At 72.4% G+C, this 113,501-nt stretch carries 98 protein-coding genes (2 of these 98 cut by a window edge); 47 read left to right on the top strand and 51 right to left on the bottom strand.

What is annotated here, in order from left to right; all coding sequences use genetic code 11:
* From LUZ64_RS11700 to LUZ64_RS11690, 3 genes are all read right to left on the bottom strand, one after another.
* Positions 1-1,132: the 5' portion of a protein kinase family protein gene (locus tag LUZ64_RS11700; RefSeq protein WP_095580836.1), read on the bottom strand. It extends 602 nt beyond the left edge of the window; only the first 1,132 of its 1,734 coding nucleotides appear in the window; the start codon lies at positions 1,130-1,132; the stop codon falls past the left edge of the window.
* 109 nt (positions 1,133-1,241) lie between these two features.
* Positions 1,242-3,473 carry a murein biosynthesis integral membrane protein MurJ gene (gene murJ, locus LUZ64_RS11695; RefSeq protein ID WP_232389901.1) on the bottom strand — a complete coding sequence of 744 codons (2,232 nt, stop codon included), beginning with the start codon at positions 3,471-3,473 and terminating at the stop codon, positions 1,242-1,244.
* A 45-nt stretch (positions 3,474-3,518) separates the two neighbouring features.
* Complete coding sequence (locus tag LUZ64_RS11690) at positions 3,519-5,831, bottom strand: DUF6049 family protein (RefSeq protein ID WP_095581001.1); 2,313 nt, start codon at positions 5,829-5,831, stop codon at positions 3,519-3,521.
* A 206-nt stretch (positions 5,832-6,037) separates the two neighbouring features.
* Here LUZ64_RS11690 and LUZ64_RS11685 point away from each other — a divergent pair, with 206 nt between their 5' ends.
* Positions 6,038-7,495, top strand: coding sequence for a CCA tRNA nucleotidyltransferase (locus tag LUZ64_RS11685; protein ID WP_095581000.1), 1,458 nt, complete (start codon positions 6,038-6,040; stop codon positions 7,493-7,495).
* Positions 7,496-7,597: 102 nt separating this feature from the next.
* On the opposite strand, the gene LUZ64_RS11680 is transcribed toward LUZ64_RS11685, so the two are convergent.
* From LUZ64_RS11680 to LUZ64_RS11670, 3 genes are all read right to left on the bottom strand, one after another.
* Positions 7,598-8,866 carry an MFS transporter gene (locus LUZ64_RS11680; RefSeq protein WP_095580999.1) on the bottom strand — a complete coding sequence of 423 codons (1,269 nt, stop codon included), beginning with the start codon at positions 8,864-8,866 and terminating at the stop codon, positions 7,598-7,600.
* A 91-nt stretch (positions 8,867-8,957) separates the two neighbouring features.
* Positions 8,958-10,040, bottom strand: coding sequence for an inositol-3-phosphate synthase (locus tag LUZ64_RS11675; RefSeq protein ID WP_095580998.1), 1,083 nt, complete (start codon positions 10,038-10,040; stop codon positions 8,958-8,960).
* A 48-nt stretch (positions 10,041-10,088) separates the two neighbouring features.
* Positions 10,089-10,757, bottom strand: a complete 669-nt coding sequence (locus LUZ64_RS11670) for a PadR family transcriptional regulator (RefSeq protein ID WP_095580997.1) — start codon at positions 10,755-10,757, stop codon at positions 10,089-10,091.
* Between the two features lie 371 nt (positions 10,758-11,128).
* On the opposite strand from LUZ64_RS11670, the gene LUZ64_RS11665 reads away from it, so the two are divergent.
* Positions 11,129-13,759, top strand: coding sequence for a transglycosylase domain-containing protein (locus tag LUZ64_RS11665; RefSeq protein ID WP_095580996.1), 2,631 nt, complete (start codon positions 11,129-11,131; stop codon positions 13,757-13,759).
* Between the two features lie 134 nt (positions 13,760-13,893).
* Positions 13,894-15,390, top strand: coding sequence for a glycosyltransferase family 87 protein (locus tag LUZ64_RS11660; protein WP_095580995.1), 1,497 nt, complete (start codon positions 13,894-13,896; stop codon positions 15,388-15,390).
* A 33-nt stretch (positions 15,391-15,423) separates the two neighbouring features.
* Here LUZ64_RS11660 and LUZ64_RS11655 read toward each other — a convergent pair whose 3' ends face one another.
* The 3 genes from LUZ64_RS11655 to LUZ64_RS11645 form a co-directional block, all read right to left on the bottom strand.
* Positions 15,424-16,455, bottom strand: coding sequence for an alanine racemase (locus tag LUZ64_RS11655; RefSeq protein ID WP_095580994.1), 1,032 nt, complete (start codon positions 16,453-16,455; stop codon positions 15,424-15,426).
* Positions 16,456-16,563: 108 nt separating this feature from the next.
* Positions 16,564-17,682: a lipid II:glycine glycyltransferase FemX gene (locus tag LUZ64_RS11650; protein ID WP_087927234.1), complete on the bottom strand. Its 1,119-nt coding sequence runs from the start codon at positions 17,680-17,682 to the stop codon at positions 16,564-16,566.
* A gap of 101 nt (positions 17,683-17,783) precedes the next feature.
* Positions 17,784-18,113, bottom strand: a complete 330-nt coding sequence (locus LUZ64_RS11645; protein ID WP_095580993.1) for a hypothetical protein — start codon at positions 18,111-18,113, stop codon at positions 17,784-17,786.
* 273 nt (positions 18,114-18,386) lie between these two features.
* Here LUZ64_RS11645 and rpsF point away from each other — a divergent pair, with 273 nt between their 5' ends.
* The 4 genes from rpsF (at position 18,387) to rplI (ending at position 20,128) form a co-directional block, all read left to right on the top strand.
* Positions 18,387-18,677: a 30S ribosomal protein S6 gene (gene rpsF, locus LUZ64_RS11640; RefSeq protein ID WP_058045341.1), complete on the top strand. Its 291-nt coding sequence runs from the start codon at positions 18,387-18,389 to the stop codon at positions 18,675-18,677.
* A gap of 82 nt (positions 18,678-18,759) precedes the next feature.
* Positions 18,760-19,350, top strand: a complete 591-nt coding sequence (locus tag LUZ64_RS11635) for a single-stranded DNA-binding protein (RefSeq protein WP_095580992.1) — start codon at positions 18,760-18,762, stop codon at positions 19,348-19,350.
* A gap of 76 nt (positions 19,351-19,426) precedes the next feature.
* Positions 19,427-19,663, top strand: a complete 237-nt coding sequence (rpsR, locus tag LUZ64_RS11630) for a 30S ribosomal protein S18 (RefSeq protein ID WP_004950692.1) — start codon at positions 19,427-19,429, stop codon at positions 19,661-19,663.
* Between the two features lie 18 nt (positions 19,664-19,681).
* Positions 19,682-20,128, top strand: a complete 447-nt coding sequence (gene rplI / locus LUZ64_RS11625; protein ID WP_095580991.1) for a 50S ribosomal protein L9 — start codon at positions 19,682-19,684, stop codon at positions 20,126-20,128.
* A 90-nt stretch (positions 20,129-20,218) separates the two neighbouring features.
* Here the strand turns inward: rplI and LUZ64_RS11620 are convergent, their stop codons facing one another.
* The gene (locus tag LUZ64_RS11620) at positions 20,219-21,559 is read right to left on the bottom strand and encodes an MATE family efflux transporter (protein ID WP_095580990.1); all 1,341 of its coding nucleotides are present in this window, start codon (positions 21,557-21,559) and stop codon (positions 20,219-20,221) included.
* 469 nt (positions 21,560-22,028) lie between these two features.
* Here LUZ64_RS11620 and dnaB point away from each other — a divergent pair, with 469 nt between their 5' ends.
* Positions 22,029-23,537 carry a replicative DNA helicase gene (dnaB, locus tag LUZ64_RS11615; protein ID WP_095580989.1) on the top strand — a complete coding sequence of 503 codons (1,509 nt, stop codon included), beginning with the start codon at positions 22,029-22,031 and terminating at the stop codon, positions 23,535-23,537.
* Between the two features lie 81 nt (positions 23,538-23,618).
* Here the strand turns inward: dnaB and def are convergent, their stop codons facing one another.
* The gene (gene def / locus LUZ64_RS11610) at positions 23,619-24,281 is read right to left on the bottom strand and encodes a peptide deformylase (RefSeq protein ID WP_095580988.1); all 663 of its coding nucleotides are present in this window, start codon (positions 24,279-24,281) and stop codon (positions 23,619-23,621) included.
* A gap of 151 nt (positions 24,282-24,432) precedes the next feature.
* Between def and LUZ64_RS11605 the strand changes: the two genes are divergently transcribed.
* On the top strand, positions 24,433-25,089 hold the full coding sequence (locus tag LUZ64_RS11605; protein ID WP_372471959.1) for an ArsR/SmtB family transcription factor: 657 nt from the start codon (positions 24,433-24,435) through the stop codon (positions 25,087-25,089).
* A 76-nt stretch (positions 25,090-25,165) separates the two neighbouring features.
* Here LUZ64_RS11605 and LUZ64_RS11600 read toward each other — a convergent pair whose 3' ends face one another.
* Both LUZ64_RS11600 and LUZ64_RS11595 read right to left on the bottom strand, forming a co-directional pair.
* Positions 25,166-26,488: an outer membrane protein assembly factor BamB family protein gene (locus LUZ64_RS11600; protein ID WP_170116725.1), complete on the bottom strand. Its 1,323-nt coding sequence runs from the start codon at positions 26,486-26,488 to the stop codon at positions 25,166-25,168.
* Positions 26,489-26,707: 219 nt separating this feature from the next.
* Positions 26,708-27,502, bottom strand: a complete 795-nt coding sequence (locus tag LUZ64_RS11595; protein WP_095580986.1) for an NAD(P)H-dependent oxidoreductase — start codon at positions 27,500-27,502, stop codon at positions 26,708-26,710.
* Positions 27,503-27,600: 98 nt separating this feature from the next.
* On the opposite strand from LUZ64_RS11595, the gene LUZ64_RS11590 reads away from it, so the two are divergent.
* Complete coding sequence (locus LUZ64_RS11590; RefSeq protein WP_095580985.1) at positions 27,601-28,650, top strand: helix-turn-helix domain-containing protein; 1,050 nt, start codon at positions 27,601-27,603, stop codon at positions 28,648-28,650.
* Positions 28,651-28,684: 34 nt separating this feature from the next.
* On the opposite strand, the gene trxA is transcribed toward LUZ64_RS11590, so the two are convergent.
* Complete coding sequence (gene trxA / locus LUZ64_RS11585) at positions 28,685-29,089, bottom strand: thioredoxin (protein ID WP_095580984.1); 405 nt, start codon at positions 29,087-29,089, stop codon at positions 28,685-28,687.
* Positions 29,086-29,547: a MerR family transcriptional regulator gene (locus LUZ64_RS11580; protein WP_095580983.1), complete on the bottom strand. Its 462-nt coding sequence runs from the start codon at positions 29,545-29,547 to the stop codon at positions 29,086-29,088. The genes trxA and LUZ64_RS11580 overlap by 4 nt, the downstream gene beginning before the upstream one ends.
* Positions 29,548-29,622: 75 nt before the next feature.
* Between LUZ64_RS11580 and LUZ64_RS11575 the strand changes: the two genes are divergently transcribed.
* From LUZ64_RS11575 to LUZ64_RS11565, 3 genes are all read left to right on the top strand, one after another.
* On the top strand, positions 29,623-31,032 hold the full coding sequence (locus LUZ64_RS11575; protein WP_095580982.1) for a serine hydrolase domain-containing protein: 1,410 nt from the start codon (positions 29,623-29,625) through the stop codon (positions 31,030-31,032).
* Positions 31,033-31,311: 279 nt separating this feature from the next.
* Positions 31,312-32,439, top strand: coding sequence for a pyridoxal-phosphate-dependent aminotransferase family protein (locus tag LUZ64_RS11570; protein ID WP_095580981.1), 1,128 nt, complete (start codon positions 31,312-31,314; stop codon positions 32,437-32,439).
* A gap of 339 nt (positions 32,440-32,778) precedes the next feature.
* Positions 32,779-33,480: a TetR/AcrR family transcriptional regulator gene (locus LUZ64_RS11565; RefSeq protein ID WP_232389903.1), complete on the top strand. Its 702-nt coding sequence runs from the start codon at positions 32,779-32,781 to the stop codon at positions 33,478-33,480.
* A gap of 422 nt (positions 33,481-33,902) precedes the next feature.
* On the opposite strand, the gene LUZ64_RS11560 is transcribed toward LUZ64_RS11565, so the two are convergent.
* Complete coding sequence (locus tag LUZ64_RS11560; RefSeq protein ID WP_095584955.1) at positions 33,903-34,364, bottom strand: MarR family winged helix-turn-helix transcriptional regulator; 462 nt, start codon at positions 34,362-34,364, stop codon at positions 33,903-33,905.
* Between the two features lie 199 nt (positions 34,365-34,563).
* Here LUZ64_RS11560 and LUZ64_RS11555 point away from each other — a divergent pair, with 199 nt between their 5' ends.
* From LUZ64_RS11555 to LUZ64_RS38075, 4 genes are all read left to right on the top strand, one after another.
* Positions 34,564-35,874: an MFS transporter gene (locus LUZ64_RS11555; protein WP_095584956.1), complete on the top strand. Its 1,311-nt coding sequence runs from the start codon at positions 34,564-34,566 to the stop codon at positions 35,872-35,874.
* An 83-nt stretch (positions 35,875-35,957) separates the two neighbouring features.
* Positions 35,958-36,389, top strand: coding sequence for a GlcG/HbpS family heme-binding protein (locus LUZ64_RS11550; RefSeq protein ID WP_095582920.1), 432 nt, complete (start codon positions 35,958-35,960; stop codon positions 36,387-36,389).
* 334 nt (positions 36,390-36,723) lie between these two features.
* On the top strand, positions 36,724-37,356 hold the full coding sequence (locus tag LUZ64_RS11545; protein ID WP_095582918.1) for an HAD family hydrolase: 633 nt from the start codon (positions 36,724-36,726) through the stop codon (positions 37,354-37,356).
* A gap of 353 nt (positions 37,357-37,709) precedes the next feature.
* On the top strand, positions 37,710-39,458 hold the full coding sequence (locus tag LUZ64_RS38075) for a globin domain-containing protein (protein ID WP_232389904.1): 1,749 nt from the start codon (positions 37,710-37,712) through the stop codon (positions 39,456-39,458).
* A gap of 85 nt (positions 39,459-39,543) precedes the next feature.
* On the opposite strand, the gene LUZ64_RS11535 is transcribed toward LUZ64_RS38075, so the two are convergent.
* From LUZ64_RS11535 to LUZ64_RS11525, 3 genes are all read right to left on the bottom strand, one after another.
* Positions 39,544-40,059, bottom strand: coding sequence for an NUDIX domain-containing protein (locus tag LUZ64_RS11535; RefSeq protein ID WP_095578955.1), 516 nt, complete (start codon positions 40,057-40,059; stop codon positions 39,544-39,546).
* A 117-nt stretch (positions 40,060-40,176) separates the two neighbouring features.
* Positions 40,177-41,073 carry a LysR family transcriptional regulator gene (locus LUZ64_RS11530; protein WP_095579686.1) on the bottom strand — a complete coding sequence of 299 codons (897 nt, stop codon included), beginning with the start codon at positions 41,071-41,073 and terminating at the stop codon, positions 40,177-40,179.
* Positions 41,074-41,480: 407 nt separating this feature from the next.
* Positions 41,481-41,861 (bottom strand): phage holin family protein, encoded by a 381-nt coding sequence (locus LUZ64_RS11525; RefSeq protein WP_095579685.1) that lies wholly within the window; start codon positions 41,859-41,861, stop codon positions 41,481-41,483.
* A gap of 72 nt (positions 41,862-41,933) precedes the next feature.
* Here LUZ64_RS11525 and LUZ64_RS11520 point away from each other — a divergent pair, with 72 nt between their 5' ends.
* The 3 genes from LUZ64_RS11520 (at position 41,934) to LUZ64_RS11510 (ending at position 43,483) form a co-directional block, all read left to right on the top strand.
* Positions 41,934-42,251 (top strand): cupin domain-containing protein, encoded by a 318-nt coding sequence (locus LUZ64_RS11520; RefSeq protein WP_095579684.1) that lies wholly within the window; start codon positions 41,934-41,936, stop codon positions 42,249-42,251.
* Positions 42,252-42,400: 149 nt separating this feature from the next.
* Positions 42,401-42,619 carry a DUF5326 family protein gene (locus LUZ64_RS11515; RefSeq protein ID WP_095579683.1) on the top strand — a complete coding sequence of 73 codons (219 nt, stop codon included), beginning with the start codon at positions 42,401-42,403 and terminating at the stop codon, positions 42,617-42,619.
* Positions 42,620-43,036: 417 nt separating this feature from the next.
* The gene (locus LUZ64_RS11510) at positions 43,037-43,483 is read left to right on the top strand and encodes an SsgA family sporulation/cell division regulator (protein WP_087927208.1); all 447 of its coding nucleotides are present in this window, start codon (positions 43,037-43,039) and stop codon (positions 43,481-43,483) included.
* 510 nt (positions 43,484-43,993) lie between these two features.
* Here LUZ64_RS11510 and LUZ64_RS11505 read toward each other — a convergent pair.
* The gene (locus tag LUZ64_RS11505; protein WP_095582367.1) at positions 43,994-45,388 is read right to left on the bottom strand and encodes a YibE/F family protein; all 1,395 of its coding nucleotides are present in this window, start codon (positions 45,386-45,388) and stop codon (positions 43,994-43,996) included.
* Between the two features lie 189 nt (positions 45,389-45,577).
* On the opposite strand from LUZ64_RS11505, the gene thiC reads away from it, so the two are divergent.
* Together thiC and LUZ64_RS11495 are read left to right on the top strand one after the other, a co-directional pair.
* Positions 45,578-47,338: a phosphomethylpyrimidine synthase ThiC gene (gene thiC, locus LUZ64_RS11500; RefSeq protein WP_095582366.1), complete on the top strand. Its 1,761-nt coding sequence runs from the start codon at positions 45,578-45,580 to the stop codon at positions 47,336-47,338.
* Positions 47,339-47,495: 157 nt separating this feature from the next.
* Positions 47,496-48,905, top strand: a complete 1,410-nt coding sequence (locus LUZ64_RS11495; RefSeq protein ID WP_095582365.1) for a VWA domain-containing protein — start codon at positions 47,496-47,498, stop codon at positions 48,903-48,905.
* A 225-nt stretch (positions 48,906-49,130) separates the two neighbouring features.
* Here LUZ64_RS11495 and LUZ64_RS11490 read toward each other — a convergent pair whose 3' ends face one another.
* From LUZ64_RS11490 to LUZ64_RS11480, 3 genes are all read right to left on the bottom strand, one after another.
* Entirely contained in the window at positions 49,131-50,045 is a 915-nt protein-coding gene (locus LUZ64_RS11490; RefSeq protein ID WP_232389905.1) for a hypothetical protein, read from the bottom strand.
* 182 nt (positions 50,046-50,227) lie between these two features.
* The gene (locus tag LUZ64_RS11485; RefSeq protein ID WP_095582364.1) at positions 50,228-51,334 is read right to left on the bottom strand and encodes a metallophosphoesterase; all 1,107 of its coding nucleotides are present in this window, start codon (positions 51,332-51,334) and stop codon (positions 50,228-50,230) included.
* Positions 51,335-51,628: 294 nt separating this feature from the next.
* Positions 51,629-52,726, bottom strand: coding sequence for a LacI family DNA-binding transcriptional regulator (locus LUZ64_RS11480; protein WP_095582363.1), 1,098 nt, complete (start codon positions 52,724-52,726; stop codon positions 51,629-51,631).
* Between the two features lie 376 nt (positions 52,727-53,102).
* Between LUZ64_RS11480 and hisC the strand changes: the two genes are divergently transcribed.
* The 6 genes from hisC to LUZ64_RS11450 all read left to right on the top strand — a co-directional run bounded on the left by hisC (position 53,103) and on the right by LUZ64_RS11450 (position 63,894).
* Positions 53,103-54,182, top strand: a complete 1,080-nt coding sequence (gene hisC, locus LUZ64_RS11475; protein ID WP_095582362.1) for a histidinol-phosphate transaminase — start codon at positions 53,103-53,105, stop codon at positions 54,180-54,182.
* A 284-nt stretch (positions 54,183-54,466) separates the two neighbouring features.
* A complete protein-coding gene (locus tag LUZ64_RS11470) occupies positions 54,467-56,044 on the top strand; it encodes a cytochrome ubiquinol oxidase subunit I (protein ID WP_095582361.1) in 1,578 nt (525 codons plus the stop codon).
* Between the two features lie 24 nt (positions 56,045-56,068).
* Entirely contained in the window at positions 56,069-57,085 is a 1,017-nt protein-coding gene (cydB, locus tag LUZ64_RS11465; RefSeq protein ID WP_095582360.1) for a cytochrome d ubiquinol oxidase subunit II, read from the top strand.
* A gap of 14 nt (positions 57,086-57,099) precedes the next feature.
* Positions 57,100-60,867 carry a thiol reductant ABC exporter subunit CydD gene (cydD, locus tag LUZ64_RS11460; RefSeq protein WP_095582359.1) on the top strand — a complete coding sequence of 1,256 codons (3,768 nt, stop codon included), beginning with the start codon at positions 57,100-57,102 and terminating at the stop codon, positions 60,865-60,867.
* A 76-nt stretch (positions 60,868-60,943) separates the two neighbouring features.
* The gene (locus LUZ64_RS11455) at positions 60,944-62,632 is read left to right on the top strand and encodes a GAF domain-containing sensor histidine kinase (RefSeq protein ID WP_095582358.1); all 1,689 of its coding nucleotides are present in this window, start codon (positions 60,944-60,946) and stop codon (positions 62,630-62,632) included.
* A gap of 116 nt (positions 62,633-62,748) precedes the next feature.
* Positions 62,749-63,894, top strand: a complete 1,146-nt coding sequence (locus LUZ64_RS11450; RefSeq protein WP_095582357.1) for a M23 family metallopeptidase — start codon at positions 62,749-62,751, stop codon at positions 63,892-63,894.
* Between the two features lie 29 nt (positions 63,895-63,923).
* Here the strand turns inward: LUZ64_RS11450 and LUZ64_RS11445 are convergent, their stop codons facing one another.
* Positions 63,924-64,805, bottom strand: a complete 882-nt coding sequence (locus tag LUZ64_RS11445; RefSeq protein ID WP_095582356.1) for an HAD family hydrolase — start codon at positions 64,803-64,805, stop codon at positions 63,924-63,926.
* Between the two features lie 142 nt (positions 64,806-64,947).
* On the opposite strand from LUZ64_RS11445, the gene LUZ64_RS11440 reads away from it, so the two are divergent.
* The 3 genes from LUZ64_RS11440 (at position 64,948) to pspAB (ending at position 67,687) form a co-directional block, all read left to right on the top strand.
* Positions 64,948-65,853 (top strand): LLM class flavin-dependent oxidoreductase, encoded by a 906-nt coding sequence (locus tag LUZ64_RS11440; RefSeq protein WP_095582355.1) that lies wholly within the window; start codon positions 64,948-64,950, stop codon positions 65,851-65,853.
* 315 nt (positions 65,854-66,168) lie between these two features.
* Positions 66,169-67,071: a zinc metalloprotease HtpX gene (gene htpX / locus LUZ64_RS11435; RefSeq protein WP_095582354.1), complete on the top strand. Its 903-nt coding sequence runs from the start codon at positions 66,169-66,171 to the stop codon at positions 67,069-67,071.
* 19 nt (positions 67,072-67,090) lie between these two features.
* Positions 67,091-67,687 carry a PspA-associated protein PspAB gene (pspAB, locus tag LUZ64_RS11430; RefSeq protein ID WP_095582353.1) on the top strand — a complete coding sequence of 199 codons (597 nt, stop codon included), beginning with the start codon at positions 67,091-67,093 and terminating at the stop codon, positions 67,685-67,687.
* 135 nt (positions 67,688-67,822) lie between these two features.
* On the opposite strand, the gene LUZ64_RS11425 is transcribed toward pspAB, so the two are convergent.
* From LUZ64_RS11425 to LUZ64_RS11410, 4 genes are read right to left on the bottom strand one after another with little or no spacing between them, the layout of a single operon-like run.
* Positions 67,823-68,950: a MerR family transcriptional regulator gene (locus LUZ64_RS11425; RefSeq protein ID WP_095582352.1), complete on the bottom strand. Its 1,128-nt coding sequence runs from the start codon at positions 68,948-68,950 to the stop codon at positions 67,823-67,825.
* Positions 68,951-68,968: 18 nt separating this feature from the next.
* On the bottom strand, positions 68,969-69,895 hold the full coding sequence (locus tag LUZ64_RS11420; protein ID WP_095582351.1) for a metal-dependent hydrolase: 927 nt from the start codon (positions 69,893-69,895) through the stop codon (positions 68,969-68,971).
* Between the two features lie 32 nt (positions 69,896-69,927).
* A complete protein-coding gene (locus LUZ64_RS11415; protein ID WP_095582350.1) occupies positions 69,928-71,703 on the bottom strand; it encodes an SDR family oxidoreductase in 1,776 nt (591 codons plus the stop codon).
* Positions 71,700-72,548, bottom strand: a complete 849-nt coding sequence (locus LUZ64_RS11410; protein WP_095582349.1) for a M24 family metallopeptidase — start codon at positions 72,546-72,548, stop codon at positions 71,700-71,702. The genes LUZ64_RS11415 and LUZ64_RS11410 overlap by 4 nt, the downstream gene beginning before the upstream one ends.
* 268 nt (positions 72,549-72,816) lie before the next feature.
* On the opposite strand from LUZ64_RS11410, the gene LUZ64_RS11405 reads away from it, so the two are divergent.
* The 4 genes from LUZ64_RS11405 (at position 72,817) to LUZ64_RS11390 (ending at position 76,549) form a co-directional block, all read left to right on the top strand.
* Positions 72,817-73,911: an ABC transporter ATP-binding protein gene (locus tag LUZ64_RS11405; protein WP_095584276.1), complete on the top strand. Its 1,095-nt coding sequence runs from the start codon at positions 72,817-72,819 to the stop codon at positions 73,909-73,911.
* The gene (locus tag LUZ64_RS11400; RefSeq protein WP_095584277.1) at positions 73,901-74,797 is read left to right on the top strand and encodes an ABC transporter permease subunit; all 897 of its coding nucleotides are present in this window, start codon (positions 73,901-73,903) and stop codon (positions 74,795-74,797) included. Before LUZ64_RS11405 ends, LUZ64_RS11400 begins: the two co-directional genes overlap by 11 nt.
* Before the next feature lie 103 nt (positions 74,798-74,900).
* The gene (locus tag LUZ64_RS11395) at positions 74,901-75,812 is read left to right on the top strand and encodes an ABC transporter ATP-binding protein (protein ID WP_095584278.1); all 912 of its coding nucleotides are present in this window, start codon (positions 74,901-74,903) and stop codon (positions 75,810-75,812) included.
* Between the two features lie 17 nt (positions 75,813-75,829).
* A complete protein-coding gene (locus LUZ64_RS11390) occupies positions 75,830-76,549 on the top strand; it encodes an ABC transporter permease subunit (RefSeq protein WP_095584279.1) in 720 nt (239 codons plus the stop codon).
* A 76-nt stretch (positions 76,550-76,625) separates the two neighbouring features.
* On the opposite strand, the gene LUZ64_RS11385 is transcribed toward LUZ64_RS11390, so the two are convergent.
* The 3 genes from LUZ64_RS11385 to LUZ64_RS11375 all read right to left on the bottom strand — a co-directional run bounded on the left by LUZ64_RS11385 (position 76,626) and on the right by LUZ64_RS11375 (position 79,792).
* On the bottom strand, positions 76,626-77,576 hold the full coding sequence (locus LUZ64_RS11385; RefSeq protein ID WP_095584280.1) for an aminoglycoside phosphotransferase family protein: 951 nt from the start codon (positions 77,574-77,576) through the stop codon (positions 76,626-76,628).
* A 189-nt stretch (positions 77,577-77,765) separates the two neighbouring features.
* The gene (locus tag LUZ64_RS11380) at positions 77,766-79,034 is read right to left on the bottom strand and encodes a CynX/NimT family MFS transporter (RefSeq protein ID WP_095584281.1); all 1,269 of its coding nucleotides are present in this window, start codon (positions 79,032-79,034) and stop codon (positions 77,766-77,768) included.
* Between the two features lie 47 nt (positions 79,035-79,081).
* On the bottom strand, positions 79,082-79,792 hold the full coding sequence (locus LUZ64_RS11375) for a FadR/GntR family transcriptional regulator (RefSeq protein ID WP_095584282.1): 711 nt from the start codon (positions 79,790-79,792) through the stop codon (positions 79,082-79,084).
* An 86-nt stretch (positions 79,793-79,878) separates the two neighbouring features.
* Between LUZ64_RS11375 and LUZ64_RS11370 the strand changes: the two genes are divergently transcribed.
* Entirely contained in the window at positions 79,879-80,697 is an 819-nt protein-coding gene (locus LUZ64_RS11370; RefSeq protein ID WP_232389906.1) for a rhomboid-like protein, read from the top strand.
* On the opposite strand, the gene LUZ64_RS11365 is transcribed toward LUZ64_RS11370, so the two are convergent.
* From LUZ64_RS11365 to LUZ64_RS11325, 9 genes are all read right to left on the bottom strand, one after another.
* Positions 80,639-81,463, bottom strand: a complete 825-nt coding sequence (locus tag LUZ64_RS11365) for an HAD family hydrolase (protein ID WP_095584283.1) — start codon at positions 81,461-81,463, stop codon at positions 80,639-80,641. The genes LUZ64_RS11370 and LUZ64_RS11365 overlap by 59 nt on opposite strands.
* On the bottom strand, positions 81,460-82,737 hold the full coding sequence (gene serS / locus LUZ64_RS11360) for a serine--tRNA ligase (RefSeq protein ID WP_095584284.1): 1,278 nt from the start codon (positions 82,735-82,737) through the stop codon (positions 81,460-81,462). Before serS ends, LUZ64_RS11365 begins: the two co-directional genes overlap by 4 nt.
* Positions 82,738-83,376: 639 nt before the next feature.
* Positions 83,377-84,312, bottom strand: coding sequence for a prephenate dehydratase (pheA, locus tag LUZ64_RS11355; RefSeq protein ID WP_095584285.1), 936 nt, complete (start codon positions 84,310-84,312; stop codon positions 83,377-83,379).
* A 164-nt stretch (positions 84,313-84,476) separates the two neighbouring features.
* On the bottom strand, positions 84,477-85,760 hold the full coding sequence (efeB, locus tag LUZ64_RS11350; protein ID WP_095584286.1) for an iron uptake transporter deferrochelatase/peroxidase subunit: 1,284 nt from the start codon (positions 85,758-85,760) through the stop codon (positions 84,477-84,479).
* On the bottom strand, positions 85,760-87,730 hold the full coding sequence (locus LUZ64_RS11345) for a copper resistance CopC/CopD family protein (RefSeq protein WP_095584287.1): 1,971 nt from the start codon (positions 87,728-87,730) through the stop codon (positions 85,760-85,762). Before LUZ64_RS11345 ends, efeB begins: the two co-directional genes overlap by 1 nt.
* Positions 87,731-87,749: 19 nt before the next feature.
* Positions 87,750-88,226, bottom strand: a complete 477-nt coding sequence (locus LUZ64_RS11340; RefSeq protein WP_095584288.1) for a copper chaperone PCu(A)C — start codon at positions 88,224-88,226, stop codon at positions 87,750-87,752.
* The gene (locus LUZ64_RS11335) at positions 88,226-88,876 is read right to left on the bottom strand and encodes an SCO family protein (protein WP_095584289.1); all 651 of its coding nucleotides are present in this window, start codon (positions 88,874-88,876) and stop codon (positions 88,226-88,228) included. Before LUZ64_RS11335 ends, LUZ64_RS11340 begins: the two co-directional genes overlap by 1 nt.
* Before the next feature lie 84 nt (positions 88,877-88,960).
* Positions 88,961-89,698: a YcnI family copper-binding membrane protein gene (locus tag LUZ64_RS11330; RefSeq protein WP_095584290.1), complete on the bottom strand. Its 738-nt coding sequence runs from the start codon at positions 89,696-89,698 to the stop codon at positions 88,961-88,963.
* Positions 89,699-89,814: 116 nt separating this feature from the next.
* Complete coding sequence (locus LUZ64_RS11325; protein ID WP_095584291.1) at positions 89,815-90,642, bottom strand: hypothetical protein; 828 nt, start codon at positions 90,640-90,642, stop codon at positions 89,815-89,817.
* Between the two features lie 236 nt (positions 90,643-90,878).
* Between LUZ64_RS11325 and LUZ64_RS11320 the strand changes: the two genes are divergently transcribed.
* Positions 90,879-91,358: an ATP-binding protein gene (locus LUZ64_RS11320; protein ID WP_232389907.1), complete on the top strand. Its 480-nt coding sequence runs from the start codon at positions 90,879-90,881 to the stop codon at positions 91,356-91,358.
* Here the strand turns inward: LUZ64_RS11320 and LUZ64_RS11315 are convergent.
* From LUZ64_RS11315 to LUZ64_RS11295, 5 genes are all read right to left on the bottom strand, one after another.
* Positions 91,345-92,034, bottom strand: coding sequence for an HAD family hydrolase (locus tag LUZ64_RS11315; RefSeq protein WP_095578796.1), 690 nt, complete (start codon positions 92,032-92,034; stop codon positions 91,345-91,347). The genes LUZ64_RS11320 and LUZ64_RS11315 overlap by 14 nt on opposite strands.
* Positions 92,035-92,103: 69 nt before the next feature.
* Positions 92,104-93,102 (bottom strand): ScbA/BarX family gamma-butyrolactone biosynthesis protein, encoded by a 999-nt coding sequence (locus LUZ64_RS11310; protein WP_095578795.1) that lies wholly within the window; start codon positions 93,100-93,102, stop codon positions 92,104-92,106.
* Positions 93,103-93,120: 18 nt separating this feature from the next.
* The gene (locus tag LUZ64_RS11305; RefSeq protein WP_095578794.1) at positions 93,121-94,404 is read right to left on the bottom strand and encodes a beta-ketoacyl synthase N-terminal-like domain-containing protein; all 1,284 of its coding nucleotides are present in this window, start codon (positions 94,402-94,404) and stop codon (positions 93,121-93,123) included.
* Entirely contained in the window at positions 94,401-95,642 is a 1,242-nt protein-coding gene (locus LUZ64_RS11300; RefSeq protein ID WP_232389908.1) for a beta-ketoacyl-[acyl-carrier-protein] synthase family protein, read from the bottom strand. The genes LUZ64_RS11305 and LUZ64_RS11300 overlap by 4 nt, the downstream gene beginning before the upstream one ends.
* Positions 95,635-95,910, bottom strand: coding sequence for an acyl carrier protein (locus LUZ64_RS11295; protein WP_095578793.1), 276 nt, complete (start codon positions 95,908-95,910; stop codon positions 95,635-95,637). The genes LUZ64_RS11300 and LUZ64_RS11295 overlap by 8 nt, the downstream gene beginning before the upstream one ends.
* Before the next feature lie 356 nt (positions 95,911-96,266).
* Here LUZ64_RS11295 and LUZ64_RS11290 point away from each other — a divergent pair, with 356 nt between their 5' ends.
* From LUZ64_RS11290 to LUZ64_RS11280, 3 genes are all read left to right on the top strand, one after another.
* Positions 96,267-97,331 (top strand): ketoacyl-ACP synthase III family protein, encoded by a 1,065-nt coding sequence (locus LUZ64_RS11290; RefSeq protein ID WP_095578792.1) that lies wholly within the window; start codon positions 96,267-96,269, stop codon positions 97,329-97,331.
* Between the two features lie 82 nt (positions 97,332-97,413).
* Positions 97,414-98,118, top strand: coding sequence for an SDR family oxidoreductase (locus LUZ64_RS11285; protein ID WP_095578791.1), 705 nt, complete (start codon positions 97,414-97,416; stop codon positions 98,116-98,118).
* A gap of 92 nt (positions 98,119-98,210) precedes the next feature.
* Complete coding sequence (locus LUZ64_RS11280; protein ID WP_170116642.1) at positions 98,211-98,684, top strand: hypothetical protein; 474 nt, start codon at positions 98,211-98,213, stop codon at positions 98,682-98,684.
* An 83-nt stretch (positions 98,685-98,767) separates the two neighbouring features.
* On the opposite strand, the gene LUZ64_RS11275 is transcribed toward LUZ64_RS11280, so the two are convergent.
* The 5 genes from LUZ64_RS11275 to LUZ64_RS11255 all read right to left on the bottom strand — a co-directional run bounded on the left by LUZ64_RS11275 (position 98,768) and on the right by LUZ64_RS11255 (position 106,008).
* Positions 98,768-99,976, bottom strand: a complete 1,209-nt coding sequence (locus LUZ64_RS11275) for an acyltransferase family protein (protein WP_095578789.1) — start codon at positions 99,974-99,976, stop codon at positions 98,768-98,770.
* Positions 99,977-100,155: 179 nt separating this feature from the next.
* A complete protein-coding gene (locus LUZ64_RS11270) occupies positions 100,156-100,845 on the bottom strand; it encodes a response regulator (RefSeq protein ID WP_095578788.1) in 690 nt (229 codons plus the stop codon).
* An 80-nt stretch (positions 100,846-100,925) separates the two neighbouring features.
* On the bottom strand, positions 100,926-102,050 hold the full coding sequence (locus LUZ64_RS11265) for a sensor histidine kinase (protein ID WP_170116641.1): 1,125 nt from the start codon (positions 102,048-102,050) through the stop codon (positions 100,926-100,928).
* A gap of 353 nt (positions 102,051-102,403) precedes the next feature.
* Entirely contained in the window at positions 102,404-104,059 is a 1,656-nt protein-coding gene (locus LUZ64_RS11260) for an FAD-dependent monooxygenase (RefSeq protein ID WP_095578786.1), read from the bottom strand.
* A 332-nt stretch (positions 104,060-104,391) separates the two neighbouring features.
* Positions 104,392-106,008: an MFS transporter gene (locus tag LUZ64_RS11255; RefSeq protein WP_095578785.1), complete on the bottom strand. Its 1,617-nt coding sequence runs from the start codon at positions 106,006-106,008 to the stop codon at positions 104,392-104,394.
* Between the two features lie 335 nt (positions 106,009-106,343).
* Between LUZ64_RS11255 and LUZ64_RS11250 the strand changes: the two genes are divergently transcribed.
* The 7 genes from LUZ64_RS11250 (at position 106,344) to LUZ64_RS11220 (ending at position 112,961) form a co-directional block, all read left to right on the top strand.
* Positions 106,344-107,267, top strand: a complete 924-nt coding sequence (locus LUZ64_RS11250) for an LLM class F420-dependent oxidoreductase (RefSeq protein ID WP_095578784.1) — start codon at positions 106,344-106,346, stop codon at positions 107,265-107,267.
* On the top strand, positions 107,264-107,980 hold the full coding sequence (locus LUZ64_RS11245; protein WP_095578783.1) for a 4'-phosphopantetheinyl transferase family protein: 717 nt from the start codon (positions 107,264-107,266) through the stop codon (positions 107,978-107,980). Before LUZ64_RS11250 ends, LUZ64_RS11245 begins: the two co-directional genes overlap by 4 nt.
* A 119-nt stretch (positions 107,981-108,099) precedes the next feature.
* Positions 108,100-108,984, top strand: a complete 885-nt coding sequence (locus tag LUZ64_RS11240) for a LysR family transcriptional regulator (RefSeq protein WP_095578782.1) — start codon at positions 108,100-108,102, stop codon at positions 108,982-108,984.
* A 115-nt stretch (positions 108,985-109,099) separates the two neighbouring features.
* A complete protein-coding gene (gene dmpI, locus LUZ64_RS11235) occupies positions 109,100-109,282 on the top strand; it encodes a 4-oxalocrotonate tautomerase DmpI (RefSeq protein ID WP_087927152.1) in 183 nt (60 codons plus the stop codon).
* A 225-nt stretch (positions 109,283-109,507) separates the two neighbouring features.
* Positions 109,508-111,208: a sensor histidine kinase gene (locus LUZ64_RS11230; protein WP_095578781.1), complete on the top strand. Its 1,701-nt coding sequence runs from the start codon at positions 109,508-109,510 to the stop codon at positions 111,206-111,208.
* A gap of 16 nt (positions 111,209-111,224) precedes the next feature.
* The gene (locus tag LUZ64_RS11225) at positions 111,225-111,878 is read left to right on the top strand and encodes a response regulator transcription factor (protein ID WP_095578780.1); all 654 of its coding nucleotides are present in this window, start codon (positions 111,225-111,227) and stop codon (positions 111,876-111,878) included.
* 321 nt (positions 111,879-112,199) lie between these two features.
* Positions 112,200-112,961: an SDR family oxidoreductase gene (locus LUZ64_RS11220; RefSeq protein WP_095581163.1), complete on the top strand. Its 762-nt coding sequence runs from the start codon at positions 112,200-112,202 to the stop codon at positions 112,959-112,961.
* A 66-nt stretch (positions 112,962-113,027) separates the two neighbouring features.
* Here the strand turns inward: LUZ64_RS11220 and LUZ64_RS11215 are convergent, their stop codons facing one another.
* Positions 113,028-113,501, bottom strand: partial view of an aminopeptidase P family protein gene (locus LUZ64_RS11215; protein WP_095581162.1) — the 3' portion only. 984 nt of this gene lie beyond the right edge of the window; only the last 474 of its 1,458 coding nucleotides appear in the window; the start codon falls outside the window, past its right edge; the stop codon is at positions 113,028-113,030.

The following is a 113,501-nucleotide window of genomic DNA, read 5'->3' as shown; positions in this document are numbered from 1 at the left end:
CCGCGATGAGCAGTGCCGCGACGCTCCACTTCAGTGCCCGGCCGGTGCGGCTCTGGAGCGGTGGGGGCGGCGGGACGGGTGCCGGCTGCACCGGGACGCCGTTGCGCGTCGGCGGCTGACCGTACGCACCCTGGTGGTAGTTCGTGCGCTGGTAGCCGCCGGGAGGAGTCGCGAAGGGCGTCTCCGGTGGCCGGATGCGCGGCATCGCCGCGACCGCCTTGGCCAGCTCCTCGGGCGTGGCGCAGGGCTGCTCCTGCCGGGAGGCGGTGGCCCCGTCGTTGACGAGCGCGCGCATGGCGAGCTCGGAGAGGCCGCGGTGGATGCCGGCCCGGACCTGGTCCGGGGCGATGAGGCCGACGCCCTTGGGCAGGCCGGGCAGGCCGTAGGCGTTGTTCTCGTACGGCCAGCGCTGGGTGAGGGCGGCGTAGAGGAGCGCGCCGATGGCCTCGGTGTCGGTGCGCTGCGGGTGCTCCGAGGCGATGCCCCGCAGGGCGGCCATGACGGCGAGGCCGCGGATGCGGTACTGCCCGGTCGAGGTGCGCAGCACCGAGCCGGGGTTGAGGCGGAGGTGGGCCAGGCCCTCGCGGTGGGCGGCGGCCATGGCCTGGGACACCTGGCTGACGAGCTGGTAGGCGTCGTGCGGCTCCATGGGGCCGGCGGAGAGGACGGTGCTCAGCTCGGTGGCGTCGGGCAGCCACTCGTGGACGACGTAGACGAGGTCGTTCTCCTCGACGGCGTCGAGGACCTGGACGAAACGGGGGTCGCCGAGCAGGGCGGCGGAGCGGGCGGCGGCGAGCACCGGGCGGGAGCGCGGGTGGCTCGCCGGGAGGAGGTGGACGCCCACGGCGCGGCGGAGCTTCTCGTCGACCGCGCGCCAGCTGCTGAATCCCTCCAGACGGGTGACGCACTCCTCCAGGCGGTACCGCCCGGCGAGCTTGTGGCCGCTGTGGAGCTCGGGGGATCGGGCGTCGCGCGCGGTGCCCCGGCGCTCCGCGGGCTCGCTGTCCTTCTGAGTGTCGGGCTTGATCGCGGTCTCCGCCCCGTCGGCCGTGGCCTTGCCCGCCTCGGCGGTCAGCGGCTTGTCGCCGCTGGTGCCTGCCACGTCGACGGCAGCTGTGCTCCGTTCCGCCACCGTCGTTCCTGCCTCCCCATCCGTTGCGCGCTGTCCACAGCCAAGACAATTGTGCCCACAGTCCGGCGCTATGCACGACACGCGGCGGCGGGCGATGGTTGTGCTCGGATCAGCGTCCGAGCCGTCCGCGGACCATACCGACCATGGCGGTCAGTTCCTCGACCCGCATCCGCTTCGCGGCGATGTAGAAGACAGCGATCAGGATCAGACCACCGCCGGTCAAAGAGGCGATGGATCCGGCGAGACCCCGGCCGATCAGCTGACCGATGCCGTAAGCGACGGCACCACCGATGAGCGCGGCGGGGATGCAGGCGCCGATGAGACGGGTGTACGTACGGATGACGTGGGACCCGTCGAGCTCGCCGCCCAGCCGGGTGCGCAGGCGGCGCCACGCGACGCCTACACCGACGGCGTAGGCGAGACCGTACGAGGCGGCCATGCCGGCGACGGCGTAGCGGGCGGGCAGCACCAGGAAGCTCGCGACGGCGCCGGCGGCGTTGACCCCGGCGACGATCACCGTGTTGTAGAAGGGGGTGCGGGTGTCCTCGTAGGCGTAGAAGCCGCGGAGGATGACGTACTGCGCGGAGTACGGGATCAGGCCGAGGCCGAAGGCCATCAGGATGACACCGATGTTCACGGCGCTGCTGATGTTGGAGGTGCCGAACATCAGCGTGGACATGGGGATGCCGAGCGCGAGGAAGGCGAAGGCGCAGGGCACGATCGCGACGGCCGAGGTGCGCAGTCCGTGGGAGAGGTCGTCGCGCACGGCGGAGACGTCGCCGTCGTGGGCGGCGCGGGAGATCCGGGGGAGGACCGCGGTCATCACGGAGACCGTGATGATGGCCTGCGGCATCTGCCAGAGCTGGAGCGCGTAGTTGAAGGCCGTGATGCCGGTGCCGGAGTGGCCCTGGCCCTCCGCGGTCGCGCCCGCCCGGGTGGCGAGCTGGGTGACGACGACCATGCCGAGCTGGTTGGCGAGGACGAAGAACAGCGTCCACTTGGCCAGGCCCGCGGCCTTGCCGAGGCCCTGGCCGCGCCAGTCGAACCGCAGGCGGAGCCGGAAGCCGGTCTCCCGGAGGTACGGGAGCATGGCGAGCGCCTGGACCGCGAGGCCCAGCAGGGTGCCGATGCCCAGCAGCCGGATGCCCTCGGGGGTGATGGTGGAGGGGCCCATCTCCCCGGTCTTGTAGATGCCGAACACCCAGATGAAGGCGCCGAAGGTGGCGATGATGACGATGTTGTTGAGGACCGGGGTCCACATCATCGCGCCGAACTTGCCGCGGGCGTTCAGGATCTGCCCGAGCACGACGTGCACGCCCATGAAGAACATGGTCGGCAGGCAGTAGCGGGCGAACGCGACGGCCACGTCCATCTGGGCCGGGTCGTTGGCGTTCTCCGGCATCATCATCCGGACGAGGAGCGGGGCTCCCAGGACACAGGCGGTGGTGACGCCCGCGAGCAGGACGACGACCAGGGTGAGGAGCCGGTTGGCGTACGCCTCGCCGCCGTCTTCGTCGTTCTTCATCGCGCGGACCAGCTGCGGGATGAACACGGCGTTGAGCGCGCCGCCGCCGACCAGGATGTAGATCATCGTGGGCAGGACGTTGGCGACCTGGTAGCTGTCGTTGAGGGTGCCGACGCCGATGGCGGCGGCCATCACCAGGTTGCGGGCGAAGCCGAGGATGCGGGAGACGAAGCTGCCCGCCGCCATCACGGCGCTCGACTTCAGCAGGCTCGCGGCCTTGCCGCCCTTGGCCGCGGCCGGGGCCGGGGGGGCCTCGGGGACGAGGGTGGGCTCGGGCTCCGCGCCGGGCTGGGCGGGGCCCTGCGGCGGCTGGGGCGTGTAGTGCCCCGGTGCTGGGATCGGCTGGCCGGACGGGCGCTGCGGCTCGTACGGCTGCTGGTCCCGGTACAGGTGCGCGAAGGCGTCACGCTCGGGCTGGTCCGCCGACGCCTGGGCGCCGATGCCGGCGAACTGCGTCGTCGGCTCGTCGCCGTACGGGCGGGCGCCGGGCTGCTGCGCCGGCGCCGGGGCCCACAGCTGCGGGTCGGGGCCGTGCTGCGGGCCGGCCGGCTGCTGGTGCAGCGGGAAGGTGTTCTGGTACGTGCCGGGCGTGGCCGGCGGGTGCGCCGCGCGGTCGTACAGCGCGTCGCTCACCGGGTCCTGGGCGGACGGGTCCTGCCCGGGGTAGGGCTCGGAGGCGTAGGCGTCCCGGAGGTAGGGGTCCTGGGCGTACGGGCCCGGACGGGGCGAGTCCGGGGCAGGCGGTGGCGGCGGGTAGTGGCCCCGCTGCTCACCACCCGAGCCCTGCCCGCGGTCACCGTCGTACGGCGCGTTCATCGCTACCCCACCTCATCGTCCGCGGCCGGCCGGCCCCACTACACGTCAACGGTCCACTTTCTCACCTGTGCCGGATGGGTCAGTGCTTTCCGATCCGGTGTCCGGTGCCGGGTCGCCCGGCACCTCGGGCCGGTCGTCACCCGGGCCGCTGTCACCCGGGCCGTTCCCCTCCCCGCCGGGCGCCCCGCCGTCCGCCGTCCCACGGGCGGCGGACCGCTTGCGCTGGAGGTAGATACGGAGCCCCGCGAGGATCAGGAGGAGGACACCACCCGCGATGACGAGCAGAACCATAGGGGTGATCGACGTGACATGCACATAGAAGTACATCGGCTCGCCGTAGGGCTGCCCGTCGTCCGTGTACAGCCGGGCCGTCAGCTTCACCGGGCCGTTGGCGTTGGCCCGCGTCTCGAACTTCAGCGTCTGCCGGTGTCCGCCCTCGATCTTCACCGGCTGGGAGGCGTCGACCTTGAGGCGGTTCGGCTGGCTGGACTCCAGCACGAGCCGGAGGCCGTCGATGCCCTGGAGCAGGCCGTTCTGCACGGTGATCGGAAGCGTCGCGTCGCGGCCGGAGAGGGTGGCGTCGGACTTCTTGATGAGCTGCACCTGGCGGGTCAGCTCGTACAGATACGACTGCACCGCGTCGCGGAAGTCCGCGGCGCCGTTGCGGTCGCCGCGCCACGACGTGGACATCTCCCGCATGATCGCGCTGCCGAACGGGGTGACCACCCGGTCCTCGGAGGTGAGGATGACCTTGAAGCTGTCCAGGGTGCTCTGGGTCTTCTGGATCTCCTGGAACGCCTCGGTGGGCAGTTCCTGCGCGCGCAGCGACTCGGGGTAGGAGCCGGAGCCGGGCACCTGCTGGTTGGCGGAGGGGTCCGGCTTGGCCTTGGCCGCGTCCCCCAGGTCGAGCGGTGTGGTCCAGCGGCCGTCCGACAGGCCGCTGATCGCGGCGGCCATGGCCTGCGCCTGGCTCGTCGTGGGCATGCGCTGGGGTGCCACGACGATGCTGCGCTCGTCGTCGGGGGCCTGGCGGTTCACCAGGAGGCTCTGCGCCAGGAAGCGCTGCACGGCGAGGGAGGCGTTGTCCGCCCGGATCAGATCGCCCTGGAAGACCGTGGACATCCGCGCGTCGGCGACGACGGCGGTGTTGCCACCGCCGATCTGGCGGGCCGCGCTGGGCGTGTACGAGGCCTTGGGCTCGCGGATGCTGTCGCTGCGGGCGATCACGTTGTGGGCGCCCGCGGAGGTGGCCACGTCGATGATCGAGGAGTCGACCGCGCCGTCGACCGGCCACGCGAAGTCCGTGCGCGGCTTCACACCGAGGATGGTGTCGACGGTGGTGGCGGCGAGCTCCGTCGCGGACTGGAGGTGGCTGAGGGTCCCGGAGACGTCCTTGCCCCGGTGGGCGAGCGAGGCGAGATCCGGGTCACCGAAGGGCAGCGCCACCACCTGGTGGCCCGCGACGGCGGTCTGGAGCCGGCTGAGCCACTGCTTCGCGACCGCCTGCCCCTTGCCCGGGACGACCTTCCCGTCCGGCCCGTCGACCCGGTAGCTCTTGGTCATGGCCTCGACCGTGGCGAGCAGGTCGGGGTCGATCACCCAGGTGATCTTCAGGTCCTTGCCCAGCGCCACGAGCTGGTTCAGGCGGCCGCCCGGGGCCAGCTCGGCGGCGAGGTCGTCATTGGGGAAGATCGGCGTCTGCTGCTGGTCCTTCTCGGTGCGCGCCGTGAGGTGGGTGGCGGAGACCAGCGGCCACAGGAACGTGAGCTGCGTCTTCTTGCCCTCGACACCGGACGGCTGCCAGGGCAGCAGGGTGCGCTGGATGCCCAGCACCCCCTCGTAGGGGTGGTCGGCCGACCGCCCGGAGAGGGAGACGCCCAGCTGGTAGACGCCGTCGTGGCCGAGGTCGAGGTCCTTCGCCGGCAGGGAGATGCTGAATTCCCTGCTGACCCCCGGAGCCAGCTTGTCGATCTTCTGGGTGTGCTTGCCGAGCTCCGCGCCGTCGGTCCCCGGCGAGAAGCCCGCCCGGTAGCCGATGTCGTCGATGTCGCTCCGGCCGCTGACCTGCGGACCCACCCGCAGCCCCACATGGGCGTCGGTGACCGTCGACCCGCTGTTGTTGGTGACGGTCCCGGAGAGGGTGATCGTGTCGTTCTGCGTCGGTGCGACGGGGGTCACGGTGTCGATGGCGACCCCGACAGGTCTGGAGGTGGGCGACTCGGCGCGGGCCGCCGGCGCCGCGGGCAGCTGTACCAGGCCGACGAGGAGCAGGACCCCGAGCAGCACCGTCATGAGGTGCCTGGCCCACCGGCAGGCAGGAGCGGCCGTCGTCCCCTGGAACTCTGCCGCCTCGGCCACGCGCTCGCCCGTCCCTCGTCGTCGTCAGTGGTCGTCGGTTGTGCGTCCACGAATGGTAACGAGGCCCGCTGCGGCTAAGTGCCGCGGACCGTTCCGCAAGATCACTGCGGGGTGGTTGTCCGGACTGCGCCCGCTTTGCCTGGGCTGTCGCCTTGGGCCCGTAACGAAGAGGCCCCGGGGCGTGCGGCCACGTACCCTCTTCTGTTGTGCCGAACGCCAACAATGACAGCCACACCACGCCGTCCACGAACGAGCTCAGCCACGTGCAGCGCCGCGCCGTGAGCGAGCTCCTGCGGGTCTCCCCCGTGGCCGACGACCTCGCCCGCCGGTTCAAGGAGGCCGGGTTCTCGCTTGCCCTGGTCGGCGGATCGGTGCGGGACGCGCTGCTCGGCCGGCTCGGCAACGACCTGGACTTCACCACGGACGCCCGCCCGGAGGACGTGCTGAAGATCGTGCGGCCCTGGGCCGATGCCGTCTGGGAGGTCGGTATCGCCTTCGGGACCGTGGGATGCCGCAAGTCGGACTTCGATATTGAGGTCACCACATACCGATCGGAAGCGTACGACCGGACCTCGCGCAAGCCCGAGGTCTCCTACGGCGACTCCATCGAGGAAGATCTCGTCCGCCGGGACTTCACCGTCAACGCGATGGCCGTCGCGCTGCCGGAGAAGGAGTTCATCGACCCGCACAACGGCCTGGAGGACCTGGCCGCGCGGATCCTGCGCACCCCCGGCACCCCCGAGGAGTCCTTCTCCGACGACCCGCTGCGCATGATGCGGGCCGCGCGCTTCGCCGCGCAGCTGGACTTCGAGGTCGCGCCCGAGGTCGTCGAGGCCATGACGGAGATGAGCGGCCGGCTGGAGATCGTTTCCGCCGAGCGGGTCCGGGACGAGCTCAACAAGCTCATCCTCTCCGACCACCCCCGCAAGGGCCTGCGGCTCCTCGTCGACACCGGGCTCGCCGACCTCGTCCTGCCCGAGCTCCCGGCCCTGCGCCTGGAGCGTGACGAGCACCACCGCCACAAGGACGTGTACGAGCACACGCTCACCGTCCTGGAGCAGGCCGTCGACCTGGAGGAGAACGGCCCCGACCTCGTGCTGCGCCTGGCCGCGCTGCTGCACGACATCGGCAAGCCGAAGACCCGGCGCTTCGAGAAGGACGGCCGGGTCTCCTTCCACCACCACGAGGTGGTCGGCGCGAAGATGACCAAGTCGCGGATGACCAAGCTCAAGTACTCCAACGAGCTGGTGAAGGACGTCTCCAAGCTGGTGGAGCTCCACCTCCGCTTCCACGGCTACGGGACGGGCGAGTGGACCGATTCCGCCGTGCGCCGGTACGTACGGGACTCCGGGCCGCTGCTGGACCGGCTGCACAAGCTGACCCGTTCGGACTGCACGACGCGGAACAAGCGCAAGGCGAACGCCCTGTCTCGCGCGTACGACGGCCTGGAGGAGCGCATCGCCCGGCTCCAGGAGCAGGAGGAGCTGGACTCGATCCGGCCGGATCTGGACGGTAACCAGATCATGGAGATCCTCGGGGTGGGCCCCGGCCCGCAGATCGGCAAGGCGTACAAGCACATGCTGGAGCTCCGTCTGGAGAACGGCCCGATGGAGCCCGAGGCGGCCGTCGCCGCGCTCAAGGAGTGGTGGGCGGCACAGGGCTGATGTGCCGCGCCGGTGCTTCCGTGGTTTCACGTGAAACATCAGCGCGTGGATGTGCCGAGGGGCGGTGTTTCACGTGAAACACCGCCCCTCGGCACATCCGGATCACCGACGCCGGGGCCGGGCCATGGCGACCGCGGTCGCCGCGTAGATCAGGGCGACGGTCACCACCAGCGCGGCCGACCGGCCGTCGGGCGGCAGCATCAGCGCGGCCACCGCCGCCGCGCCAACGAAGGCGACGTTGAAGAGGACGTCGTAGAGGGAGAAGACCCTTCCCCGGAAGGCGTCGTCGATCGACGCCTGGACCACCGTGTCCGTGGCGATCTTCGCGCCCTGGGTGCACAGCCCCAGGACGAACGCGGCGATCAGCATGGGTACGCGGGCGAAGGGGAGACCGAGGGCGGGCTCCAGGACCGCCGCCACCACGGCGCAGACGATCATCCACCCGCGCCGGCCCAGCCGGGCCACGGCCCACGGGGTGAGCACGGCGGCCGCGAAGAACCCCGCTCCCGACACGGCCACCGCGACACCGAGCAGGGCCAGCCCCGCGGACTCGGTGTCCGTCCACGCGTACCGGCACAGCATCAGCACGGTGACCAGCAGCGCGCCGTAGCAGAAGCGCATCAGCGTCATCGCGGCCAGCGCGCGGGCGGCCGTACGGCGCTGCCCGAGGTGGCGCAGCCCCGCCACCAGGCCACCGGCCGTGTCGGCCAGGGTTGTCCGCAGCCGGGACCGTGGCACGGAGGCGTCGGGGCCGAGGAGCCCGGCGGCCATGGTCAGCGAGCCGAGGCCGGCGCACAGATAGAGGGCGGCTCCCAGCAGGACGACGACGGCGTCGGAACCGGCGCCCTCGGGGGTGACGAGGCGGACGGCGAAGGCCAGGCCGCCGCCCGCGGTGGCCGCGAGGGTGCCGGCGGTCGGGGAGAGGGAGTTCGCCATCACCAGGCGCTCGGGGGAGTCGACCACCCGGGGCAGGGAGGCGGAGAGCGCGGCCAGGACGAAGCGGTTGACCGCGGTGACGGACAGCGCCGAGGCGTAGAAGAGCCAGTCGGGTACGCCGGCGACGATCAGCAGGGCGGTGACGGTGGCCAGCGCCGTGCGCAGCAGATTGCCGTGGAGGAGCACCTGACGGCGTCGCCAGCGGTCCAGCAGGACCCCCGCGAACGGGCCGAGGAGCGAATACGGCAGCAGCAGCACGGCCATGGCGGAGGCGATGGCCGTGGGGGACGCCTGCTTCTCGGGGGAGAAGACGACATAGGTGGCGAGCGCGACCTGGTAGACGCCGTCGGCGGCCTGGGACAGCAGCCGCACGGCGAGCAGACGGCGGAAGTCACGCAGTCGGAGCAGGACACGCAGGTCGCGCACTACGGGCATGCCGCCCAGCCTCACACAACGCGAGGGCCCCCGGGCGGACAACCCGGGGGCCCACGATCAAGCTCTGTACATCACCCTAGAAGGGTTCCGCTCAGCGCTCGACCTCGCCCTTGATGAACTTCTCGACGTTCTCACGGGCCTCGTCGTCGAAGTACTGCACCGGCGGCGACTTCATGAAGTACGAGGACGCGGAGAGGATCGGGCCACCGATGCCGCGGTCCTTGGCGATCTTCGCGGCGCGCACGGCGTCGATGATGACACCGGCGGAGTTCGGGGAGTCCCAGACCTCGAGCTTGTACTCCAGGTTCAGCGGGACGTCGCCGAACGCGCGGCCCTCGAGGCGCACGTACGCCCACTTGCGGTCGTCGAGCCACGCCACGTAGTCCGACGGGCCGATGTGGACGTTGTCCTCGCCCAGCTCGCGGTCGCGGATCTGGGAGGTGACGGCCTGCGTCTTGGAGATCTTCTTGGACTCCAGGCGCTCGCGCTCGAGCATGTTCTTGAAGTCCATGTTGCCGCCGACGTTCAGCTGCATCGTGCGGTCCAGGATGACGCCCCGGTCCTCGAACAGCTTGGCCATCACGCGGTGCGTGATGGTGGCGCCGACCTGCGACTTGATGTCGTCGCCGACGATCGGGACGCCCGCCTCGGTGAACTTGTCCGCCCACTCCTTGGTGCCGGCGATGAAGACCGGGAGGGCGTTGACGAACGCGACCTTGGCGTCGATGGCGCACTGCGCGTAGAACTTGGCGGCGTCCTCGGAACCCACCGGCAGGTAGCAGACCAGGACGTCGACCTGCTTGTCCTTGAGGACCTGGACGACGTCCACGGGGGCCTCGGTGGACTCCTCGATGGTCTGGCGGTAGTACTTGCCCAGGCCGTCGTGGGTGTGGCCGCGCTGCACGGTGACGCCGGTCGACGGCACGTCGCAGATCTTGATGGTGTTGTTCTCGCTGGCACCGATGGCGTCGGCGAGGTCGAGGCCGACCTTCTTCGCGTCGACGTCGAACGCTGCCACGAACTCCACATCACGCACGTGGTAGTCGCCGAACTGCACGTGCATCAGACCCGGCACGCGGCCGTTCGGGTCGGCGTCCTTGTAGTACTCGACGCCCTGCACCAGCGAGGCGGCGCAGTTGCCCACGCCGACGATGGCTACGCGAACCGAACCCATTCCGGTTGCTCCCTGTTTGTACTCGACGAAGCTCTGCGAGTGCAGAGCTCAGTTGGCGGTGTCGCCGGACGGATCCGTCCGGGAACCACCCCGGTTCCGGGGTGTGCCGCCCGTTTCTCCTGACGTGTCCTGCGGTGCGGCGGCCTTGCGCATGTCGCGCCCGGTCCGCTCGCTCTCGATCAGCTCGTTCAACCAGCGGACCTCGCGCTCCACCGACTCCATGCCATGGCGCTGGAGTTCGAGGGTGTAGTCGTCCAACCGCTCGCGGGTACGGGCCAGGGAGGCGCGCATCTTCTCCAGACGCTCCTCCAGCCGGCTGCGGCGGCCTTCCAGCACCCGCATCCGTACGTCCCGCGAGGTCTGCCCGAAGAACGCGAAGCGGGCGGCGAAGTGTTCGTCCTCCCACGCGTCCGGGCCGGTGTGGGCGAGCAACTCCTCGAAGTGCTCTTTGCCGTCCGCCGTCAGCCGGTAGACGATCTTGGCCCGGCGTCCGGCGAGGGACGCCGCGCGGGCGTCCTCCGGAGCGCTGCCGGGCTCCTCGATCAGGTAACCGCCGGCGACGAGCGTCTTGAGGCAGGGGTAGAGGCTGCCGTAGCTGAACGCTCGGAACACCCCGAGCGAGGTGTTGAGGCGTTTCCGCAGTTCATAGCCGTGCATCGGGGACTCACGGAGCAGCCCGAGAACGGCGAACTCGAGGATGCCGGAGCGTCTGCTCATATGTCGCCCTCCTTCGCCCCTAGTGTCCCCTATGCCGCGCTATGCCGAGCTGATGTATCGACTCGATACATCCAGACGATAGAACGACCACCCTGTTGCGACAAGAGGGGGCACGGTGAACGAGGTCACATCACCGATTCGTGGGACACAACCTGCCTGAATTGGAGTGAACATCCGCAGTGGGCGGGATTTGGCCGTGCGTAGTCTGTGCGCCATGCAGACCACCGGGAACCGAGTGACGCCTTTCGGCGTCCTCGTCCTGGATGCAGTGCGCCCGGTTGCTCAGGGGGGCAACCGGACAGCGCATCGGGGGGAACGCAAGCCACCTGCCGCTTCCAGGCGATAGCGCCTGCCCTAGGAGTAGTCGTTCGATGAGCGAGCACCGCCGCAAGCCGCCGCCGCAGCCTCAGGGCGGCGGCGGTCGAGCCGCGGCCAGGCGCGCGGCCCAGCAGCCGACGTCCGGCCGCCGTGCCGCACCGCCCAGCAGTTCCGCCACACCGCCGCCCGGCGGAGGCGACCAGTACGGAGGCCGGGCCGGAGCCCGCAGGGGCGCCCAGCGGAGCGCGCCCGGCGGGCGCAGACGCCCTGGTGACGCCGGGTCCGGAGGAGGAAGAGGGCGCCGGGACGGCGGGCGCCCCGGTAAGAAGCGCTTCATCGACTATCCGCGCGCGGGCAAGGACGGCGTGAAGCGCTGGCTGCCGTCGTGGAAGCTGGTGCTCGGCGCGTGCTTCACCTTCATAGGGCTGATCCTCGGCACGGTGGGCGTCGCCCTGGCCGTGGTCCAGGTGCCCAGCGAGCAGAAGGCCGCCGCGGTCCAGAAGAACGTCTATTACTGGTCCGACGGCAAGCAAATGGTCGTCGCCGGCGGTGGCGCCCTGAACCGTCAGATCGTGCCGATCGCCAAGATTCCCAAGTCGATGCAGTACGCGGTGATCTCGGCCGAGAACGCCAGCTTCTACGAGGACTGGGGCGTGGACCCGATGGGCATCGCGCGCGCCGTCGTGAAGATGGCGCAGGGCGGTGAGACGCAGAGCGGTTCGACCATCACCCAGCAGTTCGTGAAGAACACCTACCTGAGCCAGGAGCAGACGCTCAAGCGCAAGGCGACCGAGCTGCTCATCTCCATAAAGGTGGGGGCCACCAAGGACAAGGACGACATCCTCGCCGGCTACCTCAACACCGCCTACTACGGCCGCGGCGCCTACGGCATCCAGGCCGCGGCGCGGGCGTACTACGACAAGGACTGCACCCAGCTGACGGCCAGCGAGAGCGCCTACCTCGCGGCGACGCTGAACGGTCCCAACCTGTACGACCCCTACGGCGGTCAGGGCCCGGCGGCCACGCCGGAGAAGAACACCAAGCGCTCCATGGACCGCTGGAAGTGGACCCTGGACCGTGAGGTCGAGGTCGGCCACCTGAAGGCCGCGGAGCGCGACACCTGGGTCGCGAAGGGCTTCCCGCAGCCGCAGAAGCCCAAGCCCGCGACCAACCGCGCCGGCCAGATCGGCTATCTCACCGACCTCGCCGACAACTACATCGTCGCCCACTCCACCATCAGCAAGAACCAGCTGGACCGGGGCGGCTACCAGATCCACACCACCTTCGACCGCGACAAGGTCGAGGCCCTGTCGAAGGCCGTGGAGGACGTACGGAAGGCCAACATCAAGCCCGACGTGCGCGAGAAGGACAAGTTCGTGCAGTTCGGCGGCGCCTCCGTGGAGCCGAAGACGGGCAAGATCGTCGCCATCTACGGCGGTGAGAACGCCCTGGAGCACTACACCAACAACGCCGACTACACCGGTGTGCAGGTGGGCTCGACCTTCAAGCCGTTCGTGCTCGCCGCCGCCATGACGCACGGCAAGCGGGATCCGGGCCTCGGCGCGACGCAGAGCGACAGCCAGCGCACGCTGGTCTCCCCGGACAGCGTCTACAACGGCAACAACAAGCTGACGCTCCGCAATTACAACGGCTCGGTCTGGCACGACCCGAGCGGCAGCGAATGGCGCCAGGTCAACGATGGTGACGAGGACCGTGGCCTCGTCACGCTCCGGACCGCCATGCAGTTCTCGGTGAACACCCCCTTCATCCAGCTCGGCATGGACGTCGGCACCGACAAGGTCAAGGAGGCCGCGCTCGCGGCCGGCCTGGACAAGGACCAGCTCGCCGCGACGACCCCCACCTTCTCGCTCGGCACATCGGCGCCCAGCGCGATCCGGCTGGCCGGCGCGTACGCGACCTTCGCGGCCAGCGGCAAGCAGATGGACCCGTACTCCGTCGAGAAGGTCGAGAAGGACGGCAAGCCCGCCTACGTCCACGAGGCGTCGAGCAAGCTCGCCTTCTCGCCGCGGGTGGCCAACAACGTCACCGATGTGCTGAAGACCGTGGTGGAGGCCGGTACGGGCACCTCGGCGAAGCTCGGTGACCGCCCGGCCGCGGGCAAGACGGGTACGACCGACGGCAACCGCTCCGCCTGGTTCGCGGGCTACACCCCGCAGCTGTCGACCGCGGTCGGCATGTACCGGGTCGACCCCAACGCCAAGAAGCAGGAGTTCCTCTCCATGCGCGGCGTGGGCGGCCAGACGACCATCCACGGCGCGTCCTTCCCGGCCGAGATCTGGGCCGACTACATGGGCAAGGCGCTCAAGGGCCGGCCGATCGAGCAGTTCGAGCGGGCCGAACCCATCGGCGAGAAGGTCTTCGGCGACGGAGCCAGCCCCTCCCCCAGCGCGGTGCCGTCCACGGCCCCGTCGGCCTCGCCGTCGAAGTCCCCGTCCGCGTCGCCGTCCAAGCCGGCCTCGCCCAGCCCGAAGCCGAGCAAGGTCTGCCTGCCGTTCGACCGGCGATGCCACCAGGGCGACAACGGCGGTCCCGGTGAACCCGGTACGTCGGGCGATCCGGGCGGCGTCGGCGGTCCGGGCGGCGATCCGGGCACCTCGCCGTCGCCCGAGCAGAGCCGCGGCCGCCCCGGCGGCGGTGGACTGTTCGGCGGGATGCGCGACTGACCTGCTGAGACACCGGGCCCTGGCCACCGCCTGAGCCATCCGACCCGAGGGCCGTCCCGCGTTCGCGTGAGGCGGCCCTCGAAGTTATCCACAGGCTCCGACGGGCCCTGGGCGGGTACGGCAGGATGGTCGGCATGAGGAGCGCCCGGGACGACCAGCTTGTACGGCCCACCGTCGAGGACGAGGTGGCCGCCGCCGGCAGTGAGCTCATCGGCGGGCCCGTGGGCCGGCGCGCCCTGCCCGGCGCGGGCTGGTGGACACCGGTCCGGGTGATCGCGCTCGTCGCCCTGGGGATGTTCGCGCTCGGCATGGTGCAGAAGCTCCCCTGCTACGAGTACGGCTGGTTCTTCGGCGCCACCACGCAGTACACCCACGCCTGCTACTCCGACATCCCGCACCTCTACAGCGGGCGCGGCTTCGACGCGGGCCTGATCCCGTACTTCGACCGGATCCCGCAGGAGCTGTCCGGCGGGATGGAGTATCTGGAGTATCCGGTCCTCACCGGCCTGTTCATGGAGGTCGCGGCCCGGCTCACCCTCGGCGGCGGGACGCTCCAGCACCGCGAGCAGCTCAACTGGCTGGTCAACGCCGGGATGCTGATGGCCTGCGCGGCGGTCGTCGCCGTCTGCGCCGCCCGTACGCACCGGCGCCGCCCCTGGGACGGCCTGCTGGTCGCCCTGGCCCCGGCGCTCGCCCTGACGGCCACGGTCAACTGGGACCTTCTGGCGGTCGCCCTCACCGCCCTCGCGATGCTCATGTGGTCCCGCGAGCGGCCCGTCGTGGCGGGTGTCCTGATCGGGCTGGCGGCCGCGGCGAAGCTCTATCCGGTGCTCCTGCTGGGGCCGCTGTTCATCCTCTGCCTGCGGGCCGGACGCCTCAGGGCCTTCCGTGACGCCACCCTGGGCGCCGTCGCCGCCTGGCTGGTCGTGAACCTCCCCGTCATGATCACGCATAACGCGACGGGCTTCCACATCCGCGAGGGCTGGGCGAAGTTCTACACCTTCAGCCAGGAACGCCCGATCGACTTCGGCTCGGTCTGGCTCCTGATCTCGCAGCGCACCGGTAATCCGCTGGAGAACGCCAACACCTATGTGACGCTGCTGATGATCCTGGGCTGTCTGGCCATCGGCGCCCTGGGGCTCTACGCCCCGAGGCGCCCGCGCTTCGCCCAGCTGGCCTTCCTGGTGGTGGCGCTGTTCATCCTCACCAACAAGGTCTATTCACCGCAGTACGTGCTGTGGCTGATCCCGCTCGCCGTGCTGGCCCGGCCCAAGTGGCGCGACTTCCTCGTGTGGCAGGCGTGCGAGGTGATGTACTTCCTCGGCATCTGGTCCTACCTGGCCTACACCGGAAGCGGTGACAAACACCAGGGCCTGCCCGTGGAGGGCTATCAACTGGCCATCGCCCTGCATCTGCTGGGGACGCTGTATCTGTGCGCGGTCGTCGTCCGCGACATCCTCCTGCCGGAGCGCGACGTCATCCGGCGCGACGGCTCCGACGACCCCTCGGGCGGCGTCCTGGACGGGGCCCCGGACATAGTCGTCCTCGGTTCCGCGCGCCGGGCCCGGCACGCGGAACACTCCGCCGGCACAGGTGTCCGTCGGGGGACCGGGAGCAGCACGCTGTCGTAGCGGCTCTCCGGCCCCGTACCCGAAGGGGGTGGGTCAGTGGTCGAGCAGACGGTCGAACTGAGTGGTGGTGTTCCGCAGGTGGGCCACCAGCTCGTCGCCGACCTGGGGCGGGGCGACCTCGCCCGGCACGAAGAGGATCGAGACCTGCATGTGCGGCGGCTCCGCGAACCAGCGCTGCTTGCCCGCCCAGACGAAGGGCGAGAGGTTGCGGTTCATGGTCGCGAGGCCGGCGCGGGCGACGCCCTTGGCGCGCGGCATCATCCCGTGCAGCGCCTTCGGCGCCTCCAGGCCCACGCCGTGCGAGGTGCCGCCCGCCACGACCACGAGGTAGCCGTCGCCCGCGGCCTTCTGCTGCCGGTAGCCGAAGCGGTCGCCCTTGGCGACGCGGGTCACGTCCAGGACGGCCCCGCGGTACTGGGTGGCGTCGTGGTCGCCGAGCCACAGCCGGGTGCCGATCCGGGCCCGGAAGCGGGTCTGCGGGAACTGCTGCTGGAGCTGGGCCAGTTCGTCGGAGCGCAGGTGGCTGACGAACATCGTGTGCAGCGGCAGCCGGGCGTTGCGCAGCCGCTCCATCCAGTCGGTGACCTCCTGGACGGCGGTGGAGCCGTCCGTACGGTCCAGCGGCAGGTGGATCGCGAAGCCCTCCAGGCGCACGTCCTCGATGGCGGCGTGCAGCTTGGGGAGGTCCTCCTCGCTGATGCCGTGCCGCTTCATGCTGCTCATGACCTCGACCACGACCCGCGCGCCGACCAGGCCGCGCACGCCCTCGACCGAGGAGACCGAGCGGATGGCCCGGTCGGGCAGCGGCACCGGCTCCTCGCCCAGCCGGAACGGGGTGAGCACCAGCAGGTCGCCGCTGAAGAAGTCCTTGATCCGGGCCGCTTCGTAGGTGGTGCCGACGGCGAGGATGTCCGAGCCGAAGCGGGCGGCCTCGTCGGACAGCCGCTCATGGCCGAAGCCGTAGCCGTTGCCCTTGCAGACCGGGACGATCCCGGGGAACTGCTGGAGGATGCTCTGCTGGTGTGCCCGCCAACGCGCGGTGTCGACGTAGAGCGTGAGCGCCATGGCCGGTCCCGGAACCTTTCCCTGTGCCTGCTGGGTGACGTGTTCGTATGCCTCGCGGCATTGCTTCGTGGCCGTACGGGCCGGCGCGCGGCCGGCCGTGCGGAAGGGTCAGCGGCGCGACATGTACATGTCGAGGGCCTTGTGGAGGAGCTTGTTGAGCGGGAAGTCCCACTCGCCGAGGTACTCCGCCGCCTGCCCGCCCGTGCCGACCTTGAACTGGATCAGACCGAAGAGGTGGTCGCTCTCGTCGAGGGAGTCGCCGATGCCACGCAGGTCGTAGACGCTCGCGCCCAGCGCGTAGGCGTCGCGGAGCATCCGCCACTGCATCGCGTTCGACGGGCGGACCTCGCGCTTGTGGTTGGCCGAGGCGCCGTAGGAGTACCAGACGTGCCCGCCGACGATCAGCATCGTCGCGGCCGCCACGGCCTCGCCCTCGTGCACGGCGAAGTACAGCCGCATCCGGTTGGGGTCCTCGGTGTTGAGGGCCGTCCACATGCGCTGGAAGTAGCTCAGCGGGCGCGGGCGGAACTTGTCGCGCTCGGCGGTGATCTCGTAGAGGTGCTGCCAGGTGGGCAGGTCCTCGTAGCCGCCCTGGACGACCTCGACGCCGGCCTTCTCGGCCTTCTTGATGTTGCGGCGCCACAGCTGGTTGAAGCCCTTGTGGACGTCTTCCAGGGAGCGGTTCGACAGCGGCACCTGGAAGACGTAGCGCGGCTGGACGTCGCCGAAGCCGGCGCCCTCCTCCTCGCCCTGCTGCCAGCCCATCCGGCGCAGCTGGTCGGCGACCTCGAAGGCGCGCGGCTCGATGTGGGTGGCCTCGACGTCGCGCAGGCGCTTCACATCGGGGTCGGCGATGCCGGTCTTGATGGCGTTGGCGTCCCAGCGGCGGATCACGACGGGCGGGCCCATCTTCACCGAGAAGGCGCCCTGCTGCTTGAGGTGCGCCAGCATCGGACGCAGCCAGTCCTCGAGGTTCGGCGAGAACCAGTTGATGACCGGGCCCTCGGGCAGGTAGGCGAGGTAGCGCTTGATCTTGGGCAGCTGGCGGTAGAGCACCAGGCCCGCGCCGACGAGCTGACCGTTCTTGTCGAACCAGCCCAGGTTCTCCGAGCGCCACTCGCCCTTGACATCAGCCCATGCCGGAACCTGCATGTGACTCGCCGCGGGCAGGCTCTGGATGTATGCCAGATGCTGCTCTCGGCTGATGGTCCTCAGGGTCAGGCTCATGCGGGGCGCTCCTCGGCAGGTGTGTCCCCAGGGTCGGGGCTCCGGCTCTCGCGCCGAAGCCTACTGCGACCGGGGAGCCGCCCGTCCGGGCGTACGACCCGCTATCCGATCACACCGCCGAAGAGCCCCCCGTGCGCCATGCCCAGGAAGAAGCCCAGGGCGGCGGCCCCGAGGCCGATGATCAGCAGGAACCGCTCACCGGTCGTGGCGGAGATGAACTGTCCCCACGCCCCCGTGAGGATGCCCACGAGCCCGCTCCAGGAACTGAGCAGGTGCAGCCCCGTCCACAGGGACGAGACGGCGGCGAGCGCGCCCAGCACGACCGTCACGGCGACGAGGGTGTTCTCGACGGGATGGGGCTTGCCGTCGCTGTTGAGGACCGAGGCGAGGGTCGCGCGCAGTCCCCTGGGCTGCCGAACCGCCTGTGTCATGGAGCCACCTCCTGAAGGCAGGCGCAATGTAGCGCCGGTCACACCCGATGCGTACAGATTGCGGGGCCCGACGGTTCGATTTCAACCGGACGCCGGAGTGCGGGTACTCTGTACGGTCTGCACCGGTGTCTGCCCGGACCCAGCTTCGGTCCCGGGGGCAACCCAGGGACTTTCCGCTGATTGTCAGTGTCCGCCGATACCGTTGTTCACGCATCACGACCCTCCTGCCACGGAACGACCGTGGCCGCTGAGTCCAAAGGAGGTGGGTTCCACATGCGTCACTACGAGGTGATGGTCATCCTCGACCCCGATCTCGAGGAGCGCGCTGTCTCCCCGCTGATCGAGAACTTCCTCTCCGTCGTCCGTGAGGGCAACGGAAAGGTCGAGAAGGTCGACACCTGGGGCCGTCGTCGTCTGTCGTACGAGATCAAGAAGAAGCCCGAGGGCATCTACTCGGTCATCGACCTGCAGGCCACGCCTGCGGTCGTCAAGGAGCTCGACCGCCAGATGAACCTGAACGAGTCGGTCCTCCGGACCAAGGTCCTCCGTCCCGAGACCCACTGAACCCCAGCGGTTCAGAGGTAATCGGGCTGCATCGCAACTGAGTAGCAAGCAGCCAGCAGCACACCCGCCGAGAGGTTCATCCATGGCAGGCGAGACCGTCATCACGGTCGTCGGCAATCTCGTCGACGACCCCGAGCTGCGCTTCACCCCGTCCGGTGCGGCGGTCGCGAAGTTCCGCGTCGCGTCCACTCCCCGCACCTTCGACCGCCAGACCAACGAGTGGAAGGACGGCGAGAGCCTCTTCCTCACGTGCTCGGTGTGGCGTCAGGCGGCGGAGAACGTCGCCGAGTCGCTTCAGCGAGGCATGCGCGTCATCGTGCAGGGCCGTCTGAAGCAGCGGTCCTACGAGGACCGCGAGGGCGTCAAGCGCACGGTCTACGAGCTCGACGTCGAAGAGGTCGGCGCCAGCCTGAAGAACGCCACGGCGAAGGTCACCAAGACCGCGGGTCGCGGTGGCCAGGGTGGTGGCTTTGGTGGCGGCGGTGGCGGCCAGCAGGGCGGCGGCTGGGGCAACGGCCCCTCCGGCGGCCAGCAGGGCGGCGGCGGGGCTCCCGCCGACGACCCGTGGGCGACCAGCGCTCCGTCCGGCGGCCAGCAGGGCGGCGGCGGAGGTGGCTGGGGCGGCGGCTCCGGCAACTCCGGCGGCGGCTACTCGGACGAGCCGCCCTTCTAGGCCCGAAAGGGCCCGGGCCCCTCGGGGCCCGAGGGCGACAGCACCAAAAACTTCTTGATCACACAGGAGAGAGACAATGGCGAAGCCGCCTCCGCGCAAGCCTAAGAAGAAGGTCTGCGCGTTCTGCAAGGACAAGACCGCTTACGTGGACTACAAGGACACGAACATGCTGCGGAAGTTCATTTCCGACCGCGGCAAGATCCGTGCCCGTCGCGTGACCGGCAACTGCACCCAGCACCAGCGTGACGTCGCCACGGCCGTGAAGAACAGCCGTGAGATGGCGCTGCTGCCCTACACGTCCTCCGCGCGATAAGGGAAGGGTGACCGAAAAATGAAGATCATCCTCACCCACGAGGTCTCCGGCCTCGGCACCGCCGGTGACGTCGTCGACGTCAAGGACGGCTACGCCCGCAACTACCTGGTCCCGCGTGGTTTCGCGATCCGCTGGACCAAGGGTGGCGAGCAGGACGTGGCGCAGATCCGCCGCGGCCGCAAGATCCGCGAGATCGCCACGATCGAGCAGGCCAACGAGGTCAAGGGTCAGCTCGAGGGCGCCAAGGTGCGCCTGGCGACCCGTGCCGGCGACGCCGGCCGCCTGTTCGGCTCCGTGACCCCCGCCGACATCGCTGCCGCGATCGAGGCCTCGGGTGGTCCGAAGGTCGACAAGCGTCGTGTCGAGGTGGGCTCGCCCATCAAGACGCTGGGCTCGCACCAGATCTCCGTGCGTCTGCACGCCGATGTCGTTGCCAAGCTCGGCATCGAGGTCGTCGCTGCCTGATCGCCCTGCGATCGGTAGCGTGTGAAGGGCCGCACCCCTCGGGGTGCGGCCCTTCCGCCGTTCGGGGGCGGGCTCCGGGAGACCCGGCCCTCACGCCCGTACGGCCCCCGTGACTATCCAGCGGCCCGAGCGGCTCCGGAGCCACAGGGTGATCATGCGGACCGCCATCATCAGCGTCATCGCCCACCACAGAGCGGTCAGCCCGCCGCCGAGGACGGGCACGAGCAGCGCCGCGGGGGCGAAGGCGGCGAGCACCACCAGCATCGCCCAGGCCAGATAGGGGCCGTCCCCGGCGCCCATCAGGACGCCGTCCAGGACGAAGACCACGCCCGAGACGGGCTGGCTCAGCGCCACGACCAGGAGCGCGGGCAGCAGGGCGTCCCGTACCGCCGCGTCGGACGTGAACAGCGGGATGAACAGCGGGCGCGCGGCCACCACCAGCACCCCCAGGACCACGCCCGAGGCGATGCCCCACTGCACCATCCGGCGGCAGACGGCACGCGCCCCCTCCGGGTCGTCCGCGCCCAGGTAGCGGGCGATGATCGCCTGCCCGGCTATGGCGATGGCGTCCAGGGCGAAGGCGAGCAGGCTCCATAGGGTCAGCACGATCTGGTGCGCGGCGACGGAGGCGTCCCCGAGCCGGGCCGCGACCGCCGTGGCGATCATGAGGACGGCACGCAGGCAGAGCGTGCGGACCAGCAGTGGCACCCCCGCCTGGGCGCAGGCGCGGATGCCGGCGGCGTCGGGCCGGAGCGAGGCGCCGTGGCGCCGGGCGCCACGGACGACGACCGTGAGGTAGACGGCGGCCATGGCGCACTGCGCGGCGACCGTGCCCCAGGCGGAGCCGGCGATGCCCAGGCCGGCGCCGTAGACCAGGGCGACGTTGAGGACGGTGTTGAGGGTGAAGCCGCCCACGGCCACGTAGAGCGGCGTACGGGTGTCCTGGAGGCCGCGGAGGACGCCGGTGGCGGCGAGGACGACGAGCATGGCGGGTATGCCGAGGGCGCTGACGCGCAGATAGGTGACGGCGTGCGGCGTGGCCGTGGGGGAGGCGCCGAAGAGGCCGACGAGCGCGGGGGCGAGGGGCAGGACGACGGCGATGACGGCGGCGCCTATCAGGAGGGCCAGCCAGACACCGTCCATGCCCTGGCGTATCGCGGCCCGGAGATCGCCCGCGCCGACCCGGCGGGCGACGGCCGCGGTGGTGGCGTAGGCGAGGAAGACGAAGACGCCCACGGTGGTGGTGAGCAGTGCCGCGGCGACGCCGAGGCCTGCCAGCTGAGGGGTGCCGAGGTGGCCGACGACGGCGCTGTCGGCCATCACGAAGAGGGGCTCCGCGACGAGCGCCCCGAAGGCCGGCACGGCGAGCGAGACGATCTCGCGGTCGTGCCGGCGGGCGCTCTTCGGTCCGTGTGCGGTGGCCTGCGTCATGCTCCCAACCTAATCTTCCACAGGTAATCGGCGCAATGCATCTGCACCCCTTACATCGAGCGGGCGCGCGTCATCTTCCCCGCCCCGTTTGTCGCGATCTTCGGCCGATGGGGAAAGTTTTTCTCCTCAACAGCCGGTGGATGGCGAAACCGCAGGTCAGAGGTCCGGGTAGGGAGTGATTGTGTGTTTGTCCACAGCGGTTTCCCCCGCCCCGTGCACAGGATCCGTGGACTTCTCCACAGGATGGGGCCCGTCATCCACATGCCCTGTGGATAACCAGATTGGCTGAAGGTGCCCGCGGGCCTACCGTGGACCGGCGCCTGCCGCCTGTTCCGGCCTCAAGAACCTTACGAGATCGACACGAACTCGACCCGTCGGAACCGGAGTCGGGCGCCGTAATTGTCAGAGCCGTGCCGTAAGAAAGAACAGCACGGCGAGGTCCGCGTGGCGGACGGGAGGAGGTGGCGGGATGAGCATCCCCGAACCGCCCATGGACGACCCGTGGGCCGACGCGGGCCCGGGCGACCGGCTCCCCGTCTCCCGCCCCCGCCGAGGCGACGGGCAGTCCCGCGGCGAGCGGCACGACCGCGGTGGCGACGACGGCGGCTCCTGGTCCCAGGGCGGCGGCGGGGGCGACCGGTCCGCGCAGAGCGGCTTCGAGCGCGTACCCCCGCAGGACCTCGACGCCGAGCAGTCCGTCCTCGGCGGCATGCTGCTCTCCAAGGACGCCATCGCCGATGTCGTCGAGGTCCTCAAGGGCCACGACTTCTACCGCCCGGCCCACGAGACGATCTTCCAGGCCGTCCTCGACCTCTACGCCAAGGGCGAGCCGGCCGACCCCATCACGGTCGCGGCGGAGCTCACCAAGCGCGGTGAGATCACCAAGGTCGGCGGTGCGCCCTATCTGCACACCCTCGTCCAGACCGTCCCCACCGCGGCCAACGCCGAGTACTACGCCGAGATCGTCCACGAGCGCGCCGTGCTGCGCCGTCTGGTCGAGGCGGGCACCCGCATCACGCAGATGGGATACGCGGCCGACGGCGACGTCGACGACATCGTCAACAAGGCCCAGGCCGAGGTCTACGCCGTCACCGAGCAGCGCACCAGCGAGGACTACCTCCCGCTGGGCGACATCATGGAAGGCGCGCTCGACGAGATCGAGGCCATCGGCTCGCGCAGCGGCCAGATGTCCGGCGTCCCCACGGGCTTCACCGACCTCGACTCCCTGACGAACGGCCTTCACCCCGGCCAGATGATCGTCATCGCGGCACGCCCCGCCATGGGTAAGTCGACCCTCGCGCTGGACTTCGCCCGCGCCTGTTCGATCAAGCACAACATGCCGAGCGTGATCTTCTCGCTCGAAATGGGCCGCAACGAGATCGCGATGCGCCTGCTCTCCGCCGAGGCCCGGGTCGCCCTCCACCACATGCGCTCCGGCTCCATGACGGACGACGACTGGACCCGCCTCGCCCGCCGCATGCCGGACGTCTCGGCCGCCCCGCTCTACATCGACGACTCCCCCAACCTGTCGATGATGGAGATCCGCGCCAAGTGCCGTCGCCTCAAGCAGCGTGCCGACATCAAGCTCGTGATCATCGACTACCTCCAGCTGATGCAGGCCGGTGGCGCCAAGCGCGCCGAGAGCCGTCAGCAGGAGGTCTCGGACATGTCGCGAAACCTGAAGCTGCTGGCCAAGGAGCTGGAGCTGCCGGTCATCGCGCTCTCCCAGCTGAACCGTGGTCCCGAGCAGCGCACGGACAAGAAGCCGATGGTCTCCGACCTCCGAGAGTCCGGCTCCATCGAGCAGGACGCCGACATGGTCATCCTTCTCCACCGCGAGGACGCCTACGAGAAGGAGTCGCCCCGCGCGGGCGAGGCGGACATCATCGTCGGCAAGCACCGTAACGGCCCGACGGCCACGATCACGGTGGCCTTCCAGGGCCACTACTCGCGCTTCGTGGACATGGCGGGGGCCTGACCCGGCGGGCGTCGCGCCCCCGGCTCACGCCACACGCCACACGCCAAACACCCCGCGCCTCACGTCACACCGGCACCCGTCTCACCGGGACAGCCGGGCGGCCATGGCCTCTCGTCGGGCGAAGACGTCGTCACGGCGGTCCGCCATCTGCCGCAGCGCGTCCTTGCGGTCCCGCTTGGAGAGCCGGTCGAGGTACGTGTGGCCGAAGAGGTGGTCGGTCTCGTGCTGGAGGCACCGCGCGAAGTACCCCGTGCCTTCGATGACGACGGGATCGCCGTCCTTGTCGAGGCCACGGACGACGGCACGGTCGGTGCGGGGGACCGGCATACCGGCGCCGGGCACGGACAGGCAGCCCTCGAAGTCGTCGACGAGCCGGCGGCTCCCCGGACCGGGCAGTTCCAGGACAGGGTTGACGATATGGCCGACGTGCCGGATCCCCTGGTCGTCCGGGCAGTCGTAGACGAACAGCCGCAGGTCGACGCCCACCTGGTTGGCCGCCAGACCGGCGCCGTCGGCCACGTACATGGTCAGGAACATGTCGTCGATCAAGGCCGCCAGCTCCGGGGTGCCGAACTCGGTCACCTCCCGGCACGGGCGGCTCAGCACCTCCTCGCCCACCACGGTGATCCTGCGCACCGCACCCCGGTCCGCCTCCGGTGACCGGGCCGGATGGGCGTCGACGGGGCGGCCTTGCACAAGGACCCGCCGCTCGACGGGACGGGACCGCTCGTGACGGTCGGACATGGCTGTCTGCCCCTCTTCCATGGCTGTCTCCCCCTCCTCTCGCGCACGCCTCTTTTCGCGCACGCCGGAGCGCCGCGGATGCCGTCCGCGGCGGTTCTTCGGCAAAGCTGACCGCTTGCCAAGATCTTTGCAAAGTAGCAGACTTTGCAAAGTGACTGAAGAAGACCTCACCACGCCCGCCGACCGGATCCCCGCCGACCGGACCCTCGGAGTCGGCCGGACGGCCGGCTCCGGCGAAGCACTGCGCGAGCACGAGGTCCGCAGGGCCCTGCTGGACCTGCTCGCCGAAGTCGGCACCGTCACGGCGACGGAAGCGGCCGCCCGGCTGGGCCACAGCTCCGGGCTCTGCTCGTTCCACCTGCGGCAGCTCGCCCGCCACGGACACATCGAAGAGGCCCCCCACAGCGGGGGCCGCGCGCGTCCGTGGCGGCTGCGGCGGGAGGCCATCACCGACGGCGGGCCCGCGGAGGACGGGTTCGGCGACCTGGCACGGGGGCTGGAGGACGAGAGCTGGCAGCGCTGGCTGGCCCGGCGGGACGGGGCACCGGCCGAATGGCGCCACGACGAGGCCTTCAGCACCGTCGCCTATCTGACGCCCGAGGAGATGAGCCGGGTCGCGGACGCCGTCCGCCGGGCGCTCGCCCCCTACCAGGACCGCGAACAACGCCCCCTGGCCCGGCCCGAGGGCGCCCGGCCGGTGGCTCTCATCACCCGGCTGTTCCCCCTGCTTCCCCACGCGTCGGACGAGGCCGGTGAGGTGGGAGGGGCAGGTCAGGTGGGCGGGGCAGGTCAGGTGGGCGGGGCCTGAGAAGCCTCTTCATACGTGCGCGAATTCGTACGTGCGTGAAAAGGCCGCCCGCGACCGGAGAACGGCGGGGCGGGGCTCAGCCCGTGCTCCTTCCGGGGGCACCACCGCTCCGGTAGACGTCGAACGCCCGCGCCGTGGCGTCGTAGACGAGCCCGTAGCCGTCGTTGACCAGGGCGGGGGAGACCAGGCCGACGTCCGGGTCGAGATCCCGGCCCGTACGGGCGTCGAGCGTCATCGCCTGATCCGCCTGGGCGTAGACCACCCCGTGCCACGCCGCGGTGACCTCGGGCGCGATACGGCCCGCCGGCCTGTCCGGCAGACGCCACAGGACGCGCGCGTCGCGGACGTCCACGGCCCATACGGACGCGTCGCCGGAACCGTCTGATCCGGCGCAGACCGTGATGCTCCCGCCGTCGTAGCGGCACGCGTCCAGCGAGGTGTCCCCCGAGTCCAGACGGGTCGTGCCGCTCGTGGGGTCGAGCAGCAGGCTGCCGCCCGGCCCGACGCCGTCGGCCCAGGTGAGGCCGGGGCCGGGGTCGGCGGTCCGGGCCTCGCCGAGCCGGAGGTCCCGCTTCCACAACTGGGCGCCGTCGGTGGTGGACCTGCCCACGAAGTCGCCGTCGTCGCGGACGCCGACGGCCACCGACCGCTCCAGGTCCACGCCCTCGAAGTCGGTGTCCGTCCAGACGACCCGGCCGGTCGCCGTGTCGAGCAGGGCGGACAGGGGCGGGGTCTCCGAGTAACCCGGCGCGTCGGAGGCGACGAGTACGTGCCGGTCGTCGGCGCCGACGACACGGGCGACGGCGGTGGGGTCCGGGTCCTCGCCGTCACCGCCCGCCCCGCCCGCGGTCCCCAGGGCGATCTCGCGTGTCCACAGGGTGGCGCCGGTGCCCGCCTCCAGGGCGACGACGGTCAGGGCGCGCCGGTCGGCGTACGTCCCGCCGCCCTCTTCCGTGGTGGTGAAGGCGCCGATCACCTTGTCGCCCGTGAGGCGGGGCGCCTGTGCGACGTCGTCACCGCCCGGCACGGCCGAGTGCCAGGCGACCTCGCCGGAGTCCAGGTGGAAGGCGGTGACGCCGACGTCGTCGCGGTCGTAGGCGTAGGCGAGGCGCGTGCCCAGCGTCAGCACGCCGGAGGGGCCGTCCTCGGCGGTCAGGGCGGGCCAGGCGCCCTGGAAGGTGGTGGTGGGGGTCTCCGGGAAGGACCCGGGCGGCACCGCGGGTCCGGTCGCCGGGCCGCTGGCGTGGGGGCGCCCTCCCCTGTCGTACGGGTGCCCGCCGCCGCACGCGGTCACGGCGCACAGGGCGGCCGCGACGGCCGCGACGGCTGTGACGACGGCGGCGGTACGCGGCCGACGCCGTACGGAGGCGCGCCGGTCCGCGGGATCCATGGGGCTCATGGACACCAGAGGGTGGCAGAACAGGGGGCCGGGCGAGGGCGTCTCCGTGGATCCGGCGGGGGCGCCGGGACAAGATCCCATCTTGTTCGAAGTGGCGGCGGCCCGCGGGCCGCCGCCCCTTCTGCCGTCCGGTGCCCGTCCGGGTGTCCAGTCCGGGCGCCCGGCCGTCGAGCCGCCCCGCCGTCCGCCCTTGTCCCCCCGTCCGCCCTGTCAGTCCCGTCAGCCGCGTGGGCGGACGTGGAGGTCGAGACCCGCCGTCCCCTCGGCCTCGACCCCGGGCAGCAGCCGCATTCCGTGGTCGTAGTCGCCGCCGGTGAGCGTCCGGAAGGGAACCGGCTCGTCCGTGAAGAGCCCGTCCAGCCGCCGCGCGTACGCCCGCTTCGCCGCCTCGAACCGCTCCTCCGACAGGGAGTTGGAGTCGAACACCGCGAACGGTTCGAGCGGCGCCATGCCGGTGAACCAGAACAGGCCGTGCTGGAGCGGATGGAGGACGTCCGCCAGCCGCCCGTGGATGCCACGGTCGGAGAACGACGTCTCCCGGGCGCCGGCCGTCACCGACACCAGCGCCCGCCGTCCCGCCAGGGTGCTCTCGCTGTACGGCGGGGGCAGCGCCGGCCCGTAGCCGAATCCGGCGGTGAACACCCGGTCGATCCAGCCCTTGAGGATCGCGGGCGCGGAGAACCACCACATCGGGAACTGGAGGATCACCGCGTCGGACCAGCGCACCTTCTCCTGCTCCGCCGTGATGTCGGGCGCCAGCCGGTCGGCCAGTGTGGCCCGTTCGGATTCGTCCATCACGTGCAGCGGCCGGTCGGCGGTGTGGTCGGGGAAGTCGCCGGTGTCCACCGTCGCCTTCCACTTCATCGCGTAGAGGTCGGACACCCGCACCTCGTGACCCGCCGCGCGCAGGTGGTCCACCGCGAAGGCGGTCAGGGCGGCGTTGAACGAACGGGGTTCCGGATGGGCGCTGACGACGAGGATCTTCTTGGGCCGCCGCGGCGTGGTTTCGGTCATGACGCCACGTTCCCCCGGGCGCGACCGGGCAGCCAGCACCCTGTCCGACCAGCGGAACCGCGGTCCTGGTACTGGGAGGGCCACGCATACTTGAGCGCATGGACGTGGTCGAGAACCGTATTGGGACCGGCTCCGCGACCGGCGCCGCGCAGGGCTCCGGAAGCGGTGGCGCGACCGGGCCCGAGCCCGTCGAGCCCGTCGAGGGGGTAGGTGACCCCCGCAGGGCGCTCGGCGGCTTCCTGCGCGCCCGCCGCGCACGCGTCGCGCCGGAGCACGTCGGGCTCACCGGCGGCGGTCGCCGACGGGTGCGCGGGCTGCGCCGCGAGGAGCTGGCCCAGCTCGCCGGGATCAGCGTGGACTACTACGTACGCCTCGAACAGGGCCGGGCTACCCAGCCGTCCCCCGAGGTGCTCGACGCGCTCGCCAGGGCGCTCGGTCTCGACGCGGCGGAGCGCGGGCACCTCGCCACTCTGGCCACGCCCCGTCGCGGCCCCGCGCCCACGGCCCGGGTGAGCCGTCCGCTGCTCCGGGTCCTGGACGCCTTGGACCCGCTCCCCGCCTTCGCGACGGACCACAGGCTCGACGTGGTCGCCTGGAACGACCTGGGCGCCGAGCTGATCGGCGGCGTGGCGGACCCGGACCGCCGCGACCGCAACCAGGCCCGCTACCTCTTCCTCGACCCCGGCTCCCGGGTCGTCCACCCCGACTGGCGGGAGCGGGCCACGGAGGCCGTGGGCCAGCTTCGGGTCTCGGCGGGGCGCTACCCCGACGACGCGGAACTGGCGGGGCTCATCACGGACCTGTCCACGCGGAGCGACGAGTTCCGGCGGATCTGGGCCAGTGGCGAGGTGCTGATGTGCGGGGCGGGACGCAAGAGGCTGCGGCACCCGGTGGCGGGGCTGCTGACCCTGGACTTCGAGGCGCTGAACGTACCGGCCGCTCCGGGAGAACTCGGCTTGGTGGTGCATGTGTTCAGCGCCGAGGAGGGCGGCGAGGGAGCCGCGGGCCTGGCCCGGCTGGCCGAGGTCGTGCGGGACATGGACGTGCGGGACACGGCAATGCGGGACACGGCAATGCGGGACACGGCAATGCGGGACACGGCCGGGTGGGACATGGAGGAGAGGCCCGGTCTGCCCGTTCCCTCCTGACCGGACCGTGCGGTGGGTGAGCTCCCCGGGAGGCTCAGCGAGGCTCCAGCCAGGGCAGTTCGGTGGCCAGGTGCTGGAGGAGGCGGCGCTTGGGGTGGGCGCCGACGAGGCTCTTCACCGGTTCGCCGGCGCGGAAGAGCAGGAGCGTCGGCATGGACAGGACGCCGTAGGCCGCCTGGGTGCGGGGGTTGGTGTCCACGTCGAGCTGGACGATCCTGAGGCGCCCGGTCTGTTCCCGCGCGATCTCCGCGAGTACGGGCGCGATCATGCGGCACGGAGGGCACCAGGCCGCGGTGAAGTCGACGAGGACCGGCAGAGCGGAGTCGAGTACCTCCGCGGCGAAGGTGGCGTCCGTGACGGAAGGGACCAATGCTGCGTGCGAGTCCGATGTGGCAGATATGGCAGGTGTAGCAGATGAGGCAGCGGTGACGGTGGTCATGGTGTGCTCGTCTCCTGGTCGGTGTCCGGTGGGCTGAAGACGTGTCCGGCGTCCGGTGGGCTGAAAGCGCAGCGCGGGGGCGGGCCGCCCGGAAGGTCCGCCGCGAGCTCCAGTTCGGCGCGGGTCAGCTGGAGGCCGACCTCGTCCCGTACGTGCCGGAGGCGCTCGATCACCTCGTCGAGCTCCGCCAGCTTGCGGCGGTAGACCTCCAGGGAGGCCGGGCACGCGTCCCCGGCCGGGTGGCCCGCCCGGAGGCAGTCCACGAACGGACGGGTCTCCTCCAGGCTGAAGCCGAAGTCCTGGAGGGTCCGGATCTGCTGGAGGAGCCGCAGATCGGCCTCGTCGTACGTGCGGTAGCCGTTGCCGGCCCGGCGCGCGGGCAGGAGCCCGAGCGATTCGTAGTGCCGCAGGGTGCGGGTGGTGGTGCCCGCCTGTTCGGCCAGTTCCCCGATGCGCATGGCAACGACCGTAGACGTTGACGTCGACGTCAACGCCAGCGCCGCCGCCGGGCGGGCGTTGGCTAGGGTGCGGGAATGATCACGCATCGCGGACACCACGAAGAGCGCCCGGAGGAGAAGCAGTTCACGGAGCTGCTGCCCGAGACCCGGCGCGCTCTGCTGCACCGGCTCGCCCTCGGCCAGCGGGAGGGCCGGACGCCCTCCATGACGGGGGCCGTGATGCGGGACGGGCGTGTGGTGTGGTCCGGCGGCCGGGGCACGACGGGCGGGGAGGCGGTCGACGCGGACACGCAGTACCGCGTCGGCTCGATCACCAAGACCTTCGTCGCCGTCCTGATCATGCGGTTGCGCGACGAGGGGCTGCTCGACCTAGACGCCCCGCTGCGCACCTATCTCGACGACGTCCCCGAGGGCGGTGACGCGACCGTCGCCCAGCTCCTCTCGCACACCGCCGGCCTGGCGGCGGAGGCGCGCGGGCCCTGGTGGGAGCGCACGGACGGCGAACTGCGCCCGGAGCTCGCCGATCTGTTCGGGGAGCGTTCCCAGCTGCACCGCGCCGGGCGCAGGCACCACTACTCCAACCCCGGTTACGCGCTCCTGGGCGCCGTCGTGGAGCGCCTGCGCGGCGAACCCTGGGGCGAGGCGCTGCGCCGTGAGGTGCTGCTTCCGCTCGGTATGCACCGCACCTCGACGGCGCCAGAGGCGCCCTACGCGGAGGGCTGGGCCGTCCACCCCTGGGCGGACGCCCTTCTTCCGGAGCCGGCGGTGGACACCGGCCGGATGGCCCCGGCCGGTCAGCTGTGGTCCACGGCCGGTGACCTCTGCCGCTTCGCGGCGTTCCTGCTCGACGGGGACGAGCGCGTGCTCGGCGCGGCGTCCGTCGCCGAGATGCGCGTACCGGAATCCGGCCCCGAGGACCCGGGCTGGACCTCCGGCTACGGGCTCGGCCTCCAGGTCGCGCGCCGGAACGGCCGGACGCTCGTCGGGCACACCGGGTCGATGCCGGGCTTCGTGGCGACGCTCTGGGTGAGCCCGGAGGAGGGTCTGGCCGCCGTCGTCCTGGCCAACCGGACGTCCTGCTTCGAGGTGGCGCCCACCGCCACCGACCTGCTGAACACCGTCGCCGAGCGCGAGCCCCGCTTCCCCGCGCCCTGGCAGCCCCTGGCGGAGGTCGATCCCGCGCTGCTGGCCCTGACCGGGCCCTGGTACTGGGGTGCGACCGGGTTCGCCCTGCGCCTCGGCACCGGGCGCGCGCTCGAACTGTCGCCCTTGGCGGGCGGCGGCCGGGCCTCGCGCTTCCGCCCGGAGGAGGACGGCACCTGGACCGGCCTCGACGGCTACTACGCGGGGGAGACCCTGAAGGTCGTCCGCACGGACGAGGGCGCCGTGAGCCATCTGGACCTGGGCACCTTCGTCTTCACACGGGAGCCGTACGAGCAGGGGAGCGCGGTGCCGGGCGGGGTGGACGAGGCCGGGTGGCGCTGAGGTGACGCGAGGGACGGGCGAAGAGGGGCGGCGCTGAGGTGATGCGAGGGGGAGGCGAAGAGGTGTGGCGCTGAGGTGACGTGAGGGGGCTGCCCCGGCGCGCCGCTGTTCCCGCCGCGGCCCCGCAGGCGGCGACCGGCCCGCAGGCGGCGAACGGCCCGCAGCGAGCGGTCGGCCGCCGAGGGCCGCCCCTCGGCCGGGGCCACCCGTCGGACGTAGGGTCGGGGAGAGATTGGCGGGCGCCGGCGGAACGGCGCGATCCCACCCTGGAAGGCCACCGTGACTGCGAACACCGCACCGGTCCTGCTCGACCTCGCGCCGCTCGGTGCCGCGCACTTCGCGCGCATCGAGGACAAGGTCGCCGCGCTGATGCGCACACGCGAGAGCGTCGTCGCCATGCAGGGCGAGGCCCTGCTGCCCCTGGAAGCGTGCATCCGCTCCGCAGTCCGTCCCGGCAGCACCGCGCTCAACATCATCACCGGCCCTTACGGTGAGACCTTCGGCGGCTGGCTGCGCTCCTGCGGCGCCGAGGTGATCACGGTGACGGCGCCCTTCAGCGGCGCCGTCAGCCCCGAGCAGGTCGCCGAGGCGCTGCGCGCGCACCCGGAGATCGACTTCGTGAGCCTGGTGCACGCCGAGGCGGCCACCGGCAACACCAACCCCGTCGCCGAGATCGGTGCCGTCGTCCGCGCGCACGGCGCGCTGCTGATGCTGGACGCGGTCGCGTCCGTCGGCGCGGAACCGCTGCTCACCGACGAGTGGGGCGTCGACCTGTGCGTCATCGGCGGGCAGAAGGCGATGGCGGGCCCGGCGGGCGTCTCCGCGGTCTCGGTCAGCGCCCGCGCCTGGGAGCGCATCGCCGCCAATGAGCGGGCGCCGCGCCGCTCGTACCTCTCCCTCCTGGACTGGAAGGAGCGCTGGATCGACGGCGGCCGCGCCGTCCTGCCGCACGCCCCCGCGCAGCTGGAGATGCTCGCCCTGGAGCAGGCGGCCGACAGGATCGAGGCCACCGGCCTCGATGCCGTCATCGCACGTCATCGCGGTGCCGCCGCGGCCACGCGCGCGGGCGTACGGGCCCTGGGCACCCTCACCCCCTACGTCGTGCGCGACGAGGACGCCGCCCCCGCCGCGACGACCCTGCGCGCCCCCGGCGGGGTCGACGCGCGTGACGTCGTCGCGGCGGCCCTCGCGGCCGACGCCACGGTGCCCGTACAGGCCGCGGGCGGTGCGCTGGCCGAGGAGATGATCCGCGTCAACCACTACGGTCTGGCCGCCGACCTCGACACGGTCCTGGCCTCGCTGAAGGCGCTCGCGGCGGGGCTGCGCGCGCTGGGCGCGCAGGTGGCGGACGACGAGACGTACCTGAAGGCCGCGGGGGCGGCGTGGGAGGCCGCGCTCGTGGGCTGATCCGTCACTCGGACGCCCTCCGGGCCGCCGTCGGTGCTTCGCGCACCGGCGGCGGCCTTTTCGTTTCTTCAGTGTGTTGCTCCAGCTTTCCGCTGATCCAGGCGTTTTATATGCATATGTCGCCTGCGGTGCCTCGCTCAACCGCCCGGATAGAATCGGAACGCCTGGCCCGTTTCGTTCCCGCGCCTTCGGAGGCCCCCGCGCATGCCGTCACGTAAGAAAACGGCGCTTCGCCGGCCCGCCTCCGCGTCCGCCGGGTCCTCCGTGACGACGGCGGGAACCGCCTCCTCCTCGCCCTCGGTGTCCTTGCGCTCGGACGCGCGGCGCAACAGGGCGCTCGTGCTCGAAGCGGCCCGATCCGCTTTCGAGGAACGGGGGTTGGCGGTTCCGCTCGGGGAGATCGCACGCCGTGCCGGGGTCGGTCCCGGTACGGTCTATCGCCATTTCCCTTCCAAGGAAGCCCTGTTCAGGGCGACTGTGGTGGACCGGATCCGGCTTTTCACCGATACGGCGAGGGAGTTGGCGGACGCGGAGGACCCCGGTGGGGTCTTCTTCCGCTATCTGGCGGCGGTGGTACGGCTGTCCGCCCGGAACAAGGCGCTCCAGGACGCTCTTGAGGCGAGCGTCGAGGGCCGATTCCGTCCGTCGGCGGACGTCGAACAGGACTTCCGAGCCGCCCTGCACACGCTTCTGACGCGGGCTCAGGAAAGTGGCGACGTCCGTAAGGACGTGGACACGGAGGACGTGGTGACGCTGCTCTTCGGCTGCCTGGCGATGGAACGCCACCGGGGCGCGGGGGCGCCGGCGGGGCGGATGACGGCGCTGATGTGCGACAGCCTGCGGGCGGGGCGGCGGCGAAACGTAACGAAACTTCCCGGTGGGAAGAGGGTTACGCGTAACGAAACGGGGTGTGCGGTGTGTGGGGAGGCGGTGGGGGTGGCGCGGACGGGGAGGCCGGCGCGGTATTGCGGCGGGGCGTGCCGGCAGAAGGCGCATCGGGAGCGGGTTCGGGGGCGGCGGGTGCCGCTGCGCGGGGCCTAGTCCCCTACCCGCCCCTTCCCGCAACCGGGGGCAAGCCCCCGGGCCCCCTTTCCGCGCTGACGCGCGGTGTCCTCAAGCTCCCCCAGCTACCGCTGGGAGGTGCCCCCGGACGGGCTGAATTCCGCCCGGTTCCGGGCGACCACTCAGCCCGTCCGGCGCTTGAGGACCGGGGTCCGGGGCGGAGCCCCGCCACGCGGCGGAGCCGCACATCGGATGCTTCGGGAAGGGGCGGGGCTGGGGAAAACCGCCGGAGGCACCCCCGGCCCCCGGTTCCCCGTCGGCCTCCGCCCCGCGGGCCCGACGGACACCGAGGCCGGAGCGGACGCCCGCGCGCCGAGCGCGATGCCGCCCCGCGAAGAGGGCGCCACGAGGCCGGCGCGGGCCCTGTCGCGGAGAGCCGCGCCGAGCTCAAAGAAACCCGCTCACCCCACCGGCGCCAACGACTCCACCGCCGCCACCAACGGCGCCAGCTCCGCCCGCTTCGCCGCCTCCCCCAGCGCCTCCCGCAGCGCCCTGTCGTTCGTCGGCCGGGCCTCCTCCAGGAGCGCCAGCCCCGCCTCCGTCACATCCGTGTAGATGCCGCGGCGGTCCGTGAGGCACAGGTAGCGGGTCAGCAGGCCGCGGTCCTCCAGGCGGTTGACCAGGCGTGTCGTCGCGCTCTGGCTGAGGACGACCGAATCGGCGACCTCGTTCATGCGCAGGTGGCCGCCCTCGCCGCTGTGCTGCCGGCTGAGCACGTCCAGCACGGAGAACTCGCGCACGCTCAGACCGTGCCCCGCCTGGAGGGCGCGCTCGATATGGGCCTCGATCCGGCCGTGCAGCGCCGACAGCGCGCACCAGCCCTGCGCCAGGCCGAGCAGTGCGGGGTCCGGGTTCCGGGACATGAGCGGCTCCTTCGGATGCGGAGTCCTTCGGATATGGGGACGTACGGACAGGATAGCCCTCTCGCGCAATAGCCCGCGCTTGCAAGTAACCCGCGCCTGCAATTATTGTGGACGCCCGTAGGGCCCGCCTGCAAGAAACATGGGTGAAGCGGCACAACCCGTCCCCAAGCCCCTCCCGACCCGCTCGAAGGATCCCGTCATGCCCCTCGCACTGCTGGCGCTCGCCATCGGCGCCTTCGGAATCGGAACCACCGAATTCGTGACGTCCGGACTGCTGCCCGAGGTGGCGGACGAGTTCGGCGTCTCCATCCCCACCGCCGGCCTGCTGACCACCGGATACGCCCTCGGCGTCGTCGTCGGCGCGCCGATCCTGGCGATCGTCGGCAGCCGCGTCCCGCGCAAGCGCATGCTGATGGCCCTGATGGGCCTCTTCGTCGCGGGCAACGCGCTCTCCGCCCTGGCCCCCGCCTTCGGCGTGATGCTCGCCGGGCGGATCGTCGCCTCGCTCGCCCATGGCGCGTTCTTCGGCATCGGCGCGATCGTCGCGGCCGGACTCGTCGCCCCGCAGAAGAAGGCGGGCGCCATCGCGATGATGTTCACCGGCCTCACCGTGGCCAATGTGGTGGGTGTGCCGATGGGCACCCTGGTCGGCCAGAACCTCGGCTGGCGCGTCACCTTCTTCATCATCGCCGGGCTCGGCGTCCTCGCGATCCTCGGCATCGCCGCGCTCGTCCCCGAGCAGCCGCGCCCCGAGCGGACCCGGATCAGCGGTGAGCTGGCCACTCTGCGCAACCCGCAGGTGATCCTCGCCATGGCGATGACCGTCCTCGGCTTCGGCGGCGTCTTCACCATGAGCACCTACATCACGCCGATGATGACCGAGGTCACGGGCTACGCCCCGGGCTCCGTCACCTGGCTGCTCGTCCTCTTCGGCGCGGGCATGGTCGTCGGCAACCTCGTCGGCGGCCGGTACGCGGACCGCGCGCTCATGCCCCTGCTCTACGTCTCGCTGAGCGCGCTCGCCCTGGTGCTCGCCCTGCTGCCGCTCGCCGCCCACAACAAGGTCACGGCGGCCGTGGCCATCCCCCTGATCGGAGCGTTCGGCTTCGCTTCCGTGCCGCCGCTGCAGAAGCGCGTTCTGGACCAGACCGCCGACGCCCCCACACTCGCCTCCGCCGTGAACATCGGCGCCTTCAACCTCGGCAACGCCATCGCGGCCTGGCTCGGCGGCGTGGTCATCTCGGCCGGGTTCGGCTACACGGCGCCCAACTGGGTCGGCGCGCTGATGGCCGCCGCCGCGCTTCTGCTGGCCGTGCTGTCCGCGTCGCTGGAGCGGCGGGCGCCCCGGGGCGGCCGGGCCGTCACGGGGTCGGCCGAGGCCGGAGTCACGCCCGGAGTCACGCCCGGAGCCACGACCGAAGGCGCGGCCGAAGGCGTGACGACCGCGGCCACGCCCGTAGGCGCGGCCGGAGCCGCCACCGCACCCACGGCGGTGCCCGCGGGCCGCTGAGGCCCCCGGAACCGCATACCTCACCCCACCCCCACCCCACCCCCACTCCACCTCACCCCACTTCGATCACAGGAGCACCACCCATGTCCTCGACCCGCACCCTCGTCTCCCCCCTCACCACCGACGACGCGGACGCCCTCGTCTCCGCCGCCCGCCGCGCCGCCGAGGAGCAGGGCGTACGGATCGCCGTCAGCGTCCTCGACGCGGGCGGTCACCCGCTGGCCTTCCGCCGCGACGACCGGGCCGTCCTGATCGCGGGGGAGACCAGCACCCGGAAGGCGTTCACCGCGCTCCAGCTGGACGCGCCGACCGCCGACGTCGTCGACGCAGTCCAGCCCGGCGGCCTCTTCCACACCCTGCCGACCGCCCTCGACCGGCCGCTCCTCTTCATCGCCGGAGGCGTCCCGCTGCACCGCGACGGCCGGCTGATCGGCGCGATCGGCATCGGAGGCGGCGCCCCGGAGCAGGACCACGGCATCGCGAACGCGGCGATCCAGGAGGTCCTGGGCGGCTGAGACAGGCCCGGCACACCACGCGCCACGCCCGGTGCGGACGGGGACTTCCCCCGCCCGCACCGGGCGCGCGTGCGGGTGCCGGCCGGGCGCGGACGCACGGCCCGGGCGCGGACGTACCCCTACGCGCCCGGGCCGTGCCCGCGCCCACCCCGGTGCGGGCGCCCCGCTCCCGGTCCGAGGCCCTACGAGCCGATCCGGCGGCCGAAGCCGACGGCCCCGGCGCGCCGGGGCCGCTGCCGCATGCCTCAAGGGTGACGCGGCGGGAGCGGCGGGATGTCCCACGGCGGGAGTATTCCTCCGTACTCACGGCCGAGTACGCCTACCCTCGGGTCCTGTGACCAGACTGCATGTGTTCGATATGGACGGAACCCTGATGCACGGTTCCGCGGCGGCGATAGAGATATCCCGGCAGCTCGGGCTCGAACGTGAGATCGCTGAACTGGAGCGGGCATTCGCGGCCCGCGAACTGACCCCGGCGCGATTCGCGGCCCTCGCCGTCGAGCTGTGGCGGGAACTCACCGAGGAACAGGTCACCGCGGCGTTCGAGGGCGCCCCCTGGATGGACGGCATACGGGATGTGTGGGCCGCGATCCGCGCCCGGGGAGAGCGCTGCGCGGTGATCTCCCTGTCGCCCGGCTTCTTTGTGGAGCGCCTGCTGACCTGGGGCGCGGACGCCGCCCACGGCTCGCTCTGGCCGTCGGTCCCGTTCCGGGACCCGGTGGATCCGGCGGGAATCCTCGACGCGGACGCGAAGGTCCGGATCGCCGACGAACTGTGCGCGGAATACGGGCTGACCCGCGCCGACTGCGTCGCGTACGGCGATTCGATGTCGGACGCGCGGCTGTTCTCCGTCGTGCCCGTTTCGGTGGCCGTGAACGCGGATCACCATGTGCGCGATATCGCCGCGTACGCTTATGCCGGAAGGGATCTCCGGGAGGCTTACGAACTGGTGGGCACGGCCGGGTGATTGGCGGAACCGAACCGTCTCCCGAGGGCGTTCGAGACCGAATGGGCCGGTGGCCCGGCGGGACGGTCCGTACTCCCTGACTCGTGCCGGTATGGTCAACTCGACTGTTCCGCAAGGGCTTTGCCGACACCCATTGCGGCCTTTGCGTCCGGCACATGCGGAAGCGCCTCAGCCTAGCCCCAACCGGGGGCCCGGCAAGGGTACTTCCCATGAACCGCACAACAGCCACGCGGTTGATGGCATGCTTCGCGGACTGGAACGGCGACCCATGAGCAGCGCGGGGAATTGTCGGCACATCCGGCGTGCGCGCCCGGACGTGCGAGGACGGACCGAGAGATGTTCGAGGCGAGACGATGAAGGACGCTCCGACCACGACGCCACCCGACGGCGGGGGCGGCGGCGGGGGCGAACGGGACTGGTTCAGCCCCCGGGAGAGCCCGGACGGCAGGTCGGACATCAGGTCGGACAGCAGGTCCGACGCCGTGTCCGCCGACGGGCCAGGCGGCCGGCCGGACGGCAGGGCAGGGGAGAGGGCGTGGGCCGAGTATCCGCCCGGGCCCGGTGAGCGGCCCCGGACGGCTCCCGCACCCACCCCGGCGACGGCCCCGGAACCGGCTGCTCCCTCCTCCGGCCCACCCCCCGGCCCCGCCTCGCCCGCCCGGGCCGGCAAGTGGGTGGCCGTACGGGCCGTCGGCTCGGCCCGCAGCCGCGAGGAGGAGCGGCGCCGGGCCGATCCGGGGCACGAGGACGGAAGCCGTGGCCATCCTGTGGCCCCCGGGCCATGGACATCTCAGATGCCACAGCAGTATCAACAGCCGCAGAAGCATCAACAGCCTGAAGAATTACGGGAATCCCCGGAACATCGACAAGCCCAAGGGTTTCGGCAGCCTCCGGAGCACCAACGCCCGGACGACGAGTTACCCCCCGTCCACCCGGCCCGCCCGGCACGGCACCGTAGCTCTCCCCCCTCCTCGCCGTCCCCTTCCCCCGACACCCTCCAGATCCGCCGCACCCTGGCCGAGATCGCCCCCGTCGCCGATAAAGCGACCTCGTACTTCTACGCACTGCTGTTCATACGGCATCCCGACCTGCGGGCCCTTTTCCCGGCCGCCATGGACGCCCAGCGTGACCGCCTCTTCAAGGCCCTGCTCACCGCCGCCGAGCACGCGGACGACGCGGCCGCACTCACCGAATACCTCTCCCGGCTCGGCCGTGGCCATCGCAAATACGGGACGCTCCCCACGCATTACCCGGCCGTCGGCGAATGCCTGATCGCCGCGCTCACCCGCTACGCGGCGGCCTGCTGGGACGAGGCGGCCGAGGCCGCGTGGGTGCGCGTCTACACCGCGATCTCCCAAATCATGATCGACGCGGCGGCCGAGGACGAAGCGAAGTCCCCCGCCTGGTGGCAGGCGGAGATCGTCTCCCATGAGCGCCGCACACGGGACATCGCCGTCGTGACCGTACGGCCCGACCAGCCCTATCCCTTCCTCGCCGGGCAGTACACCAGCCTGGAAACCCCCTGGTGGCCGCGGACCTGGCGGCACTATTCCTTCTCCGCCGCGCCCCGCCCGGACGGGCTGCTCTCCTTCCACGTCAAAGCCGTGCCCGCGGGGTGGGTGTCCAACGCGCTGGTCCATCGCGCCCGCCCCGGCGACGTGCTGCGCCTCGGTCCCCCCACGGGTTCCATGATTGTGGACCACAGCACTGACAACGGCCTTCTGTGCCTGGGCGGCGGCACCGGTATCGCGCCCATCAAGGCCCTGGTCGAGGACGTCGCCGAGCACGGCAGCCGTCGGCCCGTGGAGGTCTTCTACGGCGCCCGCCGTGACGACGACCTCTATGACATCGACACGCTGCTGCGGCTCCAGCGGTCGCACCTGTGGCTGTCCGTGCGCCCGGTCGTCTCCGACGGCCCGACCCGGCGGCTGAGCGGGCAACTCCCGCAGGTCGTCCGGCAGTACGGACCCTGGAACGCCTACGACGCCTATCTCTCCGGCCCGCCCGGGATGATCCGCAGCAGCATCGACGCGCTGACGCGCATCGGCATACCGCCCGACCGAATACGCCACGACTCGATCGACGAACTGATGGCGAGCTGAGAGGGGCCGAGGACGGCCGAGGGCGGCTGAGGACGGACCGACGACGGCTGAGGACGGACCGGCGACGGACCGACGACGACCGAGATCAGCCCAGGTCGTCGGCGAGCAGGGCCCGTACGCCCTCGATGTTCGCGTCGAGATACGCCCGCAGCGACGGCGGGACGAGCTCGACCGAGGCGATGCCCGCCCTGGTGAAGGGGATGCGCACCACGTCGTACGTCCCGCACGGCTCGTCCACCTCGGGGCCGTGGCGCCGGTCGAGGTCCATGGAGGCCAGGCGGCAGACGAAGAAGTGCTGGATCTTCACGCCGTGGGCGGCGTGGTGCGTGGAGTGGGAGACGGTGTCGACGAAGGCGGGCACGACATCGACGACCTTGGCTCCGAGCTCCTCGTCGACCTCGCGGTGGAGCGCGGCGACGACGGTGGTGTCCTCGGGCTCCATCCCGCCGCCGGGGGTGATCCAGTACGGGGCCTCACCGGGCTTCGTCCGCTTGATCACGATCATCTCGAGCGCGGACGCGGAGGATCCGGGATCGGCGCCGGGGGCGCTGTCGAGCAGGATGGCACGTGCGGTGCGCTTGACCACTGGACGTTCGGTCATAGGGGACATCTGCCGCGTAGAACACCTCGCGAAACCCGCCGATGGTCCCCTTTCCCACCGGCTTCCCCACCCGGGGCCCACCCACACCACCCCGCCCCGCCCGCCCCCACCCGGCCCTCACCAGGAGACGGCGGCTCGCAGCAGCCACTCGTGCGCTCGGGCGAGGTGCGGGTGGGCGAGCGTTCCCGTCCTCACGACCAGGAAGTATGTGCGCAGGGGCGGCACCGCGGGGTCGAGGAGGGCGACGATCTCACCGGTGTCCAGGGCGTCCCCGCACAGATAGCGGGGCAGTACGCCCAGCCCGGCCCCCGCGGCCACGCAGGTCAGGACGGCGCGCAGATCCGGCGCGATCACGCTGCCGGACGCGAGCGGTTTGGTGTCGAAGACGGCCGCCCAGTAGCGCGTGACGAGCGGCAGGCTCTCGTGCACCTCGACCACCGGCAGGTTTTCCAGGGCGCGCACGCCCTTGTCCCGCAGGACCGCCGCCCCGCCGAGCCGTGCCGCCCAGCGCGGGGCCGCGACCAGGACGTGCTCCTCGTCGCACAGCGGCGTCGCGGTCAGCAGCCGGCCGCGCGGGCGCGAAGTGGTGATCGCCAGATCGTGGTGGCCCACCGCGAGCCCCTCGAACAGCTCCTCCGCCACGCCGTGCGCCGCGCGTACCGTCAGCCCCTGGTTGATCAGCGGGGCCAGCGCGGGCAGCGCGCGCAGCGCCGTGAACTCCGGCGGCCCCGCGAGGTGCAGCGTCCGCCCGGCGCTCCGCTCGTCGAACCCCGATTCCGTGATCTCCAGCAGCGCGTCGACATGCGGGGCGATCTTCCGCGCGAGTTCGTCGCCCACCGAGGTCGGACTGACGCCGCGCGCCTGCCGGACGAACAGCGGCCGCCCCAGCTGTTTCTCCAGCGTCCGGATCTGGCCGGTGACGGCCGGCTGCGACAGCCCGAGCAGGGCGGCGGCCCGGGTGAACGACCCGGCCCGGTGCACCGTGACGAATGTGCGTAAGAGGGCCAGATCCATGCTGTCTCCCCTGGCTCGACGCCGCCCGGTCGTACGCGAACTATAAATAAGTCGATAGGGCTGCGTCGCCGGCGTGATTGGACACTGACGCACAGTCAACTAGCCTTGGTCGCGCGGTTCCCCGCGTCCGGGGCGGGACGGGAACCGCGACGGCTCAAAGCCATGAGGGGGGAGGCTTTGAGCCGTCCTCGCGTGCGATGCCCGTGCCCGGGGCCCGCCTCGTCGCGGCGGGAAGGGTCGCGGGAAGAGGCGCGGGAAGAAGCGCGGCAAGAGACACGGCAAGAGGCACGGCAAGAGGCACGGCAAGAGGTGCGGGAATCGATACGGAAAGAGGCGGGGCCGGAGAGCGTCAACTCCCCCGGCGTCCCGCCTCTTTCGTGTTCGTCAACAGTCCGTTGACGAGATCGTCAGTCCTGCTCGTCCGGCAGGATCACGTGCATCGCCCACGCCACGATCGAGATGATCACGCCGCCCACCAGGGCGGGCCAGAAGCCCCCCACGTGGAACGCCAGATCCAGCTCGTCCGCGATCCACGACGTCAGCAGCAGCATCAGTGCGTTGATCACCAACGTGATCAGTCCGAGGGTGAGGATGAACAGCGGGAACGAGAGCAGCTTCACGATCGGCTTGACGACGAAGTTGACCGCGCCGAAGACGAGGGCGACGACGAAGAGCGTGACGACCTTGCCGACGGTGGTCTCGCCGGACAGCGTGATGCCCTTGAGCAGCCAGACGGCGACCGCCAGGGCCGCCGCGTTCGCGATCGTCTTGACTACGAAATTCTTCATGGTGAGATCGTTGCAGACGAGATCGGCGGACGCGGATCGGCACGGGAGACGGGGGATGAGGGTGAGCGGGAGATGAAGGCATTCCGGCTGGACGAGCTGGAGGCGGAGCGGGCCGCGAACGAGGGCGCGTACCTCCGGTTCCTCCATGAGCGGAACATGTCCGTCGGGCTGTACGCCCTGGACGCGGGTGACATGGACCCGCAGACTCCGCACGCGCAGGACGAGGTCTACATGGTGGTGAGCGGCCGGGCGTCGATCACGGTCGGGGCGGAGACCACGGAGGTCGCGCGCGGCAGCGTCGTCTACGTGCCGGCCGGCGTCCCCCACCGCTTCCACCACATCAGCGAGGATCTGAGGGTCCTCGTCGTCTTCTCTCCGCCTGAGAGCTGACCCTTCCCCCTCCCGACCCGTAGGGGACCGTTCAGGGACGGGCGGGGGCCGGGAGGCCCCCGTCGGCCCACCTGTCCGCTCTAGCATCGAATGCAGGGACGGAGCATCCGCGCTCCGGGCCCACGAAGCGGAAGGCAGGGACGGACGACATGGCTGAGAAGGGGTTTCTCGAAGGTCTCCCGTGGTGGGTGAAGTGGATCGCCGTGCCGCTCCTCGTCCTCGCCGTCTTCGGCGGGCTGATCATGAGCGTGCTCGGCTTCGTGATCGCTCTCGTCTTCAAGGCGCTCCTCCTGGTGGCGCTCATCGGTGGCCTGATCTTCGTCGTGAAGAAGTTCACCTCGTCGTCCTCGTCCAAGGGCGACTGGTAACGCCGCCCCGCGAGGCCGGGAACGCGCTCCCTCGACGCCGGGAACGCCCTTCCGCGGCGCCGGGAACGCCCTCCGCGAAGCCGGAATAGCCTCCCCGATGGCTCCAACCGGTGTGCGGAAGACAGGAGTACGTCATCCCGCCCCATCGCCCGTACACCCTCACCACCGTCATTCCGGCCCACGCCCAGGGCCGGTGTTGACGTCTTATGGCGATTTCTCTGTCTTGAATCCCGTGGAACGACTCCGCCCCGTAGTCGAGTCGCTACGCTCCAGAGTCATAGAGCTCGTAAGCTCACTCTCGATCTCTATTGGTCTCCAAAAAATCACTCCCTGTGATCCATGGATGCGGCCGTACGGCGGTGTATATGGGCATAGAGAGCCAATCCCGGCTACAACGACGAATCGGGGCATTGGGCGATGCGTGAAACGGTTCAGGCAGAAGTGATCATGACCTTCCTCGTCTCCGAGGAGCTGTCCTTCCGGATTCCGGTGGGGCTGGACTACGACAGCAGCGACCCGTACGCGGTGAAGTTCACCTTCCACCTGCCTGGTGACGCGCCGGTGACCTGGGCGTTCGCCCGGGAGCTGCTGCTCGACGGGCTCAGCCAGCCGTCCGGCGAAGGGGATGTGCACATCTCCCCGGCCTCGGGCGAGCACCTCTCGGACGTCTTCATCCGGCTGCAAGTGGGCTGCGAAGGGGCACTGTTCCGGGCGGGCGCGGCCCCTCTGGTGGCCTTCCTCGACCGGACGGACCGGATCGCGCCCCTCGGCGAGGAGCGCTCGGTCGCGGACTTCGAGTACGACCTCGCGGCCGCGCTCGACAACATCCTCGCGGGCAACACGGAGGGGCAGAACGCCGGTTAGCGGGCCGTCCGTATGCCGCCGCCGTCCTCGCCTTCGTACGCGTCCCCGACGGGCGCCCGCCCGGCACACGGGGCCGAGCCGCTGCCCCGGACCGATGCCGCCCGGACCGATCCGGCCCGGTGCTACCCCGCCCGGACCGATCCCGGCCGGTGCTACCCCACCCGGACCGGCCCTGCCCGGACCGATCCCGCCCGGGTGAACCTCGCCCGGCCGTTCCCGACCCCGCCGCGCTCGCACCCGCGCGCGGCCACCGCGCCAGGCCCGGCCGCTTTTCGGCCAGTTGTCGCGCGGCCACGGCCTCCCGGTTCTCCGCCGGGCCCGCCGCCCGCCCCCTGACGGCCCCGCCCCTCCCGCACTCCCGACCCCGCGCCTCCGCCGCCCCGGCCGCCGGCCCTTCGCCTCGGTGGCCGCGGCCTCGGGCCTCACCCCGCGGTCCCGGTCGCCGCCACGGTGGCGGCGACCTCCGGTCCCGTCCCCCCCCCCGGGGCTACGGACGCGTTCCCGTCGCGGTCACTTCGCCCGGCGGCGCCTGCCGCCCCGCGACCTGGCCTTCGCCGTACCCGCGTGCTGCCGGTCGGCGCTTACGACGAGCGCCGCCAGCGCGGTCGTCACCGGGACCGACGCCACCAGACCGATGCTGCCGACGAGCGTCCGGACGATCTCCTCCGCGACGATCTCGCTGGTCGCGACCGTGCCGATCCCGCTGTCCGCGATGGAGAAGAGGAGCAGCAGCGGCAGCGAGGCGCCCGCGTAGGCGAGCACGAGCGTATTGACCACCGACGCGATGTGGTCCCGGCCGATGCGCATCGCCGCTCCGTAGAGCTTGCGCCAACTCGCCGTCGGATCGGCCTCCTTCAGCTCCCAGACCGCCGACGTCTGCGTCACGGTGACGTCGTCCAGCACACCCAGCGAGCCGATGATGATGCCCGCGAGCAGCAGGCCCTGGATCCCGATCTCCGGGTAGAGGCCGTGCACCAGGCCGGTCTGGTCGTCGGTGTCGCCGGTGAGGTGCGCCCAGTCGGTGAACAGGGACCCGAGCAGGCCGATCAGCACCAGCGAGGTGAGGGTGCCGACGACCGCCACGGACGTACGGGCGTTCAGGCCGTGGCACATGTAGAGCGCGATCAGCATGATCGCGCTGCCGCCGATCACGGCCACCAGCAGGGGGTCCGAGCCCTGGAGGATGGCGGGCAGGATGAACAGCGTCAGCACCCCGAAGCTGATCACCAGCGCGGCCAGCGCGAAGAGCCCGCGCAGCCGGCCGACCACGACCACCGCGAGCGCGAACACCCCGGCGAGCAGGGCCATCGGCAGCGTCCGGTCCACGTCCGCGACCGCGTACTGGAGGTTCTTCGGCGCCTTCGGGGCGTAGGAGAGCACGACCTTCTGGCCGACCTCGTAGCGTCGCGAGGCGTTCGGCTGTACGAGCTCGGTGAACTGACGGCCCTTGTCGGGGCCCGAGGTGACCTCGATGTCCGACTTCTCGCAAGGGCCCTGCGGTTTCGGCGGGCCGCCGGAACCGCCCGGTCCCCCGCCGCCCTGCTGGGGGCCGCCGCCCTGCGGCTGCCCGCCCGCCTTCACACAGTCCTGCTCCTCGATCTTCACCACCCGGCCGGACTCCGTGTGCTGGTCGACGCCGAGGCCGCTGTGCGTGTGCGGGGGAGCGCCGCCCGGCCACAGCAGTACGAGTCCGGCGAGCACCGCGACGGCGAAGGGGATCAGGACAGCCGCGATCACCTTGCGCAGGTGGCCGGAGACGGGGGAGGGCGGTCCATGGCTGTGGGAATGGCCGTGGCCGTGGCTGTGGCCGTTTCCGGCGTGGCCACGTGCGCGGCCGTTTGTGTGGCCGGGTGTGTCGTCGTGCGAGTGGTCGTGTGCGTGGGGCTGAGGGTCCGTGGGGGTCACGCCCCGATCATCGCAAGCCCCTCTGGCACTCCGGTCGGGGGAAGCGCTAGCGTTGTGTCACCTTTGCAATCGCGGGAGCTCGGAGCACCGGGCTGAGAGGGCGCTGACCTCCGTAGGGATCTACGGAAGCCGCTGCGTCGACCGCCGAACCTGTTACCGGGTAATGCCGGCGTAGGGAGTTCTGGTCTCATGACCTCGCAGGATGCACGCATGTCCGAAACCGGTCGGCAGATCGGCTGGCACAAGGACTACGTGACCGGCTCGCGGCCGGACCTCAGGGTTCCGGTGCGGCGGGTGCATCTCACCAACGGGCGGGACGTCCAGCTGTACGACACCTCGGGCCCGTACACCGACCCGGCCGTGGAGACGGACGTCCGTCGCGGCCTCCAGCCGCTCCGGGAGAACTGGATCATCGGCCGGGGCGACACCGAGGAGTACGCCGGGCGCCCCATGCGCCCGGAGGACGACGGCCTCAAGCACACCTCTCCGCGCGGGGGTCTGAAGAACCTCGACGCGGTCTTCCCGGGCCGCCCGCGCCTGCCCCGCAAGGGCCGGGGCGGCGCCGCCGTGACCCAGCTCGCGTACGCCCGCCGCGGTGAGATCACCGAGGAGATGGAGTACGTGGCCCTCCGGGAGAACGTCTCTCCCGAGACCGTCCGGGAGGAGATCGCGGCCGGCCGGGCGGTGCTCCCGGCGAATGTGAACCACCCGGAGATCGAGCCGATGATCATCGGCAAGAAGTTCCTGGTCAAGGTGAACGCCAACATCGGCAACTCCGCCGTCACCTCCTCCATCGAGGAGGAGGTCGAGAAGATGACGTGGGCGACCCGCTGGGGCGCCGACACGGTGATGGACCTCTCCACCGGCCGCAACATCCACACCACCCGTGAGTGGGTGCTGCGCAACTCCCCCGTGCCGATCGGCACCGTGCCGCTCTACCAGGCCCTGGAGAAGGTGGACGGCAAGGCCGAGGAGCTCACCTGGGAGATCTACAAGGACACGGTCATCGAGCAGGCCGAGCAGGGCGTCGACTATATGACCGTCCACGCGGGCGTGCTGCTGCGCTACGTCCCGCTGACCGCCCGCCGCAAGACCGGCATCGTCTCGCGCGGCGGTTCGATCATGGCCGCCTGGTGCCTCGCGCACCACAAGGAGTCGTTCCTCTACGAGAACTTCGAGGAGCTCTGCGAGATCCTCGCCTCGTACGACGTCACCTACTCGCTGGGCGACGGCCTGCGCCCCGGCTCCATCGCGGACGCCAACGACGAGGCGCAGTTCGCCGAGCTGAAGACCCTCGGCGAGCTCAACACCATCGCCAAGCGGCACAACGTCCAGACGATGATCGAGGGCCCGGGCCATGTCCCGATGCACAAGATCAAGGAGAACATCGACCTTCAGCAGGAGATCTGCGAGGAGGCGCCGTTCTACACCCTCGGCCCGCTGACCACCGATGTCGCGCCCGCGTACGACCACATCACCTCGGGCATCGGCGCCGCCATGATCGCCTGGTGGGGCACGGCCATGCTCTGCTACGTCACGCCCAAGGAGCACCTGGGCCTGCCGGACCGCGACGACGTCAAGACCGGTGTGATCACCTACAAGATCGCGGCGCACGCGGCGGACCTCGCCAAGGGCCACCCGGGCGCCCAGGACTGGGACGACGCGCTGTCCGACGCCCGCTTCGAGTTCCGCTGGGAGGACCAGTTCAACCTGGCCCTCGACCCGGAGACGGCCCGCGCCTTCCACGACGAGACGCTGCCCGCCGAGCCGGCCAAGACGGCGCACTTCTGCTCGATGTGCGGCCCGAAGTTCTGCAGCATGAAGATCTCCCAGGACATCCGCCGCGAGCACGGCGGCGACCTCGCCGTCGACCCGGTCGCGGGCATGGCGGAGAAGTCCAAGGAGTTCGCGGCCGCGGGCAACCGCGTCTATCTGCCGCTGGCCGACTGAGCCGGCCGGACGGCACCGCCCCGGACCCACCGGGGCGGTGCCACGCGGGCGGTGACGGCCGCGGGCGACGGTCGGCGACGGATGACGGACGACGGCGACAGCGGCGGGATTACGCGACTCCGTCCCCACTCGGCACACTGGCCGCGTGACGATATCCATGAGTAAGGGCGCCAACCTGCCGGTCGCCGCTTCCGCGGTGCACGCCGTGCTCACCTGGACGGAAGCGCCCGGGGCACCGGACGCCGATGCCTCGGCGCTGCTGCTGACCGGGGCCGGACGGGTGCGCGACGACGGCGACTTCGTCTTCTACAACCAGCCCGCGCACGCCTCCGGCGCCGTACGCCACCTCGGCAAGCGGCGGGCCGCGGGTTCCGTCACCGACACCGTCGAGGTCGACCTGGGCGGCCTGGAGCCCGGGGTCGAGCGGGTCGTGCTGTGCGCGTCCGCCGACGGCGGGACGTTCGGCGGGCTGGCCGGGCTGACGCTGCTGCTGCTCGACGCCGGGACGCGCACCGAGCTCGCGCGCTTCGAGATGACGGCGACGGCCGAGACGGCGTTCGTCAGCGGCGAGCTGTACCGGCGGGCCGGGCAGTGGAAGTTCCGCGCGGTGGGGCAGGGGTACGCCGCCGGGCTCGCCGGGCTGGCCACCGACTTCGGCATCACGGTCGACGACGAGCCGCCGGCGCCGGCCGCCCCGCCGGCACCTCCCGCGGCGCCTACGCCCGTACCGCCCATGCCCGCGGCTCCCACGCCCGTACCGCCCGTGCCCGTACCGCCCCCGACCCCCGGCTCCGCCCCGCGGCTCACCAAGGGCGAGGAGCGGCTCCCCGTCGACATGCGCAAGCGGCTGTCCCTCCGTAAGGAGCAGGTGGCCGTCAGCCTCGCCAAGCGCGGTGCGTCCGGCGCCCGGGCGCGCGTCATCCTCGTCCTCGACGCGTCCGGGTCGATGGCCCTGCTGTACTCGAAGGGCGTCGTCGCCGATGTGGTGGAGCGCATGGCCGCCGTCGCCGCCCAGCTCGACGACGACGGCGAGATGCAGGCGTGGGCGTTCGCCTCGCACCCGGCCCGGCTGCCCGACCTGCGGCTTGGCGAGCTGCCCGACTGGCTGCGGCTGTATGTGCGCGTCGGCGAGCTGAGCTTCTTCGGGCGGCCCAAGAAGCCCAGGAAGGGGCTGCTGGAGGGCCAGGTCGACATGCGGCTGGTCGGCATCCAGAACGAGGAGCAGAAGGTGATCTCCGAGGTTCGTACGTACGTCCGGGAGAACCCGGCGGCGGATCCCACGCTGGTCCTGTTCTTCTCCGACGGGGGCGTCCACCGCAACGCCGAGATCGAGCGCGAGCTGCGGGCCGCGGCCGAGGAGCCCGTCTTCTGGCAGTTCGTGGGGCTGGGGCGGGCCGACTACGGGGTGCTGGAGCGCTTCGACACCATGCCGGGCCGCCGTGTCGACAATGTGGGGTTCTTCGCCGTCGACGACATCGGCTCCGTCTCGGACGCGGAGCTGTACGACCGGCTGCTCTCGGAGTTCCCGGACTGGATGGTGGCGGCCCGGCGTGCGGGCGTCATCTGACCGGCGACCGCCCACCGGCACCGCCACCTACCGGCACGCCCACCGGGCCGACCGTCTATCGGGCCGCCCGTCCACCGGGCCGCCCGTCCACCAGGTCGCCCGTCCACCAGGTCGCCCGTCCCACCGGGGCGGCCGGACGAACGGCAAGGTGAGAGGCCCCTGTGGACGCGGGGCCTCTCACCTGTCAGTCCCGTTCACTCAGCCCGATCGCTCGGGCGGTCCCGCTCACTCGGGCCGCTCCCGCGCCGCGCCGTAGTCCGGACTGGTGAAGTCGGGACTGGTGTAGCTGGGGCGGGTGCTGGGGGTGGACTCGCTGTCGGTGCTGGAGAAACCGGGACGGGAGTAGCCCAGCTGCGGAGTGCGGCTGTGGCTCTCGGGTCGTCTCGGGACGAACGAGGAAGGCGGAGCGGGCGAGGCGGACGACGCGGGTGGGGCCGGCGGGGCGTCGGCGAGCGCCTCCCGTAGAAAGGGCAATATGCCGCGGTGGAGCAGGGCCTGGCGCCAGGCCTCATGGGCCCGCTCGCTCTCTTCGGTCAGACCGACCCCTCGCGCGTCACTGCCCTCGCCGACGCCGTTGCGCAGAGCGGTGACGACCATGCCGACCATGGCGACGAACGCCCCGGCGGCGGTGAGGCCGGCGAACCACCAGCCGATGGTCACCATCGGATCGGCGACGGCCGGCTCCGTGTCGAGCGTGCGCAGCACATAGCCGATCACGAGGAAGAGCAGGGCGGCGATCCCGGCGAGCACCGGGGCGAGCACGGCGAGGACCGCGCCCGCACCCGCGCCCGCGGATCCTATGGGCTCACGGTCTGTGGTGGCCGAATCCGGACCCTCATCGAGGGCGCCTTCGTCGCCGTGCGCGCCCCCGGCGCTCACCGGCTGGGGGCGGGCGTTGGCGGAGAGAGCGCGCAGGGCACCGCGCGCCTTTACGTAGGTCTGGTATTCGACGGCCGCGCATGCCGAGATGGCGGTCACGGCACTCCTCGCCATGGCGCGCAGCTGTTCCGCGTTGAGCCGCTGTCCTATCGCGGCGGCCAGTTCCGGGTCATGGTCGGCGGTACGCAACGCCTGGTCGAGTACCCGCTCGAATTCCGGGCGGTCCTCGTCCAGCAGGTGCGGAGCGCTGTTCATGTGCATCCCCCGATGCTCCGTAGGGCCTTGTTGCCGGCTTGCACCGGGCAGTGGGCGGAAACGGAGGAGAGCCTGCTACGGATAAGCCCGATGGTAGAGCCGTTCCGGCGCACGGTGACAGTGTGTTTCCCGAATTGCCCCTGCGCCGGTGGACTCCCTACCTGCCCGGACGTCTGCCCGCTGAACCCTCAGGCAGTCAGCGGAAGTTGCACCACCAGCAGTTTTCCGGCCATCGTGACGCCACCGTCCATGGCCAGGGCGAGCCCGTCCGCGTACAGATGAGGACCGTCGATGACGGGCGTGCCGCGCTCCTCGTCGTCCGCCTCCTCGGTGCCGACCTCGCCGAGCAGATACGGAATCGGGCTGTGTCCGTGGACGAGGCGGCCGCCGCCATAGGTGTCCAGGAGCTCGCGGGCGGCCATCGCGCCCGCCTCGTCGCGGAAGGCGAAGCGCTTGGTGAACTTCCGGAAGAGGTCCCAGACCTCGTCGGGGTCGTTGCGCTGGAGGGCCTCGGTGACGGCGTCGTTCACGTCCTCGATGGAATCGCCGAAGTCGAGGTAGGCCGTGGTGTCGGAGTGGACCAGCAGGTGCCCGTCCTCGTGCGCCATGGCGTCGAGCCGGGACATCCACTGGAGGTGGTGGTCCTCCAGGCGCTCCATGTCGGTGCGCTGGCCGCCGTTGAGCAGCCAGGCCGCCTGGAAGGAGGCGGTGCCGGCGCCGGAGTTGACCGGCGTGTCGGCGAACCGCTTGGCGCCGATGAGCAGCAGCTCGTGGTTGCCCATGAGGGCCTTGCAGTAGCCCCCGGCGGCGGCGGCCTCGGCGGACAGCCGCATGACCAGATCGATCACGCCCACGCCGTCCGGGCCGCGGTCGGTGAAGTCGCCGAGGAACCACAGGCGGGTGTTGCCCGCGCACCAGCTGCCGTTCGCGTCGATGAGCCCCTGGGCGGCGAGCGCGGCCCGCAGCTCGTCCAGATAGCCGTGTACGTCGCCCACGACGAAGAGCGGTCCGGGGCCGGGCGGTGGCGCCGGGACATGGGCGTGGTGCTCGGCGATCGGCGTCAGCTCGACCGTCGGCATGTCCTCCGGGACGGCCGGCCGGCCGATCACCGGGAGGTCGCGCTCGGTCGGGGTGTAGCCCTCCGGGGCCTCCATCGGCGGCTGCACCGGGGGGGCGGCCTGACCGTACGGAGGCATGGGGGGAGGCGCGGCGTACCCGGGGAAGGGCGGGATCGCCGCCGTGTGCCGTGCCGCGGGTCCTTGACCGGCCCCCTGAGTCATCGACCCCTCCACCATCGCGCCGCCGTGCACCTTGTGGACCTTGCCTGGTCGACGGCGGTCCGTGGTGTCGTGCGCCCATCATAGGAATGACCGTCGCGCCTTGTGACGCACCAGGGGCCGCGAATCGGTGCGGGAGGGCGCGTACGGCGGTTATTTCTCCCCAATTGACTCGTTCGCCCCCTGGTCTCCGCGCCCCGTGCGCCCTTCGCGCGACCTGGTGAAGGACGCGCTAAAGACACGGCGGCGCGGAACGGCGCGTTGACCCGGGCCGGTCCGGGACGGCCCGGACCGCGGCGCACCGGGTGGGTCTCAGATCGCGGGGCCCCTCGGCGGGCTCACCGTGACGCGTGGCGGGCGGCGCTGCGAGGAAGTCCGGACGATCAGTTCGGTCGGTATCACCTGTTCGACCGGACGCCCGGTGTCGAGTCCCTCGATGGCGTCGATGAGGAGCTGGACGACCGCGGTGCCGATGCGCCGCGGCTTCAGGGAGAGGGTGGTGATGGGCGGCTCGGTGGTGGCGTAGACCGTGGACTCGCTGCAGCACACCAGCAGCAGGTCGTCGGGGACGCGCAGGCCGTAGCGGCGGGCCGCGGCGAGCAGGTCCGTGCCGTTGGGGTCGAACAGGCCGTACACCGCGTCGGGCCGGTCGGGCCGGGCGAGGAGGCGGTCGGCGGCCACGGCACCGGCGCAGGGGTCGTGGGCCGGGTACTTCTCGTAGACCGGGTCCTGGCCCACCCGCTCGCACCAGTGCAGGTAGGCGTGGGTGGAGAGCCGGGTGTACGTGTCGGTGGTGGTGCCCGTGAGCAGGCCGATGCGGCGTGCGCCGGCCGCGGCGAGGTGGTCGAGGATGCCGAGGACGGCGGCCTCGTGGTCGTTGTCCACCCAGGCGGTCACCGGCAGGGTGCCGGCGGGCCGGCCGTCGGAGACGACCGGGATGCCCTGGCGGACCAGGTCGGAGACGACCGGGTCATGATCGGAGGGGTCGACCACGACGGTGCCGTCGAGGGCGACGTTGGACCACACGTCGTGGCGTGAGGTGGCGGGCAGGATGACCAGGGCGTAGCCACGGGCCAGGGCGGCCGAGGTGGCGGCTCTGGCCATCTCGGCGAAGTAGGCGAACTCGGTGAAGGTGAAAGGTTCATCCCCGTACGTGGTCACGGTGAGGCCGATGAGGCCCGATTTGCCCGTGCGGAGCGTGCGGGCCGCGGCGGACGGGCGATAGCCCAGCCGGTCGGCGACCTCGCGGACATGGCGGCGGGTCGCGTCCGGTAGCCGGCCCTTGCCGTTGAGCGCGTCGGAGACGGTCGTGATCGAAACCCCGGCGGCGGCGGCCACGTCCCGGATGCCCGCCCGCCCCAGCCGGCGGCCGGTCGACCGGCTCACCTGATGCTTCCCTGCTGCTGTCATGGCGAGCCGATAGTAGGGCTCGGGTGGTCCATTGGCAGGGCGACGTATTTGGCTGTTGACAGGCACGTTTCTGCAAGCGCAATTCCACCCAATGACCATGGAAACGCAGAGGGTTATGGGTATCGACGGTGAACCGTTGGCCTCTGGCATATCCGGGTCTCGCGGATGGTCCAGGTCTCGAAGTGGTCTCAACTCACCTTCATGGGTGATGCGCGCCACGGCGCTCGCCACCGGCGCGCGCCATCTCGACCAGCGCTCCCCCTGCTCTGGACGCCGCCCCGGTGAATCCTCTTAAGGTGTGCAGTATTGAAGTCCGCTATTCGTGTGCGGTGCGTCCCTGGCCGTCGTGCGCACGGGATGTCGAGGAGGACCCGCGGTGACCGAGAAGACCCCGAAGCTGCGCGCCGCCCTGGAGGGCGTGCCGACCTACAAGCCCGGCAAGCCTGCCGCCGCCGAGGGCCCGGTGGCGTACAAGCTGTCCTCCAACGAGAACCCCTACCCGCCGCTGCCCGGCGTGCTGGAGAAGGCGGTCGCGGCGGCCGGCACCCTCAACCGCTACCCCGACATGGCCTGCACGGGGCTGATGGCCGAGCTGGCGGAGCGCTTCTCCGTGCCGGTCACGCACCTCGCCACCGGCACGGGTTCGGTGGGCGTGGCCCAGCAGCTGGTCCAGGCGACGGCGGGCCCGGGCGACGAGGTGATCTACGCCTGGCGGTCCTTCGAGGCGTACCCGATCATCACCCAGGTCTCGGGGGCCACCCCCGTCCAGGTCCCGCTGACCGAGGACGAGGTCCACGACCTGGAGGCGATGCTGGCCGCGATCACCGACCGGACCCGGCTGATCTTCGTCTGCAACCCCAACAACCCCACGGGCACCGTGGTGCGCCGGGCGGAGCTGGAGTCCTTCCTGGACCGGGTGCCGTCCGACATCCTCGTGGTGCTGGACGAGGCGTACATCGAGTTCGTGCGCGACGCCGATTTCCCGGACGGGCTCGACCTCTACCGTGACCGGCCGAACGTCTGTGTGCTGCGGACCTTCTCCAAGGCGTACGGCCTGGCGGGGCTGCGGATCGGCTTCGCGGTCGCCCATGAGCCGGTGGCGGCGGCGCTGCGCAAGACGGCCGTCCCGTTCGGCGTGAGCCACATCGCCCAGGAGGCGGCGATCGCCTCGCTGCGCAGCGAGGACGCGCTGCGGGTGCGGGTGAGCGGTCTGGTCGAGGAGCGGGCGCGGGTGGTCGAGGCGCTGACCGCGCAGGGCTGGACGGTGCCGGAGACGCAGGCCAACTTCGTCTGGCTGCGGCTGGGGGAGCGGGCGGTGGACTTCGCGGCGGCGTGCGAGCGCGCGGGCGTGGTCGTACGGCCGTTCCCGGGCGAGGGCATCCGCGCGACCATCGGCGAGACGGCCGGCAACGACCTCTTCCTCCAGGCGGCGGAGGCCTTCCGCAAGGAGCTCTGAGCCTTCGGCCCGTCGGCCGCGCGCAGCGAACGCCGCACACCCCGCCGGGGGTGTGCGGCGTTCGGCGTTCCCGCCCCCGGCGAGGCGTTCTCCGCCGGGGGCCGCCGCCGCTAGGGCCGAAGGGGTACCCCCGTGAGTTGTCCGGAAAGTGGGTGCGCCATAATGCTTGTGAATGTGAACGCGTTCACAAGCTCTGCCTTTATGTCCTGCTTTACCTGGGGCATACAGGTGCATAACGTCGGCGACCTGTGTTGCCGGTGACGCGAGAGGCAAGGAGAGACCGAGTGAATCTGGCTTTGGCTCCTGAGACGCTGGCCCGCTGGCAGTTCGGCATCACGACCGTCTACCACTTTCTCTTCGTCCCGCTCACGATCAGTCTTGCCGCGATCACGGCCGGACTGCAGACGGCGTGGGTCCGGACCGGCAAGGACAAGTACTTCCATGCCACGAAGTTCTGGGGAAAGCTCTTCCTGATCAACATCGCGATGGGTGTGGTCACCGGCATCGTGCAGGAGTTCCAGTTCGGTATGAACTGGTCGGACTACTCCAGGTTCGTCGGTGATGTCTTCGGGGCGCCGCTCGCGATGGAGGCCCTGCTGGCCTTCTTCTTCGAGTCCACCTTCATCGGTCTGTGGATCTTCGGCTGGGACAAGCTGCCCAAGAAGATCCACTGCGCGTGCATCTGGATCGTCGCCGTCGGCACGGTGCTCTCCTCGTACTTCATCCTGGCCGCGAACTCCTGGATGCAGCACCCGGTCGGCTACGCCGTCGACAAGGCGACCGGGAAGGCCGAGCTCACCGACATCTGGGCCGTCCTGACCCAGAACACCACCCTCGTCGTCGTCTTCCACACCCTCACCGCGGCCTTCCTCACCGGTGGCGCCTTCATCGTCGGCATCGCCTCCTTCCACCTGTGGCGGGCCAAGCGCGCGCGGCTGCGTGGCGAGGAGCTCGGCGAGAAGCGACGGAACCAGATCGGCGCGATGCGGACCTCGCTGCGCGTCGGCCTGACGGTGGCCGTGATCGCCGGCCTCGGCACCGCGATCAGCGGTGACGAGCTCGGCAAGGTGATGTTCGAGCAGCAGCCCATGAAGATGGCCGCGGCCGAGGCCCTGTGGGAGACCAAGGCGCCCGCGCCGTTCTCGGTCTTCGCCGTCGGCGATGTCTCCAAGGGCCACAACAGCGTCGAGATAGAGATCCCCGGCGTCCTCTCCTTCCTCGCGCACAACAACTTCACCGAGGCCGTCCCGGGCATCAACGACGTCGCGGCACGGGAGGCCCAGCTCTACGGGGGCGAGCCGGAGGACTACATCCCCAGCATCTTCATGACCTTCTGGGGCTTCCGGCTCATGATCGGCTTCGGTATGACGTCCTTCGTCGCCGCGCTGATCGGACTGTGGACCACCCGGCGGAAGTTCTGGCTCGACCCCCGCTTCCGGACGGGCGAGAACGAGGTCCCGCGGCTGATGCTGACGCGCACCCGTGAGATGAACCCCTTCTTCACCACCTGGTCCTGGCGGATCGGCATCCTCACCATGGGCTTCCCGCTGATCGCCAACTCCTTCGGCTGGATCTTCACCGAGATGGGCCGCCAGCCCTGGGCCGTCTACGGGCTGATGAAGACCGGCAGCGCCGTGTCGCCCGGTGTGAGCCAGGCGGAGGTCCTCACCTCCATGGGCGTCTTCACCCTGCTCTACGGCGTGCTCGCGGTGGTCGAGGTCAAGCTGCTGGTGAAGTACGCCAAGGCCGGACCGGACACGGACGAGAAGCCGCCCGCGAAGGACCCCCGGCTGCGGCTCCCCTCGGGCGGTGCGGGCGACCGCCCCGAGGACGCCGACAAGCCGCTGACCTTCGCGTACTGACGCGGCCGAACGGAGAGACGAACCATGGCACTCCACGACTTCTGGTTCCTGCTGATCGCCGTCCTGTGGACCGGCTACTTCTTCCTCGAGGGCTTCGACTTCGGCGTCGGCGTCCTGACCAAGGGCCTCGCCCGGGACCGCACCGAACGACGGGTGCTGATCAATACGATCGGGCCCGTCTGGGACGGCAACGAGGTCTGGCTGATCACCGCCGCCGGAGCGACCTTCGCCGCCTTCCCCGACTGGTACGCCACCCTGTTCAGCGGCTTCTACCTGCCGTTCCTGCTCATCCTGGTCTGCCTGATCGTGCGCGGCGTCGCCTTCGAGTACCGCCACAAGCGGCCCGAGGAGCGCTGGCAGCGCAACTGGGAGCACGCGATCTTCTGGTGCTCGCTGCTGCCCGCCTTCCTCTGGGGCCTCGCCTTCGCCAACATCGTGCGCGGCGTGCCGATCGGGCCGGACAAGAACTTCAGCGGTGACCTGACGGACCTGCTGAGCCCGTACGCGCTGCTCGGCGGCCTCCTCACGCTGGTGCTCTTCACCTTCCACGGCGCCGTCTTCACCGCGCTCAAGACCGTCGGGGACATCCGGCACCGGGCGCGCTCGTACGCCACGGTCCTCGGCATGACCTCCGGCGTCCTCGCCGTGGCCTTCCTCGGCTGGACGCAGGTCGAGTCCGGCAACGGACGCAGCCTCCCGGCGCTGATCGTCGCCGTGGTGGCCCTGGCCGCCGCCCTGGCCATGAACCACTTCGGGCGCGAGGGCTGGGCCTTCGGGCTCTCCGGCGTCGCGATCGTGGCCGCGTTCGCGCTGGTCTTCCTCGCCCTCTTCCCCGACGTCATGCCGTCCTCGGTGAACCCGGCCTGGAGCCTGACCGTCGCCGACTCCGCCTCCAGCCACTACACGCTGAAGATCATGACGTGGGTCGCCGTCCCGATGACCCCGCTGATCATCGCCTACCAGGGGTGGACCTACTGGGTCTTCCGCAAGCGGATCGGCACCCAGCACATCCCCGCACCCGCGGCCCCCGCCGCACACTGAGGACGGAAACGCGTATGAAGCCCGTCGACCCCCGCCTGCTCCGGTACGCCTCCGCGACCCGCCTCTTCCTGGTCGCCTCCGTCGTGCTCGGGCTCGTGGGGGCCGGGCTCGTCATCGCCCAGGCGATGCTCATCGCCGACGTGGTGACGGGCGCCTTCCGGCACGGCCTCGGCGCGGACGACCTGGCCGGGCGGCTCGCCCCGCTGGCCGCCGTCGCCCTGGGCCGGGCGGCCGTCTCCTGGCTGACCGAACTGGCCGCCCACCGTGCGAGCGCGGCCGTCAAGTCCCAGCTGCGCACCCGGCTGCTGGCCCACGCCGGCCGGCTCGGGCCCGCCTGGCTCGACTCGCGCAGGACCGGCGAACTCACCACCCTCGCCACGCGCGGCGTCGACGCGCTGGACGACTACTTCGCGCGCTACCTGCCCCAGCTGGGCCTCGCCGTCGTGGTCCCGGTGGCCGTGCTCGCCCGTATCGTCACCGCGGACTGGGTCTCCGCGCTCGTCATCGTCCTCACGCTGCCGCTCATCCCCCTCTTCATGGTCCTGATCGGCTGGGCCACCCGCTCCCGGATGGACCGGCAGTGGCGGCTGCTGTCCCGGCTCTCCGGGCACTTCCTCGACGTCGTCGCGGGACTGCCCACCCTCAAGGTCTTCGGGCGGGCCAAGGCGCAGGCCGAGTCGATCCGCGCGATCACCGCCGACTACCGGCGGGCCACGCTGCGGACGCTGCGCCTCGCCTTCCTCTCCTCCTTCGCGCTGGAGCTCCTGGCCACCCTCTCCGTGGCGCTGGTCGCCGTGGGCATCGGCATGCGGCTCGTCCACGGCGAACTCGACCTCCACACCGGTCTGATGGTGCTCGTCCTCGCGCCCGAGGCGTATCTGCCGCTGCGCCAGGTCGGCGCGCAATACCACGCGGCCGCCGAGGGACTGGCCGCCGCCGACGAGGTCTTCGCCGTCCTGGAGACCGAGCCCGCGCCCGCCGGCGGGACGCCGGCACCCGACGCGCGGAGCGCGGGACTGACCGTCGAACGGCTCGTCGTACGGCACCCGGGCCGGGCCGAACCCTCTCTCCCCGAAACCTCGTTCGAGGTGCGGCCCGGGGAGACCGTCGCGCTCGTCGGACCGAGCGGGGCCGGGAAGTCGACCCTGCTGGACGTGCTGCTCGGCTTCGCCCGCCCGACGGCCGGCCGGGTGCTCGTCGGCGGTACGGATCTGTCATCGCTCTCCCCCGAAAGCTGGCGGGACCAGGTGGCCTGGGTCCCGCAACGACCCCGTCTCTTCGCCGGGACGGTCGCCGAGAACGTACGACTGGCCCGGCCGGACGCCACGGACGACCAGGTGCGCGAAGCACTGCGGGCGGCCGGTGCGCTCGACTTCGTCTCCATGCTGCACCACGGCACTGACACCCGCCTCGGCGAGGACGGCGCCGGGCTCTCCGCCGGGCAGCGCCAACGCGTCGCCCTCGCCCGGGCGTTCCTCGCCGACCGGCCCGTACTGCTGCTCGACGAGCCGACCGCGAACCTGGACGGGGAGACCGAGGCCGCGGTCGTCGACGCCGTGCGGCGCCTCGCCGTGGGCCGTACGGTGCTGCTCGTCGTCCACCGGCCGGCGCTGCTCGCGGTCGCGGACCGGGTGGTGCGGCTGCCCGGCCGGCCGGGCGGGCGAGGGGAACCGGAGGGACCCGGTGGGTCGGTTCCGGAGGAAGACGCGGCGGGGACTCTCGTTCCGGGCCCGACGCGGGGCTCGGGGCCGGGCTCGGGGCCGGCGTCAGGCTCCGGTACGACTGACGGCGACCTCGGCACCGCTTCCGGCTCCGGCACCGCTTCGGATCCCGGCACCGCTTCCGGCTCCACCCCGGCCGGCGCTCGGGATACGGTCTCCGGCGGACCGACCGCCGATACCTCTGTCCCCGCCCGTGGCAACGCCCGTAAGGGGAGCGTGTTGGCCCGGGTGCGCGCCTCCGGGCGGCCCTGGTGGGGGCGGTTCGGGCTGGCGCTGCTGCTGGGCAGCCTGGCGCTGGGCAGCGCCGTGGGCCTCATGGCCGTGTCGGGCTGGCTCATCTCCCGCGCCTCGCAGCAGCCGCCGGTGCTCTATCTGATGGTCGCCGTCACCGCGACCCGCGCGTTCGGCATCGGACGCGCCGTTTTCCGTTACGCCGAGCGCCTGGTCTCCCACGACGCGGTGCTGCGCGCCCTGGCGGGTCTGCGGGTCGCGGTGTACAGGCGGCTCGAACGTCTGGCCCCGGCCGGGCTCCGGGACACCCGGCGCGGCGACCTCCTCTCCCGGCTGGTCGCGGACGTGGACGCCCTCCAGGACTACTTCCTGCGGTGGCTGCTGCCGCTCGGCTCGGCCGTCGTCGTCGGAGCCGCGTCGGTGGGCTTCACGGCGTGGCTGCTGCCGGAGGCGGGCCTGGTCCTGGCGCTCGGGCTGCTGGCCGCCGGGGTGGCCGTACCGGCGCTGTCCGGCGCGGTCGCCCGGCGCGCCGAGCGGCAGCTCGCCCCCGCGCGGGGCGAGTTGTCGACACAGGTCGTCGACCTGCTCGGAGGCACGGCCGAGCTGACGGTCGCGGGCGCCCTGCCGTCCCGGCTGGAGCGCGTGCGCCGCGCCGACGGCGCGCTCACCGCCATCGCGCGCCGCGGCTCGGCCGCCACCGCGCTCGGCTCCGGTCTGAGCGCCCTCGCCTGTGGCCTCACCGTCGCCGCCGCGGCCTGGGTGGGCACGCTCGCCGTGCGCGACGGCCGCCTCGACGGCCTGTGGCTCGCGGTCGTCGTGCTCACACCGCTGGCCGCCTTCGAGGCCGTGGCCGGGCTGCCCCTCGCGGTCCAGTACCGGCAGCGCGTACGGCGCGCCGCCGAGCGCGTGTACGAGGTGCTGGACGCGCCCGTACCCGTGACGGAGGGGACGGCCGCGGCGCCGTCGTCCCCGTTCCCGCTGCGGCTGGTGAACCTTACGGCGCGCCATCCGGGGCAGGCGGAGCCCGCGCTGGAGGACTTCTCGCTGGAGCTGACGGCCGGCCGCCGGGTGGCCGTCGTCGGGCAGTCCGGGGCGGGCAAGACGACGCTTGCGCAGGTGCTGCTGCGCTTCCTGGACGCCGGGGCCGGTACGTACACGCTGGCGGGCGAGGACACCGCCGCCATGGCGGGCGACGGGGTGCGGCGGCTGGTGGGCCTGTGCGCCCAGGACGCGCACCTCTTCGACAGCTCCGTACGGGAGAACCTGCGGCTCGCCCGCACGGACGCGACGGACGGTGAACTGCGCGCCGCGCTGCGGGCCGCGCGGCTCCTGGAGTGGGTGGACGGCCTGCCGGAGGGGCTGGACACGCTGGTCGGCGAGCACGGGGCCCGGCTGTCGGGCGGGCAGCGGCAGCGGGTCGCGCTGGCCCGCGCGCTGCTCGCGGACTTCCCCGTCCTCGTCCTGGACGAGCCCGCCGAGCACCTCGACCTGCCGACGGCCGACGCGCTCACCGCCGATCTCCTGGCGGCGACCGAGGGCCGCACGACCGTACTGATCACCCACCGGCTGGCCGGCCTGGAGGCCGTCGACGAGGTGATCGTGCTGGACCGTGGACGGGTGGTGCAGCGGGGGTCGTACGACGCGCTGGCCGCGGCGGACGGGCCGTTCCGGCGCATGCTGGAGCGGGAGGTGGCCACGGACGCCCTGGGGGCGGTGGAGGGCGGCGGAGCCGTCGGGGCCGGTGCGGCCAGGAGGACGAAGACTCCCGTCGCGCGGACCGGGGAAGACTTCTTGGAGAGCCCCCTTTCCCTGACAAATGGTGCTTATTAGGCTCTGGGACATGTCAGCCACGGCAGGACCCTCCGACGCGCCGGGCGCGCGACCCACGCCGGACGCGCCACGCCTGATGGACCCGCTCGCCATCGCCACGGAGGCCACCCGGAGCCTCCAGGGCATGTCCACGGAGCTGACCGCGCGCGTGCCGCAGCTCCTGGAGGCCATGCGGTCGGTCGGCACCGGCCTGGAGCTCCACACCACCCTCGACCGGATCGCGCGGACCGCCGCCGAACTGGCCGACGCCCGTTACGCGGCCATCGGCGTCATCGACTCCTCCGGCGGCGGTCTGGCCGATTTCATCACCCACGGCGTCACGGAGGAGCAGCGCGAGCGCATCGGCGCCCTGCCGGACGGCCGTCACGGGCTGCTCGGCGCGCTCATCCACCACCCCGCGCCGGTGATGCTCGCCGATCTCACGTCCGATCCGCGCTTCTCGGGTTTCCCCGAAGGCCATCCGCCCATGCGGAACTTCCTGGGCGTGCCCATCAGGGTCGAGGGCGAGATCTTCGGGAACCTCTACCTCACGGACAAGCGCGGAGGCAGCGAGTTCAGCATCGCGGACCTCCATATGGTCAAGATCCTGGCCACCGAGGCGGGCATCGCGATCGGCAACGCGCGCGTGCACGAGGAGGGCCGCCAGCGCATGCGCTGGATCGACGGCTCGGTGGCCGTCACGACCGCCCTGCTGTCGGGCAGCGACGCCGAGGACGCGCTGGCGGTCGTCGCCGAACAGGCGCGCAGGCTCGCCGACTCGGCGGCCGGGATCGTGCTGCTGCCGGACGACGGCGGCGGCCTGGAGATGGTCGCGGTCTCCGCCGAGGACCCCACGGGCCTGCTGGGGACGGTGATACCGCCGCACAGCCCGGTCGTCTCCCAGCTCCTCGCCGGGGAACCGGTGTTCGTCGACGACTCGGCCACCGACCCCCGCATGATCACGGGGGTGGCGCCGCGCTTCGGCCCGAGCATGCTCCTGCCGCTCAGGAGCGGCGGCCGGGTGCTCGGGACGCTCGCGATGCCCCGGGCGCGCGGAGCACGCCCGTACACGCCCGCCGAGCGCACCCTGGCGGCGCAGTTCGCCGCGCAGGCGGCGCTCGCCCTCGTGCTGGCCGAGGCGCAGCGCGACCGAGAGCGGCTCGCCGTCTTCGAGGACCGCGACCGGATCGCCCGGGACCTCCACGACCTGGTCATCCAGCGGCTGTTCGCCACCGGCCTGATGCTGGAGAGCGCGCAGCGGCAGGCCGTCGTGCCCGAGGTGAAGGTGAAGGTCGGGCAGGCCGTCGACGAGCTGGACGTGACCATCCAGGAGATCCGTACGGCCATCTTCGCGCTCCAGCAGGGGCCCGCGGAGGCGCCCGCCGGGCTGCGCACACGGGTCCTGCGGGAGCTCGGCACGGCGGCCGTGCCGCTCGGTTTCCAGCCCTCGGCGAGCTTTCTCGGCCCGGTCGACGCGAAGGTCGGCGAACTCACCGGCAAGAACCTCATCGCCGCGCTGCGCGAGGCCCTTTCGAACGCCTTCCGGCACGCGCGGGCGTCCCGGATGGAGGTGGTCGTCGACGCCACGGCCACGCTGCCGGACGGGCGGGACGCGGTGCGGCTGACCGTGGCCGACGACGGGGTGGGCATCCCGGAGGGCGGGCGGCGCAGCGGCCTGCGGAACCTGGCCAAGCGGGCGGAGTCGCTGGGCGGGTCGAGCTCGTACGGGCCCGGGCTGGGGGAGGACGGCGGCGGGACACGGGTGGTGTGGGAGGCGCCCCTGTGACTCCCGGGCCGTCCGGGGCCCGGACCCCGGGGGCCTTATGTCCTCATGGCCTCCGAATTCCTCCGAACGGGCCTCAGCGGGCGCGCCCGGCACCGCCCCGGGACACGATCGCGTTCATGCGACACACCGTCCGCGCGAACCACCGCACCGGGCCGCGCCGCTTCGGCCGTACCGGCGGCGTCGTCCTGTGCACCCTCTGCGCCGTCGCCGCGGCGCCCCTGGCCGCTCCCGGGCCGCCGGACGCCGGCCGTCCGCCGGACCGGTCCACCCGGGTGACCTCCGAGGTGCTCCGGCTGGCGGAGGAGGCGGCGCAGGCCCGGCAGCGATACGAGCGGGTGCGGCGGGCCGCCAAGGGGCAGCGGGCGCGGGCCGAGGAGCTCGGCCGGACGCTGCGCGTGCGCGGGGCCGTGCGCTCGGCCCTGCGCGACGACGCGGGCGCCGCGGCCCGCGCGCAGTACCGCACCGGCGGCTTCACCGTGGGTCTCGACGGCGGCGACGGCGCCGGGGGCGCCGAGGAGGAACTGGACGACCCGGTGGAGCTGGTGGCCCGGCAGGTGCCCGCCGTGCGCCGCCGGGCCCGGCTGGGCCGGATGCTCGTCGAGGAGGAGCGCACGAGCAGGCGGCTGGAGGCCGAGGCCCGGTCCCTGGCGGTGTCCCGGAGCGGCCTCGACCGGGACGGCGCCCGGCTGGGTGAGGCCATACGCACCGTGGAGGCCCGGCTGGCGGACTCCCGGGACGATCTCAACGCCGTGGCGCAGGCCGCTCTCGACAGCGGGCGGTGCGCGCCGGTGGACCTGGCGGGCGACCGGGCCGGGCCGGCCGTGGAACGCGCGGCGGCGCGCTCGGCGCGGCCGGCGCGGGAATGGACCCGGCCGGTGGTCTCGTACGAGCTCTCGGCCGGCTTCGGCGGGGTGGGCGCGAACTGGGCCGGCGGGCACACGGGGCAGGACTTCGCCGTCCCCGCCGGCACCCCGGTCCGCGCGGTCGGGGCCGGGACGGTGGTGGCGGCGGGCTGCGGGGGCCCGTTCGGCATCAGCCTGGTGGTCGAGCACGAGAACGGCTGGTATTCGCAGTACGCGCACCTGGCGGTGCCGCTGGCCGAGCCGGGGAGGCGGGTGCGCGCCGGGCAGTGGATCGGGCTGTCCGGGACCACCGGCAACTCCACCGGCCCGCACCTGCACTTCGAGATCCGCAGCACGCCGGAGTTCGGCTCGGCGGTCGATCCGGTGGAGTGGCTGGGCGAACGCGGCGTGCGGCTTTAGGCGTTGCTCTTACGGTGCGCGGTCGGGGGTCAGGCGGCCCCGCGCGCGTGCAGGAGCTGTTCTATGACCAGGGCGACGCCGTCCTCGGTGTTGGCGGCGGTGTGGTGCGTGGTGGCGGCCAGCACCTCGGGGTGGGCGTTGGCCATCGCGTAGGCGGTGCCGGCCCAGCCGAGCATCTCCAGGTCGTTGGGCATGTCGCCGAAGGCCACGACCTCTTCGGGGGTTATGCCGCGCGTGTCGCAGCAGCGCGCCAGGGTGCTGGCCTTGCTGACGCCGACGGCGCTGATCTCCAGGAGGGCGGTGGGGCTGGAGCGGGTGAACTCCCCGTGCGCGCCTCCCGCCTTACGGGCCAGGGTGAGGAATTCGTCGGGCCCGAGCCCGGGGTGGTGGGCCAGCAGCTTGAGGATGGGCGCGGTGTGCCCGGAGTCCTCGGCCAGCAGTTCCTCGGCGGGGGCGACGACGGCGCCCGGGTCGAGGAAGAAGGGCGGGTACTCCGGCTCGTAGTGGATGCCCGTCGTGTGCTCGACGGCGAACGAGGAGCCCGGGGCGACGGCGCGCACGGCGTGCACGACGGCGAGGGCGGACTCCCGCGACAGCGGGCGGACCTCGACGAACCGCCCGCCGTCGTGGAGATCGACTACCGCGGCGCCGTTGGCGCATATGGCCAGGCCGTGGCCGTGGACGTGATCACTGACCACGTCCATCCAGCGGGCCGGGCGGCCGGTGACGAAGAAGACCTCGAGGCCGGCGGCCTCCGCGGCGGCCAAGGCGGCGACGGTGCGGTCGGAGACCGTCTTGTCGTCGTGCAGCAGGGTGCCGTCGAGATCGGTGGCGATCAGCCTCGGGGTCGCGGCTGGGCGGCTGGCCGCCGGGGTGTCGGGCTGCTCGATAGCTGAAGTCACGGTTCCCATTCTCGTCCACGGACCGGTCGGTTCGCACAGGTGTGCGCCCGAGCGCGCGGCCGAGCCGGTGACGCGACCGGCTCCTTCGCCCGCGCCTGTGTCATACCCCGTGCATAGGCTCTTGTCATACCCGGCCCGTAGGCTCGGAGACATGCGACTGAGCACCGTGATCCTTCCCGACCGCCGCTGGTCCGAGGGCGGCCGCGAGACCTGGCAGCGCGCCGAGGAGCTGGGCTTCCACGCGGCGTATACCTACGACCACCTGTCCTGGCGCACCTTCCGGGACGGCCCGTGGTTCGGCGCCGTGCCGACCCTGACCGCCGCGGCGACCGTCACCTCCCGGATGCGGCTGGGCACGCTCGTCACGTCGCCGAACTTCCGCCACCCCGTGACGCTCGCCAAGGAGCTGATCTCCCTGGACGACATCGCGGACGGCCGGATCACGCTGGGCATCGGCGCCGGCGGCTCCGGCTTCGACGCCACCGCGCTGCTCAAGGGCGGCGAGGAGCCGTGGACCCCGCGGGAGCGGGCCGACCGCTTCGCCGAGTTCGTACCGCTGCTGGACCGGCTGCTCACCGAGGAGGTCGTCTCGCACGAGGGCGCGCACTACTCGGCGTTCGAGGTGCGCAACATCCCCGGCTGCGTCCAGCGCCCCCGGCTGCCGTTCGCGGTGGCCGCCACCGGCCCGCGCGGGCTGCGGCTCGCCGCCCGCCACGGCCAGGCGTGGGTGACCACGGGCGACCCGAAGCTGTTCGAGACGGGCACACCGGAGCAGTCCAGGGCGGCCATCGCCGGGCAGATCGAGCGGCTCGGCGCGGCCTGCGCGGAGATCGACCGGGACCCCGCCTCACTGGACAAGATCCTGCTCACGGGCTTCACGCCGGACCGGCCGCTGGACTCCTTCGACGCCTTCGTCGACTTCGCGGGCTCGCACGCCGAGCTCGGGTTCGACGAGATCGTCGTGCACTGGCCGATCGCCGATTCGTTCTTCGAGGCCGATCCGGCGGTCTTCGAGAAGATCGCCACGGACGGCCTCGCCCAGCTCACCTCCTCCTGAGGGCCCAGGGCCGCCTCTGACCGCCTCGGGGGCGGGCCCCGGGGTTCACGGGCTCCGGGCGGGCCGGGGCGCCCCTGGGGCGCGTACGGGCGCCTTCCTGGGCCGGGCTCCCGGCGGGCCTCCGCCCGGAGCCCGCCGGGAGCCCGCCCCTCGGCAGCCGGCCGGCTGCCCGCCGCCCCTCGGCTGTGGGCGGGCTTCACTCCGCCCACAGCCGGCGGCGAGGGAGAATCGGGGCAGAGGCATTCATCGGGGGCTCTCTCCTGCCGGAGTTCCCTCCTGTCAGGGGGAGCGCTCCGCGGAGCCCGGAGGTACCCCATGTCAGACACCCGATTCGCGCCCGACCGGGGACTGACCACCCGCATGGTGGGCACGATGTTCTTCATCGGACTGCTCTACGTGGTCTTCGTGGGTGTGCTGGTGGCCCTGCTGCGCGGGGCCTGGCCGATCGTGCTGCTCCTCGCGGGCGGACTGTTCGTCGCGCAGTTCTGGTTCAGCGACCGGATCGCCGCCTTCGGCATGGGCGCCCGCGAGGTGACCCCGGAGCAGGCGCCCGAGCTGCACGGGGCCGTCGACCGCCTCTGCGCCCTCGCGGACATGCCCAAGCCCCGCGTGGCCGTCGCCGACAGCGACGTACCGAACGCCTTCGCCACCGGCCGCAGTCGGAAGAACGCCCTGGTGTGCGCCACGACCGGGCTGCTGCGGCGACTGGAGCCGGAGGAGCTGGAGGGCGTCCTCGCCCATGAGCTGTCCCATGTCGCCCACCGTGACGTCGCCGTCATGACGATCGCGTCCTTCCTGGGCGTGCTGGCCGGGATGATCACCCGCATCGGGCTGTGGGGCGGCCTGCGCCGGGTCGGCGGCCGGGACAACAGCACCGCCGTCCTCGTGGTGCTGATCCCGCTGATCAGCGCGGTCGTCTACGCCATCAGCTTCCTGCTCACCCGGCTGCTCTCCCGCTACCGCGAGCTGTCCGCCGACCGCGCCGCCGCCCTCCTCACGGGCCGGCCCTCGGCGCTGGCCTCGGCGCTCACGAAGGTCACCGGGCAGATGGCCCGGATCCCCACGCGCGACCTGCGGCAGGCCGAGCCGTTCAACGCCTTCTACTTCGCGCCCGCCTTCTCCAAGGACAGCCTGGGCCGGCTGCTCTCCTCGCACCCGACCCTGGAACAGCGGCTCGACCAGCTCGGCCGGATCTCGGCCCAGCTGGGCCGGGCGTGACGGAAGGAGCCCGAGCGCCGTGGGATTCCTCGACGCCCTCCTCGGCCGCAGCAAGCCGGTGCGGCCGGATCTGGACCGGCTCTTCGCCCTGCCCTCGGCCGCCGTCACCCTCCAGGCGGGGGCCGGCTTCACCCCGACGGGCCGGGGGTCGGTGTGCTTCGCGAGCGTGGAGGGCGGCGCCTTCACCCGCCTCCAGCAGGACGTACGGGCGCTGCTCGACACCGGCACCGGGCGCGGCGGCGTGCCCGTGGAGTTCGGCCGGGACGCGTACGGCTACACATGGCTGCTGGCGCGGCGGCCGGCGGACGCGGAAGGAACGGCGGCACTCGTCAACGATCTGCACGCCGTCAACACACTGCTCCAGGAAGGGGGCTTCGGCCCCCAGCTGCTCTGCTCCCTGCTCGGCTTCCGCGACGCGGAGCGGCGCTCGCTCGCCCTCGTCTACCTCTACAAGCGGGGCACCTTCTACCCCTTCGCGCCGGTGGGGGAACCGGGGGCGGGGGAGAAGCGGGACAACGGGCTGGAACTCCAGGCGCGGGCGCTGCTGCGGGACGACCTGCGGATCGAGGAGGACCTGGGGCGGTGGTTCCCGGTGTGGGGCGCGCCGGGCCTGTGACCGCCGCCGGCCTTGCTCCACCGGCCTTCCGGGCCGACCTGACCGCCCGCGCCCGTCCGCGCCCCTCCGCGCGCGCCCTCGTCCGCCCTCGTCCGTCCGCGCCCGCCCTCGTCCGTCTTCGTCCGCGCCGTGCGCTCAAGGGCCGTCGGCCCCGGGGAGCAGGCCGTCCATCGTCCGGGCCAGGAGCTCCCGCTCGGCGGCGGCCGCGATGAACGCCTCGGTGTGCTCCGCGCCCACCAGCTCACGGACCGCCCGGACGGTCCCGGCGGGCAGCCGGACGGGCTCGCGGGCGGTGCCGGTGGGCCTGGCGGCGCGTGCGTCGGCGGGTGTGTCGGCGGATGTCCGGCGCGGGGCGGGCGTCCCGGCCGGGGCGGGCCCGGCGTCCCAAGGCGCCTCGCCGCTCCAAAGGCCCTCGGCTCCCCAAGGGGCCTCGGCGTCCGCCACCGCGCCCCTGGCCGGTGCGGCCGGGGATCCCGCCGCCTCCGGGGCGGCGGCCGCGACCGCCGCGCCCAACTGGTGTCGCAGATACCGTGTGGCCAAAGCCCGCATGGCGCGGGCGAGTTCCGCGTCGACGGTCTGCTGGGCCAGCGGCCGCAGGCGACGGACCAGCGAGGCGGCCTCCGCCGCCGCCTCGTCGCTCGGGGGGTGATCGAAATACTGGTGGAAGACGTGCTCGGTGGTGAAGTCGAGGAAGCGGCCCGCGATGTACTCCACCTGGGTGCGCAGTTCGCGCAGATGGCCGGAGATGGCGAGCAACGGCACCCCGGCCTTGTGCAGTTCCACCGCGACGCCCAGCTCACGTGGGCTCGGCACGAGGAACGCGTCCTCCGTGCCCGGCACGCGCACGAGCACCCCCAGCTCCACGGCGTCGTCGACGGCCGCCTCGTCCTGCTCGCCGCCGAAGCGCCCGTCCAGCTCCGCCCGGGTGATCCGCTCGGCCGTCTCGTCGCTCCACGGGCCGTCCACCTCGGCGACCAGCCCGAGCACACCGCCGAGCCCCCGCCCCGCGTCCCACGCCTCCAGGAGCTCCTTGATGCTGGCCAGGGTGTATCCGCGGTCGAGCAGACCCGAGATCTGGCGCAGTCGCGCCAGATGGGTGTCGCGGTAGACATTGGCCCGGCCGCGCCGCTCCGGCTTCGGGAGCAGCCCGCGATCCTGGTAGGCCCGGATCGTACGGACCGTGGCCCCACTGCGGTGGGCCAGATCCTCGATCCGGTACTCACCGGAGTCCCGCCCTGCCGTTGCCCGCCGCTCCTGGTTCACAGAGCGCTCCTCACCGGTCTACGAGGCGGCCGCGCGGCCTATCGCGCCCGCCGCGGCCCGGGCCCCGGGCGACGCCGCCAGGTAGGCGACGGCCTTGCGCAGCGAGCCCTCCCGCGAGGGATGGTACGACCGCCGCAGATAGCGCGGCACCGCCGCGCCGAGCTCCCGCCAGGTGGGCAACAGCCCTTTCTCCACGGCTCTGTTGTGCTCGCGCAGCGTATAGCGCATCCGCCCCACGAGCCGGGGGTCGTTCCCGATCAGATAGCGCGTGCCCCACCCCCACAGATAGAAGAGGATCGGCGCGGTGACCGCCATGCCCAGGACCCGCCGTGCGTAGCGCCCCGGGTCCTCGCCGCCGCAGTGCTCGTACATGTCGAAGGCGACCGAACGGTGTTCGACCTCCTCGGCGCCGTGCCAGCGCAGCAGGTCCAGCATCACGGGATCCGGGCCGGCCCGGTCCAGGCCGTCCGCGTCGAGCACCCAGTTCCCCAGGACGGCCGTGAACTGCTCGGTCGCGGCGATCACGCTGAGCCGGAAGCGCAGCCACTCCCGGTCGGAGAGCGGCAGGCCGAACGGCGGGCGCTCGCCGAGCAGGACGTCGAAGAGGAAGTCCACGTGCCGGGTGTACGGGCCGGTGTCCAGGCCCTGCCGGGCGAGGTGTTCGAGCACGTACGCGTGTTGCACGCTGTGCGTGGCCTCCTGGCCCATGAACCCCTTGACGTCCTTCAGCAGGGCCGCGTCCCGCACGAGCGGGAGGGCCTCCTTGAAGACCTTGACGAACCACCGCTCCCCGGCCGGCAGCAGCAGATGCAGGACGTTGATCACATGGGTGGCGGTGGGCTCGTCCGGAATCCAGTGCAGCGGCGTGTCGTCCCAGTCGAAGGAGACGCGTCGCGGGGCGATGGGGTGTGCCACGGTGTGGCCGGTGCGGGGGCCGTCGGTCATCTTCTGCTCCTCTGCGGGGGGCCGCGGTCCCGCTACAGCGGGAGGTCGATCCGCGCGAGGGCGCGCAGCAGCCGCGGTGTGAAACGGGACATGAGACGCAGGCCGTGGGCCTCGGGCGTCACCGGGACGACCGCCTGGTCGCGATGGACGGCCCGCAGGACCGCCTCGGCGACCTTCTCCGGTGGGTAGTTGCGCCGGCCGTACAGCCGGACCGCCTTCTTCCGGAGCTGTCGCTGCTCGTCCTCGGAGACGCCCGTGAAGCGCGCGGTGGCCGTGATGCCGGTGTTGACGATGCCGGGGCAGATCGCGGTGACTCCGATGCCCTTGCCCGCCAGCTCGGCGCGCAGGCACTCGCTGAGCATCAGCACGGCGGCCTTGGACGTGCTGTACGCGGTGAGGAACCTCGACGGCTGGAAGGCCGCCGCCGAGGCGGTGTTGACGATATGGCCGCCCTGCCCGCGCTCCGCCATCTGCCTGCCGAAGACCCGGCAGCCGTGGACGACCCCCCACAGATTGACGTCGAGGATCTTCCGCCACTCCTCGGCCGAGGTGTCCAGGAAGGCGCCGGCCAGGCCGATGCCGGCGTTGTTGACCAGGATGTCCACCACGCCGTGCTCGGCGGCGACCTTGGCGGCCAGCTTCTCCATGGCCGCCTCGTCCGAGACGTCGACGGTCTCGGCCGCCGCCTCGGGCGCGCCCAGCAGCCGGGCCATCTCCGCCGTGCGCACCGCCCCCTCGGGGTCGCGGTCGACGGCGATCACGCGCGCGCCGGCCTCCGCGAAGGCGAAGGCCGTCGCCCGGCCGATGCCGCTCGCCGCGCCCGTCACCAGCACCAGCCGGCCGCCGAACGCCTGGGCGTACGGCCCCGCGGGCGCCGAGGCGCGGCCGGCCGGGCCCCCGGCGCCGCGCTCCCGCTCCGCCACGAACTCCGCGATCCAGGCCGAGACCTGGTCCGGCCGGGAGCGCGGCACCCAGTGCTTCGCGGCCAGGGTGTGCCGCACCAGACCGGGCGCCCACTCCTCCAGGCCGTCGTAGAGCCGGTCGGAGAGGAAGACGTCCCCGGTCGGGGTGATCAGCTGGACGGGCGCGTGGGCGTAGGCGTCGGTGCGCGGGCGGCGCATACGGGCGCGGATGTTGTCGCGGTACAGCCAGGCGCCGTGCGCCGCGTCCGTCGCCAGTGACTCCGTCGGATACCCGTCGGAGGGGAGCTTCTCCAGCCGCGCGAGGATCTTCGGCCACCGCTTCAGGAGCGGGCCGCGCATGAGGGCCTCCGGCAGCACCGGGGTGTGCAGCGCGTACACGTACCAGGACCGGGCGCTCTGGCTCAGGAGCTGGGCCACCCGGCGCGGGGTGGGCCGGGTGGCGCGCCTGCGCAGCCACAGCGCGAGGTGGTCGAGGGAGGGGCCGGAGATCGAGGTGAAGGACGCGACCCGCCCCTCGGTGCGGCGCGCCGTGGCGAACTCCCAGCCCTGCACCGAACCCCAGTCGTGCCCCACCAGGTGCACCGGCGCGTCGGGGCTCACCGCCTCCGCCACGGCCAGGAAGTCGTCGGTGAGCTTCTCCAGGGTGAAGCCGCCCCGCAGCGGCAGCGGCGCCGTGGAACGGCCGCAGCCCCGGATGTCGTAGAGCACGACATGGAAGCGGTCCCGCAGCCGCTCCGCGACCTCGGACCAGACCTCCTTGCTGTCCGGATAGCCGTGCAGCAGCAGCACGGTGGGCCGCGAGGCGTCGCCCAGCTCCTGGACGCACAGCTCGATCCCGCCCGTGCGGACCCACCGCTCGCGCGCGCCTTCGGTCCCTGCCCTCATGCGGCCCTCTCCTCCTGCCGGCGCCGCACATGCGGCAGATCGTCGTCCAGCCAGAACGCGCTCTCCTCGGGGTCCCGCGAGTCGGTGACCACCAAGAGCTCCTCGAACTTCGCGCCGACCCCACGGAAGCCGAGATGGGGCTCCACGGCCCACAGCCCGGGGGCCGGCGGGTGGTCGGAGAAGCGGTGCGGGCTCCACAACGGCGACCAGCCCTCCCGGTGGCCGCGCAGGGCGTCCGAGGCCAGCCCCCGCAGCGCCTGGGTGCCGAACCCGAAGACCTGGGGTGACCAGCGACGCTCCCGTATCCGGCCGACCTTGTGCGCGATCACCCCGAAGGGATAGGCCCGATGGCGGTTGGCATGGCCCTGGCGCACCATGAGGCGCTCCACGTCCTCGTAGATCTCCCGGAGCGGGCGGCGCTCGCGCACCTCGCGCAGGATCAGCTCCCGGTGCTCCCGCAGATCGGCCATCAGCAGCTCGTGCAGGGGATGGGGCCCGAGGCAGCCCGCGTAGCCGATGTCGGCCGTGAAGCCCCGGTGCACCGGGGCCATGTCGAGGATGAAGGGCATCCCCGGCTCCAGCCGCCGGTCCGTGGGGAAGAACTGGAGCGGCACCCGGAACCCCACGAACGCCGTGCGGTCCCCGAACCACGCGAAGGGGAGGTGGAACCAGTCGCGCACGCCGCGCTCCCGCAGCCACGCGCGCTGCATCCGGGCCGCCTCGCGCTCGGTCACCCCCGGCCGGAGCTGGGCGGCGACCTCCTCCGCGCAGTCGTACGCGAGGCGCTGCGTTTCCTTGAACCCCCGCAGATCCGCGGTCAGTTCCCGAGCCACTGCTGAGGCCATCGCCGTCCGCCGTTCCCTAGGGGCCGCACGCCGGTACACGTTCCACAACTTGACACTGATGAATGTGACAATGCTCCGCGGCTACGTCAAGACTTGTGCACGCCCTGTGGATAACTTTCGGTAACCCGGGGAGGGGACCGGAGCCGCCCCCGCCCCGCGCCCCCGCCCCCGTTGATCACGCCGGCGCCCCCGCTCACCGGCCTCCTCCCCTACGGGGACGTCAGACCTGAGGACTACGCACATCCAGCCATCCGGTCTGACGCCCTCTGTGGCAGGCGCCACTACCGTCGAAGGCGTGACTGTGATCGCTACCGAAAGCCTCAGCAAGCGGTTCCCCCGGGTGACCGCGCTCGACCGGCTGTCCGTCGACATCACGCCGGGCGTGACCGGCCTGGTGGGTGCCAACGGAGCCGGCAAGTCCACGCTGATCAAGATCCTGCTCGGGCTCTCCCCGGCCACCGAGGGCCGCGCCAGCGTGCTCGGCCTCGACGTCGCCACCGAGGGCGCCGCCATCCGGGAGCGGGTCGGCTACATGCCCGAGCACGACTGCCTGCCGCCCGACGTCTCCGCGACCGAGTTCGTCGTCCACATGGCCCGCATGTCCGGCCTGCCGGCCACGGCCGCGCGCGAGCGCACCGCCGACACGCTGCGCCACGTGGGTCTGTACGAGGAGCGCTACCGCCCCATGGGCGGCTACTCCACCGGCATGAAGCAGCGGGTCAAGCTGGCCCAGGCGCTCGTCCACGACCCGCGGCTGGTCCTGCTCGACGAGCCCACCAACGGCCTCGACCCGGTCGGCCGCGACGAGATGCTCGGCCTGATCCGGCGGGTCCACACGGACTTCGGCATCTCGGTGCTGGTCACCTCGCACCTGCTGGGCGAGCTGGAGCGCACCTGCGATCACGTCGTGGTCATCGACGGCGGCAAGCTGCTGCGGTCCTCGTCCACGGACGACTTCACCCAGTCCACGGGCTCCCTCGCCGTGGAGGTCACCGACTCGGACGCCCGCCCCGACGGCACCGCCGCGCTCCTCGCGGCCCTCGCCGGGGCCGGCCTCACGGTCCGGCCGGCCGGCCGGACCGCCGACGGCGCGCCCGTCTCCGGCCGCGTCCTCCTCGTCGACGTCCTCGACGAGAGCACCTACGACACGGTCCGCGACGCCGTCACGGACCTCGGACTCGGCCTGGTCCGCATGGAGCAGCGCCGCCACCGCATCGCGGAGGTCTTCCGGGACGAGGACCCCGCCGCCACCGCCCCGGCCGGCCCGGCGGACCCGGCCGGCGGAGGCTGGGGCGCCGGTCATCAGTGGGCGGCCGCGGCCCAGCGCGACGAGCAGAACGGAGGCGCGCCCGATGCCGCCTGAGACCACGGCGCCCGCCCAGGACGTCATCCACAACATCGGCTACCGGAACTACTCCGGCGCCCGCCTCGGCCGCGCCTACGCCCGCCGCTCGCTGTTCTCGCAGAGCCTGCGCGGCGCGTACGGACTCGGCCGGTCGGCGAAGTCCAAGGTCCTGCCGATGATCCTGCTCGGCGTCATGTGCGTCCCCGCCGCCATCATGGTGGCGGTCGCCGTGACGACGAAGATGAACGACCTGCCGGTGGCCTACACGCGCTACGCGATCCTCCTCCAGGCCGTCATCGGCCTCTACCTCGCCTCCCAGGCCCCGCAGTCGGTCTCCCGCGACCTGCGCTTCAAGACCGTCCCGCTGTACTTCTCCCGCCCGATCGAGCGCGTCGACTACGTGGCGGCCAAGTTCGCGGCGATGGCCTCGGCGCTCTTCCTGCTCACCGCCGTGCCCCTGCTGATCCTGTACGTGGGCGCCCTGCTCGCCAAGCTGGACTTCGCCGACCAGACGAAGGGCTTCGCGCAAGGACTGGTCTCCGTGGCCCTGCTCTCCCTCCTCTTCGCCGGTCTCGGCCTGGTGGTCGCCGCGCTCACCCCGCGCCGCGGCTTCGGCGTCGCCGCGGTCATCGCGGTGCTGACGATCTCCTACGGCGCGGTGTCGACCGTCCAGGGCATCGCCCTCGCCCGCGACAACACGGACGCGATCAGCTGGCTCGGCCTGTTCTCGCCGATCACCTTGATCGACGGCGTCCAGACGGCGTTCCTCTCCGCCACGTCCGCCTTCCCCGGCGGCCACGGCCCGGGCACCGGCACCGGGGTCGTCTACGTCCTCGTGCTGCTCGCCGTGATCGCCGGATCGTTCGGGCTGCTGATGCGCCGCTACCGAAAGGCCGGGCTGTGACCGCCTTCCCGTCGCCCGACCGTCACCCCTCAGGGAAATGGGCCGCGCCCATGAGCGCCCTCCCGTCGCCCGCACGCCACCCCTCAAGGAATGGGCTGCGCCCATGAGTACTGTCCGCATCGACAACGTCTCCCGCTGGTTCGGCAACGTCGTCGCCGTCAACGACGTCTCCATGACCGTCGGCCCCGGTGTCACCGGCCTCCTCGGTCCCAACGGCGCCGGGAAGTCCACCCTCATCAACATGATGGGCGGCTTCCTCGCCCCCTCCACCGGCACGGTCACCCTCGACGGCGCGACGATCTGGCGCAACGAGGGCGTCTACCGCCACATCGGGATCGTCCCCGAGCGCGAGGCGATGTACGACTTCCTCACCGGCCAGGAGTTCGTCCGCGCCAACGCCGAACTCCACGGCCTGGGCGCGAAGGAGGCGCAGCACGCCCTCGCCACGGTCGAGATGGAGTACGCGCAGGACCGCAAGATCGCGACGTACAGCAAGGGCATGCGCCAGCGCGTGAAGATGGCCTCCGCCCTGGTCCACCAGCCGTCCGTGCTCCTCCTCGACGAGCCCTTCAACGGCATGGACCCGCGCCAGCGGATGCAGCTGATGGAACTGCTGCGGCGCATGGGCGCGGAGGGCCGTACGGTGCTGTTCTCCTCGCACATCCTCGAAGAGGTCGAGCAGCTCGCCGCCCACATCGAGGTCGTGGTCGCGGGCCGGCACGCCGCCTCCGGCGACTTCCGCAAGATCCGCCGCCTGATGACGGACCGCCCGCACCGCTACCTCGTGCGCTCCAGCGACGACCGGGCCCTCGCCGCCGCCCTCATCGCCGACCCCTCCACGGCCGGTATCGAGGTCGACCTCAAGGAGGGCGCCCTGCGCGTCCAGGCCGTCGACTTCGGCCGCTTCACCACCCTGCTGCCGCGCGTCGCCCGCGCGCACGGCATCCGGCTCCTGACGGTCTCGCCCTCCGACGAGTCCCTGGAATCGGTCTTCTCCTACCTCGTCACGGCCTGAAAGGAGCCTGGAGCGCCATGTACAACCGCACCGTCGCCCGGCTGACCTACCGGGGACTCCTCGGCCGCCGCCGCGCCTTCATCCTCTTCGCGCTGCCCGCCCTCCTGCTCGTCATCTCGGTCGTCATCCGCGTCCTGACCGGCGCCGACGACGACACCGCCGCGAACGTCCTGGGCGGCTTCGCGCTCGCCACGATGGTGCCGCTCATCGGGGTCGTCGCCGGTACGGGCGCGATCGGGCCGGAGATCGACGACGGCTCGGTGGTCTATCTCCTCTCCAAGCCCGTCAAGCGCCCCACGATCATCTTCACCAAGCTGGTCGTCGCCGTCGGCGTCACCGCGGCCTTCTCCGCGGTCCCCACCCTGATCGCGGGCTTCATCCTCAACGGCAACAGCCAGCAGATCGCCGTCGCCTACGCCGTGGCCGCCGCCGTGGCCTCCGTCGCCTACAGCGCGATCTTCCTCCTCCTGGGCACCGTCACCCGGCACGCCGTCGTCGCCGGCCTCGTCTACGCCCTGGTCTGGGAGACCCTCTTCGGCAGCCTCATCTCCGGCGCCCGCACCCTGAGCGTCCAGCAGTGGTCCCTGGCCCTCGCCCAGAAGATCGGCGCCGAAGGCGCCATCACCTCGGACGTCGGCCTCCCCCTGGCCCTCGTCCTCCTCATCGGCGTCACCACCCTGGCGACCTGGTACGCGGGTCAGAAACTCCGCACGCTGACCTTGGCCGGGGAGGAGTGACGGACGGTTCCTCCCGCGCGGCGGGTGTCGGGTAAGGGGCGGGCTCCATGGAGCCCGCCCCTTACCCGACCACGGCCTACAGCCGGGCCTCCAGAATTCGCGCTATGGCCGTCTGTTCCGGTTCCAGCGTGACCTTCTCGCCGTCCTCCGTGTCCTCCACCTCCCACAGGGAGTTCTGGAGGACCCGGCCCAGTGTCCAGCGGGCGGCGCGGGCGCGGTCGAGGGAGAGGACGTCGGTCATCAGGTCGAAGCGGCGGAGGACCGCTCGTTCCACGTCGCCCGTGGCCGTGACGTCGTCCCAGCGGTCGCGGAGGGCGGGGAGGAGTTCGAAGCCGGGGTCGCCGACCAGGGGTTTGGGGTCGATGGCCAGCCAGGGCTCGCGCGCCGCGCCGGGCAGGGGGGCCAGGACGTTCTCGTAGTGCAGGTCCCAGTGCAGCAGACGGTCGCCCGGTTCGGCGATCACTTCCCTTACGGCCTCGGCGCAGCGCGCGACGACGCGCCGGTCGGCGGTGTCGGTGACGTACGGGAGGGCGTCGGGGGTGTCGGCGAGCATCGCGCCCGCGATGTCCGCGAGCGAGCGCAGGCCCGCGGGGGCCGGGGTCGTCAGGAGCCGCGCGAGGAGCTCCGTAAGGAGGCGCAGGGACGCTTCGTGGTCCTCCACGGCCAGCAGCGAGCGGTTCGCGTCCAGCCGCTCCAGGAGCATCGTGCCCGAGGCCGTGTCGTGGTCGAGCATGGCCACCGCGCCGTCGCCGCCCCACGCGCGCAGGGCGACGGGCTCGCCCACGCTCTCGTCGGTGACGGGCTGGAGCTTGAGCGCGGCCCGGGTGCCGTCCTCGCGCAGGACGGGCAGGACGAGCGCGACGAAGCCGTGCGAGGAGGGGCCGTCGAGCCGGAGCCGCCAGCGGTCGAGGAACTCCGCGGCCAGGTCCGGCAGGGCGGCGATCCAGGCGCGGCCCGCCTCCCCGTCGAACTCGTCGTGGTACGCGGCGAGTGTGGTGGGGACGGTGATGCGGGAAGGCACGTGCATGGCGGACGGACTCCTCACGACGGTTCCACGGTGGTTCCGCTGGGGAACCACGACGGTTCCCCAGCGACCGGCCGGGACCGCCGGGCGGCTCCGGGCGCCGGGCCCCCGCGACGGGAGCGGCGTACGGGACCGGCGGGGCCGGGGCCGGCTCGGGAGGCCCCGGAAGGAGCCTCCCGTCACCTCAACGTCTCAGATCCGCCGATCGCGCCCGGCGCCCAGACCCAGCAGTACCAGGCTCGCGCAGGCGACGAGGAGCAGCGCCACCGGCAGCGTCCAGCCGTCCGTGGCCTGGTGCACCGCGCCGAGCGCGAACGGGCCGACGGACGCCACCAGATAGCCCCAGGTCTGCGCCATGCCCGAGAGCCGGGCCGCCGTGTGGGAGTCCCGTGTGCGCAGCACCATCATCGTCAGCGCGAGCCCCAGCGTGCCGCCCTGCGCGACGCCCATCAGGGTCGCCCAGAGCCAGGCGCCGGCCACGGGCGCGACGAGCAGGCCGGTGACGCCCGCCGCCATCAGCGCCACGACGCCGACCGCCAGCAGCCGCTGGTCGCGCAGCCGCCCGGCCAGGAGCGGCACGACGAACGAGCCGGCCATCTGCACCAGCGTGTAGAAGGAGTAGACGAGGCCCGCCTCGCTCTTGCTCATGCCGCCGTCGGTGAAGATCGTCGGCATCCAGGCGATGCACACGTACGCGATCAGCGACTGCACGCCCATGAACAGCGTGACCTGCCAGGCGAGCGGGGTGCGCAGCAGCCCGCGCTCCGGCGCTCCGGTACGGCGCTCCGTGGCCGCGGCCTCGCCGTGGTGGGTGCCCCGGCGCGCCAGGAGCGCCTGGGGCAGCCAGACGGCGGCGGCGACGGCCGCGAGCAGTGCCCAGGAGACCAGGGACCCCTGCCAGCCGCCCAGGGCCTCCTCCAGCGGCACGGCGGAGGCCGCCGAGACGGTGGCGCCGAGGATCATCGCGGTGGAGTACAGGGCGGTCATGCTCGCGGCCCGCTCGGGGAAGTCCCGCTTGATCAGGCCCGGCATCAGGACGTTCAGCAGGGCTATCGCCGTGCCGACGAGCGCGCAGCCGGCGAACAGCGCGACGACGGGCGGCGCCACGCGCAGCAGGATGCCGCCGCACAGCAGGACGAGCGCGCCGCACAGCACGGCCTCGGTGCCCCAGCGGCGGGCCAGCTTGGGCGCGACGATCGAGCCGAGCCCCATGAAGACGAGGGGGATGGTCGTCACCAGGCTGCTCGCGGTGGCGGCCAGGTGGAAGTGGTCGCCGATCTCGCCGACCAGCGGCGACACCCCGGCCAGCGCCGCCCGCATGTTGAGCGAGGCCAGCACGATGCCGAGGAGCACCAGCGCGGGGTGGGCGCGCAGCCGCCGCCGCGCGGCCGCCACGGCGGGCGCGGGCGCCAGGTCCTCCTCCGCGTCGATCAGTGGTGCTTGGGGCCTCGGCTCCGACATGGGTGATCTCTCCAAAGGGGTGCGGGAACGATGGGAGGGGCGGCGGGTCAGCTTTCCGGGAGCAGGGACTCCACGGCCCGCTTGGGCCGTTCGAGCAGCAGCCGGGCGGCCCGCGCGGCCGCCTCGGGGTCGCCGGAGGCGATGGCGGTCATCAGGTCGTGGTGGTCGCCGTGGACGATGCGCGGCATCTCGCGGTCGCCGAGCGCGGTGACGAGCGCCTCGCGCACCGAGCTGCTGAACCAGCCGTACGTCGCGGTCAGCGCGCTGTTGTGGGCGGCCTCCACGACCGCCCGGTGGAAGGCGACGTCGTGGTCCGCGTAGAGCTCCAGGCTGCCGGAGTCCGGCTGGCCCTCGGGGTCCTCGAAGGCCGTCTGGGCGTCCAGGGCCGCCCGCATCCGCTCCAGGTCGGCGGGCTCGTGGCGCACCGCCGCGAGCCGCGCGGCCTCGACCTCCAGGGCGATGCGCAGCTCCAGGACGTCCCGCACACCGGCGCGCTGCACTCCGCGCATGATCTCGGCCGGGTCGGCCATGGAGACGACGAAGGTGCCCTCGCCCTGCCTCGAACGGAGCATTCCGGCGTGGACGAGCACCCTTACGGCCTCGCGGACCGTGTTCCGCCCGACCTGGAGCTGCTCCGCGAGCGCGTGCTCGGTCGGGATGCGCTCGCCGACCCGCCACTCACCGGCGCCGACCTGGGCGCGCAGCTGATCCACGACGGTGTCCACGAGGGACTGCCGCCCCGCCGCCCGCAGTGCCATTCCGTGTTCCTCCGAAGCCCGATTCTCCCGGTTGCCCAGTCATCCTACAACTGCGTCCGGATCCGGCCGAGGCTACCGTCGTAAGGGTGAAGGCAGACGTCGCACGCCTGCGCTCCGCCGTGAGCTCCTGGGTCCGGACCTCTCCCGGCACCCACATCTGGCTGCTGATCATCGGGGTGACCAGCCTGGTCGTCGCCGCGGCCAGCCAGGACCTGGAGACCTTCCTCCTGCACCGCACCAGCAGCAACATCCACCAGCTGAACAAGCAGCCGATCGAGTCCCTGCTGATCAGCGGCTTCTGGATCGAGAACCCGTCCTCGTTCCTGCTCTACGCCGGGCTCTTCGAGCTCGTCCACGCCAATGTCGAACGCTGGATCGGCACCCTGCGCTGGCTGTTCGTCGTCGCCGTCGCGCACGTCGCGGCCACGCTCATCAGCCAGGACATCGTCATGCTGGCCATCCAGGACCACTCGCTACCGCGCTCGATGAAACACGTGGTCGACATAGGCGTCTCCTACGGGCTCGCCGCGGCGGCCGGCGTCCTCACCTACCGGGTGCCGCGCCCCTGGCGGTGGGGCTACTCCGCGAGCCTGGTGGCCTTCTTCGCCGTCCCGCTGTGCACCGGCGGCACGTACACCGACATCGGCCACGCGGTTTCCGTGACCATCGGCCTGGCCTGCGGCCGCCCGCTCTCGTACGGGCTGCCGACGTGGGACCTCACCCGCGCCGAGGAAGCCCTGCGGAGGAGGCGGAGGAGACGGGGACGGGCGAAGGCCGCTCCCGGGCCACCGGGGTCCCCCGGTGAGCCGGACGCGGCCTTCGGTGAAGCGGAGTCACCCGGGTCCGTCAGGCGAACAGACGCTCAAGGACGACCGCGATCCCGTCGTCCGCGTTCGACTCGGTGATCTCGTCGGCCACGGCCTTCAGCTCGGCATGGGCGTTGGCCATGGCCACGCCGTGGGCCGCCCAGCCGAACATCGGGACGTCGTTGGGCATGTCGCCGAAGGCGATCGTGTCGGCGGCCTTCAGACCCAGCCGGCGCGCGGCCAGCGACAGGCCCGTGGCCTTGCTCAGCCCGAGCGGCAGCAGTTCGACGATGCCGGGGCCCGCCATCGTCACGCCCACCAGGTCACCGGCGACGCCTCGCGCGACCTCGGCCAGGCCGTCGTCGTCGAGGCCCGGGTGCTGGAGGTAGAGCTTGTTCAGCGGGGCGGCCCACAGCTCGGCGGTGTCCGTGACCGAGATGACCGGAAGGGGGCCCTCCTGGACGCGATAGCCGGGGCCGACCAGCACCTCGCCGTCCATGCCGTCCCGGCTGGCGGCCAGGAACAGCGGGCCGACCTCGGCCTCGATCTTGGCGACGGCGAGACCGGCGAGCTGCCGGTCCAGCGTCACCGACGTCAGGAGCCGGTGCTCACCCGCGTGGTACACCTGCGCGCCCTGCCCGCACACCGCGAGGCCCTGGTAGTCCAGCGCCTCCAGGATGTGCTTGGTCCAGGGCACCGAGCGGCCGGTGACGACGATGTGCGCGGCGCCCGCCGCCGTCGCCCGGGCGAGCGCGGCGCGGGTGCGCTCCGAGACGGTGTCGTCGGGGCGCAGCAGCGTGCCGTCGAGGTCGGTCGCGATCAGCCGGAACGGCGGCGGACCCGCGGGTGAGCCGGAGGAGGTCACTTGGCGACGGGCTCCAGGATCTCGCGGCCGCCCAGGTAGGGGCGGAGCACCTCGGGGACGCGGACCGTGCCGTCGGCCTGCTGGTGGTTCTCCAGGATCGCCACGATCGTGCGCGGGACGGCGCACAGCGTGCCGTTGAGCGTCGCCAGCGGGCGGACGTTCTTGCCGTCGCGCATCCGCACGGACAGGCGGCGGGCCTGGAACTCGTCGCAGTTGGAGGTCGAGGTCAGCTCGCGGTACTTGCCCTGGGTGGGGATCCACGCCTCGCAGTCGAACTTGCGCGAGGCGGAGGAGCCGAGGTCACCCGTGGCCACGTCGATCACCTGGAACGGCAGCTCCAGGCTGGTCAGCCACTGCTTCTCCCACTCCAGCAGACGGGCGTGCTCCGCCTCCGAGTCCTCCGGCGCGATGTACGAGAACATCTCGACCTTGTCGAACTGGTGGACGCGGAAGATGCCCCGGGTGTCCTTGCCGTACGTACCGGCCTCGCGGCGGAAGCACGGGGAGAAGCCGGCGTAGCGCAGCGGGAGCTGCGAGGCCTCCAGGATCTCGTCCATGTGGTACGCCGCGAGCGGCACCTCGGACGTGCCGACCAGGTAGAAGTCGTCCTTCTCCAGGTGGTAGACGTCCTGGGCGGCCTGGCCGAGGAAGCCGGTGCCCTCCATGGCCCGCGGCTTGACCAGCGCGGGGGTGAGCATCGGGGTGAAGCCGGCGGCGGTGGCCTGCGCGATGGCGGCGTTCACCAGCGCGAGCTCCAGCAGCGCGCCGACGCCCGTCAGGTAGTAGAAGCGCGAACCGGAGACCTTGGCGCCGCGCTCGACGTCGATCGCGCCGAGCGACTGGCCGAGCTCCAGGTGGTCCTTGGGCTCGAAGCCCTCGGCGGCGAAGTCGCGCGGGGTGCCGACGGTCTCGAGGACGACGAAGTCGTCCTCGCCGCCGCGCGGGACGTCCGGGTGGACGAGGTTGCCGATCCGGAGCAGGAGCCGCTGAGCCTCGGCGGCGGCCTCGTCCTGCTCGGCGTCGGCGGCCTTGACGGCGGCGGAGAGCTCGCCCGCCTTCTTCAGCAGGGCGGCCTTCTCGTCACCGGCGGCCTTGGGGATGAGCTTGCCGAGCGACTTCTGCTCGGAGCGGAGTTCGTCGAAGCGGACGCTGGACGACCTGCGCCGCTCGTCGGCGGAGAGCAGCGCGTCGACGACGTCGACGTCCTCTCCACGGGCGCGCTGGGAGGCGCGCACACGGTCGGGGTCCTCACGAAGCAGGCGAAGGTCAATCACCCCACAAGGCTACCGTTGCGGGGACGATCACTCGACGCGATATTCCTCTACGTCCCATTTTGCCCTAGTTTAGGGTGGGTGGAAAAGGCTGTGAATAACGCTGTCGGCGGGGCTGTCGGAAAATGCGTGCGCATTTGATGAAAAGGGGCATAGGGGCGGGCGTGAGGAAGGCGGCCCGGTGATCACCCTTGCGGGTGGCGGGAGTTGGGAGGGCTGTTGTCCACAGGAGTCGATACTTCCGTTTCTTTGTCCACAGGCTGTGCGTGAAATCTGTGGACGCCGGAATCGAACGTTCCGATCAGTTCCGTCCCGTGCCCAAGATTTGTAGGTCAAACCTCTCCGGCCCGCTCATTCGGGTGGTATTGGCTCGCCCTAAAGGGTTGTTTGGTGACATTCACCTGACGTTCCCGTGGCCTGGACCCTCTAAGGGGTGACCTAGGTGCTGTGGATGACGGGCCTGTAGTTAGAGAGATTTGTCGACCTTGACCGATTCGGGGAGACTTCCGGGGGCCTCGATCTGTCGACTTATCCCCAGGTCGAGAACGGCCTGTGGATAACCCTGTGGGTCATCCACACCGTGCCCGCCGCCGGCCGCCATCGGCCCACACCGTGCCCCCACCCGGCCCCCACCGGTCTCCGTCAGCCCCGGCCGTCCTGGCAGCGCGCGATCCAGTCCGTCGCCGCCGTGAAGTCCTCGTCCGACATGCCCCGCGCCGTCGGCCCCACCTCGGCCGGGTCGACCCCGGCGCGCGGATACGAGCCGAGGAACCGCACCTTCGGGCAGATCCGCTTGAGACCCATCAGCGCCTCGGCCACCCGGCGGTCGGTGATGTGGCCCTCCGCGTCGATCGCGAAGCAGTAGTTGCCGATGCCCTCGCCCGTCGGCCGCGACTGGATGAGCATGAGGTTCACCCCGCGCGACGAGAACTCGTGGAGCAACTCCAGCAGCGCGCCCGGGTGGTCGGCGCGCAGCCACACCACGACGGAGGTCCGGTCCGCGCCCGTGCGGACCGCCGGGCGGGCGGGGCGGCCCGCCAGCACGAAGCGGGTCTGCGCGTTCTCCGCGTCGTGGATGTCGGTGACCAGCGCCTCCAGCCCGTACGTCGCCGCCGCGAACTCACCGGCGAAGGCGGCGTCGTAACGCCCCTCCCGCACCAGCCGGGCACCGTCCGCGTTCGACGCCGAGGACTCCCACAGCGCGTCCGGCAGGTTCGCCGCCAGCCAGTTGCGCACCTGCGGCTGCGCGACCGGGTGGCCGGTCACCGTCTTGATGTCGGACAGCTTCGTCCCCGGCCGCACGAGCAGCGCGAACGCGATCTGGAGCACGACCTCGCGGTAGATCATCAGCGGGGCGCCGGTGGCCAGTTCGTCGAGGGTCGCGGTGACCCCGCCCTCGACGGAGTTCTCGATCGGTACGAGCGCGGCGGCGGCCTCGCCGTTGCGCACGGCGTCCAGGGCGGCCGGCACGGAGACCATGGGCACGAGTTCCCGCGGGGCGGCCTCGGGGAGCGTGCGCAGGGCGGCCTCGGTGAAGGTGCCCTCCGGGCCGAGGTAGGTGTAGCGGCTGGCCGACATCACGCGATTTCCTCCGGGGGGTTGCCTTGGGCTTCGTCACGATACCGAGTGACCCGCGGCCGGCGGTTCCCGAACGGGGCCGGGCCCGGGACGGCCCGCCCCCGCCCGGTCGCCGGGCCTTCCGCGTTCCCGCCCTCCCCGGGGGGAGAGCGGGAACCGGGCCGTCACCCCTCCAGCAGCCGCTGCCCCACGTACTCGCCCGGCGCGCAGCCGCCCGGGACCGCGTACAGCCCGCTCGACTCGTGGCTGAGGAAGCGGGAGAGCCCGTCCCCGCGGTCCAGCTTGCGCTGGACCGGGACGAAGCCCCTGCGGGGGTCCGCCTGCCAGGCGACGAAGAGCAGGCCCGCGTCCGGGGCGCCGTCGTCGCGGTAGCCGTCGTGGAAGTTGAACGCGCGCCGCAGCATCGCGGCTCCCCGGTTGGACTCCGGGGCCGCGACGCGGACGTGGGCGTCGCCCGCGATCGCCAGCGAGCCGTCCGCGCCGAACTTCTCCAGGTCCACCGGGGTCGTCTCCGTACCGCCCGAGAGGGGCGCGCCGTCGGACTTCCGGCGGCCGATGACCTTCTCCTGGCGCTCCAGCGACAGGTGGTCCCAGCTGTCGAGCAGCATCCGGATGCGCCGGACCACCGCGTACGAGCCGCCGGCCATCCAGTCGCCGGAGTCGTCCGGGACGAAGACCCGGGCGGCGAAGTCGGGATCCGCCGGCTTCGGGTTGTTGGTGCCGTCGATCTGGCCCATCAGATTGCGGCCGGTCATCGGCTTCGCGGTGGCGCCCGGCGTCCGGTTGAAGCCGTTCATCTGCCAGCGCGGCCGCGCCGCGTCCCCGGCCTGCTTCTGGAGCACCCGCAGCGCGTGGAAGGAGACGAGCGGATCGTCGGCGCCGACCTGCACCCACAGGTCGCCCTCGCCGCGCTTGGCGTCGAGCGCGTCGGCGGTGAAGACGGGCAGCGGCTCCAGGGCGACGGGCCGCTTGGAGACCAGGCCGGTCCGGTCGAAGAAGGTGCGGCCGAAACCGAAGGTGACGGTCAGGGACGAGGGACCCGCGTCGAGGGCGATGCCGGTGTCGTCGCCCTTGGGAGCCTCGCCCGCCATCAGCTCCGCGGCCGTCGCCGACCAGCGCCGCAGCAGGGCCGCCGCGGCCCTGCGGTCGGCGCCGGGCGCGAGGTCGAAGGCGAGCAGATGGCCGTGCGCCTGCGCGGGATCGGCGATCCCGGCCTGATGTTTCCCGTGAAACGGCACGGTCCCGGCGCCGACGCCCGCGAGCTCCGCCGGGGTCTCCCGCGCGGCTTCGGCCGCGAGCGCGCCGCCGGCGCCGCCCACGACGAGTCCGGCCGCGCCGACGGCCCCGGCGGTGCCGAGCAGCCGCCGCCGGCTCATCCCCCGTTCCCGCTCGGGCGCCCGGCTCTCCGCCGGTGTCGTCTTCTCTGCCTGTCCAGCTCGTTCAGCCATCAGTTGATCTTCACGTTCCTGAGCTCCGTGATCTGGTCGATGTCGGAGGTCCGTACGGTCAGGGTGAGCTGCCACTCGCCGGCCATGGGGAGCTGGAGGCCGGTGGCCTGCCAGTGCCCGGCGGAGAGGCGCTTGAGGGGGGTGCGCAGCGGGCCGATCTTCTTCCGGGTCTCGGTGAGGGAGACCTCCAGCTGCGGTACGTCGACGGCCTGGCCGTCCGGGCCGGCCACGCGGACGTCCAGTGTGTTGTCGCCCGAGCGCGCCGGGTCGATCCGCACGGTGGCCGTGCCGCGGCCGTTCGGGCCGCCGGTGTCGTACGGGATCCGCGCCTCGGCGGGCCCGGCGGCGGGTGCCGTGGCCCGGGCGGCGCCGGCCTGCTTCTGCTCGGTCTCCGAGCGGCCCGGCTGGGTGCCGGTGAGCAGGGTGGTGACGGCGAGGAGGACCACGGCGACAGCGGTCTCGGCGAGGACGGAGCGGCGCAGTCCGCTGCGGCCCTCGTCCGCGTCGCGCCGCCGCTTCCCGGCGGCCTTGGTGAGGGCGGCCTGCTGCCGGGCGAGCTGGGCGGCCCGCTCCGGCGAGGTGCCGCCTTTGCCGCCGGCCGCCGTCCTGCCGCCCGCCGCCTTGCCACCGGCCGGGTTCTTCGCGGAGCCCGGGCTCTTCGCGCCGCCCGGGGCACCCGTGGAGCCCGGGACCTTGGCCGCCCCCGGGTTCTTCGCCGCCGGCCTGGCCTTCCGCGGCTCCGCGCGATCCGTCAGCCGGCCCGTCCAGCGCCGGGAGAAGAAGGCGACCCCGACCAGGGCGACCACCAGGCCGGCCTTGATCAGCAGCAGCCGTCCGTACGCGGTGCCGGTGAGCGCGCCCCACGAGCCGACCTGCCGCCAGGACTGGTAGAGCCCCGTCGCCACCAGCACGCACACCGACGCGAACGCGAGCCGGGAGAAGCGCCGCACGGCCGCGACGGGGACCGGGTCGCCCGCCCACAGGGTGGACAGCAGGGCCGCCAGCCCGCCCAGCCACACCCCGACGGCCAGCAGGTGCAGCACGTCGACCGGCATCGCCAGCCAGGTCTGCAGCCCGGCCGACGCGTGCTCGGCCATCGCCCAGGTCGCGGCCAGCCCGGTGGCGACGACCGTGCCGCCGACGCCGAGCCCGAACGCGACGTCCCGGCGCTCCTGCCCCGTGCGGCCGTCGTCCCCACGGGCGAACGAGCCGAAGAGGACGGCCAGGAAGACCGCCGCCGCGCTGAGCAGCAGCAGCCGCGACAGCAGCGCCGCGCCCGGTTTGGTGTTCAGCACGTCGCCGAGCAGCGACAGGTCCAGGACGGACCCCGGACCCTTGCCGCTGGTGTACGCGCCGCGCAGCAGCAAGAGCGCGGCCGTCGAGACGAAGAGGGCGATCCAGCCGCCCACCGCGACCCGCTGGACGGGCCGCGAGGAGCGGCACACGCCTGCGAAGACGCAGCCGCCGACGAGCAGCGCGAAGCCGGCGTACGCCGCGTACCGCGCCGTGCCGTACAGCCGGTCGACCGTCGGGTCGACCTCGGCGGTCGTCACCTTGGCGGCCGTCTTCGACGGCGCGCCGACGGAGAAGGTGAAGGCCCCGGCCACCGGGTGGCTGTCCGCGGAGACGGCCTGCCAGGCCACCGTGTACGTACCGTCCACGAGCCCGCCGCGCAGTCCGACGGACGCCGTGCCCGACCTGCCGTCCACGTGCGTGGGCCGGCCCTCGTCGACGCGCTCGCCGCGCGGGTCGAGGACCCGCACCGAGTCGGCGGTCAGCAGCACCCCCTCGGAGAAGGTCAGCGTGACCCGCTGGGGGGCGGTCGGCACCACCGAGCCGGTGGCGGGGTCGGTCGCGGTCAGCGCGGCGTGTGCCGACGCGGTGCCCGCGCCGGGTCCGAGCGCGCACAGCAGCGCGGCGAGCAGCGTCCCGAGGAGGGGCAGCAGCCGTCCGGCGGTCAGGGTCCTCATCGCATCCTCGTCAGTCCTGTCAGCCCTGGGGGCGGAACGTGGTGGACTCGACCGGCACCCGGACCTTCACTGCCCCGGAGGCGGCGAAGTGGAGCGTGAACTCGATCTTCTCGCCGACCTTGGGCTTGTGTCCGAGCTTGCCGAGCATCAGGTGGGTGCCACCACGGGTGAGCTTCAGCTCGCCCTTCGCGGGCACGTCCAGCTCGGCCGCGTGCTTCATCTGCGAGCCCTCGGTGGTGTGCATGGTGATGTCACCCGAGAGCGGGCTGGTGACGGACATCAGCTGGTCGGCCTTGCCACCGGTGTTCTTGACCGTCAGATAGGCGGCGGCCATGTCGGGCATCGCGGGCTGCGGCAGATAGGCGCCGCTGACCGAGAGCTCGGGCTTGTCGGACGCCAGGGCGTTCTTCTCCGACTGGCACCCGGTCACCAGGAGCATGCCCCCGGCGAGCAGGAGCGGCAGGGTGACGGCGGTGGCGGTGGTGGTCTTGCGCATCACGGGTTCTCCCCCTTGACGATCTTCGGGAGATCTTTGGCGTACTGGGCTGCGGTGGTTTCCGCGGTGTAGATCCAATGGCCGCCGTCGTCCTTGGGCGAGAACCCGACGACCTCGGCGCCATGGCTGACGGTGATGGAGCCGTCCTTCTCCTTCTTGGGCTTCTCCACGAAGATGCCGAGCGGCTTGGCGGCCGCCTGGATCGTGTCGAAGTCGCCGGTCAGGCCCACGATGTCCTGACCGCCCTGGGCGTCGAGCCACTCCCGCATCCGCTTGGGGGTGTCCCGGGCGGGGTCGGTGGTGACGAAGACGATCTTCAGGTTCTTGCGGTCGGCCTCCGGCAGCTTCTTCGCGGCGTCGGCCATGTCGGAGACGACGGTCGAGCAGACGTCGGGGCAGTAGGTGTAGCCGAAGTAGAGGAGGACGGGGTGGCCCTTCGTCTCCTTGACCAGCTCGTACTTCTTCTCGCCCGTGTCCGTGAGGACCAGGTCGGGCTTGGCCTTCGGGCTGTCCAGGGTGATCGCGGCCTTCTTGGGCGCGGTGGAGACATCGGCCGCCGGCTTGTCGCCGTCGCCGTCCCCGCCGCCGCAGGCGGTGAGGGCGAGCGCGGCGGCGGTGGCCAGTGCCACGCCCAGGATCTTGGTGCGCATGGAGCTCTTCTCCAGGGATGGGTCGGTGTGCGGGGGCGGCGCCGCGCCGTGGCGGGTGCCGCCCCGGTCCGTGCGGGCCGCGGGTCAGGCGGAGCGGCGGCGGCCGGCGAGCACGCCGAAGGCCACGCCCGCGATGCCGACGACGATGCCGACGACGCCGAGCACCCGGGCGGTCGTGTCGGAGGAGTCCTCGCTCTTGTCCGAGGACGCGGCGGCCGGGGCCGCCTGGGCGTCCTTGCCGTCCGCGGCCTTGCCGCCCTTGTCCGCGGCGGCCTTGTCGGCCTTGGCGACGAGCTTCAGCGTCGGCGCGGGGTGCTCGGCCTCCTCGCCGCCCGGCTTGGACGGGTCGATCCAGCGCACCACGTCGTCGTCGGAGTAGGTCTGGAGGGCCTTGAAGACCAGCTCGTCGACGTCCGTGGGCAGCTGGCCGACGGAGAGCGGGAACTGCTGGAACTGACCCGGCTCGATCTTGCCGCCGGTCCAGGTGATCTTGCTGACGGCCTCGTCGATGGTCTTGCCGTGCGTCTGGAGCGGCTTGTCGAGCTTGGTCTTCTCGACCTTGACGTCCCAGCCGGGGACGGGCTGCACGGTCACCGAGGAGAGCGGGTGCTTCTGGTCGAGCGTGACCTCGAGCTTCACCGTCGAGGCGTCGTTCTTCTCGTTCGGCACCTTGAAGGCGATGGTGCTGTAGCCGCCCTTCTCGGCGGTGCCCGGCTGCACGCTGACGTGCGCGAAGGCGGGACCGGCGAGGAGCAGGACGGCACCGGCGGTGATGCCGCCGATGACCGGGAGACGGCGGAGACGGCCGAGAGAGGTGTTCATGGGGACACTCCACAGGCAGGAGGGAACGGAAGGGATACGCGCGCGCGTGCGGCGACAGCGCGCCCGCCCTCCCGTCCCGTGCTCTGTGCCGCCGGGTCGTCGGAGTGCGTCGCGTGTCAGGCCGCGAGGGTGAGGCGCGGCGGTCCCCGCCGGGTCACGAAGCGCTGGAGCGCGGGCTCCACCACCGGGCGGTCCTCGTCCCCGGACCGGCCCCGGGCGACCCGCGGCGGCTCACCGGCCGAGCGGTCCCACAGGGCGCGTACGAGCGTCAGGGCAGCGCGCAGCGACCGTACGAGCGCCGCCTCCGCGACCTCGCGCGCCGGGCGGCCCGACAGCGACACCGCCCGCCACAGCGCCATCTCCCCGCGCCGCAGCAGCCAGCCCGCGGCCAGCGCCGCGAGCAGATGGCCGAGCAGCATGGGCAGCGAGAGCGGCAGCGCGCCGAGCAGGGAGTCCAGCAGCCGGTCCAGGGGCGTGGAGCCGCCCGTTCCGGGGGTGACGGGCGGGGGTACGGCGCCCATCCGCATCGGGTGCACGGCGGGGTCGAGCCCGGCGTCCGTGATCACACGGCGGGCGTCGGCGGCGGACATCGCGTGCGGCTGGTTGCAGATCAGCTTGGCGGCGAAGGTGATCAGCCGCCCCTCGGAGGCCGCCTGGCCCGGGGTCACCCCGGCGCTCCGCTGGCCCAGTCCGAAGAGGGTGTGCAGCGCGAGCTGGCCGACGGCCAGTCCGGCCGCGATCCCCGGCAGCGAACGCTCCCGGCCGGCCAGCGGCAGGACGAGCGCCAGCACCAGCGCGCAGCCCGCGCCCAGCGTCCACAGCGGAACGCTCGCGCAGGAGGCCAGCACGTGCCCGCCCGCGGACAGCAGAACACAGACCGCGGTGAACACCGCGGCCCGTATCAGTCGCAGATCGGCGCCGGCGCGCGCGACGGGGTGAGGCATGGCTGCGCCATCATCCCACCGGCCTTACTCCTTCCCTACGGCAGGGGGCGCACGTCCGCCACCCGGCCGGAAGGGGGCCGCGAGCGCTCCGGCGCACCCCGGCGTATCACCCCATACACCGACGCACCCGCGCGCCGCATCGTCCGAATGAGCGGTCTCACACGCGCCGCAGGCTTACGGGCCGCCGCTGCTGGCTATACGTATCGGTATGTCGAGCCGCGGCCAGGAGGCTGAGCATGAGCATGTGGTGGTCACTCCATCTGCGACGCGAGGCCGCGAGCGTGCCGCTCGCCCGTAGGCTGCTGGTCGGCACCATGGAGACGGCGGGTGTCGACCCCGAGATCTCCTACGATCTGTCGGTCGCCCTCAGCGAGGCCTGCGCCAACGCCGTCGAACACGGCGGCGATTCCTCGACGGGCTATCTGGTCACCGCGTTCATCGACGGTGACACCTGCCGGATCGAGGTCACGGACTCCGGGCCGGGCTTCCCCGAGCAGCCCCGCCCCCGCGACCGCCGCCGCACCCAGCGCCCCGCCCGCGCCACCCGCACCAGGACCCCGGCCCCCGCCCAGGACGAACACGGCAGGGGCCTCTTCCTGATCGAGTCGCTCACCGATCACGTCCGGGTGCGGAACCGCCCGGGGCGGCAGGGCGCGGTGGTCAGCTTCGACAAGATCCTCAAGTGGCGGGAGGGCGCGCTGCTCAAGGCGTCGTGACGGCGCCGGCCGTGCCCGCCAGGCGCCGCCAGCCGAGGCGCTCCGCCTCCTCGACGACGGCCGGGTGCGCGCCCACGGCCACGGGGTGGCCGACCAGCCGCAGCAGGTCCAGGTCCGAGACGTGGTCCCCGTACGCGAAGCAGTCCCCGGCCGCGACCCTCCGCTCCTCGATGACGGTGCGCGCGGTCTCCGCCTTGGCGTCGCCGATCATCGTCCGTAGCACCTCGCCGGTGTAGCGGCCGTCCCGCGCCTCCAGCACGGTCGAGTAGAGGCGGTCGGCCCCCGCGTGTTCGGCCACCGGGTCCAGACAGGCCGGGAACGAGCCGGAGACGAGCACGGTCTCCACGCCGTCCGCGCGGTGGGCGCGCAGCGCGGCCAGCACGTCGTCGTGGAAGAGGCCGCCGCGCGCCTGGTGGTGGTCGAACCAGCGGCGGCCGGTCTCCGCGACCTGGTCCACGGCGTAGCCGGCGAAGCGGCGGTAGAAGAGACGGTTCCCCTGCTCGCGGGGGAGCCCGGGGGTGAGCAGGTCCCTCGCGTCGCGGCTCAGCCGCTCCTTCTCCTCGTCGCTGTGGCCCAGCGAGTCGAGGAAGAAGTCGTAGAAGTCGAACATGCTCTTGAGGGTGATGAGCGTTTCGTCGACGTCGAAGAAGGCGATGCCGGGGGCGGCCGTGGACATACGGGTCTCCAAGAGGGTGGGAAAGGGGGGCGGTCAGCCGGGTGTGTGAGGGCCGGCCGAGCGTGACGGTCAGCCGAGGGTGATGGTCAGCCGCGCCACGGTGTCCTCCCGCTGCGTCGCGGTCAGCCGGTACGAAGCGGAACCGCCCGCCTCCGGGTCGCGCGCGGCGGCCAGGCGCACCGGCTCGTCCAGCTCGGCGAACTTCGCGAACTCGCCGTCCAGCCGCAGCACCCGGCCGGGGCCGTGACCGGGGTCCTGCCCGGCGCCGCCCCCGAGGAGCGCCGCGCACTGCCGCGCCGCCTCGCTGAAGACCATCGCCGGGACGTGGTCGTAGGGGTGGTCGTACATGCTCCGGTTGCGGAAGGTGCGCGGGCTGAGGGCGGCTTCCAGGGCACCGTCGGCCGTGCCGCGGACCGCGTCGAGCACCACGTTGCCCGGGTCGAGGCGGCCCACGGCCGCGGGCGCGGCCGGCTCGCCCGCCGGGTCGGCGGGCAGGGTGAAGGCGGTCGGGGCGTCCGAGCCGCGCTGCATCCGGCGCAGCGCGTGGTACTGGTCGGTCGGGGTGCAGCTGACGTCCATGGTCAGACGGCCCAGGGGGCGCCCGTCGAGCCGCAGGTCCATGGCGAAGACCAGGCGGCGCAGCCGGCCGCCGCGCCGCTGCCGGTCGGTGACCCGGCCCTCGGCGACCAGCTCGCCGGGGCGCTCTCCGCAGGCCAGTGCGGCCGGGTCGGTCACGTCCAGGGACCAGGAGGTGACCATGAACGTGGTCGAGAGCGGTACGTCCTCGTGCACGTGGGCCGCGTAGGTCACCGCCTGGCGGCAGCTCTCCAGGACGAGCAGCGCGTCGTGGAAGTCACGGCCGGCGCCGGGGTGGTCGCGGAAGTAGCCGTGGGACAGGGGCAGCTGGGCGGCGGCCGTGAAGCGCGCGTCGTCCCCGCCGACGGAGTCGGTCAGGAACACCTCGGAGAGGGCCCAGCGGTGGACCATCCCGCGCGGGACGGTCCGCTCGAAGGCGGGCGCCGGCCGGGACAGCTCCTCGTCGGCGGGGTGAACGGTCGCGGTGTGCATGGGTTCTCCAGACGGGGGTCAGGCGGACTCGGGGCGTACGACGACGGCACAGCCGACGGAGCCGTCGTGGCCCACCGAAGTGATCACGGCGGCGCGTTCGGCCCCCGTGGACGGGCCCTGCCAGCGGGCCAGGACCGCGGCGAGCTGAAGGGCGCCGCCCGCGCTGTGGGTCTCGCCCAGCACCGGCTGCACGCGCAGCCGGAAGGGCTCCGGGCCGGGCCCGAACGCCTGGCGCAGCCCGCGCTCCTCGACGGCGGCCCAGCCGCGCCGCCCGGCGGCGCCGACGGCCGCCACGGCGACGTCCTCGGGGGTGACCCCGCTGCGGGCGAGGGCGCCCCGCACGCAGTCGGCGAGCCTGCGGGCCACGCCGAGGGGGCCCGCCTCCGGGTCGGCGGACCCGATGTCGCAGGCGAGCAGCCGGGCGAGCGGCGCCGCACCGGCCTCCGGGGCGGAGCCGGGGGCGAGATCAGGGGCGGGGCCCGGCGACAGACGGGTGACGAAGACGGCGCAGCCCTCGCCGAGCGCGGTGCCCGGGGCGAGCGCGCCGGCCCGCTGCCAGGCCCAGGCGCCGTGCGGCGAGAGCTCCTCGACGCCGCCCACGAGCAACTGCCGCGCGTGGCCGCGCACCAGCGCGTTCCGGGCGTAGCGCAGCGCGTGCAGGGAGGCCAGGGGGCCGCCCGACACCGTCGCGTTGAGCCCGGTGAGGCCGTGCCGGATGGCCGCCCGGCTCGCCGCCGAGTTCATCAGGGTGCTGGGGAAGGCGGACGGGTTCACCAGGTACGGGCGCTCCTGGACGAGCGTGTCCCGGGTGAACTCCGCGACGGCGCTCGCGCTGCCCAGCGCGCTGCCCAGCACCACACCCGTCTCACCGGCCGCGGGCGAACCATCAAGATCCGTAAGGCTGTCCGGTCCGCCGAGCCCTCCCACGGCCTCCAGCGCCTCCGTGCAGGTGGCCAGGCCCAGGAGGTCCGTACGGGTCAGCCGGCTCAGGCCCTTGCGGCCCAGGACGGCGGCCGGGTCGAAACCGGCGGCCGGGCGTACGTCCAGCGGGGGGTACGGCACGTCACCGGGGGCGGCCGGCAGGTCCGCCGGGTCCGTGGCGCCCGGGGCCCGCCCGTCCGACGGCGCCTCCAGCGCCGCGCCGAGCGCGGCCAGGCCGGGGCCCGCCGCGCTGTGGACCGCGCAGCCGAGCAGGTCCACGGCGGGCACCGGGAACAGCGCCTCCGACCGGACCTCCGACCGCTCTCGGGCCCACGGGTCCGTCGTCCCGCCCGTGCCGCGCGGGGCCGTCGTCAGGGTCATGCGTCGAACCTCCCGAAGATCGCCACGGCGTTGTTCCCGCCGAAGGCGAAGCCATGGTTCTGGGCGATGGACAGCCGTGCCTCCCGCGCCCGCCCGGGCACGCAGTCCAGGCCGGGCCCGAGCGCCGGGTCGACGTCGCGCACGGTCGCGCTCGGCGGCAGGAAGCCCTCGTGCAGGGCCGCGCAGCACACCAGCGCGCCGAAGGCGGCCGCCGCGCCCATCGTGTGGCCGATCATCGACTTCACCGAACTGATGGGCGGGAGCGGCGTGGTGTCCCCGAACGCCTCGCGTACGGCCGCGACCTCGGCGGCCTCGTTGGCCGGGGTACCCGTGCCGTGGGCGCAGATGTAGTCGACCTCCTCCGGCTTGACGCCCGCCGCGCGGTGGGCGCGCCGGACGCACTCGGCGATGGAGGGGCCGTGCGGATTGGTCATGTGCCGCGCGTCGCAGGTCATGCCGTACCCCAGCACCTCCGCGTAGACGCGGGCGCCACGGGCGAGCGCGGACTCCAGGGGCTCCAGGAGCAGCGCCGCGCCGCCCTCGGCGGTGACGATGCCGTCCCGGTGCTCGTCGAAGGGGCGGGGCACGTCGGCGGCGAGCGCGCCGAGCCGGTGGAAGCCCGCGTGCGTGGCCCGGTTGGAGGCGTCGGCGCCGCCGCACAGCACCGCGTCCGCCTCACCGGTGCTGACCAGGTCGAAGCCGTAGCCGACGGCGTAGTTGCCCGCCGCGCAGGCGGTGCCCAGGGTCAGCGCCTCACCGGTCAGGCCGAGTTCGTGGTTGACGGCGGTGGCGATCCGCCCGGCGTCGGCCTGGCCCGCCAGAGCGGCGTCGAGATGGGCGACGCCCTGCCGCACCCGCTGGGTGGCGAGCCGCTCCAGGACCTGCGACTCGCCGTTGGTGGTGCCGAAGCAGCTGGCCGTGCGGCCGGCGGCGAGGGCGCCGGGGGTGAGCCCGGCGTCCTCGACCGCCATCCGGGCGGCCGCGGCGGCGAACTGCCCGCTGCGGCCCCACTTCCGGTGGTCCAGCCGCTCCAGGAGGGCGGCGGGGTCGAAGTCAGTGACCTCGCCGGCCAGGGTGTGGTCGAAACCGGTGGTGTCGAACTGCCCGGCCGGACCGATGCCGCCGCGCCCCTCGCGGATCGCGGCGGTGAACTCCCGGGCGCCCAGGCCCAGTCCGCTCACCGCCCCGAGCCCGGTGACGGCCACCCGGCGGATCCGCCGGTCGCTCCGCTCAGACACCGGCGACCTGGCCGGCGCTGTGCTTCGCCACCACCGCGTAGGCCGACGGGAGGTCGTCCAGCTCGGTGAGGTCCTCCTGCGGGATCTTGATGCCGAGGTCCCGCTCGAAGCGCGAGAAGATCTCGATGACCAGCAGCGAGTCCGCGTCGAAGTCGTCGGCGAAGCTGCTCTCGTCCGTGAGGGCGCCGTCGTCCTCCACCTCGAGGACATCGCCGACGATCGCCCGGACCTTGGCCCGGAGCTCCTCGGAAATGATGGCGTCGCTCATTTTTCCCCCTTCGCACAGTGAGTTCGCGCCGATGCCCGGCTGATGCCGGTGGCCGCCGACGGGCGTCGGCAGGTGCCTTCGGTGCCCGAACGGCAGCCGATGTGTGCCGCGGACCGAGCCGGGCATCGGACCGGTTCCGACCGGTCGACCTGAATCGAAGCTCCAACGCGGCGGCATCGGCAAGCACCCCCAAAGTGGCATCGGCATGTGTCCGACGAGCCGCAACCGGCCTTCCCTAAGGGGCAATCGCGTGATCACGGGTGGATTCACCGGCACCCTTTCACCACGATCGCCCTGTCACGGCGGACGTCCCGCCGACAGGGACGACGGCCGGCAGGTCTGAGGGGGCTTACGAGATGAGACCGGTGGAGGCCGTGGGGATCACGGCCGCTGAGCTCTGGCTGCCCGACGGGCGGGAGCGGGCGTCCGACGCCGTCGGGGACGGGAGGCTGCGCGCCCGCGCGGCCCGTGAGCTGGGCCATGACACGGTCCCGGCGTCCGAGGACGTCCCCGCCCCCGACATGGCGGTGGAGGCGGCGCGCACGGCGCTGGCCACGGCCGGTGTCGCGGCCGGGGACCTCGACATGGTGTGCCACGCGTGGATGTACTACCAGGGGCACGACCTGTGGTCGCCCGCCCATTACATCGCCGCGCGGCTCGGCGCGCACGACGCCCTGCCGGTCGGCGTCCAGCAGGTGTGCAACGGCGGTTCGGCGGCCGTGGAACTCACCGCCGCCTGGCTGGCCGCGGCGCGCGCGAGCCGGCCCGGGACCCCGCGCAGGGGGCTGCTGACCACGGGCGACCGCTTCGCGGGACCGGGCTTCGACCGGTGGGCCGGGGACTACGGGGTCGTCTACGGCGACGCCGGTACGGCCGTGCTGCTGACCGTGCCCGCCACGCCGCGGGACCCGCTGGTCCTGCTGTCCGTCGCCACGGTCGCCGCCCCGGAGCTGGAGGCCATGCACCGGGGCACGGACCCCTTCGCCCCCGCCGCCCGCACCGTCCGCGAGCGGGTGGACATGCGCGCCACCAAACGCGCGTACCTCACCGAGTGGGGCAGCGACGGCTTCAACGCGACGAACGAGGCGGCGATCCGCGAGGTCGTGACGGCCGCCTTGCGCGACGCCGGCACCGCGCCCGACGACCCGCGCCTGCGGTACGCGGTCCTGCCGCGGTTCGGCCTCAAGTCCCTGAACGAGTCGTGGATCCCGGTGCTGTCCGGGACGATCGCCGCCGCCCTGCTGGACCCCGGGCGCGACACCGGGCACCTGGGCGCCGGCGACTCGGCCGCGGGCCTGGCCGGGCTGGTGCGCGCGGGCACGCTGGCACCCGGCGAGCGGGCGCTGGTCTTCAGCGCGGGCGCCGGGTTCACCTGGTCGTGCCTGGTGGTGGAGCGCCCGGCCGAGCCACCGGCGGACTGACCGACCGCCGTTCACCGACGAGCGACGGAGCCGGCCGCCCGGTGCGCAGAAGGCACCGGCCGGCCCGAGTAAGGGGAAGAACATGTCACGTTCCGTATTCATCACCGGGGGGAACCGGGGGATCGGCCTGGCCGTCGCCCGTGCCATGGCCGCCGACGGGGACCGGGTGGCCGTCGGCTACCGCTCCGGCGAGCCGCCGGAGGGCTTCTTCGGGGTGCGCTGCGAGGTCACCGACCCGGAGTCGGTGGACGCCGCCTTCGCGGCCGTCACGGCCGAACAGGGGCCCGTGGACGTCCTGGTGGCCAACGCGGGCATCACCCGCGACACGCTGCTGCTCCGCATGGACGACGCGGCCTTCGACGAGGTGCTCGGCACCAACCTCCAAGGGGTGTTCCGCACCGTCCGGGCCGCCGCGGGCGGCATGCTCGCGGCGCGCGGCGGCCGTATCGTCCTGATGTCCTCCGCGCTGGGCTTCCTCGGCTCGCCGGGCCAGGCCAACTACGCGGCCACCAAGACGGCCCTGGTGGGTTTCGCGCGCTCCCTGGCCTGGGAGCTCGGCTCGCGGGGGGTGACCGTCAACGTCGTCGCCCCCGGCATCATCGAGACCGACATGACCAAGCAGCTCACCGACCGCCGGATGAAGGACGTCATGCGGATGACGCCACTCGGCCGGACGGGCACCGCCGAGGAGGTCGCGGCCGCCGTCCGCTTCCTGGCGGGGGAGTCGGCCTCGTACGTCACCGGGGCCGTCCTTCCCGTCGGGGGCGGCATCGGCATGGGCATCTGAGCCCGCGGTCCAGGACAGTGGAGTCGCGAGACGGGCGGGTCGACGGAGCCCCGCTCCCGGAGAGCGGGCACCCCCCGCTGTGCCGCGCGGACATGGTGGTGCTCGACCTGTGGGAGGGCCCCCGGACGGACCCCGCCGGCCGGGCGGACCGCAGGGGCGCGGTCGCCCGGGCCCTGTACGACGCGTGGCTGGAGCCCCTGGGTTACACCGCCGAATGGCCGGAGGCGGCCGGAGGGACCGGCGCGCCCCGCGTGCTGCTGCGGCACCACCGGCCGTGGCCGCTGCGCGAGGCGGCCCGGGCCCTGGCGCGGTGCGCCCGCTGGGAGCCGGTGCCGCTCGGGGCGGTCCGGTGGGAACCGGGCACGGCCGGAGTGGGGTTCGCCGAGCTGTGGGACATGGTGGCCGCGCTGCGGGACGCCGTGTACGCGCGGTCGGGGCGGAGCGCCCCGGCGGACCGGGACACCGTGCCGTTCCGGGACGACCCCGGACGACCCCGGCTGACGCCCGTGCCTTACGGGCGTGAACCATTCGACCGTAAGGGCGACGGGAGGCCGCCGGGCCGATGAACGTACCGGCGGTCGGGTCCGTGGGCGGGCCCGTGCGGTCGGGTCTGTACGGGCCGGGTTCGTACGGGCCCGTACGGCGGCCGTCAGGCGTCGACCCGGGCCCGCTCGGCCGGTACGGACCTCCGCACCGTGAGCGAACCGCCGGACCGGCGCGTACCGCTCCAGCGGCGCATGGCGGGCCGCTCCACGCAGACCATGAGCAGCCAGCCCGCTAGCAGGCTGAGCAGGCAGGCACCCAGCAGCGCGAGCGCGCCGCCCACCGGCCCGAAGCCCCACTGGTCCTCGTCCAGGAGCGTCCGCCCGTAGAAGAGGACGATCGCCTGGCAGAGGTAGAAGCCGAAGGAGACCTCGCCCAGCCACTGCATGGTCCGCCCGCGCATCAGGGTGCGGGTGCCCCGGACGTCGGCGGTGGCCACGGCGGAGATCAGGGCGCCGACCGGCAGGACGGTGGCCGCGACGAAGCCGAACTGGAACGGCAGGACCATCGTGGCCGCGTAGGAGGCGGCCACCAGGAGGACCGCCGGGACGATGCCGATCCGCGGCCACCGGCCGGCGACGACGATGCGCGCCAGCAGCATGCCGAGGACGAACTCGAACATGCGCAGCGGCGGGAAGAAGTAGCCGAACCAGAACTGCGTGGGGGAGACGGGCAGCAGGGCGGGCCTCGGGGTGTCGGTGACCAGGTACGCGCCGACGAGCGCGACCGCCACCGTGCCCGCCACCATGAGCCAGGCCCACATCCACAGCCGGCGCTCGGCGATCCGCAGGACCGGGCGCAGCGCGAAGGGGAACAGCAGGTAGAAGAGGAGTTCGCTGCAGAGCGACCAGCTCGGCGGGTTGGCCCCGAGGTTGATGTCGAGGCGCGGGTACCAGGAGTTGACGAGTGCCAGGTTGGAGGCCCAGACGGCCGGGCCGACGGTGGCACCGGCGAACAGGACCATCGCCACCACCCAGGTCACCAGGTGGTTGGGGAAGATCTTCAGCAGCCGCCGGCGGTAGAAGTCCCGCAGGCGCTCCCCGGGGCGCGCCACCCAGGTGAGGACGAAGCCGCTGAGGACGAAGAAGAAGGAGACGCCGAGGTATCCGGCCCGGCTGAACAGCTTCTCCGTCGCGTGGGCGAGGCCCTGGTCCGCGAAGGGGTTCATCGGGGACGCCGGGTCCAGCGGGGAGTTCATCTGCGTCATGTGGAACAGGAAGACGAACAGCGCGGCGAAGAACCGCAGTCCGGTGAGGGAGGGAAGTCTGGACCGTCGGGCGCGCTCCGTGGGATGGGCGGGGTGGGTCGGGTGCATTGCCGTACTGCCTTCCGCGGGGTGGGGCGCCGCCCGGCGGGCCGCGGGCGGTGTGCCCGCGCGCCGCGCCGTCCACCGGCCGGGGCCGGGCGGCGAAGGTCCCTGAACCGTAGGGCGGTCACGCCCCGGGGAAGGGTGCGGCTGCGCCACAGGGGGCAGCGGATGTCACCAAGGAGGCATCAGGCCGACTCGGGGTACTCCCGGTAGCGGCGGCTCATCCGCTTGGGGGCGGCGACGGGCGGCTCGATCAGGCCCAGTTCCACGGATTTGTTGGCGGCCTCGACGCGGGATCCCACGCCGAGCTTGTCGAAGATGTTGCGCATGTGGCGCTTGACGGTGCCCTCGGTGATGTCGAGCCGGCGGGCGATCTGATAGTTGCTCAGGCCGTGCGCGGCCAGCTCGACGACCTGCGCCTCGCGCGGGGAGAGTGGTCCGGGCGCGGGCGGCGGGGGCGCGGCCAGCGACTCGGCGGAGAGGGAGAGGGTGATCCTGCTGCCGGGGGTGGTGGCCTCGCGGACCGCGGCGAAGAGCGCCTGGTGGCTCACGGTCTTGTGGAGGAAGCCGCGGATGCCCAGCGGCAGCAGGGCCTGGACGAGCTGGGGGTCGTCGTGCATGGTCAGCACGAGAACGCCGCCCGAGGGGGCGGCCTGCTGGAGCTTGCGCACGGTGGTCGGCGGATGGGCGTTGCCGGGCATGCCGATGTCGAGGAGGGTGATGTCCGGCTGGTGCTCGGCCGCCAGCCGGATGGCCTCGGGGGCGCTGCCGGCGGTCGCGACGACCTCGAACTCGTCGGTGGTCTGAAGGATCTCCGCCAGCGCGTTGCGCAGCAGGGTGTGGTCGTCGGCGATGAGAATGCGAATGGTGTCCATGGTTCCCCCTCGGCGGTTCACTTGCTCGTCGCCCGGGCCCTCTCGCGGGGCGGGCGGCGGACCCGGGAGCCCCCGGGGAGTCACGACCGTGGTGCCCCGGCCGGCTCGCCGGCGACCACGGAATCCCCGGAGCCCTGGGCGGCGTGCCATTCCGGGAGCGGCAGCCACAGCGTCAGCCGGGTGCCCGCGCCCGGCCGGCTCTGCAATTGGCAGGAGCCGTTGAGCTCCCTGGCCCGTTCCCGCATCATGACCAGTCCGCCCTGATGGCCGACGCGGTCCTCGGGGTGCCGGGCGTTACCGATCCGGGTGTCGTCGTGGTCGAATCCACGGCCGTCGTCATAGGCCGCCGCCTCGACTCGGTTGGGTTTGATGCAGACATCGATGGATATGGATTTCGGTGCGGCGTGCGTAAAGGAATTGCGAAGAAATTCGCGGAGAATGAGGAATAATTCGGTGCGGTGCGCTACGGGCAGCCAGGTCTCGTCCCCGCTGACCGTGACGCGCACCGGCAGGCCGCGGAAGTTCAGGGCGCCGGCGCAGTCCCGGAGCTCCGCCTCCAGGCTGATGAGCGGCGCGCCGTGGCGCAGTCCGGAGATGAGGCCGCGGGTGAAGCCCACGGCTTCCTGGAGGGCGTCGTCGAGTGCGGAGAGATGGGCGCGCCGCGGGTCTCCGGGACCCGCGGCGGTCAGGCGGTAGAGCTCCAGGTGGCGGAAGGCGAGGGCGAGGCTGTTGCCCAGGAGGTCGTGGATGTCGCGGGCCAGCCGGTCGCGCTCGTCGGTGTTGACCCGGTCGATCTGGCGGAGCAGGTGGGCGTCGTAGCCGAACACGGCCGCCTGGGTGTGCTGCGAGCCGATTCTGTTGAGCACCTGGGCGGCGCGGCCCATCACGTGGTGGCGCTCCTCGGTGGGGGCGTCGGCGGTGAAGCGTTCGGCGGTGGCGAGGGCGGTGTGCGTCAGGGTTTCGAGGGCCCGGAGGGAATCGACGAGCCGGACCCCGCTGATGGCCCTGCGGGTGCCCAGGGAGGAGGAGCCCGAGAGGTCGAGCGCGGCGGCGATGCCGGTGGATTCGTCCTCGTCGGGTATGTCGAGGGCGCGCGCCCAGCGGGTGAGGATGAGATCGGCGTGGCTGCGGGTGTCCTCCCAGAGTTCCGGCAGCTTCCCGAGTGGGTTGTCGGCCTTTTCTAATGCGTCACGGTATCGGGCCACCAAGGCAGGAATCTCTTCCTCCAGTTGCCCGCCCAGGGAATGTCTCGATGAACAGTGACCTTGCATGTGACCCCTCCCCGTACGCCTTCGCGCTGTCAATCCGCACAGCGTTCTGCACCACCGGACCGTAACATGGGGTCTACAAACAAGATCGTTCATTTGCCAATTTTTGACCAATTCTCGAAGGTGCGGAGGGCGGGTCTCCGTGCTATTGGAGAAATCTCCCGCCCCGACCGCCCCCGCAATTGCTCAGCTGCCTTTCGGCGCTCTTTTGTGGCCTTCTGTCCGGGCTGTCTCCCGCGTTACCTCAGGTATTAATGCCGGGCGCTTTGTCGCTACAAGTGCCGAAGTCTCTAGAAATGCCGAAGCGCACGGGCGGCACGCAGCGCCGCGGGTACCTCCTCGGGGCGGACCCGGCGGAAGAGGTGCCCGTCCGGGCGGACCACGGCGGCCACCGGGCCGGGTCCCAGGAGCCGGGTCAGGACCCCGTCGGGCGCCGCGCTCAGGTCCGTCCACCGGGTCTCCGGCGGAGCCCCGGCGCGCATCCGCGCGTACGCCTCGGACCGGCGCTCGGCGCTGTCGGCCGGGTCCCAGCGCAGCAGCACGGTGAACGCGTCGCGCTCGGCCGCCACCCAGCCGCCGTCCGTGAACCGGCTGTCCGGAAGCACCTCACTCGTGAAGTCCCGGTCAAGGGAGGCCCCTTCGCCGTCCCCCGCTCCGGCCTCGGTGGCGGACCCGGCGACCCCCACAGCCCCCAGGAGCACCGGCACCCTGACGCCCGGCCGGGCCCCGGTCCCCCGGGCCAGCTCCGAGGCGAGCTCGGTGGGCGTGGGCGCGGGCCCGTAGTGCGTGTCGGTCTGCGCCACGATGGGCGCGAGCGCCCGCTGCACCAGTCCCGCGCGGTCGGCGCCGCGCAGCGTGAGGTCACGCGCGGCGATCTGCGCGCGCCGGGAGGCGAAGCCCCACCGCGTCTGCCGGCCGGTCGTGGCGGTCACCCGGTGGGCGGCCTCCCGGCGCTCGGCGTCGTAGCTGTCCAGGGCCGCCGGGTCGAGCCGGCCCCGGGCCACTCCGGCCAGCTTCCAGCCGAGGTTGACCGCGTCCTGGAGCCCGGTGTTCATGCCCTGGCCACCGGCGGGGCTCATCACGTGCGCCGCGTCCCCGGCCAGGAAGCACCGGCCGGCGGAGAACCGCGCGGCGGTCCGTACCCGCACCCGGAAAGTGGTGCTCCACTTCAGCCCGCGGACCACGCCGTGGCCGGGCGCGCGCGCGTCGAGTACCTCCTGGAAGAGCGCGAGCGGCGGCGGGGTGTCGTCCTCCGGGTGCGGCACGCTCACGGCGAGCCGGAACACGCCGTCCCCGAGCGGGCCGAGGGCGAGGCTGCCGCCCGGCGAGTAGCAGTAGCCGAGCAGCCGGTCCGACAGGTCACCGTCCACGTGCGCGTCGGCGATCGCGAAGCTCACGTCCGGCTGGTCGCCTTCGAAGGGGATGCCGAGCAGCTTGCGCGTGGTGCTGTGCGCGCCGTCCGCGCCGACCAGCCACGGGACTTCGGTCTCCTCGGTGGCGCCGTCCTCGTGCTCCAGCGTCACCGCGCAGTGGTCCGGGCGCTGTGCGAGCCCGGTCAGCCGGACCCCGCGCTCGACCGTGCCGCCGAGCTCGGCCAGCCGCTTCTCCAGCACCTCCTCGGTGCGGCTCTGGGCCAGCATCAGGCCGAAGGGGTACGGGGTGTCGGGGAGCCGGTCCAGCCGGGCGGTGCCGAGGAGCCGCCCGGACGAGTAGTAGCCGACGCCGCTGACGCGGTGGCCGCGCTCCACGAGGGTGTCCGCGACGTCGATCCTGCGCAGGACCTCCAGGACGCGGGGCCAGACGCTGATGGCACGGGAGTGCAGGGAGTGGTTGCGGTTCGCGTCGACGACACGGACCGGGACGCCCTGCTGGAGCAGTTCGCAGGCGACGACCAGACCGACGGGTCCGGCACCCACGACGAGCACGGGAGCTGCTGCTTCCGGCATGAGGGTGACTCCTTACGGGGGGGAGGACGGGGTATACAGCCCGTCCGGTGTTAGGGGAGGGCAGGGCAGGGCATTTCAGCCCGTCCGGCGTTTGAGGACACCGCGCGAAGCGCGGTAGGGGCCCGGGGCGGAGCCCCGGTTCAGGGAAGGGGCGGGGAGGGGAGAATCGCGACGCGGCCCGCAGCCGACGGACTACGCCGGCCGAGGCCGGCAGTCCACGGTCCGGCAGTCCACGGTCCGGCAGTCCACGGTCCGGCAGTGCACGGACCGGCAGTCCACGGACCGGCAGTCCATGGACCCGCGGTCCACGGACCCGTAGACCGCCGAACCGCTCAGACCTCCACCCGCCCCGCCGCCGAGGACACCGCCGCGTCCGGCGAGGACGCCTCCACGCCCGCACCCCGTGCCGCCGCCTCCGAACGCCCCCGCATCAGGAAGGCGATCAGCGGCACGGCCACGACGCACAGCGCGGCCAGCACCCACAGCACGGTGTGCAGCGCACCCGTGTACGCGTGCGCGGCGGTGTCCACGAACGCGTCGCGGGCGCCGGCGCCGCCGCGCACGGTGTCGGCGGCGGTGGCCAGGTCACCCTGGTTGAGCAGGTCGGCGACGCGGTCCGGCTCGTCCGCGTACGGGGTGTCGTACGAACCGAGCTTGCCGTCGAGGCCGCCCCGCGTGAACGTGACCATGAGCGAACCGACCACGGCGATCGCGGTGGCCTCGCCCGCCAGGCGCATGGTGTTGAACATGCCCGAGGCCATGCCGGTGCGCTCCGGCTCCACACTGTCGGCCGCGGCCCCGTCCAGCAGGCCGAACGAGATGCCGACGCCCACGCCGATCAGCAGCATGGGGCCGAGCACCGGCAGGTCGCCGCCGCCCGGCTCGATGACCGTCAGCCACGCGCAGCCCACGCCGACCAGCAGCACGGACACCACGATCTGCGTTCCGGCAGGTATCCACCGGGTCAACGCCCCCGCCACCACGGGGAAGATCAGCGTGGGGGCTGTGAGCATCATGATCGTCAGGCCGGCCTGCTGCGGGCTGAGACCGTCCACCGCCGAGAAGTACGAGGGCAGGTAGACCACCAGCGGGCTGAAGCCGAAGACGATGACCATGACGGACACGCACAGCCCGAGGAAGCGCGGGCGGCGCAGCAGCGTCAGGTCGAACATGGGCTGCGCCTGCCGCCGTTCGACGACGGCGAACGCGGCCAGCAGGACCACGAAGCCCACCAGCGGGCCCAGCACCGCCACATGCGCCCAGCCCAGCTGCGGGCCTTCCACCAGGCCGAACACCAGGAGTACGAGCGCTCCGGTGAAGGTCACCGTGCCGGCCTTGTCGACCCGGCCGCCGGCCGGGCCGCGGGACTCCGGCACGAAGGGGGCGAGCAGCAGCACCGCGAACGCCACGACCGCCGGTACCAGGAACACCGAACGCCAGCTGAGGTTGCTCACCAGCACGCCCGCGATGCTCGGCCCGAGCGCCAGGCCCAGCCCCACCGTCGTGCCGAACAGGCTGAACGCCCGGGCCCGCGCCCGGCCTTCGAAGACCTGGGCGAGCAGCGCGCTGCCGCTGGGCAGCGCCGCCGCGGCGCCCGCCCCGGACACCGCGCGGGCCACGTCCAGGAGCATGACGTCGCTCGACACCGCGGCGACCAGCGCGCCCACGCCGAACAGGGCAGTGCCGATGAGGAACACCCGTTTGCGTCCGACAAGGTCCGCCAGTGAACCGGCGGCCAGGATGAAGCCGGCGAAGGTCAGGTTGTAGCCGTTGACCGCCCATTGGAGGGCGGCCAGACCGCTGTTCAGATCGGTGGCGATGCTCGGCAGCGCCACGGACGTACCGGTGATCGACAAGGGGAACAGCACCGAGGCCAGGCAGACCGCCAGCAGCGTGAGCGAGGGGGATCGGCGTCCGCCCTGCCGCCTCGGGGCATCGGGGACGGGCATGGTGGCAACCTCCAAGGTAGACGAGCCCGGACGCTAGCCGCCGGCGCCGCGTCCGCCGGGCGCGATTACCGCGCAGGGAACAGGCGATGCCTCCAAAGAGGCAGTGGGCGGATCTCTGGGGGCATGGGCACCGACACGGCCGCGCGGCTACGTTGCCGATCGCAAAGCCGTGCGTCCGGAAGCCCGGTACGCGCCACGAATCGGTACGCGCCACGAATCGGTACGCGCCATGAACCGGTACGCGCCATGAACGGGCACGCTCCGACGAACCGGCACGCCTCACGAACCGGCACGCCCCACCCACCGCCACGCCTGATCAACCGAAGGGTCCAGCCATGCTGCTCCGTATCCACACCGAGCCGTCCGAGCGCGGGGCTTCCTACGACACCCTGCTGCGCGTCGCGCGGGCCACCGAGGACCTGGGCTTCGACGCGCTCTTCCGCTCCGACCACTACCTCCAGTTCGGCGGGCACGGCCGTACGCCCGGCCCGTCGGACGCGTGGGTGACGCTGGCGGGCCTGGCCCGGGACACCCGGCGCATCCGCCTCGGCACCCTCGTGAGCCCGGCGACCTTCCGCTCCCCCGGTCAGCTGGCCATCCAGGTCGCGCAGGTGGACGGGATGTCCGGCGGACGCGTCGAACTCGGCCTCGGCGCCGGATGGTTCGAGGGCGAGCACCAGGCCTACGCGATGCCGTTCCCCGGCAAGCGCTTCGACCGGCTGGAGGAGCAGCTGCGCATCATCCGCGGTCTCTGGACCACCCCCGGCGACCAGCGCTTCGACTTCACCGGTGAGCACTTCACGCTGACCGGTGCCCAGCCCACCCTGCCGCCGGTCCAGCGCCCCCACCCGCCGGTGATCGTCGGCGGTACGGGCGCGGTCCGCACCCCGGCGCTGGCCGCCGCGTACGCCGACGAGTACAACGCCGCGTTCGTCACCCCCGAGCAGGCGGCCGTGCAGTACGGGCGGATCCGCGAGGCGCTGGCCGAGAACGGGCGCGGCGAGGACGCCATGCGCTTCTCCGTCATCCAGTCCGTGTGCGTGGGCCGGAACGACGCGGAGATCGCCCGCAGGGCCGAGGCGGCGGGCGAGGAGCTCCCCGACACCGCCTTCCGCGGCACCCCGGCACAGGTTGCCGAGCAGATCGCGCGCTTCGCCGAGGCGGGCGCGGAGCGCGCCTACCTGCGGCTGCTGGACCTGGACGACCTGGACCACCTCGATCTCATCGCCTCCGAGGTGCTGCCGCACTTCGCGTCGTGAGGCGGGCGCCCCGGCCGGCCCGCCCGCGTCCGCCGGGCCGCCCTACGGGCCGTCCCACGGCCCCGTCCGGCCAGGGCACGGTCGGCGTGCTGCGCTGGGCGGGCGCCGAGGGCGCCGAGGAGGCGCTGCACCCGGCGGAGCGCGACCTGCTGTCCGGCCGCTCGCCGGGCGGGCGCCGGGACTTCACGGCCGGCCGGCACGCCGCCGCCGAGGCGCTGCGGCTGCTGGGGCGGCCGGGCCCGGTGCTGCGCGACGGCCGCCGGCCGCGCTTCCCCGCCGGGGTACGCGGCTCGATCAGCCACTGCGAGGGCAACGTCGCGGTGTGCCTGGCGACCGTCCGCGAGGACGTCCTCGGCATCGGCGTGGACATCGAGCGGCTCGGCAGGCTCGGCGCCCCGGCCGCCCGCCTGGTGTGCACCGAACGCGAACGCGCCCGGCTCCGTCCCGGGCCGGCCGGCGGCGCGCGCCTGACCGCCGTGTTCTCGGCCAAGGAGGCCTTCTACAAGGCGTTCTCGGCCCTGGACGCGGGGCGGGAGCCGACCTTCCACGAGGTGGAGGTGGCCTTCCTGGAGGACGGCCGGCTGGCCTTCGACACCGTCGGCGGCCTGCTGCCGCGCGGTACGACCGCGACCGGACGGATCGGCACGGTGGGTCCGTACGTACGGACTTCGGTGCTGTTGCGGGCTTGTTCCCCGCCCCGCCCCTCGCCGTGACCGAGGGGCGCCGCCCCCGGCCCCCTCCCGCGCCGCCGAGCGGTGCCCTCGATCGCCGGACGGGCCGGAACGCGCATACTCGGTGGTCCCTGGACACCGAGAAGAGGCTGGTCGGACCCGTGGAACTGCGTCAGCTCCGGTATTTCGTCACCGTCGCCGAGGAACTCCACTTCGGCCGGGCGGCCGAGCGGCTGCACATCGTGCAGTCCGCCGTGAGCCAGCAGGTCCGCCGGCTGGAACGGGAGCTCGGGGTCGAGTTCTTCGACCGCTCGCCACGCCATGTCCGCCTCACTCCCGCCGGAGAGCGCTTCCTGCCCGAGGCCCGGTCCGTGCTCGCGGCCGAGGAACGGGCGCGCGCCGTCGCCGCCGAACTGACGGCGGGCCGCGCCGCCACCCTCCGCCTGGGCACCAGCACCGGGCTCGGCGACCACCTGGACCGGGTGCTGGAATCGCTCGCCCGGCACGCCCCGGAGCTGGGCGTCGAGCTCCTCGCGGCCCCCGTGCGGTCACGGCTGGAGCAGGTCGCCGCGGGCCGCCTGGACGCCGCGTTCGTCCGCGCCCCCGAGGAGCACCCCGGGGTGCGGCTGATACCCGTCTGGCAGGACCAGCTGGTGGTGGCCCTGCCCGCCCGGCACCCCCTGGCCGCGGCCCCCGACGTCGCCCTCGCGGACCTGGCCGAGCTGCCGCTGCGGCTCACCGACCGCCGCAACAACCCGCCCCTGGTCGACCTGGTCGTCTCGGCCTGCCGGGACGCGGGCTTCGCGCCCGTGCCCGGCCCCCGGTCGAGCAGCCTCCAGGACACCCTGGCCGCGATCGGCGCCGCCTCACCCATGTGGACCGTGGTCTACGCCTCGCACGCCCGGCAGCTGCGCACGAGCCGCGTGGCCTTCCTGCCCGTACGCGGCGAGGGGCTCTCCCTGCCGACCGCGCTGGCCGTGCACCCCGTCTCCCCGCCCGCCGCGCTCGGCACCCTGCTGGCCGCCTGCGCCGATCACGATTCGTGATCGCTGTGTGGTCCGAGTGCTTCTAGGTCCCGGGGCGCCGGCGCGATGGACTGGTGTCACACCGGTGAACGACCCGGAACGGCCGGGCCGCACCGCCGATCGAGGAGGCACCCCCATGCCCATCGTCACCGTCCAGCAGGGCCCCCGCACCGTCGAGCTCAAGCGGGACCTCGTCCAGCGCATCACCGACGCGTTCGTCGACGCCTACCAGATCCCGGCCGACGCCGTGCAGGTCTGGATCCACGAGACCCCCGCCGACAGCTGGGGCCAGGCGGGCGTCCTCACCGCCGACAAGTAACCGGCGGACGGGCAGCGGGCAGGGTGGGGCCTGCCCGGCACCCCCCTCCCGCCCCCCACGGGCCGGTCCCACGGGCCGGGCCGGCTTCGGTCCCTACGCGGGTCGCTACGTAGATCGCTATGCAGATCGCTACGTAGATCCCCGCTTCGGTCCCTACTTTGGTCGCGACGGTCGTAGACCTTCGGTAGACGACCCGGTCCGGGAACTCTGCCTAGGCTGCCGACCATGAAGGCGACAACCTGGGCTGAGGCGAGAACGTGGGCCCATGGCCTGTGGCGGCGGCTGGTGGACCCCGGCCAGTGGACGCGGCGGCGGCTGGCCTGGGAGTGCGCCTTGGCCCTCACGCTCGCGGCGCTCGCCGCGGGCACCGAATGGCTTGAGGGCAACGGTCCCGTACGCATCGCGGCGGTGACCGTCGCCGTCGTGCTGCTCTCCCTGGTGCGCAGGGCCCTGCCCGGCACCGTGCTGATCGCCGCGGCCGCCCTGTCCTCGCTGAGCGGCGGCGGGATGCTGGTCCTCATCCTGGCCAGCTGGTCCGCCGGACGCAGGATCGACGGGGCCGTACGGGCCCTGCTGACGTTCTGCGCGGCCTTCGTCGTGGACCTGGCCCTCGGCCTGCTCCAGCTCCGCCAGTCCTTCGTCCTGGTCCTCACCCTCGGCACCCTGCTCTTCCTGGTGACCTCGGTGGTCCCCGGCCTCACCAGCCGGTACTGGACCCAGCGCCGGACTCTGCTCCAGACCCTGCGGGAGCGCAACGCCCAGCTGCTCCGCGAGCGCCGGATGATCGCCGGGCAGGCGCGGATGCGCGAGCGACAGCGCATCGCCCACGACATGCACGACAGCCTCGGCCATCAGCTCGCCCTCATCAGCGTGCACACCGGCGCCCTGGAGGTCGACCCGGAGCTGACCGGGCGGCAGAGGGAGGCCGTCGGGGTGCTGCGCGAGGCGTCGGTGGCCGCGATGCACGAGCTGCGCGAGGTCGTCGGCATCCTCAAGGACCCCGGCGTCGCCGAGGAGAGCGAGCCCGTGTCCCGCGCGGTGGCCGGCATCGAGGGCCTCGTCGAGTCGGCGGTGGCCGCCGGCGCCAAGGTCACCTTCACCCGGACGGGCGAGCCGCGCCGGCTGGCCCCGACCGCCGACCACGCCGCGTACCGCATCGCCCAGGAAGGGCTGACGAACGCCTACAAGCACGCGCCCGGCGCCCGGATCTCCGTGAGCCTGCGCTACGAGCCGGACGCCCTGGTCGTGGAGGTCGCCAACGGCACCGTGCCGGACGGCGCCGGGGAGCGGGCGGCGCCCGTCAGCGGCGGCCAGGGGCTCACCGGGCTGCGGGAGCGGGCCCGGCTCGTCGGCGGCATGGTCCACGCGGGACCGGTCGAGGACGGCTTCCGGCTCGCCGGGGTGATCCCGTACGAGACGAAGGAGGCCCGCGAGGCGACCTTCGTCGACGCGGACGACGACTTCCGGCAGCAGCTTCCGGGCGTCCCGCCGGGCGACGGTGGACCGGTCATCGACTGGTCGGAACCGCGCGAGGAGTTCGGGAACATCGTGAGGGACAAGAAGAGAAACGGTTGCCTGATCGGCTGCGGCGTCGCCCTGGTCGTCCTGGTCGGGCTCGTGGTGGCGGCCGTCATCGGCGTGGGCATGGTCTTCGAGGAGGCCGACAAGACGATGGTCGAGCCGCGCGTCTACAACTCGGTGCGGGTCGGCGAGGACGAGGCGCAGGTGCGCGACCGGCTGCCGTCGGGCAAGTCCTTCCTCACCTCCGAGGTGACGAAGGGGCTGCCGGACGACCCGCAGGGGATGAAGTGCCTGGTCCTGCTGTCCACCGACACCTCGCAGGGCCTGAGCACGGACACGGTTTACCGCTTCTGCTTCAAGGACGGGAAACTGGCCGACAAGCGTGAGTTCCACGTCAAGAATTAAGTGACCGGGAGACCAGGTGATCCGCGTCCTCATCGCCGATGACGAACCCCTCATCCGGGCGGGCATCCGGATGATCCTCACGTCGGCCGAAGACATCGAGGTCGTGGCGGAGGCGCCGGACGGGCGGGAGGCCGTCGAGCTGGCCCGCCGCCACCTGGTCGACGTGGCGCTGCTCGACATCCGGATGCCGGTGATGGACGGGCTCGACGCCCTCGCCGAACTCCGGCGGACGGCCCCCGGCGTCCGGGCGCTGATCCTGACGACCTTCGGCGAGCGCGAGAACGTCCTGCGGGCCCTCCGCCAGGGCGGGGCCGGATTCCTGCTGAAGGACTCGGCGCCGGGCGAGCTGATCGGCGCCGTCCGCGCGGCGGCCGCGGGCGACGCCTATCTGTCGCCCGCCGCGACCCGGCACGTCGCGGACTCCCTGGTGCACGCCCCCGACACCGGCCGGGCCGCCCGGGCCCGCGCCCGCGTGGCCGCCCTCAGCGAGCGGGAGCGCGAGGTGCTGGCCCTGCTCGGCGAGGGGCTGTCCAACGCGGACGCGGGGCGGCGGATCCATATGAGCGAGGCCACGGTGAAGACGTACGTGAGCCGGATCCTGGCGAAGCTGGAGTGCGAGAACCGCGTGCAGGCCGCGCTGCTGGCGCGGGACGCGGGCCTGGGCGGGTAGCGCGCCGGGGTCAGGCCCCCCGGACCTGGACCTGAACCTCGACCTGAACCTCGACCTGAACCCGGACCTGAACCCGGACCTGAACCCGGACCCGGCCCCCGATGCCGAGCGGCATCCTGTCCGTCCTGCGACAGAGGACGTTCGAGCAGGGCGGCAGGGCGGCAGGGCGGCAGGGACAGCAGGGGCGGCAGGGGCAGGGGCGTGGGCAGCAGAGGGCGATTCCGCCCCGGCCTCCACCCATGTGGCCGCCGCCCACAGGCGTCACCGCACCCCCGCTCATAGCGTGGGCACCACCCGCACCCCACGCCCCGGGAGACGCCCGTGCCCACCCCCACCCACAGCCTCAAGGACAAGGTCGTCGTCATCGGCGGCGCCTCGCGCAACCTCGGCAGCCTCATCGCCAAGGAGATCGCCCCCGAGGGCGCCAAGGTCGTCGTCCACTACAACAGCCCGTCCTCCAAGGACGGCGCGGAGAAGACCGCCGCCGAGGTCGAGGCCGCCGGCGGCAAGGCGGTCGTCCACGGCGCGGACCTGACCAAGGTGGCCGGGGTCGAGGGGCTGTTCGACGCCGCCGTCGGGGCGTTCGGCAAGGTCGACTGCATGGTGAACACCGCGGGCATGGTCATCAAGAAACCGATGACCGAGACGTCCGAGGAGGAGTTCGACAAGATGTTCGCCGTCAACTGCAAGGCGGCGTACTTCATGATGCGGGAGGCCGCGAAGCGCCTGGAGGACGGCGGCAAGATCGTCACCATCGTGACCTCGCTGCTCGCCGCCTACACCGGCCTGTACTCCGTCTACGCCGGCAGCAAGGCACCCGTCGAGCACTTCACCCGGGCACTGTCCAAGGAGCTGTTCGGCCGGAACATCTCCGTCAACAACATCGCCCCGGGCCCGATGGACACCGGGTTCTTTTACCCGGCCGAGACGGACGACTCGATCGCGTACCACAAGTCGTCGGCCATGAACGGCGACCTGACGAAGATCGAGGACATCGCGCCGTATGTGAAGTTCCTGCTCACGGACGGCTGGTGGCTCAACGGCCAGACGCTCTTCATCAACGGCGGCTACACCACCCGCTGAACGGAGCAGCGGCCCGTCGTCCGTACGACGGGCCGCTGCTCACGGGCACGGGCGGGGGCGCGGGGGTCAGCCCTTGAGGCCGGCCATCCACGCCTCGACGGCCGCGGACGTGCGCGGCAGCCCGGCGGAGAGGTTCCGGTTGCCGTCGTCGGTGACGAGGATGTCGTCCTCGATCCGGACGCCGATGCCGCGGTACTCCTCCGGCACGGTGGTGTCGTCGGCCTGGAAGTACAGACCGGGCTCGACGGTCAGCACCATCCCCGGCTCCAGGACGCCGTCCACGTACGTCTCCGTACGGGCCACGGCGCAGTCGTGGACGTCCAGACCGAGCATGTGGCCGGTGCCGTGCAGCGTCCAGCGGCGCTGGAGGCCGAGCTCCAGGACGCGCTCGACCGGGCCCTCGACCAGGCCCCACTCGACGAGCTTCTCGGCGAGGACGCGCTGGGCGGCGTCGTGGAAGTCGCGGTACTTGGCGCCCGGCCTCACGGCCGCGATGCCGGCCTCCTGGGCCTCGTACACGGCGTCGTAGATCTTGCGCTG

Source organism: Streptomyces albireticuli, assembly GCF_021228125.1.
GTDB lineage: Bacteria > Actinomycetota > Actinomycetes > Streptomycetales > Streptomycetaceae > Streptomyces > Streptomyces albireticuli.
The sequence above is the reverse complement of the archived record's forward strand: the minus strand, read 5'-3'. Positions and strand labels throughout refer to the sequence as shown.

Coding starts and splice junctions, on each gene's coding strand:
- LUZ64_RS11345 (WP_095584287.1), bottom strand. CDS start 87,730: ATGAGGACCCTGACCGCCGGACGGCTGCTGCCCCTCCTCGGGACGCTG.
- LUZ64_RS11575 (WP_095580982.1), top strand. CDS start 29,623: ATGATCACGCATCGCGGACACCACGAAGAGCGCCCGGAGGAGAAGCAG.
- htpX (WP_095582354.1), top strand. CDS start 66,169: ATGTCAGACACCCGATTCGCGCCCGACCGGGGACTGACCACCCGCATG.
- LUZ64_RS11395 (WP_095584278.1), top strand. CDS start 74,901: ATGAGTACTGTCCGCATCGACAACGTCTCCCGCTGGTTCGGCAACGTC.
- dnaB (WP_095580989.1), top strand. CDS start 22,029: ATGAGCATCCCCGAACCGCCCATGGACGACCCGTGGGCCGACGCGGGC.
- LUZ64_RS11315 (WP_095578796.1), bottom strand. CDS start 92,034: ATGTCCACGGCCGCCCCCGGCATCGCCTTCTTCGACGTCGACGAAACG.
- LUZ64_RS11325 (WP_095584291.1), bottom strand. CDS start 90,642: ATGCCTCACCCCGTCGCGCGCGCCGGCGCCGATCTGCGACTGATACGG.
- LUZ64_RS11635 (WP_095580992.1), top strand. CDS start 18,760: ATGGCAGGCGAGACCGTCATCACGGTCGTCGGCAATCTCGTCGACGAC.
- LUZ64_RS11480 (WP_095582363.1), bottom strand. CDS start 52,726: ATGACAGCAGCAGGGAAGCATCAGGTGAGCCGGTCGACCGGCCGCCGG.
- LUZ64_RS11525 (WP_095579685.1), bottom strand. CDS start 41,861: ATGAAGAATTTCGTAGTCAAGACGATCGCGAACGCGGCGGCCCTGGCG.
- LUZ64_RS11680 (WP_095580999.1), bottom strand. CDS start 8,866: ATGCCCGTAGTGCGCGACCTGCGTGTCCTGCTCCGACTGCGTGACTTC.
- LUZ64_RS11490 (WP_232389905.1), bottom strand. CDS start 50,045: ATGCACATGAACAGCGCTCCGCACCTGCTGGACGAGGACCGCCCGGAA.
- LUZ64_RS11620 (WP_095580990.1), bottom strand. CDS start 21,559: ATGACGCAGGCCACCGCACACGGACCGAAGAGCGCCCGCCGGCACGAC.
- LUZ64_RS11590 (WP_095580985.1), top strand. CDS start 27,601: ATGGACGTGGTCGAGAACCGTATTGGGACCGGCTCCGCGACCGGCGCC.
- LUZ64_RS11455 (WP_095582358.1), top strand. CDS start 60,944: ATGGACCCGCTCGCCATCGCCACGGAGGCCACCCGGAGCCTCCAGGGC.
- LUZ64_RS11530 (WP_095579686.1), bottom strand. CDS start 41,073: ATGGATCTGGCCCTCTTACGCACATTCGTCACGGTGCACCGGGCCGGG.
- LUZ64_RS11290 (WP_095578792.1), top strand. CDS start 96,267: ATGAGACCGGTGGAGGCCGTGGGGATCACGGCCGCTGAGCTCTGGCTG.
- LUZ64_RS11550 (WP_095582920.1), top strand. CDS start 35,958: ATGTCCTCGACCCGCACCCTCGTCTCCCCCCTCACCACCGACGACGCG.
- LUZ64_RS11485 (WP_095582364.1), bottom strand. CDS start 51,334: ATGGTGGAGGGGTCGATGACTCAGGGGGCCGGTCAAGGACCCGCGGCA.
- thiC (WP_095582366.1), top strand. CDS start 45,578: ATGACCTCGCAGGATGCACGCATGTCCGAAACCGGTCGGCAGATCGGC.
- def (WP_095580988.1), bottom strand. CDS start 24,281: ATGTCCGACCGTCACGAGCGGTCCCGTCCCGTCGAGCGGCGGGTCCTT.
- LUZ64_RS38075 (WP_232389904.1), top strand. CDS start 37,710: ATGAAGGACGCTCCGACCACGACGCCACCCGACGGCGGGGGCGGCGGC.
- LUZ64_RS11645 (WP_095580993.1), bottom strand. CDS start 18,113: ATGACACAGGCGGTTCGGCAGCCCAGGGGACTGCGCGCGACCCTCGCC.
- LUZ64_RS11310 (WP_095578795.1), bottom strand. CDS start 93,102: ATGCACACCGCGACCGTTCACCCCGCCGACGAGGAGCTGTCCCGGCCG.
- LUZ64_RS11510 (WP_087927208.1), top strand. CDS start 43,037: ATGCGTGAAACGGTTCAGGCAGAAGTGATCATGACCTTCCTCGTCTCC.
- rpsF (WP_058045341.1), top strand. CDS start 18,387: ATGCGTCACTACGAGGTGATGGTCATCCTCGACCCCGATCTCGAGGAG.
- murJ (WP_232389901.1), bottom strand. CDS start 3,473: ATGAACGCGCCGTACGACGGTGACCGCGGGCAGGGCTCGGGTGGTGAG.
- LUZ64_RS11380 (WP_095584281.1), bottom strand. CDS start 79,034: ATGTCGGAGCCGAGGCCCCAAGCACCACTGATCGACGCGGAGGAGGAC.
- LUZ64_RS11495 (WP_095582365.1), top strand. CDS start 47,496: ATGAGTAAGGGCGCCAACCTGCCGGTCGCCGCTTCCGCGGTGCACGCC.
- LUZ64_RS11230 (WP_095578781.1), top strand. CDS start 109,508: ATGAAGGCGACAACCTGGGCTGAGGCGAGAACGTGGGCCCATGGCCTG.
- pheA (WP_095584285.1), bottom strand. CDS start 84,312: ATGTCGGCCAGCCGCTACACCTACCTCGGCCCGGAGGGCACCTTCACC.
- LUZ64_RS11270 (WP_095578788.1), bottom strand. CDS start 100,845: ATGGACACCATTCGCATTCTCATCGCCGACGACCACACCCTGCTGCGC.
- LUZ64_RS11440 (WP_095582355.1), top strand. CDS start 64,948: ATGCGACTGAGCACCGTGATCCTTCCCGACCGCCGCTGGTCCGAGGGC.
- rplI (WP_095580991.1), top strand. CDS start 19,682: ATGAAGATCATCCTCACCCACGAGGTCTCCGGCCTCGGCACCGCCGGT.
- LUZ64_RS11320 (WP_232389907.1), top strand. CDS start 90,879: ATGAGCATGTGGTGGTCACTCCATCTGCGACGCGAGGCCGCGAGCGTG.
- LUZ64_RS11670 (WP_095580997.1), bottom strand. CDS start 10,757: ATGAGCAGACGCTCCGGCATCCTCGAGTTCGCCGTTCTCGGGCTGCTC.
- efeB (WP_095584286.1), bottom strand. CDS start 85,760: ATGGCTGAACGAGCTGGACAGGCAGAGAAGACGACACCGGCGGAGAGC.
- LUZ64_RS11665 (WP_095580996.1), top strand. CDS start 11,129: ATGAGCGAGCACCGCCGCAAGCCGCCGCCGCAGCCTCAGGGCGGCGGC.
- LUZ64_RS11305 (WP_095578794.1), bottom strand. CDS start 94,404: ATGACCCTGACGACGGCCCCGCGCGGCACGGGCGGGACGACGGACCCG.
- LUZ64_RS11335 (WP_095584289.1), bottom strand. CDS start 88,876: ATGCGCACCAAGATCCTGGGCGTGGCACTGGCCACCGCCGCCGCGCTC.
- LUZ64_RS11295 (WP_095578793.1), bottom strand. CDS start 95,910: ATGAGCGACGCCATCATTTCCGAGGAGCTCCGGGCCAAGGTCCGGGCG.
- LUZ64_RS11280 (WP_170116642.1), top strand. CDS start 98,211: ATGGTGGTGCTCGACCTGTGGGAGGGCCCCCGGACGGACCCCGCCGGC.
- LUZ64_RS11415 (WP_095582350.1), bottom strand. CDS start 71,703: ATGAGGGCAGGGACCGAAGGCGCGCGCGAGCGGTGGGTCCGCACGGGC.
- LUZ64_RS11515 (WP_095579683.1), top strand. CDS start 42,401: ATGGCTGAGAAGGGGTTTCTCGAAGGTCTCCCGTGGTGGGTGAAGTGG.
- LUZ64_RS11420 (WP_095582351.1), bottom strand. CDS start 69,895: ATGACCGACGGCCCCCGCACCGGCCACACCGTGGCACACCCCATCGCC.
- LUZ64_RS11650 (WP_087927234.1), bottom strand. CDS start 17,682: ATGAGCCTGACCCTGAGGACCATCAGCCGAGAGCAGCATCTGGCATAC.
- LUZ64_RS11255 (WP_095578785.1), bottom strand. CDS start 106,008: ATGCCCGTCCCCGATGCCCCGAGGCGGCAGGGCGGACGCCGATCCCCC.
- LUZ64_RS11275 (WP_095578789.1), bottom strand. CDS start 99,976: ATGCACCCGACCCACCCCGCCCATCCCACGGAGCGCGCCCGACGGTCC.
- cydB (WP_095582360.1), top strand. CDS start 56,069: ATGGCACTCCACGACTTCTGGTTCCTGCTGATCGCCGTCCTGTGGACC.
- dmpI (WP_087927152.1), top strand. CDS start 109,100: ATGCCCATCGTCACCGTCCAGCAGGGCCCCCGCACCGTCGAGCTCAAG.
- LUZ64_RS11445 (WP_095582356.1), bottom strand. CDS start 64,805: ATGGGAACCGTGACTTCAGCTATCGAGCAGCCCGACACCCCGGCGGCC.
- cydD (WP_095582359.1), top strand. CDS start 57,100: ATGAAGCCCGTCGACCCCCGCCTGCTCCGGTACGCCTCCGCGACCCGC.
- rpsR (WP_004950692.1), top strand. CDS start 19,427: ATGGCGAAGCCGCCTCCGCGCAAGCCTAAGAAGAAGGTCTGCGCGTTC.
- LUZ64_RS11410 (WP_095582349.1), bottom strand. CDS start 72,548: ATGGCCTCAGCAGTGGCTCGGGAACTGACCGCGGATCTGCGGGGGTTC.
- LUZ64_RS11400 (WP_095584277.1), top strand. CDS start 73,901: ATGCCGCCTGAGACCACGGCGCCCGCCCAGGACGTCATCCACAACATC.
- LUZ64_RS11250 (WP_095578784.1), top strand. CDS start 106,344: ATGCTGCTCCGTATCCACACCGAGCCGTCCGAGCGCGGGGCTTCCTAC.
- LUZ64_RS11450 (WP_095582357.1), top strand. CDS start 62,749: ATGCGACACACCGTCCGCGCGAACCACCGCACCGGGCCGCGCCGCTTC.
- LUZ64_RS11535 (WP_095578955.1), bottom strand. CDS start 40,059: ATGACCGAACGTCCAGTGGTCAAGCGCACCGCACGTGCCATCCTGCTC.
- LUZ64_RS11385 (WP_095584280.1), bottom strand. CDS start 77,576: ATGCACGTGCCTTCCCGCATCACCGTCCCCACCACACTCGCCGCGTAC.
- LUZ64_RS11285 (WP_095578791.1), top strand. CDS start 97,414: ATGTCACGTTCCGTATTCATCACCGGGGGGAACCGGGGGATCGGCCTG.
- LUZ64_RS11330 (WP_095584290.1), bottom strand. CDS start 89,698: ATGAACACCTCTCTCGGCCGTCTCCGCCGTCTCCCGGTCATCGGCGGC.
- LUZ64_RS11655 (WP_095580994.1), bottom strand. CDS start 16,455: ATGGCGCTCACGCTCTACGTCGACACCGCGCGTTGGCGGGCACACCAG.
- LUZ64_RS11340 (WP_095584288.1), bottom strand. CDS start 88,226: ATGCGCAAGACCACCACCGCCACCGCCGTCACCCTGCCGCTCCTGCTC.
- LUZ64_RS11555 (WP_095584956.1), top strand. CDS start 34,564: ATGCCCCTCGCACTGCTGGCGCTCGCCATCGGCGCCTTCGGAATCGGA.
- trxA (WP_095580984.1), bottom strand. CDS start 29,089: ATGACCACCGTCACCGCTGCCTCATCTGCTACACCTGCCATATCTGCC.
- LUZ64_RS11260 (WP_095578786.1), bottom strand. CDS start 104,059: ATGCCGGAAGCAGCAGCTCCCGTGCTCGTCGTGGGTGCCGGACCCGTC.
- LUZ64_RS11595 (WP_095580986.1), bottom strand. CDS start 27,502: ATGACCGAAACCACGCCGCGGCGGCCCAAGAAGATCCTCGTCGTCAGC.
- LUZ64_RS11375 (WP_095584282.1), bottom strand. CDS start 79,792: ATGGCACTGCGGGCGGCGGGGCGGCAGTCCCTCGTGGACACCGTCGTG.
- LUZ64_RS11580 (WP_095580983.1), bottom strand. CDS start 29,547: ATGCGCATCGGGGAACTGGCCGAACAGGCGGGCACCACCACCCGCACC.
- LUZ64_RS11675 (WP_095580998.1), bottom strand. CDS start 10,040: ATGGGTTCGGTTCGCGTAGCCATCGTCGGCGTGGGCAACTGCGCCGCC.
- LUZ64_RS11660 (WP_095580995.1), top strand. CDS start 13,894: ATGAGGAGCGCCCGGGACGACCAGCTTGTACGGCCCACCGTCGAGGAC.
- LUZ64_RS11390 (WP_095584279.1), top strand. CDS start 75,830: ATGTACAACCGCACCGTCGCCCGGCTGACCTACCGGGGACTCCTCGGC.
- LUZ64_RS11560 (WP_095584955.1), bottom strand. CDS start 34,364: ATGTCCCGGAACCCGGACCCCGCACTGCTCGGCCTGGCGCAGGGCTGG.
- LUZ64_RS11520 (WP_095579684.1), top strand. CDS start 41,934: ATGAAGGCATTCCGGCTGGACGAGCTGGAGGCGGAGCGGGCCGCGAAC.
- LUZ64_RS11600 (WP_170116725.1), bottom strand. CDS start 26,488: ATGAGCCCCATGGATCCCGCGGACCGGCGCGCCTCCGTACGGCGTCGG.